The sequence below is a fragment of the Adlercreutzia shanghongiae genome (assembly GCF_035830635.1).
Lineage (GTDB): Bacteria > Actinomycetota > Coriobacteriia > Coriobacteriales > Eggerthellaceae > Adlercreutzia > Adlercreutzia shanghongiae.
Window position 1 is genome coordinate 57672 of sequence record NZ_JAYMFI010000011.1, and the last position, 114684, is coordinate 172355.

Consider the following 114684-nt stretch of genomic DNA (forward strand, 5'->3'; position numbering starts at 1 on the left):
GGTCGATCCGGTGCGCTCTGCTACTGCCGAGATGGCCGACATCCATGTGCCCCTGCGCCCCGGCACCGACATCGCCTTTCTGGGTGGTATGGCCAAGTACGTCATGGACAATGCGCTGTGGCAGCCGGAGTACGTGCTGAACTTCACCAACGCCTCTTATCTAATGGATCCCGCTTTCGGCTTCGACGACGGCGCCGGCGCCTTCTTCGGCTGGGACCCCATGACGGGCGCCTACGACAAGGCGAGCTGGGCCTATCAGACCGACGGGTTCGACACGTGGAACATGCGCTACGACGGCGAGTACGCCTGGGTGCGCGGCGAGGGCGTCCCGGTGTGGGCGATTCCCTCCCAGCCGCGCTGCCAGCGCAACATCACCCTGCAAGATCCCGCGTGCGCCTGGGTGCGCGTGCAGGAGTTCCTCGCCCGCTACGATATGGACACCGTGGCTGCGGTGTGCGGCGTGGAGCGAGCACTGCTCGAGCGGGCCTATGGCGCCTTTGCCGCTACGGGCGTTCCGGAGGGCGCGGGCAAGATGCTCGTCGGGCCGGGACTGGTGCAGCACGGCACGGGGGCCCAGGCGTCGCGCGCGGCGTCTTTGGTGCAGCTTCTGCTGGGAAACGTGGGCGTGCCCGGCGGCGGGCTTTCCTATATGGGCGGCGCCGCCAACGAGATTGCCGCTGATGCCGTGGGTCTGGCCCCCGGCTCCTTTGACGGCGGCCTTCCCTGGCCTACCGAAGACGAGACGACGCTGAAGGCGTGGCTCGAGGCCCACACGGCTTCGGCGGGTTTCGGCTCGCGCCGGCCCAAGGAGCTCGTCTCGGCCCTGCGCGAATGGTGGGGAGAGCGGGCCGCTTCCGACAACGATTACGGCTACGACTGGCTGCCCAAGGCGCCGGCGGGCGGTGCCTCCTTCAGCGAGGCGCTGCGCGCAGGAGCCTTGCAGGGGTGCTTTTTGTGGGGCGCCGATTTGGTCGGCCAGAGCGGTCAGGGGGCGACGGCTGAGGATATGGGCCGGCTTTCCTGGCTCGTGGTGGCCGACGGCTCGCCGAACCTTGCAGCCTCGTTCTGGGAGCGCGTGGAAGACCCTTCCCAGCAGCAGACGACGGTGTTCCAGCTGCCCTGCGCCCTCGGGTTCGAGAAGACGGGCATCCGCGCGAGCGGCGGCCGGGTGCTGCAGCACGCCACGGCGGCTTTGGCGCCGGCGGGGGAGTGCCGCACCGACGCGGCCATCATCGGCGAGCTATGGGAGCGGGTGTTCAACCTTTACGACACGAAGGGCGGTACGGCGGTCGATCCCATTCTGAACGCGAAATGGGATTACACGACCGCCGACGGCATCGATTTGGTGAAGGTGGCCTGGGCGCTGAACGGCTATGTGGTTGAGGACAGCAACTGGGGCGCCGGCGAGATGGTGTTTTTGGAAAACGCCGCCAGCTTGCGCGCCGACGGCACAACGGCCTGCGCCGTGGCCCCGTTCGCGGGCCTGTGGTGCAATGGGAGTGCGGCGGGGGATGCGGCCGAGCAGCCGGTGGGCCGCCGCGACGGCGCCGACGAGAGCGGCTTGGGGTTGTATGGCGGCTGGGGCTTCGCGTGGCCGGGCAACGTGCGCGTGCGCGGCAATCGCGCGAGTGCGAACTTGGCGGGACAACCCTGGGTGCGCGAGCGCAACCTGCTTTCCTGGGAAGGGGAGAGCTGGACGTGCGTCGACGCCCCGGATTTCCCCACGCTGCGCGACGGACGCTGGCTCGAGCCGGACAACCTCGCCTTCCCCGGCGTGTGGGAGCAGGTGGGCCTTTTGGTGTCGGACCGGTTGGACGACGGCCCGCTGCCCGAGCACTACGAGCCCCTGGAGTCGCCGCTGAACAACCGCCTGAACGGCGCCTACGCCTCGCCGGTGCTGCTCGCGGCCGCCTCGAGGGCCTCTCAGGGCACCGCCGGCGACGGCGCGCTGGACGACGCGCTTGCCGATGCCCTGGCTCCGGATTACTCTGCGGCGCAGGTCGATCGCGCGACCTATCCCATCTCGGCCATCATCAACGGCGCTGATGCGCGCGATGGCGCCCGGCGGGTCGAGAGCGCGACGCGCGCAGCTTTGGATCCCGGCTGCTTTATCGAGGTGTCGGCGAACCTCGCCCGTATTCGCGGTTTGGAAACGGGCGATGTGGCGCGCGTGTTCAACGAGCGCGGGTCGATGGAGGCGCCCGTGCTCGTCACGGACCGCATCTGGCCCTTCCAGTGCGAGGACAACGAGGGGCACTACCTTTGTCTGAACGGCGTGGAATGCCGCGGCGATGAGACGCCCTCGCGTTTTTGGAGCGCCTTGGTTCCCGCAGTGGAAAGCCCGGTGGGCGCTGCTCGCGAGGTCAAGGGCTTTTTGGTCGATATCGAGAAGGCCTAAGGGGGCATCATGGCTGAAAAGGCACTCTATTTTGACGGCAGCCGGTGCTCTGCATGCCAGGCTTGCGTGGCTGCTTGCGGGCGGCATTTCGGCATTACGGACGATGCGGGCGTCCGCGACGAGACTGCGCGTGCTTTCGGAAGGGCGCTGACGCTTGATGAGGAGGCCCCTCTGGCGGTGGCGCGCACCGAGCGCGTGCTGGCCGACGGAAGCGTCGTTTGGGAGCCATCGCGTTTGGGGTGCGTTCATTGCGCTCAAGCTCCCTGCGCGGAAGTGTGCCCTACGGGCGCGTTGGCCGTCAGCAACGCAATGGGCTTTGTCGCTTTGGACGGCAGCCGCTGCGTGAGCTGCCATATGTGCGCCATGGTCTGCCCTGCCGATGCCCCGCGCCACTATGGCGAGCGGGGCGAAGTGCGTCTTTGCGATGGGTGCGCGGCCGAGGTGGCCGAAGGCGGCGTGCCGGCCTGCGCGGCGGCCTGCCCCTTGGATGCCCTCGTGTTCGACGACCGCGAGGCAGCGGTGGCCCGTGCCAACGAGCGTGCGGCGGCCTTGCGCGAGCGCGGCTGGGGCGATGCCTCGGTGCTCGGCGTGAGCGAGCAGGGCGGACACCATGTGGTGCAGGTCATGAAGTACGGTGTGGCCGGCAGCGCTCACGAGACGCTGGCGAACACCGGCGAAGTGGAATGGCTCGATGCGGCGAAGATGGCCGGACCCGTGTCTTTGGGCATCCTCGGTCTCGCCGCAGCGGGCGCGGTGGTCGGCTATTCTGTCGAGTCCCGTAAGCAGCAGGCCGCCGAGGCCGAGGCGGCCGCCGCTTCGGCGGGCACGTTCAGTCCGTTACTGATTGAAGAGGACTTCGAGGGCGAGGGCGAGGAGGCATCTCGCGACGTGGTCGGCGAGTCGGCCCTGCAGGCGGCTTTGCGCAAGCGCAACGCCCTGCGTTCCAAGAAGGGCGCTACCCCGGCTGCAGCCGCTGCGGCAGCGATCGCCGCCGTGCCGGTGGAAGAGTACCATTGGTATACCGCTGAAGCGTCCAAGCCGCTTGAAGACTATCTTGCGCTCGATACCGAGCCGCGCCTGGTGAGCTGCGGCCGCGAGCGCTTCGGCATGAAGGAGTACGCAGCTGCCGACGATGCGCAGGCCGCCGCTTCCGGCGACGTGGGCGACACCGGCGAGATTCCCGTCGTAGACGAGCTGAGCGACACCGGCGAGCTTTACGACGTGGAAGAGTTCAACCGTCTTCTAGCCGAAGACGCCGCCCTCGCCGAAGAAGCCGAGTTGCTGCTCGAAGATGCAGAAGAGAACGGGGCAGAAGAGGGCATCGCTTCTGCCGAAGAGGCCGCTCTAACGGAGGACGTCGTCTCTGTCGAAGAGGCCCCAGCCGAAACCACCGAAGAGGCGGAAGGGTCTGACGCAACCGAGGCATAGCGAATTCGGTATGTTGAATATGCCACAATGCAAAACTGCAAGGGACGGAACCGAACCGCGCCCCGCAGGGTCTAGGCCGCTCCTCCTGGTCACGGTTGGGGGCGGGCTTTTTCGCGCCTACGCCTTTTGTCGCAATAGTTCGAGCTTGGCTTTTAGTTTGTTGTAGTGACGCAGTTCTTCGGGGGTCCAAGAGCCGAAGAGGATGTCCTTTAGGGCGTCGCTCGCGGTGCCCCGATAGGTTTCGCTTGGGAAAAGCTTGGTCTGGCTGCGATCGTAGAGGGAAATGCCCTCGAACAGCCCGCTTTCTTCGAGGATGCTCAGGTTCGAAACAATTTGGTCGATGATCTTGTTGTGATAGGCGGGGTCGGTAGCGCGGGGTGTTGTGCCGGCGAGGCGCATTTCCTCATAGCGTATCTGGCAGCTTACAAGTGAGATCTCAGGCTTCACTGTCATGAGCGCCAGCGATACCTCGTAGCCCCGCTCTTGAAGCAGTCTCGCCGTCTTCGTCGGCGCTTCAGCCGTACGCAACGTTCCCTCGATGATGAGGTTGTAGCCAATACGGGAAAGCGAGTCGATAAGAGCTTCGGTCATACGACCCGCCCAAGGTGCCGTGTAGTTGACGGCCTCGTCGCCGTAGGCATGCTGTAGTTCGGCGAAGCGGGGATGGAATTTGCGGTAATCATCGCCAATGACGCTGATGATATTACCTGCGAGATTGCTTCGAATGATCTTATGGAGGGTGGTTTTGCCGGCACCGCTTTGGACACCAAGCAGGAAAGCCTGCGGCGGTGAGGCAAGGGTTGGCCTATAGGCATTGAGGAGGTTCCAGCGAAGCTCTTCAAGCTTTTCCTGGAATTCCTTTTCAGAAAACTGTTCCAGGTCTTTCATTGCTAGGCCGCCTTTGCGAGCTGAGTTTCAATGAGGCGCTGAAAACCCTTAAGCTGCCCCCGTATTTCTCCCAAACTGGCCTTATCGGTTGTTGCATTGGAAAGAATTTCGGGAACAAGGCGAGCGATTTGCTGCTCGATGTCGTCGTAGATCATCGCAGGTGCATCGTCGCCCTTGAGGCGCGCGTCGGCGCGAGCTTTGGAGATTTGAGCCATGATGTCCCAGGCAGTTTCGTTCAGCACTTCCTGCTGCAAGGTGAGCTCGTAGATTTCGGTCATGCCCATGATGTCCCCTTCCTCGTCGAACGTGACTTCTGCGTAAATGATCTTCTCGACTGATGCGCGTTGTTTGGAGGTGAGCACGTCGCCATCGCGCCTAAGGCAATCGGCCATAAATTCGGGAATAGTCGCGGCACGGATGAGGTTCGCGTTGGCCTTGGAGGGCGTTACCCCTTGCTCGTAGCGAGCGATGCTGGCCTCGCCAATGCCAAGGATACGCGCAAAGGCCTGCTGCGAAAGCCCATAGCGCTTGCGAATGCTCTTAATAGTCTGCGGTGTGATTTCGTCAATCATGGCTGTTCCTTCAAACGATGAATATGACGTATTTAACATATCATCTTTTGAGGAATAGCGGAAGAGAAATTTAATAGAAAGATAGATAAATTGCTTGTAATAAATCAGTCAAAAGATAGAGAAAGGCGACTCCGAAGAGTCGCCTTTCTGAAAAAGCCAGGATGCTAAAGTCCGCCCTCTAATCGCGGGTGAGTTTGCGGTGGAGGCGGTGGGGCTTGGCGGCCTCCTTGCCCAGGCGTGCCTCGCGATCGGCCTGATAGCTCTCGAAGTTGCCCTCGAAGAAGTGCCAGCGGCCGGGGTTCTCGTCGTCGCCTTCCCAGGCCAGGATATGGGTGGCGATGCGGTCGAGGAACATGCGGTCGTGGCTGACCACCACCGAGCAGCCGGGGAAGTCGAGCAGGGCAGCTTCTAGGCTGGAGAGCGTTTCCACATCGAGGTCGTTGGTGGGCTCGTCCAAAAGCAGCAGGTTGCCGCCCTCTTTCAGCGTGAGGGCCAGGTTCAGGCGGTTGCGCTCGCCGCCCGAAAGCACGCCGGCCGGCTTCTGCTGGTCAGCACCTTTGAATCCGAAGGCGGCCACGTAGGCGCGGGAGGGCACCTCGGTTTCGCCGACCATCATGTAGTCGGTGCCGCCGGACACCACTTCCCACAGCTTCTTGTCCGGGTCGATGCCGGCGCGGTTCTGGTCCACGTAGGCGATCTTCACTGTCTCGCCCACTTCCAGCTCGCCGCCATCGAGGGACTCCAGGCCCACGATCGTCTTGAACAGCGTGGTCTTGCCCACACCGTTGGGGCCGATGACGCCCACGATGCCGCCCTGGGGCAGCTCGAAGGACAAGTCGTCGATGAGCACGCGGCCGTCGAACTCCTTGTGCAGGTTCTTCGCCACGAGAACCTTCGAGCCCAAGCGCGGGCCGGCGGGAATCTGAATTTCCGCGAAGTCGAGCTTCTTGGCCTTACCGGCTTCGGCCACCATGGCGTCGTAGTTGGCCAGACGGGCCTTCGACTTGGCCTGGCGCGCCTTCGGCGAGCTGCGCACCCACTCCAGCTCGCGCTCCATGCGCTTGGCGAGCTTCGCCTGGGCCTGGCCCTGCTGGGCCATACGGGCAGCCTTGGTCTCCAGATAGGTGGAGTAGTTGCCTTTGTAGGGGAACAGCTGGCCGCGGTCCACCTCGCAGATCCACTCGGCGGCGTGGTCGAGGAAGTAGCGGTCGTGGGTGACGGCGAGCACAGCACCGGGATAATTCTTCAGGTGCTGCTCGAGCCACAGCACCGACTCGGCGTCAAGGTGGTTGGTGGGCTCGTCCAAAAGCAGCAGGTCGGGCTGTTCCAGCAGAAGACGGCAGAGCGCCACGCGACGACGCTCGCCACCGGAAAGGATGTTCACGGGAGCATCCGGATCAGGGCATTGCAGCGCGTCCATGGCCTGGGAGAGCTGGGAATCCAGATCCCATCCGTTAGCGGCATCGATTTCATCCTGCAGCTTGCCCATCTCGTCCATGAGCGCGTCGAAGTCGGCGTCGGGCTCGGCCATTTCCTCGCCGATCTTATTGAAGCGCTCCACCTTGGCGAGCACGTCGGAAAACGCCATCTGAATGTTCTCGAGAACGGTTTTGTCCTCGTCCAGCGGCGGCTCCTGCAAAAGGATGCCCACAGAATAGCCCGGCGTCAGGCGCGCCTCGCCGTTAGAGACCTCTTCCAGCCCGGCCATCACCTTCAAAAGCGTGGACTTGCCCATGCCGTTGGGGCCCACGACGCCGATCTTCGCGCCGGGGTAGAACGACAGGCTGACATCGTCGAGAATGACCTTGTCGCCCACAGCCTTGCGAGCCTTGTACATTTGGTAGATGAACTCCGCCATGATGCTCCTGTTCTTTGCGTCCGCCGCAGCCGTACTGCAGCGAGGGCGTTCAATGCTTGGGCGGTATTTTCCCAGAAGCTATCCGTCTTCGCTATGGGGCTTATGGGATACTAGAGGAAAACCGCGACTGAGGGAGTCATATGATTCGCATTCTGTTTGTTTGCCACGGGAACATCTGCCGGTCGACGATGGCCGAGTTCGTGCTGAAGGACATGGTGGCTCGCCGCGGGCTGGCTGACAAGTTCGAAATTGCCTCGGCGGCCACAAGCACCGAGGAGGTAGGTAACCCTGTGCATCCGGGCACGCAGGCGGTCCTGCGCGAGCACGGCCTCGGCGGTTTCGAGAAGAAGCGCGCCCGTCAGCTGCGCCGGGCCGACTACGACCAGTGGGATTGCCTCATCGGCATGGACACGGCCAACATCCGCAACATGAACTGGATTTTGGGCGGCGATCCCGAGGGCAAGGTGCACAAGCTTCTGGAATTCGCCGGCACAAACCGCAGCGTGGACGACCCCTGGTACACGGGCGATTTCGAGACCACCTACAACGATGTGGTCGACGGCTGCGAGGGCCTGCTGGCGTATTTGGGGTTCTAGCCGAGCCTTCAGCCTTTCCAGCCTGTCGCTTGGTGCGCGATGTGCTAGGCCCCATCGCCTCTGCCCGCTTGGGCGTCCAATACGGTGAATCGAATAACTTGTTTCAGCGAGAAACCTTGGTTGCGCTTGACCTTGACGTAGGGAGAACCCTTATCTTCGCGGTGCGCAGCGATGAGCTAGACGCACCGCGTTGGCCAATCGGAGGGATTGGCCGCACAGACCGCAAGACCGAGGAGGTGAGGGGCGGGCGGTCTTCCAGAGCGTCCCGCAGCGAGGGGGCTTTGGCGCGGTTCAAACTGCGAACAAGGAGACAAGAAAATGAGAAACCGAAAGAGAGAGGCCCTTGCTCTAGGTACGATGTGCCTGGTTGGGGCCCTGGTCTTTGGAAGCTTAGGGGGATGTGCCCCCAAGGCGACGGACGGGTCGTCGGCGTCGGCGGGCGATGAGGCGAAGCCGTCGGCTGCTTCCACGTACCTGCCGGCGGTCATCGAAAAGGAGAACGGCGTAAAAGTGCAGCGCACGCCAGATGAGACCGTAGAGCAGAACACGCTGGATGGCGGCTACTCCTACTTCCTCCAGAGCGAGGAGACCATCGAGAAGGCGCCGTACAACACGACGTACCTGCACGCTGACGAGCGCGGCTGCGGCTCGTGCCACGAGGATTTGGCCGAGAAGCTCAACAATATGACGTGGAGCCATGTCGATCTGACGAACAGCTACGGCATTCAGATTACCGTGCAGATGTGCAAGGACTGCCACACATTCGGCTACGGCTACATGGCCAATCAGCACTCGTTCGGCAGCATCATCCACGGCATCCACGAGGACGCAAGCGATGACATCGATTGCTGGAGCTGCCATGTGGGCACCGATCCGGCCAAGGGCATGCAGCTGTGGGACGAGGCCAAGTACACCCAGCTGCGCGGTATTCGTGCCGTGTCGCCGGTCGAGGGTGATTTCTCCTACGACCAGGATAAGATTACGCCCAACGACGCTCTGTTCGACTTCGATTGGCTGTACTACGACAACGACTACCTGCGTCACGAGAAAACTGCCGAGAACGCCGAGCTGGATCAGGAGACCTTCGACAACTGGACGGTGACGGTGAGCGGCGCGGTGGCAAACGAGAGCACCAAGACGCTTCCCGAGCTGGTGGAGGCCTTCGGCACTGAGGACATGACGGCCACGCTGCACTGCACGCTGGACTCCATCGGCGGTCCGCTGATTCAGAACTGCGAGTACACCGGCGTGCCGTTGAAGAAGATGCTCGAGGCGGCGGGCGTTGCCGAAGACGCGGCGGCGCTGCAGATTCTCTCTTCGGATGGCTTTGTCGAGGTCATGGACATCGCCAAGGCGGACAACACGTTGCTCGGTCTTGAGGTGAACGGCGAGACGCTGCCCTGGGCCCAGGGATACCCGGTCGTTCTCGTTGCGCCGGGCGCGGCGGCGCCGGCCTGGGTGAAGGAAGTCTCCGATATCGTCGTGCTGACGAAAGAGGAGGCGGCCGCCTATCAGGAATGGAACGGCTGGCCCAAGGAGATCGACGGCAGCTATCTGGACTACTACGCACCGGGCAGCTGGCCGTTCGTGACCGACTCGACGGAGTTCGTCAACAAGCCGAGCGCGGCCATCTTCGACTTCCAGAACGGTCAGATCATCGAGACGGGCAAACCCTACGAGTTCACGGGCTATGCCACGGCCTATGACGAGACCATTGCTGCGGTTGAGTTCTCCATGGACGGCGGCATCAGTTGGACGCGGTTCGATACTCCGAACGTGACGAATGCGCAATGGGTTATCTGGCACTTTACCTATACGCCGCCCGAGGATTCCGCCTATGTGCTTTCCGTGAGGGCTATTACCGACACGGGCCGCGTGAGCGACGAGCCGGTCGAGATGATGTTCAACGCAAAGTCCGCGAGCTAGCAGGGGGCAATCATGAGTAAAAAGGGATCTATCGCTATGAGCGTGGTGGCGCTTGGCGCCATGACGCTGTCAACCTTGCCGCTGGGTCAAGCTTCGCTGGCCCAGGCGGCCGAGGGGCCCGAAGGCGCCGATGTTGCTGCCGCGGAGGCTGTTGAGGGCCAGGGGCAGGTTACTGCGGTCAACCAGGTGAGCAACATCGAAGGGACGTTCACATGGAACCAGGACGCCGTCGCTGATAATCCGACGCTGAGGAAAGTGCTTTACGAAGGGGTGTCGACCTATCTTTGCGGAGTGCACGGCAATGTGGCCGATGTGGCCGCCGGCGCCGCTTCGTTGAATCGCCCGGTGGTGGAAGGCGAGAAGATCGTCGCCCTTAAGGTGAGCGGCGATGTTGGCGCCTCCTTCGTCGCCTCGATTGACGAGTGTCTGGAACAGGCTCCCATCAAGACTACGCTGGGCTGCACCTGCGCGGGCAACCCCGCCGACGGGCGCGCGAGCGCGAATGCGGAGGTAACCGGCTTTTCGGTCAAGGCGCTCATCGAGCGCGCCAAGCCCTCCGATGAGGCCAACACCATCACGTTCACGGCCCAGGACGGCTATGGCGTGTCGCTTCCTCTGTCCTATGTGATGCAGCGCCATAGCGTCATCGTCACCGAGGTTGGCGGCGCGACGGTCAATGAGGCGCTCGGATGCCAGAACCAGCTTTGGCTCGGGGCGACGTCGGCTCGTTCTTTTGTCCGAGATGTCGTGTCCATCGAGATAACCTGCGAGGACGCCGTGCCTGAGATACCGCAGGCGGAAGGCTGCAACCAGCCCAATGTCGGCGTCTTGTCGGGCGAGGCGATCGCGTGATACCCGCCATCGAAGCTGTCGTCGGGCATCCGGTGGAAGTGAAGGGCTATGCCCAGAACTTCGACGGGCCTATCGGAGCCATGGAGTTCTCCTGCGACGGTGGAGCGACGTGGACGACCTATGAAACCGCAGGAGCCGACCAGTCGCTCAACGTGAATTGGAGCTTCAGCTTCACTCCCGAGAAATCGGGGGCCTATGAGCTGCTCGTTCGCGCCGTGACGGATGAGGGGGCATCGACGCCCGAACCTGCTGTGGTGCGCGTGAACGTGCGGGAATAAGCGCGGCTCCTCTTCGAGCATGAGGGCCTTTCGGGCGAACGCTGCCCGAAAGGCCCTTTTATTGGCTGCACCCTGCGACGGCCACGGGAATCTGCTGCTTGAACAGCATATCGCGCCCGTCAAAGTCGAAGGCGGGCGTATCGGCGATGATTTCACCGAGATAGTCGCCGACGATTTCGAAGTGGTGCTCGTCGGCGTAGGCGAGCAGGGTCTCCAGCCCCGAGAGCTCGGCGTTGCTTCCGTCGCGGGAGACGTAGTGGTCGGTATAGAGCGTCAGGTAGCGCCCCGCCGGAATGGTCTCGAGTGCGCAGCCTTCTGGCGCGTGCTCCCGGTCTATCATGACGAACGAGCCCGAGAGCCTGAAATTGCGGGCAAGGAGGTCTTCCTGCGCGATGCGGCAACCGACGCCTCTGAAAAGCGAGCGCGGCAGGCCCTGGTCAAGAATGGCGCGCTTGGTCTGACGCAGATTGATTTCCCATTCCCGCACGAACGCCTCGCCGTCGTTGGTCACCTTGACGGCTGCCTCATGGAAGATGCCGAAGTTCACCAAGGTGCGCTCCGGGATGTTCTCAACCATGACGACGTTGAACAGCGGGCTTTCGCGAATGGTCTGGCAGCTGGCTAACAGTCGCTGAGCGTCCGCGAGGGCGGATCGCTGCTGACAGATGGATTGCTCAAGGGCGCCAATGCGGCCCGCAAGCGCCGCCTCGAGAGATTCGATGTCGCGGTGCTCCAAAATGCTCCGAATCTCATCGATGCTGAATCCGAGTTCCTCGAACTCGATAATCATGTCGATCGTCGAGCTTTGTTCCAGCGAGTAATAGCGGTAGCCGTTCGAATCGTCTATGCGGTCGGGATGCAGCAATCCTTTGCTCTGATAGAATCGCAAAGCGCGCTCGCTCACGCAGTTGAGAGCAGCCATTTCCCCAATGCTGACATTCGCCTCGTCCACAGGCGTTCACCCCCCTCGGTAGGTGTCCATGATAGCACGCTGAAGCAGGCACTGAGGGTTTATGGGCGAGTCGGGAGATCTACTTCTTCAGCAGGTGCCGGAAGGCGGCTATGGGGTGGTGGGCAATCATGCGGGGGCCGGCGTAGCGCATGACGGCGCGGATCTGCTCGCGCTCGGCTGGGGCGTAGCAATGGTTGCCGCACTCCTCGCAATTGGTCTTGCGATCCATGGAGCGGCAGCGCTCGGTGCGCAGGACGCAGTAGTCGTCGATGGCCTTGCAGGCGGGGCAGAGCTCCTCGCCGGCGAAACTCGTTTCGGTGCGCGTTGCGGCGTCGTGGTTTCCGGCACAATAGATTGCCACCATGTTCGAAATGGTGCGCTTCTCGCGCTCGCGGCGGCGGGCGACGGCGGGGGTGTCGGGTGTTTTGGCCATGGGGCGCACTTTAGCAGAAGCGCTGCCGCTGCGTAATTGGCTTCGCATAATTCCCAAGGTGCCTGCTGCGTGATAAGCGTGGGTTATTCGGTGCCGCGCCTGTGGTCTGCGCCCTAGTGGCGCTGCAGAATCACGTAGCGGTTGAGGTTGCCCGGCTTGCCGTCGGCGGAGAAGCGGGCGAGTTCGCGGAAGGTGGGGCTGGAAGAGTGGGCTTGGGCCAATGCTTGTTGGACGTTTGCGAGAAGGGCGTCTATCTCGGCGTCGGGCGTGTGGTGGCAGAAGCGGTAGACGCGCTCGGCCTCCTGCCAGCCGAGAAGGAAGTCGTTTTCCTGGAAGAGGGGCAAGTTGTGCTCGGCGCGGCCTGCGGCGGTGACGGCTTCGGCTTTGGCGGCGAGGCGAGGGTCGTTCAGGAACTGCCAAAACGACACGAGGGCGAACCCGCCAGGGCGCAGGGCGCTTATAAGTTCCTGGAGGATGCGGGTGCGCAGGGCGAAGGTGGGCACGTGGTGCATGAGCCCGAAAGCCACCGCGATATCGCAGGTGCCAGGGTTGGCGAGCGGGGTGCCGTGGTTGTTGAGCAGGTGCTCTACCAAGTCGGTCTCTTGGAATTCCAGGGTGAAGCGCTCGGAAAGCGGGGCGGTGCCGTCTTCCGCCAAGGCGGTGCAGTTGTCCAGGGCGCACACGGCGACAGGCCCCCGGGTATGCGTGGCGAGGAAGCGCTCGAAGCGGAGGTTGCCGCAGCCGACGTCGAGCACGGCGAGGGGTTCGGCGGCCAGTGAGGGGCGCTGTTCGGAGATGACCTCCCAGGCCTTTTCCCAGCCGTGCCAGGGTGCTTGCCGGGTGACGGAAAACGAGGCAGCCTCGCGGGCGTAGAACTCCGTGGTGAGCGCGCTGAGCTGGCGGACGACGGCGGCGGGGTAGGCGTTTGGATGCGCCGCGTCATGCGGTCGCCCTACGCGCGCGGCAGCGGTACTTTCGTTGGCGGCTCTGCTCATGACAGCGGCCGCTTTTGGTAGGGGCCGGCGTCTTCGAAGCCCAGGCTGCGGTAGTAGGCGCGGGTGCCCACAGCGCTGATGACGTTGAGGGCGGCATAGCCCGCTGCGCGCGCCTGAGTGCAGGCCTCCTCCACGAGCTTGCGGCCCAGTCCCAGATGCTGGGTTCCCTCGCCGGTTGTGTGCAGCGCGGCCACCTTCCCGTAGACGTGCACTTCGCGGATCATCGCCTCGCCGGGTACGGGAAGGCCGCATGCATCCTCTGGCAAATGCGGTGCTTCGGGGGCATCGGGACATTGCTCCACGGCGGCCCAATCGGGCAGCGACAGGCGGCAGAAGCCGGCGATCTTGCCTGCGGGGGTGACCCACTGCAGGAAGTGCTCCTCGGTGGTAGCCGTTTGGTAGACGATGGTCTCCAGGGCGAGATTTTCCACCTCGGCGCCTTCGACGGAAATCTCGCGGGAGCGAATTTCCCGAATAGGTTCACCGGCTTCTTCCACGGCGGCCTCCACGATCTGGCGGAGGTTGGTCTTCTTGTTGCCGGCGAGGATGTCGGTGGCCGAGATGTCGCGGATCATGCGGGAAATGCGGGTCCAGGGCGGGGTGGCGAGCACGTCGGCGACGAGGACGCCCACGAGCTCCTCTTCGGTGTAGGGGCGCCAGCGGCCGGCTTCGAAGCAGTCGGTGAGGTGGGCGCTTTCCACGAGGCAGCAGGGGTAGAGCTTCACCTCGTCGGGCAAAAAGGCCGGGTCGGTGATAAGGCGGCGATAGTCGGCGAGGTCGCCTTCCGGCGTGGCGCCGAGCAGGTTCACCATGAAGTGGATGTGGTTCTTGAACCCGTAGCGGCGCAGAAGCGCCATGGCCTGCGCGATGCGTGCGGAGGTGATGGCGCGCCCGTTGGCGGCAAGCAGGTCGTCGTTCAAGCTCTGGATGCCGATCTGCACCTTGGTGCAGCCAAGCGCACGCAGGGTGCGGCAGCTTTGCTCGGTAACGAGGTCGGGCCGGGTCTCCACCACGAGTCCCACCACACGCTTGGCCGCTCCCTCGTTGGCGCGGTGCAGTGCGAAGAGGGCGTCCCAGGAGAGATCCCTCTCGCCATCGTTCCGTAGGGGCAGACCTCGGTCTGCCCTCCGGTCCTCCGTTAAAATTTCGGGATGCGATAATGCCGCGGAATCGTGTCCGCATAGGGTCCTGTCGCCATAAACAATCCCCCAGGCCTCGTTGTACGTCAGCTCGCCCGCGTTGATGCGCTGCTGGATGTCAGCCGCGGCTTCGGCCAGCTCGTTTCGTTCGCGGGGAAGGCCTTGCGTTTCGTGCCACGCGCGGCGCTCTGCGGCCGTACGGGCGCGCTCCTCGTCGCTTGCATTCAGCGCGCGAAACAGCTCGCCGATGAACCAGCGCTGGTAGGCTTCCGGGTAATCGCTCCACGTGCCGCCGAGCACGATGAGCTCAACCTTGTCGGTAACATGTCCCATGTCCGTAAGCGCCCGCAGGCGTGCGGTCACCTGCAGATAGGGGTCGAACCAGCAACGTTCGGCGCGCTGGCAGGCGGGCTCGTCGGACAGGTAGCTTTTCGGCATGCGGATGTCGCTCGGGCAGAACACGCAGCTGCCCGAGCAGGGCCAGGGTTTGGTGAGCACGGTAATGGTGGCCACGCCCGAGGCGGTGCGCCGGGGCTTGGCCTGCAAAAGACGCACGATGGCCGCGTCGGTCTCTGGCGCCACGTTCCAGGCCGCCCAGCGCTCAGGCTCCTCAGAGCGCACGCGCAGATAATAGGGGAGCAGCCGCCGCTTCGCCACCTGGCGCGTGCCGTCGTGAGCAGCGCGGTTGTAGCGCCGCACGAGCTTGTCGAGCCACACGGCATCAACGGTCTCACCCTCATCCAAGGCAGCGATTATTTCCAGCAGCGCTTCTTCCATGCCCATATTATAGGCGCAGCGGTAACATGCGTGGGAATTGCAGAAAAGTTTCGATAGTGGTGCATCTGACAGGTCGAACTATGTCTGATTGGGGTAAGACCAATCTAAATATAACGATAACCGATATATTTAGACAGAATCATCTTCTCGATCTGAAGCGAGATGCACCACTATCGAAGAAATAATGCATTTGGCAGCGAATTTGCGCATCGGCAGGGCGTCTCTGCCAACCGCATTTTGCAGCGAACCTGCACATCGGCAGCGTGCCTCTTTCGGCATGCACTCGCGTTATAGCGCGGCCTTGATGGCGGCGAGCAGCTCGTCGTAGGTTTCCAGGGCGGGCAGTTCCGGATGCTCGGCCTTGATGGCGTCGGTGGAGCGGAACAAAAAGCCTGCTTTGGAATCGAGAATCATGCCCAAATCGTTGTGGGAATCGCCGGCGGCGATGGTCTGAATGCCGCAGGAATGCAGCGCGCGCACCGTGGTGAGCTTGCTTTCGGGGCAGCGCATCTTGAAGTCGGTGATGGTCCCGTCGCCAGCCACCACCAGCTCGTTGCAAAACAGCGTCGGCCAGCCGAGCTTTTCCATGAGGGGGCGGGCGAACTGCTCGAAGGTGTCGGAGATGATGATGACCTGGGCGGTGGCGCGCAGCTCATCCAAAAACGCGCGGGCGCCCTCCATGGGGTCGATCTTCGCGATGACGGCCTGCACATCGGGAAGGCCCAAGCCGCGCTCGCGCAGGATGTTCAGGCGATAGTTCATGAGCTTGTCGTAATCGGGCTCGTCGCGCGTGGTGAGCTTCAGCTCGGGGATGCCCGACTCCTCGGCAAAGGCAATCCAAATCTCGGGGACCAGCACGCCTTCCAGATCGAGGCAAACGACGTTCATGGGGCTTCTCCCTTCCGCAGGTTTTCGAAAAGTGGCCCCAGCATAGCGCTCGAGACGGTAGAATGGCCTAACGCACTAGGCGACAGGTGAAATTGACGTAGCGAGGAGAGTCTTCGTGACTAAAGTCATCAGCTCCGATCATGGGGAGAGGGCCCAGGCCCGTGAAAGCGTGCTCGCGGTGCCCGAGGTGATGCGCGCCGCACCCGGCATTGCCATTCAGGGGCGCAAGATTCGCTCGCTCGTGTTCTCGACCGATCTCGCCGTCATCTGCCACTGCGATGCCGACGCCGTGCTCGCGGTGTACCCCTTTACCTGCCAGCCCGCCATCACCCAGGCGCTTGTGGCCGCCTCTCAGCGTCCGGTGTTCAATGGGGTGGGCGGCTCCATCACCCAGGGCGAGCGCTGCGTGGAGGCGGCGCTGCACTCCGAGATGTCCGGCGTGGCAGCCGTGGTGGTGAACACGTCCATTCCCGCCGATTCCATCGAGGCGTTGGTGGAACGGGTGGGCGTGCCCGTGTGCGTGACCGCCTGCGCTGCCGACGATGTGGTGCGCCGCCAGATTGAGGCAGGGGCCTCCATCGTGAACGTGGCGGCGGGTCCGCGCACGCCGGAGGTGGTGGCGGCTCTGCGCGGGAAGTATCCCGAACTGCCGCTTATTGCCACGGGCGGCGCCACCGACGATGCCATCCGCGCTACCATCGCTGCCGGCGCTGATGCTGTCAGCTGGACGCCTCCCGCCATCGCCGATTTGGAGCGCGAGGTAATGGAGAAGGCCCGTCGCCTTGCAGCTGAGCTTCTATAGCATGTGGGTGATGAGGTAGCCTTCGCGGATGCCGTACTTGCAGGGGACGACCTCGGCGGCCTGAAGCTCTTCCATAAGCGTGCGCAGGATGACCATGCCGGGCACGAGGCTGTGGATGCGCTCGGGGGCGGCCTTCACGGCGCGATGGGCGAAAGTGGGCGCATCTCCCTGCAGAAGGTCGAACAGCCCCTCCAAATCGCCGCGGGCGATAACGCTTGGTCGCACGCCGTCGGCGGAAATGGCCGCGAGCATCTTGGCCACGGCGCGCACCGAGCCGCCGATGCCGTGCAGACGCTCGCTGCGGTAGCCGTCCTTGTTCGGCAGCGTCTCAACTTTCCGGCGAAATGCATCCCCCATGATGCGGCACTCAGCTGGCGTGGGCAGCACGGTGCGCACATAGTTCGCGTAGGCGAGCACGCAGCCGAAGGGTATCGAGGCGCCCGCATGGTCGCCATCGGGACCCAAGGCCGTGAGCTCCGTGGAGCCACCGCCGATATCCACCAGCGTGCCGGAGGTAAGCGAGTTGCCGACAGAGGCGCCCACAAAGCCGAGGTGGGCCTCGTCGCGGGCGGGCAGCACCGAGAGGGGGTGATCGATGGCCTCCTCGATGGCCGAGGCGGCCGCGTCCGAGTTCGCGCAGTTGCGCAGCACGGCCGTAGCGAAGATGTCGGTGCGCGAGCAGCCGAGATTGTCGGCCAGACGCAACAGGTCGCCCAGCGCCGACTCGGCGCGCTTGATGCCGGCCTCGGTAAACACGCCGTTGCTTACGTAAGCCGCCAGCCCCGCCATCTTCTTCTCGTCAATCAGCGTGCGGAAGGGCTTGGTCTCATCGGCGGGTTTGGGCTCGTAGACGACCAAGCGCACGGAGTTCGATCCGAGGTCGATGACGCCAAGCCGTGCCATGGGGTTCCTTTCTTCGGAGGTTTCCTGGGCTTCTGCTTAGGGTAGCGCATCTTTCCCAAAAGAGCCGCCCGATCGCGAAGACCGGGCGGCTCGAAAGAGGGGGGGAGGGGAAACGGGTCTGCCGCTAGTCGGCGATGACCACACGGTAGTGGGCGTTGTCTCCGCAGCAGGTCTGCAAGATGATGGACTCGCCGTAGTTGGTCACACGAGATTGGATATCCTCCCAGTAGGTATCGTCGGGGACGGTGAAGCCGTCGACGACGTGGTAGGTGCGAGTTTGGCCGTCGGAATCGCACACCGTGACCGGGTCTCCGCTCTTCAGCGTCATGACGCAGGTGAAGTCCCCGGGGTTGTGGCCGATGAAATAGCCCCAGCTGCCATCGACGGTGCTATCGGAGCCCATCCACAGACCCGCGCCGGAGGCGGGGGCCGAGGCGGTCTCGTAGGAGGGGATGTAGGTCATGACATCGCCGTTTACGTTGATGGTGTCGGGCGTCATCTCGTCGCCTTCGGGGGAGATGACCTCAAGCGGCTTGGTCACGACAACCTCGGCGCTCAGCGTCTCAGCGCTCTCGGCGTCCCGCGATGCGGCGCTCTCGCTTTCGGCGGATGCGGCCTTCTCGCGGCTCGCGCTGTGCTGGGCGGCAAGCGTTGCGCGGCTGGATACCGCGTCCAAGGCCAGCTCGTTGTGAATCTCATCGAATTCCGTGGCCATGGCCACCGCCTCTTCCTGGTCCTCGTAGACGATGATGGACGCCACCTGCTTGGCGATGGAGGTGTCTTGGGCCTTGACGGGCATGGGGAGCGTCCGGGGATCTTGGGCCGGCTCGATAGCGTAGGCGAGTCCTCCGGCCAGGGCCAAAGCGGCGACGCTGGCGACGACCGTGGCGAAAACTTTCGGTGCCTTCATGGTCTTCTTCCTTTCACGAGGCCTCTCGACGCCGGGTGGGGCGGTCGTCGCGGACGGGCTTCTTCTCGGTGCATGCGAACCCTCTCGTGCAGCCAGAGCCCAAAGGGGACCCCGACCGTGTCTATCATAGAGCGTTAAGGTAAGAAATAGGGCCTGAACTGGTCTTTGTTTGATTGCCGTATGCTCTGGTTAACGTTTCGGGAAGAAAGAAACCGCCCTGAAACGCGGCCGTTTCCGTTCCGTCGCCATTGTTGACACGGTGCAAGTAAGCACGCGGCGAATTGCGCAGGAATTGTGAGAGGATACTCGCGAAACCCGGCGACGGGAAGGTCGAGAACCTGCGTCGCAACGGCTGTGCGGCGCTGCGCGGAACCTGTGGGAGAGCCAATTGTCAAAGTCTGCGGGCTTTTCGCGAAGAGGGGAGGTGAACGGGGGAGTTTTTGCCTATAATAAGCCCACTTGTATTTCGATGGACACAACCGCGTCCCAAGCCGCCTGCGACTGAAGACGCCGCCACCAAACGAACACGTGAAACGCACGACCGAACGAACACGAGGTTGATCATCCATGGGAATGAACGAAGACCCCCGAGAGGCCGCCTTCGGCCGTGGCGCCGAGCGCCCCGAGGCGCCCGCTGGCCGCGCCCCCCAAGGCTCGCGCGGCCAGATAACGACCCGCCCCTCGCGGGAAAGCATCCTGCAATCCTACGCCTCCCAAGATGAGATGCGCGCCCGCGATGCGCGCCTGCGCTCCCAGCAGGCCGCCCGCTCCTATGCCGCCAGCGCGGCCCAGCGCGACGCCGACCGCGCTGCCCGCCAGGAGGCTTTGGCCGCCCAGCAGCGCGAGCAAGAGGCCCGTCGGGCCGCCCAGCGCAGCCAAGGTGCCGCGCCCTCCCAGCGCGCTTCCCAGCGCCGCACGCGCGTGGTGCCCCCGCTCTCCTCCCAGGAAAGCTACGACTTGACGCGCTCTTCCATGGAAAGCTACGAGCGCGCCCGCGCTTCCCGCGACGCGTTGTCCGAGACGCGCCGGGGCCGGGCCCTTAACCGCGAGGTCATCGACGGGCGCGGCAGCATTGACTCGCGCACCTTCAACGAGAGCCATCAGATCTCGTCCTACTCGCGCGACGACCGCGACCGCCACGATCCCATGATTGACACCATGGACAGTCGCACCTGGCACTCGCGGGCGGGCCAGGGCTTCGTCACGCCGGCCGACGGCGCGCCGGTCGCTCCCATCGCGCCGCGCCGCCCTCGCGGCTCCAACGCCTCGGACGTCGGGTTCGCCGGCGTTATGAGCGGGCGCTCGAACTACGGCGGCACCCAGGGGGCCGCAGGCATGCCCCTGTTCCTCAAGGTGGCCCTTCCCGTCATCGTCGTCTTGCTTGCCGTGATCATCTACCTGCTAGTGTCTTAGAAAAGGCCGAATATGTACGCGAAACCCACTTGTCCGACGCCGCTCAAGGTGTTCCTCGTTCTTGTCATCGTCATCGAGCTTGCGGCCATCGGCCTTCTGCTCGCCGGTCGCGCCGGCGCATCGGAGGGCGGCGCGCCTGTCGAGCGGACGCCCGAGCCCGCTGCCACGCAGCCGGCCGCCGCGCCGGAAGCGGAGGCGAAGCCGGCCGATGGGGCGGCCGAGCCCGAGGGCGAGGCGGCCCCCGAGCCGGTGACGCTCACCATGACCTTCGCCGGCGATTGCACGCTCGGCACCGATAAGAACTACGAGAACGAGCGCTCCTTCAACAGCCGCTGGCAAGCCGAGGAGGCCGACGCCGCCTACTTCTTGCGCAATGTGGCCGAGGTGTTCGGTGCCGACGACCTGACGGTGGTGAATATGGAGGGAGCCCTTACGGAGCGCGGCGAGCGGGCCGACAAGTCCTTCGCCTTCCGCGGCAAGCCCGAGTACGCCAAGATTTTGTCCGCAGGCTCGGTGGAGGCGGCCACGCTTGCCAACAATCACTCCCAGGACTACGGCCAGGACGGCTACGACGACACCATCGCCGCCCTGGATGCGGAAGGGGTGGAAAGCTTCGGCTACGACCGCATCGCCTATATGGATGTGAAGGGCGTGAAGGTGGCGCTCGTCGGCTCGTATTTCCCCGAGGACAGCGAAGAGAACACCAGGGAGATGACCGACAACATCGCCGCGGCCCGCGCCGAGGGGGCGCAGATCGTGGTGGTGTACGTGCACTGGGGCCAGGAGCACGAGTACGACATCACCGAGGGCCAGCAGCTAGCGGGCCGTGCCGCCATCGATGCCGGCGCCGATCTGGTGGTGGGCTCGCATCCCCACGTCATCCAGGGCTGGGAGCTCTACCAGGGGCGCTACATCGTCTACAGCCTGGGCAACTTCTGCTTCGGGGGCAACACGAACCCCGACGACAAGGACTGCCTCATCTTCCAGCAGACCTTCACCGTGACCGGCGATGCGGTGGCCAAAGACGACAAGGTGAACTTCATCGCCTGCTCGGTATCCACCGAGACCGATCGCAACACCTACCAGCCGATGTTGGCCGAAGGCGACGAAAAGGCCCGCATCGACGCGAAGCTTCAGGAGGCCGCCGACCGTATTGCCGCGGGCACGACGGCCTAAGGGTCGAAGCGGCGTCTTCTAGATACGAATCACGCAGGAGCCGGCGGTGAGGCCGCCTCCGAAGGCGGTCATGCAGGCGATGTCGCCGGCTTTGAGCTTGCCGTCGCAGAGGGCCTCGTTCAGGGCGATGAGGGCGCTGGCGCCGCTGACGTTGCCCACATGGTCGATGATGACCTGGAAGCGCTCCATGGGCAGGTCCATCTTCTTGGCAGCGTAACGGATGATGCGCTCGTTGGCCTGGTGCGGCGTGAACAGGGTCACCTCATCGGTGGTCATGCCGGCCCGGGCGAGTGCCTCGTCGGTGCAGCGCATCATGGCGGAGGTGGCGAACTTGAACACCGCCTGGCCGGCCATGCGCATGTAGGGGTCGCAGTTCGCGTCGTCCTCGCACAGACCCGCCTTGCTCTCGAAGGGAACCTCGCGGGCGGCGAAGGCGCTGTCGCACCACAGGGAGCGGTCCGTGTCGTCGGTGTTTTCCATATAGGAAGACAGGATGCCCGCATCGCCCTCGTCGCGCCATTCCAGCACCACGGCTCCGGCGCCGTCGCCGAACAGGATGCAGGTAGCGCGGTCGGTCCAGTCCACGAGCTTGCTGAGGCGCTCGGCAGCCACCACGAGCACGCGGCGCACGTTGTTGCGCGTGGCGGGGCGACCGTCGCGCTTGGCGCATTCGCGGTCGTAGGCGGCGCCGGCCATGATGAGGTCGGCGGTGGAAAGCCCGTACACGCAGCCGGAGCAGGCGCAGGACACATCGTAGCACACGGCGTTCACCGCGCCGATGCGCTCGCGGATGCGGGCCGCCTCGGAGGGGAAGTGCGTATCGGCGGTCAGCGTCGGGCAGATAATCATATCCAGCGTGGCCGGGTCGATGGCGCCCTCCTCGCGCTGCCAGCCGCCCGCCTCGGCGCCAAGCGCGCGCAGGGCCGCCTGAGCACCTAAATCGGTGCAGGTTTCCTCGAGGGCAACGTGGCGGGTGTGGATGCCCGTGCGGGGGACGATCCACTCATCGGTGGTGTCGACGATCTGCGCCAGGTCGTCGTTGGTGACGACGTGTGCGGGCAGCGACCTGCCCGATCCGATGATTACGCTGCCCAATGCCGTTCCTTTCCCCGAGTAGCGCCTCAACCTGCGCTATGATTCGTTCTGCATCGCTGAGTTTCGCACTTAACGATGAGATGTTTGGTGAAGATTTTAGACGCACAGTCAGTTTTTGGGGCGAATTCCTTAAGATTTCTCAGATAGTTTATCTCAAGGCGCCCGCCGCCGCAGCGAGAGAGAGGACGAGCCGCACCTATGAAGACCCGCATCACAGAGCTTTTGGGCATCGAGTATCCCGTCGTGCAGGGGGCCATGGCCCGCATTGCCGACGGAGGGCTGGCCGGCGCGGTCAGCGAGGCTGGCGGCTTGGGCATCATCGCGTGCGGAGGCGCTTCGCCGGAGTGGATTCGCGCCGAGGTGGCCCGCGCTCGCTCCCTTACGAGCAAGCCCATCGGCATGAACGTCATGCTCATGGACCCGCGTGCCGCCGAGGTGGCCGAGCTTGTCTGCGAGCTGGGCGTGGAGGTGGTTACGACCGGTGCCGGCAGCCCGGCGAACTTCATGGGCATGTGGAAGGAGGCCGGCGTGAAAGTGGTGCCGGTGGTGGCCTCTTCGGCCCTTGCCGCCCGCATGGAGCGCCTCGGCGCCGATGCGGTGGTGGCCGAGGGCACGGAAGCCGGCGGGCACATCGGCGAGCTGACGACCATGGCGCTCATTCCCGCGGTCTGCGAGAAGGTGTCCATCCCCGTCATCGGCGCCGGCGGCATCGTGGACGGCCGCGGCATGTTGGCCGCCTTCGCTCTGGGCGCCGAGGGCGTGCAGTGCGGCACGCGCTTCCTCACCGTGGAGGAATGCGGCGTGCACGAAGCGTGGAAGGAGAAGGTGCTTTCCGCGAAGGATTCCGACACTATCGTTACCGGGCGCGGCACCGGGCATCCCGTGCGCGGGCTGAAGAACAAGTTCGCCCGCGAATGCCGCAAGATGGAGCTTGCCGCCCAATCGGGCGAGGAGCTCGAGGGCATGTACGCCGGCTCGCTGGCCCGCGCCGTGGCGGGCGATGTGGAAAACGGCTCGGTCATGGCCGGCCAGGTGGCCGCGCTCGTGAACGAGCGCGGATGCGCCGCCGGCGTCATCACCGAGATGGTGCGCGAGGCCGAGGCGCTTGCCGGCCAGTCCATGGACGACCTGGCCGCCCTGAACGCCCGTCGCGGCCGTCTGTAGACAAGCGAATCAGGCGGGGCGGACTTCTCTTTGCCCTTGCCTGCGAAGACTAAGCACGAGAAGAGGAAGAGAGAGAAGCTTGCATGAGCAATATCGATGAGACTCCCCTTGAGCCGCTTGGGGCGAGCGGGTTGGTGTTCATGGCCTCGGGCCAAGGCTCGCAGAAGCCCGGCATGGGTGCCGACCTGCTGGACATTCCCGAGGTGGCCCGCACCTTCGCGTGCGCCTCGGAGGTGCTCGGCCGCGATGTGGCCGCGCTGGTGCGCGACGCCTCGCCCGAGGAGCTCGCCGACACCCGCAACGCGCAGATCGCCATCGCGGCGCTGTCCATCGGCACCGGCTGGGCGCTCATGGCCCGCGGCGTGGTGCCCGATGCGCTGCTCGGCTTCTCGCTCGGCCAAATCTCGGCCATGGTGCTCGGCGACATGCTCACCGAAGAGGCGGCCTTCGCGCTCATCGCCGAGCGCAGTCGCCTTATGGGGGAAGCGGCCGACGCCAACCCCGGCGCGATGAGCGCGCTTCTGAAGATCACGCTGCCCGAGGCCGAGGCCCTGTGCGCCGAGGCCGCCGAGGGCGAGGTGCTCGTGCCCGCGAACCTGAACGGCGGCGGCCAGATCGTCATCGCCGGCACGCCCGCGGCCGTGGGCCGCGCCGAGGAGGCCTGGGCCGCGCAGAAGGGCCGCTTCTCGCGCCTGGCCACGTCGGGCGGCTTCCACAGCCCGCTCATGGCTTCGGCTCAGGAACCCTTTGCCGCCTATCTGGCCGGCGTGGCGTTCCGCGAGTCGGCGGTGCCCGTCATCGGCAACGTGCACGCCGCCCCGCTCACGGCGGCCGGCGCCCGCGACGAGCTGGTGGCGCACCTGGTGTCGCCCGTGCAGTTCGAGGCCAGCGTGGCCAAGCTGCAGGCTGCCGGCGCGCGCATGTTCGCCGAGGTGGGCTTCGGCGGCGTGCTGGCCAACCTGGTGAAGCGCATCGATCGCACGGCCCCGCGCGCGGCCGTGCAAGACCGCTCCTCCTTCGACGCCCTCGTCGAGGAATTCGGAAAGGAATAGAACGTGACTGATACCGAGAATCGCCGCTGCGCCGTGGTGACCGGCTCCACCCGCGGCATCGGCCGCGCGGTGGCCCGGGAGCTGGCGGCCGCCGGCATGAACGTGGTGGTGAACAGCTCTTCCGAGCGCAGCCTTCCCGCCGCCGAGGCCCTGGCCGCCGAGATCGCCGAGGAATTCGGCGTGGGGGCCGTGGCCGTGGCCGCCAACGTGGCCGCAGAAGACGAGGCCAACGCGCTCATCGCCGCCGCGACCGAGGCCTTCGGCAGCGTGGACGTGCTGGTGAACAACGCCGGCATCACCCGCGACGGCCTGGCCGCTCGCATGAGCGATGTGGACTTCGACGCCGTCATCGACATCAACTTGAAGGGCACCTTCCACTGCTGCCGCGCCGCCGTCAAGGTGATGATGAAGCAGCGCTGGGGCCGCATCATCAACCTGTCCAGCGTCGTGGGCGTCTACGGCAATGCGGGCCAGGTGAACTATGCCGCCTCGAAGGCCGGCGTCATCGGCATGACCAAGACGCTCGCCAAGGAACTGGCAAAGCGCAACATCACGGCCAACGCTGTGGCTCCCGGCTTCATCGCCACCGATATGACCGGCGCGCTCTCCGATGCTCAGAAAGAGGCCATCACTGGCCGCATCGGCTGCGGGCGTTTGGGCGAGCCGGCTGACATCGCGCATCTGGTGCGCTTTCTGGCCTCGGACGAGGCGTCGTACATCACCGGACAGGTAATCTGCGTGGACGGAGGTATGTCTTTATGAGCAGCACGGTAGAAACCCGCCGCCCCGACGGCACCCATCGCGTCGTCATCACCGGCGTCGGCGCCGTCACCCCGGCGGGCGTGGGCGTTGCGCCTTTGTGGGAGGCACTCATGGCCGGCCAGACCTGCATCGGTCCCATCGAGCGCTTCGACACCTCGGAATACGAGGTGCACTTGGCCGCTGAGGTGCGTGATTTCGACGGCACCGAGCACGGCCTTTCCAAGAAGGAGGCCCGCCGTTTCGAGCGCTTCGTGCAGTACGCCATCGTGGCCGCCGACGAGGCGCTGGCGCAATCGGGCCTCACCGTGACCGACGAGAACCGCGACCGCATCGCGGTGGTGTTCGGCACGGGCATCGGCGGCATCGACGAGCTGCAGAAGAGCTTCGCCACCTTGGAAGAGAAGGGCCCCAAGCGCGTGAATCCGCTGTTCATCCCCACGATGATCGGCAACATCGCCGCGGGCAACTTGGCCATTCGCTACGGCATGCGCGGCGAGTGCCTGAACGTGGTGACCGCTTGTGCTACCGGCGCCCACTGCATCGGCACGGCCCTGCGCGACATCCGTCACGGCTACATCGACGCGGCGCTCGTGGGCGGCACGGAAGAATCCGTGAGCCCCATCTGCATCGCCGGCTTCACCAACCTGGGTGCGCTCACCCGCTCCGAGGACCCCAAGGCCGCCTCGCTGCCCTTCGACGCCCGCCGCGGCGGTTTTGTGGCCGGCGAGGGCGCCGGTGCGCTCGTCATCGAGTCTTTGGAAAGCGCCCTAGCTCGCGGCGCTGAGCCCATTGCCGAGATTACCGGCTTCGGCTCCACCGGCGACGCCTACCACATGACGGCTCCCGATCCCGCGGCGGAGGCCATTACGGCTGCCATGGCCGCCGCCCTTGCCGAGGGCGGCTTCACCCCGGCCGACCTGGGACATCTGAACGCCCATGGCACCGGCACTCCGGCTAACGACGCTACGGAATCCAAGGCGCTTGCGAACCTCATGGGCGAAGCGGCCACCACGGTGCCGGTCACCTCTATCAAAGGCACTACGGGCCACATGCTCGGCGCCGCCGGTGCCGTCGAGGCCATTGTGTGCGCTCTGTCCGTCGCCCGCGATGCCGTGCCCCCCACGGCCGGTTTCGCCGAGCCCGCCGAGGACTGCCCCGTATCCGTGGTCACCGAGGCCAAGACCGGCTATCCGCAGAAGGTGGCCCTGTCCACTTCGCTGGGCTTCGGCGGCCACAACGCTGCTTTGGCCTTCTCCCCGTACAAGGACTAACTATGACTGACACCATGCCGCCCCTGCCCTGGGGGCGTGAGACCATCGAGACCATTCTGCCCCATCGCGACCCGTTCGTGTGGGTGAGCCGCATCGTGGCCATAGATCCGGGCGCCTCCATCGAAGGCGAGCTGGATGTACCTGCCGATTTGGATCTCTTCCGCGGGCACTTCCCGAACCATCCGGTGCTGCCCGGCGTCATCATCATGGAGGCGCTTGCCCAGTGCGCTTCCATCGCCGTGCTGCAAGACCCCGACCTGCGCGGCTGCATCGGCTTTCTCACAGGCATCGATAAGGCGAAGTTCCGCCGCCAGGTGGCCCCGGGCGAGACGGTGACGCTGAAGGCGACCATCGTGAAGTCGTCGCGCCGCCTTGTCGTGGCCGATGTCGAGGCCTCCGTCGATGGCGAGACCTGCGCCACGGCCACTCAGAAATACGTGCTCGCCCCCAAGGAGTAACCATGGCCAAAGCGGCTTCCAAATACATCAGTTTCGATACAGCGGGCAACTTCGTCTCCGAGCAGGCGCCCGCCTCGGCAGCACAAGAGGCGCCCGAAGAGGCTGCCTCGCTGAAGTCGGCGGTCTCTTACGCGCTGGATGCCATCGTTGAGGCGGCGGGCACCCTGCCGGACACGGCGGCGGCGCTTATGGTCTCGCGGCCCCAGGCGGCCCATCGCGACCCGGAGGAGAAAGTGGCCGACGTGGCGGAGCACACCCGCTCCACCATCGGCGACGACTTCGCCGTAGATCGCGCCTCGGGTGCCTCCAAGCCCCGGGCGCTGGTGATTGCCACGCCGAAGAACGCCCGGGCCTTCGTGGTGCCCATGGAGCAGGCGGGCCTTGATGTGGTGTTCGCCACGACGGACAACCGCTCGCTCGATGGCTTCGCACGGCGCATGCTTCCCACCTACAACCTCGGCAACACCACCGCTGATGTGGATGCCGACACGCTTTCCGGCAACATTTACACGGTGCTGTCGGCGGCCAAGGCCTGTGGCGCCGCGCTCATCTTCCTCGACAGCACCCAGGCGGCTTTGGCCGAAGATGCCTACTTTTTGCGCCATGCCGCCAAGCGCGGCCTGCGCGTGTTCGCCCCGGCCACCGAGGGAACGCTGCGCACCGGCTGGGTGGAGCTTATGCCTACGGGCTTCGAAGGTGCCTTCAGTGCCGCCGAGCCCTCCGAGGCGCCCTGGGAGAGCGCGCCGGCAGTGGTGGCCGACGATGACGAGGGGCCGACCCATTGGCGCCGCTGCCACCACTGCAAGCTCTTCTTCGACAAGGAGGAGATCTTCGAGCTGGGCGGCTACTGCCCCGCCTGCGGCACCCTGCAGCGCCTGCGCTCCGACGAGCGACTGGCCGCCACGGTGGATGCGGGCTCGTTCGAGGAATGGAACGCGCAGATGCCCGATTCAAACCCGCTCGATTTCCCAGGCTATCCGGAAAAGATCGCCGACCAGCGCGAGCGCAGCGGCCTTGAGGAGGCGGTGCGTACCGGGCGGGCCACCATCGCGGGGCTGCCCTTGGCCATCGGCATCATGGAGTCCGGCTTCTTCATGGGCTCCATGGGCCATGTGGTGGGCGAGAAGGTGGCGGCTATGATCGACCGCGCCATCGACGAGCGCTTGCCCGTCGTCGTGTTCTGTGCCTCCGGCGGCGCCCGCATGCAGGAGGGGCTCATCTCGCTCATGCAGATGGCCAAGGTGTCCTGCGCCGTGGAGCGCTTGGGCGCTGCGCGACTGCCCTTCATCACCGTGCTCACCGATCCTACTACCGGCGGCGTGACGGCGTCGTTTGCCATGCAGGGCGACATCATTTTGGCCGAGCCCGGCGCGCTCATCGGGTTTGCCGGCCAGCGCGTCATCCGCGACACCATCAAGCAGGAGCTGCCCGAGGGTTTCCAAACGGCGGAATTCGCCTTGGAGCACGGGCTCATCGACGCCATCGTCGAGCGCTCCCAGATGCGCGCGGTGCTGGCCCAGATTCTGGCCCTTCACGCTCCGGCCAACGACATGGGGCGCATCGTCACCTACCACAGCGTCATGGACGCCCTGTCCGTGGGCGCCGGCGCCTACGGGTCGGTAGATGTGGCGCCTGAGGCCCGTGCCGTGGGCGAGCGCATCCGCGATGAGGAGGCTGCGGGGCTTTTGCGCTCGTGGGCCGAGGCGGTGCCAGTGGTAGGCGAGCTCATCGCCAAGCCCGAGAGCGCCGAGGAGCGAGAGGATGCCGTCCGCCGCGAGCTGGAGCGCCATGCCCGTCGCGAGGCGCGCAAGTCCGGCGTGAGCCTTAAGGCCGCTGCCGGTAGCGCCTGGGAATCGGTGCAGATCGCCCGCAACGTGCACCGCCCCACGGCGCGTCGCTACATCGAAGGCATTGTGGAGGGCTTCATCGAGCTGCACGGCGACCGCATGTACGCCGACGACGGGGCCATTCTGGCCGGCATCGGCTGGATATCGGGCCATCCGGTGACGATCGTCGCCCAGGAAAAGGGCGTAAATCTCGCCGACCGCGTGGCGCGCAATTTCGGCTGTCCCCAGCCGGAGGGCTATCGCAAGTCGCTGCGCCTCATGCGCGAGGCGGAGAAGTTCGGGCGTCCCATTCTCTGTTTGGTGGACACCCAGGGCGCCTTCTGCGGCACCGAGGCCGAGGAGCGCGGCCAGGGCAACGCCATTGCCGACAACTTGGTGGCCATGGCGGGACTTGCGGTGCCCGTGGTGAGCGTGCTGCTCGGCGAGGGCGGCTCTGGCGGCGCCTTGGCCCTGGCTGTGGGCAATCGCGTCGCCATGCAGGAGCACGCCGTGTACTCGGTGCTCTCGCCGGAGGGCTTTGCTTCCATTCTGTGGAAGGACCGGACCCGCGCCCCCGAGGCCGCCGATGCCATGAAGATGGATGCCGCTTCGGTGCTCGACTGCGGCATCATCGATGCGGTGATCTCGGAGGGGGAGGGTCCGGCCCATGAGAACCCCGAGGACGCCGTTGCCGCCGTGCGCGACTACGTGCGCCAGGCCTACGGAGAGCTTGCCGACCTCACGCCCGAGGAGCTGGTCGCCCAACGCCAGGAGCGTTTCGCGAAGTTCTAGCAGAGGCTCACGCGACAAAACAGGGGCGATTGAAGTCGGCCCCTTAAGGGATAGAACGCAAGGGGCCCGAACTCAGTTCGGGCCCCTTCTTCGCTTCTGCCTGCTGCGCGAAGCGATTACAGCATGGTGGCGCGCAGCTCTTCGCCGGTCAGGGGCGACAGCAGCGCCGGGGCGATGTCGAAGATGGTGCGGCAGCCCGTCTCGCCGGCCTGGGCTATGCGGTAGCAGGCCCGTGCGCAGGCGGCCAGCACCGATCCGGTGAACTCGGGGTTGGAATCGAGCTTCAGCGAGTACTCGATGACGTGGGTGTTCTCGCCGTCCTTGCCGGTGGTGCCCGTGCGAATGACCGAGCCGCCATGGGGAATGCCGGCGTGGTCGCGGTCCAGCTCCTCCTGGGAAATGAAGGTGACCGTGGTGTTGTAGTCGGCAAAGTAGTTCGGCATGGTGACGATGGCCTCTTCGATGGCGGCGGTGTCGGCGCCATCCTCGGCTACGACGAAGCACTCGCGGGTGTGCTTCTGGCGGGTGGTCAGCTCCGGGTTCGCCCCGCTGCGCACCGCTTCCAGTGCCTCGGGCACCGGCACGGTGTACTGGCGGGCGTCAACCACGCCGGGGATGCGGCGGATGGCGTCGGAGTGGCCCTGGGACACGCCGCGGCCCCAGAAGGTGTAGTCGGCGCCGTTGGGCATGATGGCGTTCGCGTAGACGCGGGACACCGAGAACATGCCCGGATCCCAGCCGACCGAGATGACGGCCACATGCCCCGCCTCGCGAGCGGCGGCGTCCACGGCGGCGAAGTGCTCGGGGATGTTCGCGTGGGTGTCGAAGGAGTCCACCACGTTGTAGAGCGCCGCGGCGGCCGGCGTCTGCTCGGGCAGGTCGGTGGCGCTGCCGCCGGCGAGCACGAGCACGTCGATGTCGTCGGTGTGCTCGGCCAGCTCGCTGGCGTTCCACACGGCTACGTTCGCGCCGTAGGGCTTCACCGTTGCCGGGTCGCGGCGGGTGAACACGCCCGCCAGCTCCATGTCTTCGTTGGCCGCGACGGCGAGTTCAACGCCGCGTCCGAGGTTTCCGTAGCCGAGAATGCCGATGCGGATGGGGTTCAAAACTGCCTCCTAGACCGATGGTTTCGCGTATGCGCCGGGACGCGGGGCCCATCTGCTAGCGCGATGGCCCGCGGCGTCGCGGTTCGCCGGTATTATCGCGCACCGGCTTGCGCGCGGGAACCGACCTTGGGCGAGCGTTACAAGGATTTAACCGAGCCGGGCTTTGGCGCCGCGATGCGGGCCGCTCCTCGGCATGGCGGGCGGCGGCGCGCGCAGGGCGAGGCGCGCGGGCGGGGGCGAGTGGCTGTGCCGGGGCAGCCTGCCCGTCGCCGCGCGTGGGAATGCGCAGGGTGAACACGGTGACGCCGCCCTGGCTTGCCGCCTCGATATCGCCGTGGTGGGCCACGACGATCTCCTTCGCTATGGCCAGGCCCAGGCCCGCCCCGCCGCTTCTCGAAGTGCGGGCTCCGTCTTCGCGGTAGAACTTCTCGAAGATGGTCTCGAGGTGCGCATCGGATATCTCGCGGCCCCGGTTGGCCACGGTGATGGTGGTCCAGCGCGCATCCTGGCGGGCGGCGATGGCGATGGTGGAGTTCGGGTCGGCATAGGCCACGGCGTTGCGCAGCACGTTGCCGAGGGCTCGGGCCAGCTTGTCCGGATCGACGAAGAACTGGTCGGTGCCGGCCACGTCGATGGAGATGCGGATGTTGCGCGCCGTGGCCTCGGGGAAGAACGCCTCGGCCACCTGCTGGCAGAACAGGCGCACGCCCACCGTCTCGCGCTCGATGGGAATGGCCGAGAGGTTGTAGCGGGTGATTTCGAAGAACTCGTTGATGAGGCTTTCCAGGCGCTCGGCTTTGGTGTAGGCGATGTCGGCGTAGCGGCGCAGGGTGTCGCGGGGCAAATCGGTCGTCTCGCGCAGCAGGTCCAGGTATCCCAGCACCGAAGTGAGCGGCGTGCGAATGTCATGGGCCAAGTAGGCCACGAGCTCGTTTTTGCGCTGCTCGGCCGCCGCGGCCGCCCGCTCGTCGGCCAGCGATTGCGACCGGATGACCGCCAGCTCGTTGCGGGCGATGGACAAATCGGCCGGCAGCTCGATGGGGGCGCTCTTGTCGGCCAGAAGCGTGCCCACGGCGCCCGAGAGGTCGTCGAAATAGCGCAGAGACTTATCGAGCGACCGGAAGATGATGAGGAACCACCCTATGACAAAGACGATGGCCGCAAGCGGCAGCTTGAAGGACTTCACGAAGGTGTAGGTGGCCACGTTGCGCACCTGGTACACGCCGTTGTTCTCCTCGATCTGCCATACGGGATGCTCGTCGTTCTCGCCCACCGCTTGCGCCATCTCCGGAGGCGTGAGGGGAATCCATGCGTCGTAGGCCTGCTGCTGCGATTCGCGGTAGGCGTTTTCCAGCACGGCGTTCAGGTCGGGCTGGCTGTAGCCCATGACGGCGGCGGCGACTAGGATGCGCACCGCGGTGCTCTCGTCGGTCTCGGGCGGCACGAGCGGCGAGGGCAGGGCGAGGGAGAGCCTCAGCGCCTGGATGCTGGCCGAGGCGCGCAGGGCCGCCAGCGCCTGGGCGGCGCTGGCATCGGCGGGCACGATGTCCTCGGCAGCGAGGATGGTCTCGTAGCTAACGAGGGGCACGGACGGCTGGGCGGCGGACCCCCCGTCCTCCCCGCTTGCGGTCTCGTCCTCGCCGGCTCCTTGCACCGAGGTGGCGATATCTCCCTCGGCGTCGTAGACGCCCTCGGTGGCCGCCGCGGCGTTGGTTTCGTCGATGACTCCGAACTTCTCCGCCTCTTTCCGGGCGAAGTCGGCGGCGGCCTGCCCGTTAACCGACGGGTCGCTCATCATCGTGGCGTACTCGGCGATGGCGTCCTGCATCTCGTTCACGTCGTCCTGCACCTTCGATAGGGTGCCCGCCTCGGTGGAATAGCCCGCGTCGGAGAGCTCTATCACCCACATGTCGAAGAGCTCATCGTTTTGAAGGAAGCCCTCATCGGCCATGATCTGCTGGAACTGACCGTAGGAGTTCAGGGTGCGCCAGGTGGACGTGGAGTCGGCCACCCAGTTGGCCACGGGCGGCACCACGAAGATTTCTACGGCCGCGCACAGCAGGGCGAAGGCGCCCGTGAACAGGACGAGGTTGCGAATAAGGCCGCCGAGCACGCGGCGACGCAGCGCGCGGGCCTGCTCGCTTTTAAGCGCCATGGGCACCATCCGCGCCCGGGCCGCCGCGCAGCTTGTAGCCCACGCCCCAGGCCGTTTCGATGAAGGACGTGGAGGCGTCGATGTCCGCAAGCTTCTTGCGGAGGCGGCGAATGTGCACCATCACCGTATTGGCCGCTGCGTCGTCGAAGCGCTCGCGCCAGGCCCCCTCGAACAGGTCGGCCGCCGAGACAGGGGAGCCGGCGGACTGGGCGAGGATTGCCAGGATGGCGAACTCCTTGGGCGTGAGGTGCAGCGTTTCCCCGTGAAGCGTGGCCAGGTGCGTGCGCAAATCCACCTCGATGGCCCCAGCGCGCAGAAGCGTGGACGAGCTATCGGGGGCGGCGTTTTGACGACGGCGCAGGCGTGCCTTCACCCGGGCCACCAGCTCTCGGGGGCGGAAGGGCTTGGTGACGTAGTCCTCGGCGCCGAGGGTGAAGCCTACCACCTGGTCGGCCTCCTCGTCTTTCGCCGAGAGGAAGATGACGGGAATGTCGCACATCTGCCGGGCGCGCACGCACAGTTCGAAGCCGTCGATGCCGGGCATCATGATGTCCACGATGGCCAAGTCGAACGGCGTACGGGCCAGCATGTCGAGCGCCGCCTGGCCGCTGTAGCAGGCCAGAGCGTCCATGCCCTCGGCTACGAGCAGATTCACGACCAAATCGGCGATGGCCTGCTCGTCATCGACCACGAGTATGTGAGCGCGTTTCTCCATGGGTCGTATTGTACGCGATTCGTCCGCCACTGTGGCTTTGGGAGTGCTCTCGTGTGACGGGGTTCAGGAAAAGTTAAGGTCGTCTTCAGAAAACGTCAGCTTTCGCTATGGGACGCGTAAGCCGCCTCCTTTGTAAGGTGGAGAAAAGCGAAGGAGGACCAGCATGGACGCCATAATCTCTCACGAAGACCGCCCCCTCCGCGAGGGCGCTTGCGATGCCAATCCCTACTCGAGGACGGCCTGGTCGCGGCCAGGGGACGAGTGGCGGGGCGAGCGGGACCGACCGCATTTCCAGGGTCGCCGGGCGGCGGGTTCGAATCGCCGGGGCGCTTCGCCCCACCCCTCGGGCGCCTCGTCTTTCCCCGGCCGCCTTCGCGAGGGCCTGCGTATCGTGCCGCTCGTCGCGGCGGTGGGTTTTGCCGTGTTTGTGCTCATGGGGGTGTTCCAGATGGCCGCGATGTATGCCGATGGGCTTGGGCTGGGGGACAATGCGGGCGCGGCAGTGACGGGCTCCGCGGCTCCTGCGGTTGTGTCGGGCGACGGCGCCGAGGCGGCAAGCACGCCTAAAAGCCAGTGGCGCGCGGGCGAGATGCCGTTTCTGTATCAGGTAGACCCGCAGTATGGTGCCGCCCCCTATGCCGGAGCGGATGTGGAAGAATCCGGGTGCGGCCCGACAAGCCTCTCTATGGTCTACATCGCGCTCACCGGCAAAACCGATTACGACCCAGCCTCCATGGCCGCCTTCAGCGAGGCGGGCGGCTTTGTGGAGGACGGCCTGACCGCCTGGCGCCTGATGACCGAGGGCGCGGCTCAGCTGGGGCTTGCTTCCCACGAGGTGCCGGCCGACGCGAACTGCCTTACGGCTGAGCTTGAGGCGGGTCGTCCGGTCATCTGCACCGTGCGTCCCGGCGATTTCACCGACACGGGACATTTTCTTGTGGTGGCCGGTGTGGCCGACAGCGGCGAGCTGGTCATTCACGACCCTAACAGTCCCGCCAACAGCGCCCGCACCTGGGATGTGCAGCGCGTGCTCTCCCAGTGCGCCAATCTTTGGGCCTTCGAAAAAGCCTGAGAGAGCCGTACGTCCCGCACGCCGACTTGCGGGCTTTGAAAATGCCCGGGAGCGCTGCGCGGCCGTGTAGGGCGCAGTGCTTCGAAGGCGCTCAAGAGCGGTCGCGCGGTCGTGCGGTCGCGCGCGTGCGGTCGCGCGGTCGCGCGGTCGTGCGCGTGCGTGCGGAGCCCGAGTATGTTTGCGTCGCTTTCTCGATGGTCGTGCGGTCGTGCCGCGCTTCGAAACCCCGAGAACGCTCCGTGGTCGTGCGCGTGCGGCGCTTCGAAAAAGTTTTTCTAGGAAATTTGCTAATTTTCGCGGTTTGTTAGACATTGGGGCGGCTTTCGGAAGCGAAAAGAAGGGGTTTTGCGGGCAAAGAGGTCGTTTTGAAGGCCTCTCGGGTAATTGAATGTCTAACAAACGCCTCTTTTGTGCAAATTCGGGCCGAAACTTTCGATTGGAACGCAAATGCGGGCCGAAACTTTCGGTTGGAACGCAAATGCGGGCCGAAACTTTCGGTCAGGGCGCAAATTCGCGCTGAAGCTTTCGCCCGGGACGTTCTTTTCGCGGAGTCCCGACTTCGCTTGGGTGCGAGTGACGGGTACAAATGAGGACTGAAGCTTTTCCGGCGGCGCTCTTTCCGTGGGGTTTCGGCCTGGCTCGGGCGCGCGTGATAGCATGGGCTCAGTATTTCCGAGAAATGAGGAGGCCCCGTGGAAGCTTTCGAGCCTCAGGTTCCGCCCCCGCCCTTGCTGGAGTGCCGTGACCTCACCAAGCATTTCGGCGCCACCGTGGCGCTCGACCGCTTTGCCGCGGCCATTCCCGCCGGGCGCGTGGTGGGTCTGCTCGGCCCCAACGGCTCGGGAAAGACCACGCTGCTGAAGATGATTGCTGGCGTGGCGCACCCCACCTCCGGTAGCCTGCGCGTGTGCGGCTTTGAGGTGGGCCCCGAGTCGAAGGCGCTCGTCTCCTACCTGCCCGAGCGACCCTACTTCTCCCGCTCCATGCGCGTGCGCGAGATGATTGCCTACTTCGCCGACTTCTACGCCGATTTCGACGCTGCCTTGGCCCACGACATGCTGGCCCGCCTGGGCGTGCCCGAGGATGCTCCCTGCTCGGCCCTCTCCAAGGGCACCGTCGAGAAGGTGCAGCTCACTCTCGTCATGGCCCGCCGAGCACCGCTCTACCTGCTGGACGAGCCCATCGGCGGCGTGGACCCAGCGGCCCGCGAATTCATCCTGCAGACGGTCATCCGCGCCTATCGCCCCCAGTCCTCCATCATTCTCTCCACCCATCTCGTGCGCGACGTGGAGGCGTTTTTGGACGACTTCATCTTGCTGCGCTACGGCCAAATGCTTCTGCACGCGCCGGTGGCCTACGTGACCCAGGAGAAGGGCACGACGCTCGATGCATTTTTCCGAGAGGAGTTCCGATGCTAGGAAAGCTGTTCGCCCACGAGATGCGGGCTTTGGCGAAGCCCGCCGGCATCATGCTCGGCATCATGCTTCTTGCCGGCATTATCGGCATCGTTGGGTTCACTATGGCCGATGTAATGTCCGATGGGTTCACCTATTCCTCGTCGCCGCTGGCGTCGAACGGCTATATCATGCTGTTCATGGTGACGGCCTTTTGCGGCTTCGTTGTTTGGGCTGGCGCCGTGGCGCTGTTCGTGTTCATCGTGATGCGCTTTTATCGCACTATGTTCACCGACGAGGGCTACCTTACGCTTACGTTGCCGGTGTCGACCGGCGCTCTGGTGGCGGCGAAGTTTCTAGCGGCCTATCTGCTCATGACTGTAGCGGCATTGCTGGCTATTGCGCTGCATTCGGGCATGCTCGGCGTGCTTGATTCCGGTGGGAGCATGGCGGCCACCACGATGATCTTGTCGCTTTTAAGCGGCACCTTCGGCATCATGAGCAGCTCCGAGGTCGCCTCGGTGGCTCTGGGGACGCTGAGCATGCTCGTGGGCATCGGCTACAACGTGGCTTTGGCCTTCGGCTCGCTTACGCTGGGCGCCTGGTGGGCCCGCCGCCACAAGGTGGCTGCGGCCGTGGGCGTCTACGTGGGCATAAGCTGGCTGCTCTCGCTCGTGTTCTCCATCGTCAGCGTCATCGTCGCCTTGGGCGGCATGGGCGCGGTGGGCGCTCTGGGTGCCGTCACCGTCCTTCAGACGCTGCTGTACGCGGCCATCGCCGTCGGCTTCATCCTGCTTACCGGCTACCTTGTCCGCACCAAGGTCGATTTGAGCTAAGACTCAGAGCCGTCCTTAGCTGGCAGCTAATGAAACGGTTAACGAGAACAGATACCCTTCTTCGAGTCTGTTAGGAGCGTTTCGCTCAAAGAAGAAGGGAACTGAACATGGAAAACAAGCCTCGCTCGGCTATGGCGGTGGCCTCGCTCGTTTTGGGCATCGTGGCTCTGGTGACGTCGATCCTGCCGATTATCAACAACCTCTCGTTTATCATGGCCATCCTCGGCGTGGTGTTCGGCATCGTGGGCATGGTGGGCATTTCGAAGGGCAAGAAGGCCGGCAAGGGCCTGGCCATCGCCGGCCTGGTGCTTTCCGTTGTTGCGTTCGTTCTCGTGCTCGTCATGCAGAGCGCCTTCAGCGCCGCGTTTGACAAGGCCATGGAGGAGGGCGGCATGACGCCGGCGTCGGCGGAGACGGCGGCGGGCGACGCGTCCGCTTCCGGGCCTCAGGCGGCCGAGCAGAGCGAGTCGACCGAGGCCGCTTACGGCGTGAGCATCGACGGCTGCCGCGTGACCGAGGACTACGAGGGCAATCCGGCCGTGGTGGTCTCCTACACGTTCTCGAATAATTCCGAAGAAACGACCAGTCCGGCGGTGGCGCTCATCGAGAAGGTGTTCCAGGGTGGTGTTCAGCTTGACCCCGCCATGGTGACCGACATGGAAGAGGGCGGCAAGTCGATGAACGACGTTAAGCCGGGGTCCTCGATCAGCTACGAGGCTGCCTATGAGCTTGCTGATATGAGCGACATTGCCGTGGAGGTTTCGGAGCTCATCAGCTTCAACGACACGATTCTCGCCGAGCAGACCTTCTCGCTCAGCTAGTTCGCGCCATGGCGGTTTTGTCGGGCCGCGCGCCGTTTGCCGGTGCGCGGCCCCTTGCTAGAATAGAAGCCCCGTGAGATGAGGCGAAGGAGGAAAAAGCGCGTGGAAGAACCGCTCACAGAAGACATGCTCGCCGAGCTGCTCGATGCGCCGGACCCGCGCGCCTTCATCGGAAAACGCGAGGTGGGGGAGCGCAGCCTCTCGGAGTACCTGAACGCCCTTCTTGCGGAGAAGGGGCTCAAGCGGGCGAGTGTGGTGCGCGAAGCCGGCCTCAACGAGACCTTCGGCTATCAGATTTTCACCGGTGCCCGTCGTGCCTCGCGGGACAATTTGCTGAAGATCGCCTTCGCTATGGGCTGCACGCTTCGCGAGGCGAATCGGCTGCTTCAGGCCGGGGGCGCCAACGAGCTGTACTGCAAGAATCGCCGCGACGCCATCATCATCTTTGCAATTTCCCATGGCTATCCCCTTCAGAAGACCGAGGAGGAGCTTTACCGTTTCGGCGAGGCGACCATCAGCTAGGTGTCGCGCAGGCGTCCTCCGTGCGAGATGGCGCGCTCTGGCCTGGAATCGGGACGTGTCGGACGCGACCTGGGAGGCAGTGGAGCGAACCTCTGCTACCATGGCGCCTATGGAACACGACCCTCTTGCCGCATATCTGGACGCCCTGGCTCGCGACGACTGCTATCGCGTGGCCCAGGTGCTGAAGACTGCTCCCCACGAGACGACCGAGGTCGTCTATTTTGTGGGCGCCAATGCCGCCGAGCTGGGGCCGTTCGTGCGCAAGCGCATCAGCGGCGATGCTTCTATGGGAGATGCCTACGGGCATTTGCTCGCGGCCCAGCGCGCCGGCCGCCGCTTCCGCCACCTGCCGCGCATCTACGATGTGCACGAAAGCGACGGCGATTTAGTGGTGGTCATGGAATACGTGGCCGGCCGCACCCTGCGTGACGAGGTGTACGAGCGCGACGCCTCCCTTGAGCTGGCGCGCCGCTGGTTCCCGCTTCTGTGCGACGGCGTGAGCGAGCTGCACGAGCAGTTTCCCGCGCCGATCATCCATCGCGATTTGAAGCCCACCAATGTGGTGGTGGGCGGCGAGGGGCTCACCATCATCGACTTCGGTATCGCCCGGGCGTTCCGCGACGGAGCCGAAAGCGATACGTCCCATTTCGGCACGCGCTCCTATGCGCCGCCGGAGCAGTTCGGTTTTCGGCAGACCGATGTGCGCAGCGACGTGTACGCCCTGGGCATGATTTTGTACTACCTGCTGACCGAGAAGGATCCGAGTCCTGCCGTGACGGCAGAGGGCTTCGCCGACCCCGCCATACCCGCGCCCTTGCGCCCGGTGCTCGCCCGCGCCTGCGCCTTCGATCCCGCGGTGCGGTTTTCTTCGGTACGGGAACTGAAAGAGGCGTTTTTGGCAGCTTGCCCATCGGCGGAGAGCCACGCAACGAGCGCGATCGCGCCTCGGCGCTCGTCGTCAGACTTCAGACCGGCCGGCTCCCCTAAGATCCCTTCGGGGCGATTCGCATCACGGGTGCGCGGGGCGTTCGCGACGCTTGATTCCAGCGAGACGGCGGGAGCGGTGTGGGATGCGGTGATTTTGCTGCTGTGGCTGCTGTTCGCCTGCGTTTTGACCACCATGCCCTTCGCGTCCGAGGGGTCCTACGCCTCGTGGCCCACCTGGCTGTTGATGTTTCAGTACTGGGTGTTTGGCTACCCGTTCTTCACCGGTCTGCTCTTCGTTCTGGCCGATGTGCGCATTGTGCGGCGCGTGGCTCCCTCTGCTTGGCTGCTCAAAGGATCGCGCCTGCGAGCCTTGGGCGTCATTCTCGTGGTCGCGGGGGTTCTTTCCGTTGCGGTTTCGATGGCCTTGGCGGATGCTTTGGGCCTGCCGGTGTAGCTTCGCTACCGAAACCTGCGAATTTTTTTTCGAAAGTGGTGCATCATGCTTTGCCGTGAGCGACATTTCGAGCGAGAGGTGCGGTAATTGAACGATATCGGTGCAAGGTGAGAGCGTGGGAGCCCTGATGCAAGCTCTTTTATGCCATGGAATGCACCATTATCGAAGGATTCATGCAGAAAGTCGGCTCGCGCCGCAGTGCTCAACTTAGCCCTGCACCGCTATCGCCTCTTTTGTCGCAATAGCGGGAACAGCGCGAGGCCATCTGTTTCTGAAGAAGTGGATTATGGCTGTAGCAAGGCGATGCGCGTCGATAAACAAAAGATGGGCTAGTGCTTGACTTTCCGGCGGGTTTCCCAAAAGGCTACGGCGCTCGCGGCGGCGACGTTCAGGGAATCGACGCCGTGGTGCATGGGGATGCGCACGGTGAAGTCGCAGGCGGCGATGGTGGCGGGGGCCAGGCCGTCTCCTTCGGTACCGAGCACCAAGGCGAGGTGCTCGCATGCTTTCAGCACGGGGTCGGCGATGGAAATGGCCTCGTCGGACAGGGCCAGGGCCGCTGTGGCGAAGCCGGCCTCGCGCAGCAGGGGAACGCCCTCGCGCGCCCAATCTCGCTCGCATCCGATGCGTGCCCAGGGCACTTGGAACACGGTGCCCATGGAGACGCGGGAGGCGCGGCGAAAGAGCGGGTCGTGGCAGGAGGGCGTGAGCAGCACCGCGTCGATGCCTAAAGCGGCGGCACTGCGGAAGATGGCCCCGATATTGGTGTAGTTCGTAACGTCCTCGAGCACCGCTACCCGATGGGCGCCGGCGAGCAGGCGGCCCACGTCGGGCTCGGGCGGGCGGTGGAACGCGGCTAGGGGCCCGCGCGTCATCTCGTAGCCGGTTATGGAGCGCATCTCGTCGGACGAGACGACGGACAGGGGCGCGGCGGGGTTTGCGGCGCGCATCTTTTCCAGCAGCGCTTCAGAGGCGGCGAGCCAGCGCCGGTCGGTGAGCACGGCGAAGGGAACGCATCCGGCATCAAGGGCGCGGTCGATCACGTTCACGGATTCTGCGACAAACAGCCCCGAGGCCAGGCGCTCTGGCGACCCTTCCGGGTCGATGGCGCGCGCCAGCCCCACCAGCTGCTTGGGGTCGCGCAACTGCCCGTCGGTCATCGAAGAGAACGGCGCCAAGTGCGGGTCATTGGAAGAGCAGGAAGTTGTCGCATTGGAAGTCATGGACGCAGTATAAGCTAGCGTGGCGTCTTCCGAATGATGGCGGTGGGGGTGGGTGGAAGATAGCGGGCGGGGTACACGATGACGCCCGTCTTCCCCAGATGAGAGAGCGCCCCCATAACGAGCACCGGCGCTCCGTAGCAGACGACGAGCGCCCCGAGGCCCGCCAGCCCGGGCGTCGCGGACGCAGTAAAGCCGGCGATGGCCAGCAGATGGAAATACAGCGCCAAGAACATGCCGTGGAACAGCCAGATGGCCATGGTGTAGCGGGTGACGAATCCGAAGAAGCGATTCTGGCGTCCGCCGCGGAACACGGTGGCGAACAGCGAGGTGCACCAAAGGACGCCCAGGCCGTCGAGCACCGCATGGGACGCTTCGCCGATCCAGCCGGCGCGGAACGTGACAATGCTGGCGGCTATCCACAGAGCGCCCAGGGCCCACACTTTCTCGCGACCACGCAGAATCGGCAGCCCGCGGTACAGCGCGACGGCCATACCGCCGGCCGCCCACAGCCAGTTCTCCGCGACCGAGGTGAGCGCATAGGGAAGGTGCTCGGCGAAGCTGGCCGTCGCGGGCAGGGACAAAAGCACCACGATGGTCACCTTGGCGAGGGCCGCGGCGACGATGAGCCCTCGGGCGTTGCGGCGGCTTTTCACGGTGGGCGTAACCGCGTAGATGATAAGGCAGGTGTAGAAATAGCCCACGGGGACGACCGGCGTCACGAACAGCGACTCGACAAGCGTGCCGATGGTGAAAGGCGGCGCGCCACCGGTGAGGGAATTCGTCAGCAGCACGAGGATGGTGAACGCAACGAAGGGGATGCCCATGAGCGCCAGCTCGCGCCGAAGGTTCGCAGCCCAGGTGCGCTTCGTGCGCGTCGTGCGGTAGCGCTGGTAGAGAAAGCCCAGGCAGAAGTAGAAGATAGGCAACTGGAAGGGAACGAGGCAATCGACAATCCACTCCGAGACGGCACTTGAGGGCAGCGCGCCGTGGGCGCCGCAAGCCGCGATGAGGGTGCCCGAAGCGATAGTGAGGGAGGCGGTGGCCTCGAGGTTGTGCAGCCACACATCGCTTGTGCCGCCTGAGCCGTGGCCGTGCATCTCGTGGGTGGTGGCGGCAGGCGCGGTTGCCTCGGCCGTGGAAGAGGAGGATATGTTGACGGAATCGCTCATGGCTCTACGGTAGCACGACGGCTTTTCTCGGGCGGGCACGAGCGGCCGCTGTTTTCCCAACTATTACCTTCCCGTACGCTTAGCGCCCGTGGTGCTGGGCGAAGCGGCTGCGTGCGGCCGTGGGGCAGCCCGAGAGCCGTGCCGAGAACCAGGGGCTTGCCGGTGCGGGGGTTGTGGGCGGCAGGGGCGTCTCGTTGGCGTGCGGCGCGATCGTCGCTTGAGTGCCGGGCGCGGCGTCGGGCGACGCGGCAAGGGAAGGTGCGCCGCCGCACAATGCGGCGTCGGGAGCGCTCCCGGACGCGTGCCGGTGACAGGGGGCCGCTTGGCTCAGGCAGCGCGGGAGCTGGTCGGTGAGAATGACGCGCTCGAAGTCGCGCCGGTTGCTGACGTAGGCCTTGCGGAAGATGTTGGTGGCGTGGAACTGCACCGTGCGGACGGAGAGATGCCGGTCGGCGGCGATTTCCGGATAGCTCTTATGCTGCAGGATGAGGCGGGCTACGGGCATTTCCTTAGGGGTGAGGCTCAGCTCGTCAAGCTCTTGCTGGATGTGCTCGGCCCGGGTCACGTGCCGCGCTTGGCGCTCGCGCAGAGCCCGCTCGCGCAGGGCCAGCAGCATGCCGAGGCCGGCCAGGGCGCAGGCCGCTGCAAGAGAGGCCGCTATCGTGGTCGTGAGGCCGAAATCCACCGGCGCCGGCGCACCGGCTGCGATGCAGCCAGCAGCGCCGGCCAACATGAGACTCAGGCCGAAAGAGGCAAGGGCGCAGGCGAGCAGCGTCCGTGTGGCGCGGTCGGTGCGCGGGGTGGGGGTGCGGCGCCGTGGAGGGACGACGGGAGGCGCCGAGCGGTCGGCAGGAGTCGTGTTCTTCATGATCGTATCCTTTTGACGCGAAGGGAGGCCCTTCGAGGGTTGTGTGTCCCGAAGCGAGGCGGGCGCATGTCTGCGCCGGAATGACGGTGGGGCCTGATGCGTTGGAGCTGCGAATGCCTGCCGGAGAAGCGATTCCCGAAGCCTCTCGCGGGCCTTGAATCATACTCCAAACATTGCTAAGCATTCTTTGAAAAACGAAAGTCGATAGAATTACAACCTCACTGCTGATTGTTTGTTGGGATAATGTTGTCTTAAAACTGGCTATGAACTGGGAAAACTCTTCAATTTCTATGTCGAATATGACATAGAAAGCGCCTAAAGCCCAAAAGGTGGGAGGGGCGCAGAGATGGGGCCACAAGGGGTGGCCCGCCGGCCCGCTGCCGCCGATCGCCCCGCCGGCCCGCCAGCCCATCGTTCGCCGCTCGTCCCGCCGCCCGGTGCGAACTTCGTCGCGCAACGTGACAAACGTGGACTTTCTCGGTAGCTGTCTTCCGCCGCCTTGGCCCCGTGATAGCATTTCCGAAGTTTGCAACCTTGCATGCGGCAGCTCTCGACCCACGTTCGGGCTGGCGCTCGATTAGTCCGGAGGCAATCCGTGGATATGTTCATCGAAGTTCTGAAGGCGTTTTTCGTCGGTGTGGTAGAGGGCATCACCGAGTGGCTGCCCATTTCCTCCACGGGCCACATGATCTTGGTGGACGAGTTCGTGAAGCTGAACGTGTCCGCAGAGTTTCTGGAGCTGTTCCTGGTGGTCATCCAGCTGGGAGCCATCATGGCCGTGCTCATTCTGTACTTCCACAAGCTGAACCCCTTCTCGCCGAAGAAGACCGCTCCCGAGAAGCGCGGCACCTGGCGGCTGTGGGGCATGGTGGCCATCGGCTGCATTCCGGCGGCGGCCATCGGCCTTACCCTGGACGACTTCTTCAACGAGTACTTCTACAACGCCTGGACGGTGGCCGTGGCCCTTATCGTGTACGGCGTGGTGTTTATCTTGCTGGAGCGCCGCAACCGCCGACGCGAGGCGGCCTACCTCGCCTCGCGCGAGCCCCGCGGCGCCCATGCGCGCCCGGCGCAGGTAGGCCCGGGCGACGACGGCGACGATGCCGAGATGGCCCTGTTCCGCGTGCGCACCGTGGACGAGATCGGTTGGAAGACGGCGCTCAAGATCGGCTGCTTCCAGATGCTCGCCATCATCCCGGGCACGAGCCGCTCGGGCTCTACCATCATCGGCGGCATGCTGTGCGGCTGCTCGCGCACGGCGGCGGCCGAGTTCACGTTCTTCCTAGCCATCCCCGTTATGTTCGGCTGGGGCGTGCTGAAGCTCATCAAGTACATCCTGGCCGTGGGCCTGGCCATGACCGCTACCGAGATCGCCGTGCTCGTGGTGGGCATCGTGACGGCGTTCGTGGTGTCGGTCGTCTCCATCAAGTTCCTCATGGGCTACATCAAGAAGAACGACTTCACGGCCTTCGGCGTCTACCGCATCATCGTGGGCGTGGTCGTGCTCGCCTACTTCGGCGTGAAGGTGCTGCTGTAGGGCGAAGGCGGCGGTGCGGATTCCGCCCCTTTCGTAGCCAATCGAATTGTCTTATGATAATCTGACCTCCAAGGATGAAGTTTTGCGCGGACGGGCGCCGAGAAAGGGGAGGTCTGTGTTCAGCGAGCTGGTCGTGGCCTACCTGTTTCTCGGGGGCACCGGGGCGGGCGCTTGCGCGATTATGGCCGTTGCGGGGCTGCTCGTCGACGGCGAACAGCTGCGGCTGTGCGCTGCGTCGCGCTTTCTCGACGAGCGCGGGCAGGCTTACGGGCGCTTCTTCGGAGCGGGGCTCGCCGCAGGCGTTGCGGCGCTCGCGTTGGGGATAGTCTGCCTTATGGCTGATGTGGGGCGTCCTGATCGGCTGGTGCTGCTTGTTGTTTCCGAGCCGACGAACTATCTCGTGCTGGGTGCGTGGTCCCTTGTGGCTTGCTTCGGGCTGGGGGTCTTGGGCGTCCTTGCATGGCGTGGCGTCTTGTCCGTTCGTTCGGTGGCCCTTCGTGGGCTGAGCGCGCTGCTGGCTGCTGTCTCGTTCGTGACCATGGCCTACACGGGGCTTCTGCTTTCGAGTATGGCCTCGGTGCCCCTGTGGCACAATCTGTGGCTACCGGTGATGTTCGTGCTCTCGAGCCTCTCGTGCGGTATTGCCTTGGTGCTGGCGACTACGTTGCTGGGAAGAGGTGCCCGCGCCTTCGCTGGCGTGCTGCGCGCGCTCGTTTGCATCGACGGTTTGGTCATCGCGGCCGAGGTGCTGGTGCTGACGGCCTGGCTGGTTGCGGTATGCGCTGCGGCGGGCGTTGGGTCGGCAGATGCGGCACCGACGCCCACCGATACCGCCGCCCTCGCCTCGGTGCGCCTGCTACTTGAGGGACCGGGCGCGCTGGCGTTCTGGGTGGGCTTGGTGGGCGTCGGGCTCGTTGTGCCGCTGGCCATCAACGCGATTGCCTCGTTCGTCTTAAAGCCGTCGCGGTCCGCCTCGATGGCGCTGCCCAGGCAGGTCGCGTTTCTAGTGTCGGCGCTGGGCGTCCTTATCGGAGGTGCCTGTTTGCGCGCGACAGTGGTGTCCGCCGCTTTAGTGCCCGCTGCCGTGGGCCTGCTTTAACCTCCCCTGGAAGAAAGGCCTCTCATGTTTCCCTTCGAAGTTGACGATGCGTCCGATTTGCCCCTGTGGGTGCAGCTGCGCAATCGCATCGCCTATCTCATCAACGACGGCTACTTCAAGCCCGGCGACAAGCTGCCCACGGTGCGCGGCCTGGCCTCCGAGATTTCCATCAACTACAACACGGTGAACAAGGCCTACTTGAGCCTGGTGTCCGACGGGTATCTGGAATCGACCCGCGGGCGCGGCGTGTTTGTGGCGGACATGGCGGCCAAGATGGGCGCCGAGGGCGAGGGCGAGGTGGACGCCGTGCTTGGTGAGTGCATCGCCTCCTGTCGCGAGCTGGGCATGGATTACGACGATATCGAGCATGCCATGAGCCGCAAGATCAAGCGCCTGAAGTACGACGAGGCCCGCGAGCGCGGCGAGTTTTCGGCCCGTATCATCGATTTCGAGAAGCCGGCGGAACGTGCTGAGAAGGGGGCCTGAGAGCGGCCTGCAAAAGCCGCCGCAAGAGCCGCGCCCCCTGCTGAACGACCGACTGCGTTTGGTCCCGACCTGAAGGAGTTCCCATGACCCGCACAGAGAAAACCCCCGACGCGCGTCGCTTCCGCGTGGCGCCCGAGGTGTCCACGGAAGTGGTGGGGGAGCGCGTCTCGTCGACGGGCGTGCTGCTGTTCTCGGCGGCGCTGTTCGCCGTGGTGCTGGCCGTGGTGCTGGGAGCGGGGCTGCTCGTTGCGGGACGCGTCACGCTGGGAGTTGTCGTCGCGGCTGCAGTGGCCGCGTTGCTTGCCATCGGCTGCTGTCACATCGCCCAGCAATGGGAGCGCGTGGTGGTGCTGAGGCTCGGCCGCTTCAGCCGCGTGTCGGGGCCGGGGCTGTTTTGGACCATTCCCGTCATCGAGGCGAACGCCATGCGGGTGGACATGCGCACGCGGGTGACCACGTTCTATGCCGAGGAAACGCTCACGGCCGATCTCGTTCCCATGAACGTGGACGCCGTGCTGTTCTGGCACGTGTGGGATGCCCACGCCGCCTGCACCGAGGTGGGCGACTTCACCCATGCGGTGGAGATGGCCGCCCAGACGGCCCTGCGGGACGCCATCGGCCGAGCGAGCGCCGCGGAGGTGGCCATCCGCCGCGAGCAGCTTGATCGGGAGCTCAAGCGCGTGCTGGAGGAGAAGGTGGCGCCGTGGGGCGTGACTATCCTTTCGGTGGAAGTGCGCGACATCCTGCTGCCCAAGGAGCTGCAGGAGGCCATGAGCCTGGAGGCCCAGGCCGAGCAGCGCAAGAAGGCCCGCATCATCCTCATGGAGGCCGAGCACGACATCTACGAGATACTGGATGAGATGGAGGGGCTCATCGGCGACCATGAGGCCGTGGCCCGCCTGCGCACCATGCACCTTTTGAACGAGTCGCTGCGCGAGGGCAAGGGCACCGTGGTCATCCCCAGCGCCTTCGCCGAGGGCTTCAACGAGGGCGTAGGCGACCTGCTCAAGGGATAGCCGTCAAGAATGCTTGATAATCGAAGTATTCCGAAATTATCAAATGTATTTGACATTCTTGAGACGGCTTGCGATGTATTCTTCGGGCGCTCTAGAATTGATATAGTGCTTCAATCTCCTGGTGCGCAAGGCGTGCGCAAAGCTCTGCCCTATAGGGTATACTTCGAATCATCTAATCGGTATGCGAGGAGGTGAGCTATGCCGCCCTACACCATTGAGCAAATCAGAAACGAGGTTTCTCGGGCAAGCGAGGAGTATAACGCTACGGCCCCTTTTGAGGAGAAGATCGCAAGTGTGTCTCTGTTTGGCAGCTATGCTGATGGACGGGCGACTCGCAGATCCGATATAGACCTGCTCGTGCGCTTCACCTCGGCTGTCGTGAGCTTGTTTACCTTGGCTCGAGTCCTGTCTTGTATGGAGGAGCGCCTGGGCGTCTCTGTAGATGTCGTTCAAGATCCTGTCCCCGACGGTTCTCTGCTGGTTGTCAATAAGGTGGTGCCGCTCTATGAAGGACTCTGATGTCAGGATACTGAAGAAGATCGTCTCTGAAATAGAGTACTTAGAGAGTCTGCTAGCCGAGATAGATTTGGGCAGCTTTTTGGCTGATGAGACAATTGAGCGCGCCTCTTCGATGACTACCATCAATGTAGGTGAACTTGCGAAGCGCCTAAGTAAAGAGTTTTACGCCGAGCATCCCGGGACGGAACTGCGTTTTGCTGCGAAGACTCGGGATGTCTATGCACATGGCTATTTCACCCTTTCATTCGAGACGGTTTATAAGACTGCGGTCGAGGACTATCCCCGATTGAAGCTTGCGGTTCTCGAAATGATTGAAGAGGAGGAGGCGGCCCGCGACGCCCTTTACGAAAAGGAGCTGATGGAGGCTATAGGGGATGGGCGCGCGGATATAGCTGCGGGGCGTTATGTTGTGGGAATCGAAAGCGCTAGAGAACGTTTGCGTCAATTGAAGAATGAATCGAGCGGCGATTCCGAATAACTATCCTCAAAATAGATAACCTGTTCTGAAAATTGTCCTATGATAATCCTTGCATTGTCATAGGACAATTTGCTATAGTGCCGCCAGAGGAATTTGGCCAATTCTCGGGAATACCAGTTTGAGGGGACTGATAAGGCCGCCGCGCTGAGGAGAGACGGCGCCGCTCGCAAAGGCGAGGTCCCCGGGAATGAAGGAGGAGAGATGTCCGAAGCAGAACGCTCCACAGGCGGACTCACTCGTAGAGGCTTCTTGAAGGGCGCCGGCGCCACGGCAGGTGTCCTGGGTCTCGCCGGCGTCGCGGGCATGACGGCGACATCCGACTGGCTCGCGCCGACGAAGGCCCATGCGGAAGGCGAGGAGCGGGTGGCCCACCTGTGCCATCAGTTCCATTGCCTAACGGGCTGCAACTTGAAGTGCACCATCCGTGATGAGCGAGTGAGCCTGATAGAGCCGAGCGATCTTGCCGAAGAGAGTCACCGCACCATCTGCCTGCGCGGCATCAACGAAGTTGCCCATATTTACTCGCAGGACCGCCTGCAGACGCCTCTGAAGCGTGTCGGTGAGCGCGGTGAGGGGAAGTTCGAGCAAATCAGCTGGGACGAGGCAATCAAGACCATCGCTGACGCCCTCAAAGCGTCGCAGGAGAAATACGGCGAGGGGTCGGTTTTCATTCGCAAGTCCACCGAGGCGAGCATCGGCTTCGATTTCCTCGGCCAGCTTCTTCGCGCCGACCAGGGCGGCAACTGGGGCCTTGACCGTGGCCAACCTAACGGTATGACCCCTGCTTTCGGCGCCTATAGCTACTGTCCGACGCGTTCCATTCACGAGTTCTCCGACGCGGCCACCATTATCGAGGTGGGCCACAATCCGCTCGAGAGCGGCATCGTCTGGTCTCGTGCGCTCATGGATGCTGTCGAGGCCGGCACGTATGTTGCGGTTCTCGACCCGCGCTTCAGCGGCACGGCGTCCAAGGCGAATCAGTGGCTTCCGGTTCGCCCCGGCACTGATGCGGCGGTTATTCAGGGCATGATTCGCGCCATTGTCGACAACCAGTGGTATGACGAGGACTTTGTGCTTGCCCACACGTCTTTCCCGTTCCTCGTGGAGCGGGCCACGGGCGCAAGCTATCGCAGCGCGACGGATATGGCGCCGAATCCGGCGGTTGTTTCCGGAGAGCCCGTTGGTGCTCCTTATGTCTGGGATACGGTGACGAACGCTCCGAAGCTGTATTCCGAGGAAGGCGTCGTTCCCGCCCTCGAGGGCAGCTGGACCGTTGACGGCAAGGAGCTGGTCACCGAGTTTACGCTCATGGGAGAGTGGCTTGCCGATTATCCGACGAGCTGGGCGGCTTCCAAATCCGGCATTGATGAGGCGGTCATCATTGACCTGGCCGACCGTTACGCCAACAGCGGCCCCGCCATCATCGACTATGGTCTGGGCGGTCCCGATAAGTACACCAATGCCGATGTTCTGGGGCACTCGATGTCTATTCTCACGGCGCTGACGGGAAATTACGGGCGCAAGGGCTCGGGCTTCGGTTTCTACGGCGGCGCAGGTGCCGACGATCCCGCAGCGACGCTTAATCCTTGGCTGCTTCCCGAGGAGTACGGCTACAACGATTCCGGTATGGGTATGTACGACATGCCCTATCACGAGAACAACATCCACGTTGCGCTTACCTTCGGCGACGCGTTCACCCTTGAGGCCGCAAATGCCAACGACATGCTCGCCTGGGTGAAGAGCCTCGATTTCTTCGCGATTATCGACATCTACCATTCCTCGGCTGTCGATTACGCCGACATCGTGCTTCCTGCCTGCACTAAGTTCGAGTGCGAGGAGAACGTCAAGCAGCTGCGCGCCAGTTTCGGTCACGTCATGCTCGCCAACGGCATGGTCGATCCTCTGTTCGAATCGAAGAGCGACCTGCAGATTGAGCGTCTGCTTGCTGCTGAGTGGGGTCTTGATCACCTGCTTCCCGAGACCTACGAGGAATTGGCCCGGGCGAGCCTGGACGGCGTGGAAGAGCTTGATGAGAACATGAAGGGCATCACCTATGACGCGCTGCTGGCCCAGGGCGGCTGCATGGCCCTGCCGGGCACGGGTCCCGATTGGCGCCCCGATGGTCATGCGGATCAGGTGTACGGAACGCCCTCTACGCGCATTGAGCTGTACTACGAGTACCTTCTCGGCCAGGGCCACCAGTTCCCCGTTTACGAGGATGCCAACGAGGCCTACGAAGATAACCCGATCAAGGACACCTACCCGCTCTATTTCACCCAGGGCAAGTCGCGCTACCGCATTCACGCCTACTACACAGCCTCTCCCTGGTTCCAGGAGGACTACGGTCCGTGCGTAAATATCGGGCCGGAGGACGCCGAAGCGCGCGGAATTGTCACCGGCGACGACGTGCGCGTGTTCAACGACCGTGGATCGTTTGTCTGCAAGGCCTTGGTGAACCCGAGCATGAGGCCGGGCGTTCTGTTCATGGCCGAGACGACCTATACCCGCTATTACAAGGAAGGCTTCTTGCAGAACGTCACGAATTCGGCGCGCAACGAGCGCTGCTACGAGATGTATCACGGACCGCAGATTCCCTACAACGACACGCTCGTTCAGGTGGAGAAGGCGTAGGTGCGATTATGACTAAACTTGGAATTGCCATTAACAAGACCCGCTGCATCGGTTGCCAGACGTGCTCGTTTGCCTGCAAGATGCAGAATCGCGTGCCGAAGGAGATGCGCTGGAACCGGGTGTTGACCGAAGGATGCGACATCGAGGATGGCGCGACGGGAACCTATCCGAACCTGACTCGCGTCTATTTGCCAGTGGCCTGCCAGCATTGTGAGAACCCCGCATGCCAGAGGGTGTGTCCGACGGGCGCGACCTACAAAGACGAGATGGGCCGCGTGGAAGTCGATTACGAGAAGTGTATTGGTTGCCGCATGTGCATGGCGGCCTGTCCCTACAATGCGCGTAGCTTCAACTGGGAAGACCCTGTTTACGAACCGGATTTCTCCTACGGCGACGGTGCGGTCGAGGACCGTACCCGCGGTGTGGCGGAGAAGTGCACGCTGTGCAAGGAGCGCACCGACCGAGGCGAAGAGCCCATGTGCGTGGCCTGCTGCCCCGTGAAGGCCCGCACCTTCGGCGACCTGGATGATCCCAACTCCGAGATCTCCAAGCTGCATGCCCGCTCGACGGCCCATGTGCTGCTGGAGGAGCAGGGAACCCGTCCGCAAGTTTTCTATTACGAGTAGGGGAGTGACATCATGGAACTTCTGACGAGAAACAAGCTGCTTGCGGCCGTGCTTGCCGTGCTGGCTCTGGCGGGTGTTGGGGCCTACGGCTTCCAGCTCATGGGCGGCCTTGCGGTGACGGGCATGTCCAACGGCGTGTCCTGGGGTCTCTACATCGCCATGTTCATGTTCTTCGTGGGCCTCTCCGCCGGCGGCCTGATCGTGGCCTCTTCAGCGAGCGTCTTCCACATCAAGCGCTTCAAGGCCGTGGCCATGCCGGCCATCATCCTGTCCACGGTGTGCATCTGCCTCGCTGGCATGTTCATCCTGATCGATTTGGGCGGCATCCAGCGCATCTGGCGTCTGTTCACCGGACCCAATCCCGCCTCGCCCCTCATCTGGGACGTGTGCGTGATCACGCTGTATCTGGTGATCAACGTGCTGTATCTGGTGAACATGCGCCGCGGCAACGACCGTGCCGTGTCCATCATCTCGCGGTTCGCCCTGCCCTGTGCCATCCTGGTGCACTCGGTGACCGCCTGGATCTTCGGCCTGCAGATGGCGAAAGAGGGCTGGTACTCGGCCATCATGGCTCCCATCTTCGTGGCCTCGGCCATGGACTCGGGCCTGGCGCTTCTGCTGTGCGTGCTCGCCGCGTTGAAGAAGGCGCGCCTGTTCGACACCTCCCGCGAGCTTATGGCATCGCTGGCCGGGCTTCTGGCTACCTGCATCGCCGTGGACGCGTTCTTCATCTTCTGCGAAGTGCTGACCATGGCCTACCCCGGAGCCACCGGCGCCGAGACGTTGGCGCTTATGACGGCAGGCCCCACGGCTCCGTTCTTCTGGTTCGAGATTATCGGCGGCCTGGCTATCCCCTTCCTGGTGCTCGTGTTCGCGAAGAACCGCGAGCGCACGGGGCTTGTGGTGGGGGCGAGCGTGCTCGTCATCGCCGGCGTGCTCTGCAAGCGCCTGTGGCTGCTGCTCACCTCGTTCATCGTGCCGAACGTGGAAGGCGCGCCGGGCGTGCTGTCCGACGGCGGCTGGGCGCTGCTCGGTGCCTATGCGCCGACGCTGCCCGAGGTGCTCATCGTGGTGGGCATGCCCTGCCTGGGCGCGCTCGCTTTCATGGCCCTCGGCTCTAGGCTGCTCGTTCCCGCGGCCGAGACCGAAAAGGTTCGCGCTCGTGGCGCCCAGGGCGCGGCTCTGGACGGCGACTTCGATCCGCAGACGGCGTAAGTGGTGTTTCAGGGCGGCTCGCTCGGAAGCGGGCCGCCTGTTTAACGGTGAGAGGAGTGCTCGTGAGTACGCTCGACGCAAATTCCTGGAAGGCTCTGGCCGATGCCTATGCGTTTCTGGGAAACTCGCTCCTGCGGCCTATGTCGCAGACGGCTGATGCGGGGCTCGATGCCAGTTTTTGGAGCGTGTTTCCCGACTTCGAAAGCGAGGATGTGGCCCATGCCATCGACTCGCTGGCGCTGTGGGCCGAGTCCCGCAGGGGCGAGGCGCGGGATGCGGTGGTGACCGATGTGTCTGTGGAGTACACGGCGCTGTTCGTCGGCCCGCCCTCTCCGCTGGCCCCGCCTTGGGAGACCATGAACCGCCGCGAGGGCGCGACTGTCGGCTTCGGCGAGCCCACCTTCCAAATGCGCGAGGTGCTGCGGGGGCTCGGCCTTGAGGCGGCGGGGCCTTCGAACCAATATGAGGATCACCTGGGGCTTGAGCTGCTCTGCCTTTCCGAGATGTGCCGGCGCCGCGCCTGGGCATTGGACATGGCCGCGACGGCGCGCGAAGTGGCGGCTCGCGGCGAAAGCGTCGACGGGCTGTCCCGCGAGCTTTCCGGCGAGGAAGTGGCGGCGTACCTTGACGAGCATCCGCTCGGCTGGGTTGGGGCCCTTGAGGATAAGGTGGAAGCCGCTCGCCCCGATGGCTACTACGTGCGTCTGCTGACTCTTGCTCGTTCGCTCATGGAGCGCCACAAGGCGTTGCTCGGATAGACTCACCGCATCGGTTCTGCGGCCTCTCTTCCATGTCTGCCCCCTCGACCCCTCCCGCCGAGGGGGCGCTTTAGGTACCGGCGAGCCTTTCCTTGTTGATACGCCAATAAACAGCTTGGTGACCTGAGTCTTTCGTGACGGTGTCCTTGTTGACGCCTCGGTGGCAGTGACGGGTTTTGTTCAACTGCTCGTTTTCAGCTCGGTTCTCCGACGGTTGTGCCGGCGGCCTTCTCTTATGATGGCGTTAAGGACAGAGGGCGCGATTACCCTGATGAATCGCGTTTTCGAGAGGTTTTACGGGAAAGCTGGAGCGATTATGGAGAAGTTTCTGAACATCGTGCGGTCGAACAACATGGTGCAGGCGGTGCTTTGCATCGGCTTCGGTTTGTTTCTGATGATTTACCCGTCCATCACCGTGCAGGGCATCATCATGTTGTTCGGCGTGGCCCTGGCCCTTATGGGCGCGGCGGGGCTTCTGTCCTACTTCCGCCAGCGCAGCGCGCGCTACCGCGATTCGGGTACGCTCATGAGCGCCGTCTTCTACCTCATCATCGCCCTTATCGCCTTCGCGTTTCCCAAGGTGATCGCTGGGTTCTTCTCGGTGGTGCTCGGCGTGGTGCTCATCTTGTGCGCCATCGTGAATGTAGTGCGCGCCTTCGCTCTGCGCGATTTCGGCAGCAGCATCTGGATTGCAGTGCTGGCCGTGAGCGTGGCCGTGGGCATCGGCGGCGTGCTCATCGTGGTGAACCCCTGGGGCGCGTCCATGACCTTCGTGCTGGTGCTCGGCGGCGCGTTCATCGTCAACGGTGCGGTGGATCTGTTCATCGAGTGGTACCAGCGCGATTCGGAGAGCCGCGGCGACTCCATGATGCACTCGCGCTAGGCCGTCGAGCGCCGGTGAGGGAGGCGCCCTGCGCGTCACCGCGGCGGCCCGAGCGCTGGCCTGCGCATCGGACCGTCCGTCCACCCGAGCGCTGGCCTGCGCAGCTTCTCCTTCGCTTTTGCCGATGGCTCCTCATCGCGGGCTTCTATGACCCAATTTCCCAACGACCCCTGCTCGTGCGGGGGTCTTTGCTATTATGGCCTCACGCGAGGGCGGGTCTGCTGCGGCGGGTTCGCCATGCTCGTTCAAGCTTTTGGTACAGGAAAGGAATTGCGATGTCAGACGAAACCAGCGCCCTGGCGGAGATCGAGAAGCATCGCGAGAAGATCGATGAGATCGATCGTCAGCTCGTGGCGCTTCTGAATAAGCGCGCCAGCCATTCTCTGGTCATTCGCGGGCTGAAGCCCGATGCCCATATGGGCCTCTACGACGCCCGCCGAGAGGAGGAGATCTTCGAGAAGATCGCTTCCTACAACGAGGGGCCGCTCTACAACGAGTACCTCCGCGCCATCTACGAGACCATCCTTCGAGTGAGTAAGGAGACGCCGTCCGTATGAGCGAAGTGAAACTTGCCCCCATTCCCGATCTCGGCCAGCGCACCGACGAGATCACCATTTACGCTGGGCCTTGCTCGGTGGAGTCCGCCGAGCAGTTCGACGAAGTAGCCGAGTGCCTTGCCGGCCTCGGCCTCACCTGGATTCGCGGTGGCGCTTTCAAGCCGCGCACGAACCCGCACTCGTTCCAGGGTCTTGGCGAGGAAGCGCTCAAGATCATGAAGAGTGCTGGCGACCGCTATGGCCTGAAGACCCTCACCGAGGTGATGGACTCGGCTCACTGCCAGCTCGTTTCCGACTACGTGGACGGCCTGCAGGTGGGCGCCCGCAACTTCCAGAACTTCAGCCTGCTGAAGAAGATTGGTGAAGTGACGGCCGACACCCATCAGATGGTGCTGTACAAGCGCGGCTTTGCCGGCACCATTGCCGAGTGGCTCGCCGCCACCGACTACATCACCGACCACGGCAACACCAACGTGGTGCTCTGCGAGCGCGGCATCCGCACTTTCGAGACGGCCACCCGCTTCACGCTGGACATCGCTGCGGTGCCGGTGATCCACAAGCAGTCACTGTACCCGGTGTGCATCGACGTGTCGCATCCGGCCGGCCAGCGCGACCTGGTGCCCTCGCTGGCGAAGGCGGCCATCGCTGCCGGCGCCGACTCGCTGATGATCGAGGTGCATCCGAACCCGCCGGTGGCCCTCTCCGACGGCCCCCAGCAGCTGACCCCGGCCCAGTTCCGCGAGCTCGTGGCCGAGCTGCGCGAGCTTGCCGCCGTGCTAGGGAAGAAGATCGTGTAGCGCGCGCTTTTGCAGCGCGGGACTCAACGAAGGTGGCCGCTCTTCCGACGGGAGGGGCGGCCGCTTTTCGTATCCGGCCTGCCTTCGCGTCCGGACGCCTCTCGTGTCCGGGCCGCTTTCGTGTTCGGCCCGCTTTTCGCGCTCGGACGCCTTCGTGTCCGGACGGCGGCGACACTCCGCACCGCCGCGCCACGCCACGCCACGCCACGGGGGCTCATCTCGCTGCCACGACCTGGATTGCTTGCAAATCGACGGGTAGCGTAGTTTTTGGACGCCGCCCCTTCCCTGTGCTTTCCCGGCGCGATGCTGTGACCTGGGGTTTTCGAAAACATGTAGGCTGATGATGTCCGCACAAGGTACGCTACCCGTTGATTTGCAAGCAAAAAGGGCATTGCCGGTTGCGCACACCGCGACACGCGCCCCGTGCGCTGCCGCATATCGCGACGCGCGCCCCGTGCGCTGCCGCACACCGTGACGCGCGCCCCGTGCGCTGCCGCACACCGCGTTCCCGCCGCTGATTTCTGCGGCTCTCGGGTTGGGGCTGCCGGCTCTTTCCGAATGAAGCGGGCGACCTGTCCTTTCCGGAATACACGCTGGTCGCTCATATATGATCAGACAACATATCGCAGAGAAGCATTGATGAAGATGCGCGCATGCCCGGGATGCCGCCCTTGGCGCTTGCTACACTGCGCTCATGCGATTGTTCCTTTACGGCATATCGGCTTTTTCGTATTGGCTCGGGGTGCATGCTCGGCCCTCCTCGTCGTGCGCTGTGGGCTCGAGCGCGCTTGTTTCGTGCGAGCCGTCGCGCAAATCAATTGACTACTTGTTGCGGATATGCCCGTTTTTGCCTGTGCCGGTGCACGTGTTGGTGCCCAGGAAATCGAAGAGCCCCATTCCCGATGCGGTGGCCCATGCGTCTCACTTTGCCTTCAAGGAAAAGCCGTTCATACGCATTGCCGATGGCGTATTCGTCGCTTGTCCGGAGCTGTGCTTTGTCCAACTTGCCTGCGATCTCCCGTTTCATGAGCTGATAAAGGTCGGGAGTGCGCTCTGCGGCACCTTTGTCATTGATTCTTCCTGCTCGAACGGTTTGGCGAAAAGAGCGCCAATTACAACAACGAGGCGTATAGAGGCGTTTATTCGCCGCAATCCCGGAATTCGTGGCGCGAAGGCGGCGCGGCGTGCTGTGAAGTGTCTAGCGGAAAACGCCGCATCGCCCCCTGAAGCGTTTCTTTGGACGGTGATGAGCCTGGCTCAGCGCTATGGGGGATATGGTATCCCGGGACTCGAGCTGAACCGGCGAATCGCGCCGAGCAAGAAGGCCCAGCGCCTGGCCCGGCGCAAAACGCTCGTGCCCGATATCGTGCACGCCTCCTCGCGTCTATCTCTTGAGTACGACTCGAATTCGGAGCATCTTACGCCAGATCAGATTTCGCGCGATGCGTCTAAGCGACTGGCGCTTGAAGCCGATGGGTTCAAGGTGATTACCGTTACGCTGAAGCAGCTGTCGAGCAGCGATGAGATGCGCGGCGTTGCGGAACAGTCGTGCAAGAGGATGGGGCGCCGGTTCCAGATACAGTCGAAGAACTTCCGGGTGCAGCATCGGCTGCTCTATGCCTGCGGCTGGTCTTTGCGGGCGTATCGCTGCGACGGTTTTTCGGAGGATGATACGGAGCGAAAGGCCTAAGGGGCTCTTTTGCTTGCAAATCGACGGGTAGCGTAGTCGTTCGGACGGTAGCGGTTGACGCGTTTTTGGAAAACCCCAGGTCGGAGTGTTGCACTGAGAAAACGCAAAAAGGAGATGCGTCCAAAAACTACGCTACCCGTCGATTTTAAAGCAGAACGAGGTTGCATGAAGGGCCGACGTAGGCTGCGCCCCCGAGATGGCCGCTCGTTGGCATGCCGCGGAATTGAGGGGTTGCGCGGTCGGGATTCTGTGCTAAAGTACACGCCAGCAATTGAATATACCTTAAACCGATGAGGCGAAAGTCAAGCCATCCGGGCACTCACAGAGAGCGGGCGCAGCTGAGATTCCCGCAGAACGCCAGAGGGTAAATGGATCGCCGAGGGAAAGGGGAAAGGCTTACCGCAGTTTGTTCCTGCGAGGCCGAGTATCTGGACCGTGAGCCTGCGTTAAAGGCAGGGCGGGTGATGGCCCGTTCACGAGAGGGTTCGCTTGGCGAACCAATTAAAGGTGGCACCGCAGATCGAGGGATCTGTCCTTTAAGAGAAGGACAGATCCCTTTTTTTGTTGGGGTCGGCCGGGAACTCTCGAAGGCGTCGGATACGGGGCAATTGCTGACATGGGAAACGCTCGCAGAAGGCGAGCACGAGGGACGGTGAAAAAGCCGTCCGAGAAAGGACTGATTGACATGGCAGAACTCCGTATGACCGCCGACGCTAAGACCGCTCCCGCCGCCACCGCCGGCGCCAAGCGCACCGTGGCCGTTGCCGAGAAGAAGGGCTTGGGGGTGCAGGACCTCATTTTGGTGGCCGTGCTGCTGGCCGCCGGCGCCGTGCTGAAGCTGACCGTGGGCAGCCTGCTGGCCTCCTTCGGCATGAAGCCGAACTTCGTTATTGCCGCCTACTGCCTGGCCATTATCCTCATCCGCCCGAATCTGGCCCAGTCGCTGGCCATCGGCCTTATCGCGGGTTTGGTGTGCCAGATCCCGATGCTGAACGCCACGCCGCTTTTGAACATCCCCTCGGAGCTTCTGGGCGCGCTCGCCTGCGGCCTGCTCATCCGCGTGCCCATGAAGATTGGCAAGCTGGACGTGAACCCGCTCGTGAACACCTTCGTCTCCACCTGCGTGTCCGGCTTCACCTTCGCGGCGCTGTCCACCTACATCAACGTGGTGTCCGTCGGCGGCGACTTCGCCGTGGCCATGGCGGCCTACGTGGCCATCGTGCTGGGCACCGCCACGTTCAACTGCATCTTCGTGCAGGTGCTGGCCATGCCTCTGAAGAAGGTGCTGAAGCGCTAGTTGGTTTCGTTTGTCCGGCGGGGGCCAGGGGGCATACCTCCATGCTCAGACAGTCCTCGCTTGGTGGAAGTGCCCACCGGGCACTTCCAGTCGCTGCGGAACTGCGCGTGGAGGCGCGCCCCTGTCTCCCGCCTGCTCAACTGAGGCTGAGCGAAGCGGGAGCGGCGGGTGCCTTGACCGAGCGAGTTCCGCAGCGACCGAAACAGGACTAAACGTCCTGTTTCGCAAAGCGAGGACTGTCTGAGCGAATCAAGGTACCCGCCGCTCCCGTCCCCGATAGGTTTCAAGCAAGCAAGAAAGGTCATCATGATCGAGTTCAATGAGTTTAGCTTTCGGTACCGGGAAGGGGCCGAGCCTGTGGTGCGCGACATCACGCTGACCATTCCCGACGGGTGCTTCGTGGGCATCACCGGGGCGGCCGGCAGCGGGAAGTCCACCCTCACCTACGCCGTGAACGGCATCATCCCGCACTGCTACCCGGGCGACTTCTACGGCTCGGTGACGGTGGAGGGGCGCGACACCGTGGACACGTCGCTCACCGACCTGTCGCGGCTGGTGGGCAGCGTGTGCCAAGATATCGACTCGCAGATGGTGTCCACCGTGGTGGAAGACGAGATCCTCTACGGGCTGGAGAACTTCGCGGTGCCCAAGGACGAGGTTCCCGGACGCGTGGACGAGGCGCTCGCCGCCATGGGCATCGCCGATCTGCGCGACCGCACCATCGACAGCCTCTCCGGCGGCCAGAAGCAGAAGGTGGCCGTGGCCTCGGTGATCGCGCTGCGGCCCAAGGTGCTCGTGCTGGACGAGCCCACCGCCGAGCTGGACCCGGCCTCGTCGGTGGCGGTGTTCGACCTGCTTTCCCGCTACGCCCGCGAGCACGGCACCACCGTCATCGTGGTGGAGCAGAAGATCGCGCTTCTGTCCGACTACGCCGACATGCTCGTCATCGTGGACGGGGGCCGCATTCGCTTCGCCGATACGCCCGACGCGGTGCTGGCCCATTCCGACGAGCTGCTGGCCCTGGGCGTGAACGTGCCGCGGGCCACCACGCTTGTGAACGCCCTGGCGGCCCAGGGACTCTACGAGGGCCCGGCGGTGCGCAACGTGGCAGGCGCGGCCGCCGTGTGCAAGGAGGTGCTCGCATGATCGAGTTCAAGAACGTCTCGGCATCCTACGACGGCGAGCTCGCGGTGCTCAACGATGTGAGCTTCACCGTGAACGATGGCGACTTCGTGGCCTTCGTGGGCACCAACGGCGCGGGGAAATCGACCACCATGCGCCTGGCCAATGGGCTTCTGAAGCCCACGGCGGGCGAGGTGCTGGTGGACGGGGTGCCCACCACGGCGCTGAAGACGAGCGAGCTGGCCCGGCGCATCGGGTTTCTCTTCCAGAACCCCGACCGGCAAATCTGCTGCAACACCGTGCGCGAGGAGCTGCTGTTCGGTTTCAAGGCGCTCGGCGAGCAGGGTCCCGCGGCTGAGGCGCGGGTAGATGCCATCATCGAGCGCTTCGGGTTCGACGCCGCAGCCGAGCCCTACCTGCTGAACCGCGGCACGCGGCAGCTTTTGGCGCTCGCCTCCATCATCGTGCTGGCGCCGCCCACCATCATCTTGGACGAGCCCACGACGGGCCTCGATTTCCGCGAGTGCGTGAAGGTGATGGACATCGTCCGCGAGCTGAACGAGGGCGGCACCACGGTCGTCATGGTTTGCCACGACATGGAGGTGGTGGGGGATTTCGCTCGCCGCGTCATCGCCATGACGGCCGGGCGCGTGGTGGCCGACGGCGCCACCTTCGACGTGCTGCGCGACGGGCGCGTGCTGAAGGAGGCGCACATCCTGCCGCCCCAGGTGACCGAGGTGTCGCTCATGCTCGGTCGCGAGGAGGGCTGCCCCGCGCCGGTGGCCGCGGCGAATACGGTGCCCCAGATGGTTCAGGCCCTGGCCGCGGCGCGCGGCGTTGAGGCGACGACGGTGGAAGTGGAGGCGATCGGCTAATGGCGAAGTTTCTGGAATACGTGCCGGGGGACAGCCTCCTGCACCGCATGAACCCCTGCGCGAAGCTCATCGGCGCCGTGCTGTTCGCCATCGCCTGCTTCGTGACGAGCAACCTGGTCTTCCTCGTGGCCATGCTGGGTGTGGCCCTGGGGCTCGCGCTGTACTGCGGCATGGGCCGCGAGACGGCGGGGCTGTGCAAGGCGGTGTTCGCGTTCTCGCTCATTCTGGCGGTGGTCATCCTGCTCACCACGCCCCACGGCGCGCAGCTTGTGCCGCTGCCCTGGGGCTATATCGGCACCGGCAGCCTGCTGGCAGCTGCGACTGTGGTGGTGCGCCTCATGGCGGCGGCCATCCCGCTGTTTTTGGTGTTCTACGTGACCAAGATGAACGACCTGACGAACGCCGTGGTGAAGCAGTTGCACGTGCCCTACAAGTACGCCTTCACGTTCACGAGCACGGTGCACTTCATTCCCGTGTTCATGAACGACATGGCCGGCATCATGGAGGCCCAGACGGCCCGCGGCGTGGAATTCGACGGGTCGTTTGTGAAGAAGGTGCGCCTCATGGTGCCGCTGTGCGTGCCGCTGCTGGTGGGCTCGGTGCGCAAGACGAACTCGGCCGCCATTGCCGCCGAGGTGCGCGGCTTCAACCTGCGCACCCGCGAGAGCGGCTACAAGGACTACCCGATGCGCGCCGGCGACTGGGCTGCGCTGGCCGTGTGCGCGCTGCTGGTGGCTGTCGGCATTGCTGTGGCGCTGCTGGGGTAGGGAGCCGCGGCGTATCGGAAAGGGCCTGCGGCGATTGGCTCGCGATTCCGTGACATGCGGTGTCATGCTCGTGGTTCTGCGGCGGCATGCTCTCTGGTCTGCTCCTGCTTTCTCTCTTGATTCGGAAATATATTTCCGCTATAGTAATAGGAAATATATTTCCGAATTGCAAGCGGCAAAATAATGCCGCTCTTGCTTGAGATGAAAAAGGGGGCGGCGATGGAAGCGACGGCGGTTGCCCGGGACATTGGCCGGAAGGTGCAGGGCGAAAGACGTGCGCGGGGCCTTACCCAAAAGCAGCTTGCGGAGGCGGCCGGTGTTTCCGACCGCCTGGTGCGGTCGCTGGAGATGGGTACGGCGCGGGGCGTCGGCTTGGAGAATCTGGTTCACGTGCTCTCGGTTCTCGATCTCGATCTGACGGTGTGCGACGCCGCCTCGGGGAAGCCTGCAGCTGCGACGTCGACGCTTTCCCAGGGATCGGAGTACTCGGCGCTTCTTCAGCGTGCTTTGGGCCAATGGGACGGAAGCGAGGGCGGCGATGAGTAGGGAGCTCGTTGTGCTCATTGCCGGTCAGCGCGCCGGCCGGGTCTGCCAGGCGGAATCGGGCGCTCTCTCCTTCACTTACGACGACGGGTACGCCGGTATCCCCCTATCGCTTTCAATGCCCGTGTCGAACCAAATGTTCGGCGACAAGGTCGTGAGGCCCTTTCTCTTCGGGCTTCTGCCCGACAGTTTCGAGGTGAGGAGAAGCTTGGGACGCGAGCTGGGCGTGTCGGCCGACAACCCATGGGCTCTTCTCGCCCACGTGGGGCTCGATTGCCCGGGCGCGGTGCAGCTTTGCGCGGAAGAAGATGTGGCTGTGGCAACGGCGCGGGCCGAGATGCTTGTGCCTATGGCGGAGTGCGATATCGCCGCGCGTCTGCGGCGGGGAAGGGGGGCGGCCTCGGCGCGGTGGGAGACCGATAACGAGCGCTGGTCCCTCGGTGGTCAGCAAGCGAAGTTCGCCCTGCGTCGCGAAGGCGACGGATGGTACAGCTGCGAGGGGGCGGCTGCCACGACCCATATCTTCAAGCCAGGTATCTCGGACTTGAAGTTGAGCGCGCTCAACGAATACGTGTGCCTGAAGTTGGCGGCAGCGTGCGGTATCCCGGCGGAGCGGGTCGATTACCTGGTGTTTGAAGACGAGCCGGCCATCGTTGCCACGCGCTATGACCGGGTGCGCGATGATGCGGGTCGGGTGCGGCGCCTGCACCAGGAGGATTTCTGCCAGGTTCTGGGCGTGCTTCCCGAGCGTAAATACCCGGAGGAAGGTGGTCCCGGAGCCGCTGACATTGTTCGCGTGTGCAAGCGTACGGGAGCTCCGGCTGCGAGCAACCTCAGGCGGTTTTTTGACATGCTGTTCTTCAACTACCTCATTGGTGCGCCCGACGCCCATGCTAAAAACTACTCGTTGTTGATCGATTGCAATGCCGCCTATCTGGCCCCGCTCTACGACGTGGCATCGCTTCTGCCCTATGCCGAGCGGCCCTTCGATATCAAGCTGGCCATGGGCGTGGCCGGCGAGAATCGCGTCGGCCGTCTGAGCGCACGGCGGCTGGGCAAGTTCGCCGATGCCAACGGGCTGGAAGCCTACGGCTTGACCGGCGATGTGCTGGCCGAGCGGTTAGCGGCTTTGGCGGGGAAGGTGCCCGCGGCCCTTGAGGCGGTGCTGGCCGAGAGCGGGGCGCTCCCGGGCATTGACGAGCTGGGAAGCCGTCTGCTGCCGCTGGTGGCCGAGCTCTGCGAGCGCTCGACGGCGCGACTCGGGTAGGGGTCTTGGCGGCGCTGCTGGTGTAGGGGGTTGTCCGGCGCTTCCTCAGCGGATGGAGAAGAACTTCGCGAGCTTGGTGCCCAAGGGGCCCTGGGTGAGCAGAAGCTTCGCGACGATGAAGGCCGCGATGCCCGCCGCGAGCGCGATAAGGAGGCCCGGCAGCCCGAAGGCGGCGCACACGATGGCCGCCACGGCCAGGGCCGCCAGGGCCACCAGAATGAGCGCGCGGTGCACGGTGCGCCGGAAGCGATGCCAGGCGGCCACGGGGAAGGGCGAGGGCGCGGCCTCGCCGTGAAGCGGGGCTCCGCACAGGGCGCAGCGGGTCAGCTCGCCCGTATAATCCAGGTTGCAGCGGTCGCAGTGCCTCATGGCCGCACCTCCGGCTTCCCCGCGCGGCCCTGGTCGCGGGCGGGGGCGCGGCCCCGCCGTGAAGCGGGGCTCCGCACAGGGCGCAGCGGGTCAGCTCGCCCGTATAATCCAGGTTGCAGCGGTCGCAGTGCCTCATGGCCGCACCTCCGGCTTCCCCGCGCGGCCCTGGTCGCGGGCGGGGGCGCGGCCCGCGTGGTCGCGCCAGGTGGCGCCGATGGCGCTTAAGCGGTCCTCCAGCGCCGATTCCTTGAGCGCCGCGTCTATCTGCGCATCGTCCTTGTTGAGGGCCGCCCAGCCGGAGATCCCCTCGGCGTCCAGCACACGCACAAGGTGGCGTGCGGCGCGCAGGCTCACGAAGCGGCTCGAGATGCCGATGCACAAGTCGTCGCCGCAGGTGCACAGGATGAAGTTGAGCCCCGCCGGCGACGTGAGCGCGCTGATGCCCTCCACATAGGGCGCCACGGCCGCATCCAGCGTCACCCGTCCCAGGCTCGACACGGTGCACGTCACCTCGCGGTTGGCGCGCCAGGCGGCGAATCCCAGCGCCGCGTCCTTCACGATGAGGGGCACCGCCCGCACAAGCGGGTTCTTCTCCAGCTTCACCATGCGCATCACGCGGCGCTTCAGGGCGGCTGGCTGGGTGCCGGCGGAAAGCTGCTCCTGCACCTGGGCGGCGATGGCGCCCAAAGGCTCGTCGGCACTGCCCGGCACGTAGGTGACGTAGGCCAGTCCGAAGAAGTTGCGCAGCGTGGTGGAGCCGAAGAGCGACCTCAGGTCAACGGGCACGTCCATGTGGATGGCGCGCCCGCGCTCGGCGGGCGGCATCTCGCGGCGCAGGGCGCAGATGACCGCGGCGATGAGGTAGCTCGTCACCGTGGCACCCGCCTGTTTCGCGGCGGCGTGCACGGCGGCGGCCGAGTAGTGCAGCTCCAGGTAGACGGGGTCGTCGGCATCCTTCCATCCCGTGAGATGGAACACCTTGGGCGCGGTATCGCTGCCGGCGGCGGCGCGGTCGTAGTGGGCCGAGAAGCTGTCCTCGGTCTTCGATGCCTCGTCGCCCGCATAGGCCGCCGGGGCTGCGGGCACTCCGTAGCGCTCGGCCACGTAGGCGGCCAGGAGCGCCTTCACGAACTCCAGTGTGCCGCGCCCGTCGGAGATGATGTGGGACACCTCCACGTTGATGCGCCGGGCGTGGTAGGTGATGCGGAAGAGCACGCTTGCAGGGTCGGCGTGCAGGTTGTAGCAGACGGGCAGCACCTCGGGCTCGGCGCGCGGGGCGTTCGGCGCGGGCACCAGGTAGTGCCAGAACAGGCCGCTTCTCAGGCACACGTTGAAGCCGGGGAACAGCGCCACAGCCGCATCGAGCGCCCGCTGCAGGGCGGCCTCGTCCACCTCGTCGGTCATGGTGGCGGCGATGCGGAAGATGGTCTGGGTGTTTCCGCCGGCCTGGGCGGCGTAGAACTTCCCGACGTTGTCTAGTCGGTACCAAGAAGCGTCAGCCATGGCAGGTCACCGGAGGCGGGAAGCGCCTCGCCGTCGAGGAAGTGGGCGATAAGGCGGTAGGTGTCGCGCACGAGCGAGAATACCGAGGGGTACAGGAAGTAGCCGTGCACCGCGTTGTAGAGGCGGAAGCAGGCCACCTCGGTGCCGTCGGCTTCAAGGCGTGAGGCGAAAGCCTCGCCCTCGTCGCGCAGCGGGTCGTACTCGCAGGTGATAACGAGCGTGCGGGGCAAATCGGCCAGAGAGCTCGCGATGAGCGGCGCGAAGCGGGAGTCGACGAAGTCCTCGGGTTTCGACAGGTACAAATCGATGTAGTCGACGATAGTCTGGCGCGTGAGGATGTAGTCCTCGCCGTTGTCGCGTACCGAGTCGAACAGGGTGGTCTCGCTGTGGTCGTTGTAGGTGAGCGGGTACAGCAAGATTTGCGTGCGGGGCGCGAAATCGCCGCGCTCGCGGGCGAGCAGGCTTACCCCGGCGGTCAGGTTGCCGCCGGCGGAATCGCCCATGAGCACGATATGCTCCGGATCGACATCGGCGATAAGCTCGCCGGCGAACAGCTGCCGTGCCACCTCGTAGCTGTCCTCGAGAGCCGCGGGGAAGCGGTGCTCGGGGCTGCGGCGGTAGTCCGCGGCCAGCACGCGGCGCTCAAGCTTGAGGGCGGTGCGCATACAGGCATCGCTGTAGAAGTCCACATCGCCGTTGGCCCAACCGCCGCCATGCAGGTACAGGATGGTGCCCTTGTGGTCCTCGTTCACATGCAGGCCGCTCTTCAGCGAGAAATCGATGTCGAGGGGTGTGAACAGGCGCAAGGGGATTTCATAGCCGTCGGGCGCGGTGGCCGTGAGGTTGTCGATGCGGCAGCGCGGGTCGGCGATGGTGAGCTTGGCAGCGGCGTCCTCGGCCTTGCGCTGGCCGGCGTAGGAGGACGATATGTCGGGCTGCAGAAGCGTGAGGGCCTTCACGATGGCCGCCACAGCAGGATTCATCGGCATGGGGGCTCCTTCCCCGCGCGTTCGAGAGTCGTTGCGGTTTTGACGAAGCGTTAATGTTGAGTCCCATACTAAGCCAAGCTGTCTGGGGGCGTGGGCCGATGTGCGCTGCTGCTATCAAACGGTTGACGGAGGAGCGGGCGCGCGAAGCCTTCCGCTGTGTGGACTTCGTGAAGGTCGGTGCGGCGAAGGGGGCGGAGCCTGCGGAGAAGGGCTAGGATGGCTGACCCATTGCGACGTCGACGCCCTCGAGCGATCGACCTCTCGCGTATTCCAACGAGCTGACCGTTTCGCCCTGTGATGCCCCGCACTTGGGGTGTTTCATTTGAAGTAAACGCGCTCTCCCGAACAGGCGGTAAGGCCGGAGCCTTGGTTCCGCGGTTCTCCTTCAGCTCGCTCATCGTAAAACTGAAGATAAAACTAAAAAAGTGGCTTAGAAAACACGATTCTCTGACCTGCTTAGCCCTGGACTTGCTCTATGGCGAAACCTGACCTGGGCTTATGCGAAATGGTTACGGCGGACAAGTTCTGCTGACGCCCTCTCGGGTCAAAGAATCGTGATTTTCAAGCCAGAAACGTGACGAGAAGCTGCGGTTTTAGACCATACGGGGAGAGAGCAAAGGAGAGATGGCTGTGGGAAGCGAGAGCATAGAGCGCGAATATTTGGAAGAGATGCTCGCGGTGGTGCTGCTGGACGCCGACGGCCGCCAGTATGCCAGCGAGGTCGACCGCAACCTGCTCTACGTGGCCGTCACCCGCGCCATGCACGCCCTTACGGTGCTGTACCGGGACGAGCCGAGCCCGTTTCTGCGCTGATGTCCGCCTCGTTCGTTCTGCGCTATCCTCGCTGCCCGCGCCCTTCGCGATAGCGGGCGAGGGCAGCATCGAAGCTGCCGGCGGTGCGGCGGTAGTAGAGGGTGTAGCCGGCGGTGATGGCGGCAAGGGTGATAAGGTAGATAGCAAGGAAGGTGATCCAGGCGCCGCCGTTGTCGGCGGGGAACCATCCGCCGAGGGCCGCCGCGGCCGCCAGGGCCGGCAGCGCCGTCAGGCCGAAGCCGGCGATGCGCGCGGGGTAGGGCGCCCGCCTCACCACCACTTCGGTGAACCACAGGACCTGCAGCGCGACGAGTGCCAGGCAGGCTGCCAGAAGCGAGAGTGTGATAACGACGCCTTCAACCGGACCGGCGAAGATGAGGCCGGCTGCACACCACAGGGCCATGGCGGCGGTGAAGGTGACGCAGACGCGGACGAGGGCGCTTTTCAGAATGCGGTTCATGGGGCTTCCTTTCCTCGGGTGAGTGGGTGCGGAGCGGGGTGCGGTGCGGTCGGGGAAGGCTGCTGCGGGCCGACGTGGACCGCTGCAGGTGTGCGGTTACAGGCCGATCTTCGCCTTGACGGCGGGTGCGTACTGGCGCGAGGCGATGACGGACTCGCCATTGGATAAGATGAGCTCCAGCCGCGCGTTCAGGTAGGGACGCAGGGCGCGCACGTGGTCGAAGTTCACGAGCAGCGACTTCGACGCGCGCACGAATTCCGCGCCTGCCAGCTGCTCCTCCAGCTCGTACAGCCGCAGGGGGCTTTCCAGCACACGGTCGGGCCCGTAGAGGAAGGTGCGGCCGTCTACCGTCTCGGCGTAGAGCACCTCGGAGGCATCCAGGATGACCGTGGCGCCGTCGAGCGTGCCCACGAGCCGCCGGTCCAGGGCGCTTGCGGCGGCCACGAGCGCCTGCACGCGCCGGTCCACGGCCACGCATCGGATGTCCACCTCGATGTCGGACACGTCGGCGTGCTCTTCCACGGTGAGTTTCACGGGGCTCCTCTCTCGGGCGGCGCAGCGGCGCAAAACGGTTCGGTGCTGCCAGTGTGCCGTGCGTGCGGGCCGAGCGCAAGGGCGCCCGACCCCAGTTGCATCAGGAGAGCTCTGTGTTGCACGGGCGCGGCATCTCGGGCGCCGTCTGGGCGAAGGAGCGGGGGCCTGGGGCATGCGCCGAGGTGGCCGCAGCTGCCACGGCGGAAGCGGAAGATGTCGGGGGTGCCGGAGCGTGCGTTGGGTCCGCGATGGCTTCCTCGCTTTCGTCGTCGAGGCTGCTTAGGCTGCGGGAGCTGAGGGCCCACAGGGTGGCGGCGAACCAGCAGGCGGCCAGGCCTATGGCCGCCGCGCCCGCGCCCCAGGCCTCCACGGCCAGGGATGTGGCGAACACGGCGACGGGGGCTGCGGCCAGGGTGAGCGAGTTCTGGGTGCCCAGGGCGCTGCCGCGCATCTCGGCGGGAATGCGGTCGAAGATGAAGAAGCCGAGCAGGGCCGACAGGGGGCCGGCCGCCAGTCCCAGAAGCAGGGCGCTGAAGGCGAGCAGGGGGAAGGAGGGCAGGAGCCCCAGCCCCAGAATGCCCAGGGCCATGCCTGCCAGCGACAGCACGAACCAGGTACGGCGGCGCAGCTTGGAGGCGAGGGCGGCATAGCCGAGCGAGCTTGCCAGCATGCCGGCCGACATGGCCGACAGCACGTAGCCGAGCAGCTCGGGAGTGCCCGCAGCCGTGAAGTGCACGGGCAGCACGAGGCCCTGGAACGAGCCCATGATCATGACGATGCCGAAGCTAATGAACATGGAGGAGCGCAGCAGCGCGTCGCCGGCGAACAGCACGCGCGCGCCGGAGTGCAGGGCATTCCACGCTCCGCTCACGATACCGCGCTCGCCCGGGCCCACTGCCGAGGCGCCCTCGTTTCCAGCGGGAACGTCCTTCCCGCCGATGCGGCCAATGGCGCGGGGCAGCGTGAGGGTCGTAAGCGCTGCGGCCAGGGACATGACGGCCGTGAACCACAGCGCGTTCACGGCGCCGACCGATCCCATGAGGAAGGCGGCAAGGGCCGGACCTACGATGACCACGAGGGAATCGAGCGACTGGGTGAGGCCCATGAACTTCTGGAGGCTGCGCCCGTCGCGCTCGCACACGGCGGGCACGAGCGCGTCGCGGGCCGTCATGCCGGGAATGTCGCCCACCGCGCCGACGAGGCCCAGGGCCACGAACCACCCGAAGGACAGCCCCCACACCGCGTCCACCACGGGCAGCAGGGCCACGCTCGCCGCCGACAGGATGTCCGAGATCACGGACACGTCGCGGCGGTTGAAGCGGTCGATGAGCGCGCCGCCGACAAGGCCGATGAGAAACTGCGGCGCGGCGCAGATGAGCGCGAGGGTGCCGGCGGCCAGGGCGTCGCCGGTGGTAGCGAGCAGCACCAGGGGCAGCGCAACGCCGGCGACGGAGTTGCCGAGCAGCGAGAGCCCGCAGGAGAAGAGGTAGCGTGGCGCGACGGGGCGGGGTGCGCGGGCTCGGGGCGAGGCGAGGGACATGGAAGGCCTTTCTCGAACAGGGGATGATCGTTCGAGAGGGAGTTAAAACTATGACGTTGCGTCGGGGTCAAGCGCGGCGTGAAGGAGTTATGAAGGGCGCATCTGCGGCGTGTCGGGCCGCCTCTCGGCCTCGACGCGGGCGGTCATGGCCGCCTCGATGCCGGCCTCGACGCGGTTGTACACGTCCTGTTGGGCATCGTTGTAGTCCCTGAAGGCGATTTCGTCTAAGAAGCGCTCGCGATCGGTGGAGGGGCGCAGCCAGTTCGCCGCATCGAAGCAGGCGATGACGGGCGCCAGCGCGTCCAGGGTCTGCTGGGCCAAGGCGTCGCGCTCCTCTTCGGGCGCGTCGGGCCTCAGGCTCTCTATGCGGGCGTTCAGCTGCTCGAAGGCCTCTATCAGGTCGTCGTTCGCGATGCGCCCGACGACGCGCTCCAGCTCGTCCAGCTCGTCGTCGTTGTAGAGGTGGCCGGCCACCACGAGGGCGGTGCGGTCGGCGGGGGAGGCGTCGGCGAGGCTGCTCACGCCGGGCAGCATGGACAGGATGCGGGCGAAGCGCACAGGAAGCGTGGGGTCCAGGTTCTCGGTGCGCAGGGCCGCGATAGTGCGGCGCTGCTCCTCCAGCCGCTCGATTTCCAGGGCGAGCTCCCGATCCAGGTCGTCGAGGGCCGCGGCGGCCGACGAGGCGGGCGCGTCCATGTCCTCCAAGACCTCGCCGATGCGCGCCAGCGGAAACCCGAGCGAGGCCAGTCGCTTCACGCGCAGAACCCGCGCCACGTCGGCGGCCGGGTAGTCGCGGTAGCCGTTGGCAGACCGGGGCGGCTCGGGCAGAATCCCCAGCTGGTGGTAGTGCCGTAGCGTGCGCACGGTCACCCCGGCCAACTTCGCCACCTCGTTGCTGCGCATAGTCGCTCCTTCTGTCGTCTTCTTCCATATCTTAGCATGGTCGGAAAGCGGGCGATTTCCGCTCTTTTTCAAGCCGTCGGTTAGAAGGGCGCTTTACCCTATAATTCTCAGAAGGAAGGTAGCGCGAAGAATTGGAAGGTGCGAATGGAATCCGTTGATCAGGTCGATAGCGAGCGGTTGGCGCGGTTCGAGGCGGCGCTGGGGCGTTTGGCGGCGGAGCGGGAATCGGTGACGGCGACCCTTGAGGCGCTGCGGGCTCAGAACAAGACGCGGACGGCCACCTACCAGCAGCTGACGGCGCGCAAGCTCACGCTGAAGGCGGCATTGGCCCCCTTCGAGGAAGAGGGGCTCCTGTGAGCGGGGCGCGCGAGGCGCCGCCGCTCGGGGCGTTTTCCGAGGCTACGCGAACATGGTTCGCCGATGCACTGGGTGCGCCCACCGAGGTGCAGGAACGGGCGTGGGAGGCCATTGCCGCCGGCGAGAACGCGCTCGTGATCGCGCCGACGGGCTCGGGCAAGACCCTGGCCGCCTTTCTGTGGGCCATCGACGCGCTCATGGCCGAGAAGGCGCAGGTTGCCGAGGCGGGAAAGAAGTGGGTTCGCGGCGCGCGCGTGCTGTACGTGTCGCCGCTGAAGGCCCTCGGCGCCGACGTGGATCGCAATCTGCAAGGGCCGCTTACGGCCATCTCCGATCTCATGGCGGCCCAGGCGGGGCGTGATGGCGCGAAGCCGCCCGAAGTTCGCACGGCCATGCGCACGGGCGACACCACACCCGACGAGCGCCGCAAGATCGCGCGCAACCCGCCTGACATTCTCATCACCACGCCGGAGTCGCTGTACCTTATGCTCACCTCTGCGGCGCGGGATGTGCTGCGACACGTGCAGACGGTTATCGTGGACGAGGTGCACGCGCTCGCCGGCGACAAGCGCGGCGCGCATCTGTCGCTGTCTCTGGAGCGGCTGGACGATCTGCTGGACGCGCCGGCCCAGCGTATCGGGCTCTCGGCCACTGTGCGCCCGCGGGACGAGATCGCCCGTTTCCTCGGTGGCGTGCATCCGGTGACGGTGGTGGCAACCGAGGCGCCCCCGGCCCTCGACCTGTCCGTGTGCGTGCCGGTAAGCGATATGACGGCGGTTCCTGCGTTCGGGGGCTTTCCCGGTGCGGGCGACGGCGCGCGCGAGCGCGGCACCGGCCCGAGACGGGCTCCCGTCGAGCAGGCCTGGAAATCGGATCGGGCTCTGCGCGCCGTTATGCGGGACGAGGCCGCCCCGCCGCATCCGGACAGCCGCCTAGGCACGGCCTCCATCTGGCCCCATATAGAGGCCGCTATCTTGGATGAGGTGCTGGCGCACACCTCCACCATCGTGTTCGTGAACTCGCGCGGCTTGTGCGAGAAGCTGACGGCGCGTCTGAACGAGCTGTACGCGAAGCGCCTGGGACTCGACGCGCCGCACGCTGAAGCGGCCGGCTACTGGTCGGCTGCGGGCAGTGCCGGCGGGGAGCCGGGGGCGGCCTTCCGATCGGATATCGGCTCCACGACGGCGCTCGTGACCGAGCCCTCGGTGCTCATCGCCAAGGCCCACCACGGCTCGGTTTCCAAGGAGAAGCGCCTGCAGGTGGAGCGCGAGCTGAAGGCCGGCGAGCTGCCCTGCGTAGTGGCCACGTCCAGCTTGGAGCTGGGCATCGACATGGGCTCTATCGACCTGGTGCTCCAGGTGGCGGCGCCGTTCTCGGTGGCGAGCGGGCTTCAGCGGGTGGGCCGCGCGAACCACCAGGTGGGCGGCCGCTCGCGGGGCATCATCTTCCCGCGTACGCGGGTGGAGGTGATCGACGCCGCGGTGATGGCCGAGGGCATGGAAGCCGGCGCCATCGAGGCCACGCGTCTCGTGCGCAACGCCCTGGACGTGCTCGCCCAGCAGACGGTAGCCGCGGTGGCCATGGCGCCCGACGGCCTTCCCGCCGATGGCTGGCTCGCCTGCGTGCGGCGTTCCGCCTGCTATGTCGATTTGGGACGCCGCTCGTTCGAGGGCGTGCTGGACATGCTCGCGGGCCGTTACGGCTCGGGCGATGTGGCCGAGTTCGCGCCGCGCATCTTGTGGGACCGCGAGACGGGGCTTTTGAAGCCACGCCCCGGCTCCCAGCGCTTGGCGGTTACGGCGGGGGGCACCATTCCCGACCGCGGCATGTTCTCGGTGGTGCTGCCCGAGGGCGATGCCAAACAGGGGCGGCGGCGCGTGGGCGAGCTGGACGAGGAAATGGTGATGGAGTCCCGGGTGGGCGACATCATCGCGCTCGGCACCAGCACCTGGCACATCTTGGAGATCGGCGCCGACCGGGTCGTTGTGGAGGCGGCCCCCGGCCGCGCGGCGCGGCTGCCGTTTTGGCACGGCGAGGCGGTGGGGCGGCCCTTCGAGGCGGGACGCGCCCGCGGCGCCTTCGTGCGTGCGCTGGACGGCGGCCTGACGGCTGATGCGGGGGGCGAATGTCAGCTCGAGGAGCCCTTGCGCGAACGTCTCGCGGCCGACGGCCTGGACGAGAACGCCCGGGGCAATCTCGCGGCGCTCGTGCAGGCGCAGCGGGCGTGCACGGGCATTGTGCCTACCGACAAGCGCCTGGTGGTGGAGCAGTGCGAGGACGAGACGGGCGATTGGCGGGTCATCCTGCACTCGCCGTTCGGCCGGCGCGTGCACGAGCCGTGGGCTTTGGCGGTGGGCCACCGTATCATGACGACGCGGGGCCTCGATGCGCAGGTGGCCGCGGCCGACGACGGCATCGTGCTGCGCGTGCCCATGACCGAGGGGGAACTCTACGGTGCCGAGCTGTTCCTGTTCGACGCCGACGAGGCCGAGGCCATCGTGCGGGAATGCGTGGGGAGCACCGCGCTCTTCCCGGCCCGCTTCCGCGAATGCGCGGCACGGGCGCTGCTCATGTCGCCGACAGCCCCGGGCAAGCGCGCGCCGCTGTGGCAGCAGCGTCTGAAGGGCGGTCAGCTTCTGGAGGCCGCGCGTCGCGAAGAGGATTTCCCCATCATTCTGGAGGCTATGCGCGAGTGCCTGCAGGACGTGTTCGACCTGCCGGGGCTGCGCGAGGTACTGGGCGCTCTTCAGGCCGGCGCCATCAAGGTGAGCGAGGCGTGCACCGCAGTGCCGTCCCCCTTCGCGGCGCCGCTCGTCTTCGGCTATCTGGGGGAGCACCTCTACGAGGGCGATCTGCCCCATGCCGAGCGGCAGGCGTCGCTTTTGGCGGTGGATCCGGCCTTGCTCGCCGAGCTCGTGGGCGCGCCGGCGGTGGAGGAGGTACTGGACGCCGAGGTGACGGCCCAGGTGCTTTCCGAGCTGCAGCGCACCGCGCCCGGCTGGCGCGTGTGCGGTGCCGAGGGCGTGGCCGATCTGCTGCGCGAGCTGGGTCCGCTGACGGCGGAAGAGGTGGCCGCGCGTATGGGTGCCGGCGGCTTGACAGCTGAGGGCGACGCCGAGACGATGCCCGCCTCCGCTGCGAAGCAGATTCTCGCCGCACTGGAGGCCGAGCGACGGGTCTTTCCCGCGACTATTGCCGGGGCGCGGAAGTGGGTGGCGGCCGATGACGGCCGGCGCCTACATGGTGCGCTCGGCATCCCGACTCCCTCGTGGGCCCTTCCGGAGCGCGGGCGGTCAGGTTCGGACACGCGGCCCCTCGATGGCCTGATGGCGCGCTTCGCCCGCACGCACACGCTGTTCTCGGCTGATGAGGCCGCCGCGGCCACAGGCGTCGGCGCGGCCCTTGCGTCGGAATCCCTCGAGCGGCTGGCGGCCGATGGGCGCCTGGTGCGCCTGGGCGCCGACCGCTGGGCCGACGGGGCGGTGCTGCGCCGGCTGCGCTCGCGCTCGCTCGCCCGGGCTCGCGAGGCGGTGCGTCCTGTGGCGCCCGAGACTTACGTGCGGTTTCTGTTGGAGCGCCAGGATGTGGCCGCACCGGGCCAGCCGACCCTTGCGGGGATAGACGGCGTGGCCCAGGTGATCGCCCAGTTCGAGGGCGCGGCGCTGCCTATGGCCCAGTGGGAATCCGACGTGTTCCCCGTGCGCGTGCCCGATTACCGCCCTGCCATGTTGGACGAGCTCGTGGCTGCGGGCGAGGTGCTGTGGGCGGCCTCCACCGTAGGCGGCGCGCACCTCGTGTCGTTCTTCCCGACCGACTCGCCCCTGGCGCCGCTGCCCGCCGACCCCGCTTCCGGCATCGCGGCGGCGGTCGTGCCCGAACCCGGGGTGGGAGAGGGCGCCATCGGGCCGTCGGATATGGCGGCTGAAAGCGGAGGCGACATCGGGGCCTCTCCTGCCAAGGACGGGGGAGGCGGCGTTGCTTCTGCCGAGCGCCAGAACGCCGATGCCGCCGTTGACGACGGCAAGGCAGGCCTGGACTCCGCCGTGCGCCACGCGCTTGCGGCTGAGGGGCCACTGGCCTTTCCCGCCCTGGTGGATGCCGTCTCGCGGAGGCATCCACCCCGTGCTCCCGCGAGCCGCGAGGTGGCCGAGGCGTTGGAGGGGCTCGTGTGGGCCGGCAGGGCCACGGCCGATGGGCTCGGCCTCCTTCGCGCCGGCGGCCTCGCATCCCCGTCCGATGCCGCCCGCAGCGGCGGTCAGGTGCCCCCGCCCTCGCGCCGGCGGGCGACGAGCCGCCGCGGGCGCACCATGGCCGCCGCCCGCGCCCAAGCTCGCGCCGCCGCGGTGTCACGCCAAGGTGCTGCGGCCGCCTTCGACGCAGCCCTGGCTGGCCGATGGAGCGCTTTGGTGCCATGCGGCGAAGGGTCTACGGTGCAGGCGCTCGCACTCGTGGAGTCGCTCATCGACCGCTACGGGGTGGTAACGCGCGACATCGCGCTGGCCGCTGGGGTGCCGGGCGGCCTGTCGGCTTTGTACCCGGTGCTGCGCGCCATGGAGGATGCCGGCGAGCTTTCCCGCGGCATGTTCGTGGAGGGGATGGGCCCGGCGCAGTTTACGCCCCGGGAGGTGGTGGAGGCCCTGCGCGCGCATGCGCTCGCCTCCGACGGCGTGACAGCTGGCGATGCGGCATCGGGCCTTTCGGACGAGGATGCCCTCGCCGGCGTCGCGGCTTGCACAGTGCTGCCCGCCGACGACCCGGCGTGCCTCTTCGGCGCGGGCATTCCTTGGCCTGAAGTGGCCTGGGAAGCTGCCGGGGAGGTTCCGGCCATCGACGCCGCCCTTGTGGCGGCGAAACCTGCCCGACGCGAGGGGGCGCTCGTGGTGATAGCTGCCGGCCGCCCGGTGCTGTGGGCCGCACCGCGTCTGAAATCGGTGCTCGCGTTCACCTCTGACGCCGCCGTTCTAGCGGCGGGGGTGTCATCGCTTGTTGCCTTCGTGCGCGCCGCCCTCAAGCGCGAGGGCTCGGCAGCCTCGCGACGCAAGATCGTCGTGGAGCACTTCAACGCCCGCGACGTGTTGGAGACGCCCCTCGCCGATCTGCTGCAGGCCGAGGGCTTCGCGCGGCTGCCCGATGGCATGCGTCTCTACGCGAGCCCGTTCTAATCGCCCGGCGTGGCGGCGTGCGGACCCATTCCGCACGCCGACGCAAAAAAGAGGGCCGCCCGCGTCTCTCTCGTGACGCGGGCGGCCCGTTGTGTTGGCGCCGCGTATCCCCTGAAGCGCGCCGCCGGTCCGAGTTAGCTGAAAGGAAGCGGGCGGCGGCCAGAAAGGAGAGCCGCCGCCCCACGGACATCCGCGCATGTCGCGCGCCTGCCCGTTAGCCCTTGACGGAGGCGGAACGGCTCGACCTCAATGGCCCCAAAAAAGCCGTGCCGTTGGGAGTCCGCCTCCAAAAGAGGAACGAGTTCACTATAGGGAACTCACCTTGCGCCGGCTATCGCCGCTCTTGGGTAACCGCATCGCACTTTTTAGGTATTGGCAGGTGGAGGCTGATGTTGTCGAGTTGGACACGGGTGACTTCCGTTCGGAGAACGGCTTTGACACGGTGCTAGAATCGGCCTCGGAAGAACGCTCCATTTGCGAGTCGGCCCGCGGCGATCCTGCCGTTGCGGGGTATCGCGAAAAGACGGAGGAGCGTCGAGGAGCAGCGAGGAGGTGACGAGCCATGACGAAAGAGGCGACCGCGTTCAAGCCGCGGGTCGCATCGACGGTCAAGCTGCGGCCGCGCTACGGGGCGCTCTGCGCCTTCGCGGTGACGCTGCTGGGGTACACGCCCACTGCTGCCTACTTCGACGGCGCTCCTCAGTTCGCGGCTCTTGCCGACACCTTCCTCTTCTGCTTTATGCTCGCGGCGATGGTCTCGGCTCTTGTCGGGCTGCTGCGCGCCCTGGGCTCATCTGGAGGCGACGGCGCATCGCGCTTCCGCACGCCTGCGGCAGTGGGGGCGTATTTGGTGGCGACCCTTCTGTTCGCGGCGCTTCTGATGGCTCCCGAGCCCCTTCCCGCGGGCGCGGCGCTCGCGGGCGTCGTGGCGGGTGCTGCCTTCCCCGAAGTTGTGAGCGCGTGGGCCTGCGCGGTGGCGTGCCCCATGGGCGCGGCGCTTCTCGTGTGCGCGTCGGTGGGATGCGTGGCCTCCTTCGGGGGATGGGTGCTCGCCCTGCTTCCCCTGCACCTGCTCGTCCCTGTGTTCTGCGTTCTGCTCGTGGCGGGTTCGGTGCCCCTTCTGCTCATGAGAGATGAACGCGCTGGGAATGCGGTGCTTGAGGCTGAAGGGGCCGACGACGGGGCCATTGCCGCAGTTGTCGGCGTCTCCAAGGCTGATGGCGTTCCTGCAGCGGATGCAGATCCCGTATCCTCAGGCCGTTCTTCCTCGAGCGCCGATGACACGTCTGGCGCTCCTGAAGTCTCCGGCCCCCTCAGGCGACTCGCGTCCGTGACATGGCTTCCGCTGGCGGGTTTGGCGATGTACGCCTTCATGACCGACGTGGCCAACCACAGTGCTTTCGGCGTGGTGCAGACCGCTTACCTGGGTGGCCTGCTGGCGGCCGCGGTCGTGCTCGTTGCTTGCGCCTGCTGGGCCCGCCGGCCCCTGCTGCCGTGGTTCTACCGCGTGCTCGTGCCCGCGCTGGGCGCGGCGTTCGTGGTGCTGGGCTCATTTCCTGAGGGCACGTTCCCGCAGGAGGCGTCCACGGTGGCGCTGTATCTGTTCTGTATCGTGCTCGCCATGCTCGGCTGCGCGCTGTTTTTGGCGGTGGTATACGGGCGCGAGGTAACGCCCGATCTGGCCTGCTCGTTCGCCGTGGCCGTAGTCGCGGGCGCGGGACTCGTGGGGCAGAGCCTCTCCGCCGTCCTCGTGGTGACCGACGATTTCTCGTCGTGGATATCCGTGCTCACGGGCCTGTTCGTGGCGGCCCTTCTGGTGTTTCTCGGGCACACGGCTTGGGTCGGCCTGGTAACGCCGCACGGCGATGCTTTGGAAGGGCCCGACGAGGATGTTCTCGCGCCGACGCGCGCGTTCGCCTCTTCCGCCGCGTCGCCGGCGATCGCCCCCGTATCGGCGGCGGAGCCTTCTATGCGCACCACCCTGGAGGCCCGCTGTGCCGAAGTGGCCGCCGCCCACGGCCTCTCGCCGCGCGAGGGCGAGGTGCTCGTCTACCTGGCCCGCGGCTTCACGCCGGCCTACATCGCGAAATCGCTCGTGCTGTCCATCAGCACCGTGCGCACCCACGTGCGCAACATCTACCGCAAGCTCGGCATCGGCAAGCGCGAAGAGCTCCTGCACCTCATCGACGGCGAGTAAGCTGGCTGGCCTTAGGCCTCTTCTGCGATGTCGGCGTAGGCGGCGTAGAGGTCGGGGAAGGTGCGCTTGAGGCTGACGGGCTTGAAGGTGTCGCGCTCCACTACGCATACCGTGATAAGAGCGTCCACGAGAGGCGTGGCGCCCTCGCGCAAAAGCGGCTCGCGGCGAGCGGGCGCCGCCGTGCCTTCTGTGCCCGGGCCGTCTGGGGCATCGCTGGCCTTGTCGGCCGCTGCGTTTTCCACGACATCTTCCGCACGGTACACCTGCTGGCGGTAGACGGTGCGCATGGGCAGGTTCTTCGCCACCGAGGTGCGCACGAAGCCCTCCTCGCCGTAGCGCAGCGGCGCGCGGTAGTGGATTTCCACGTCGTGGATGGGGCTCATGTAGCCCGCTCCTTCAATGCGTGTCGCATAAGAGAAATCGAGCGCGTTCAGGAAATCGATGCGCGCGTCCTCGAAATACAGCAGGTAGTTCGCATGGTAGACCACCCCCATCATGTCCGTTTCGCCGTACCGTACCTTGATGGGAGTGTGCACGTGCATGCTCGCTCGCTTTCGCCGTCTCGTTCGCATTTCGAGAGTCAATTATAGTGAAGCCCGTACGGCGTTTCGTACTTTTTGGGCAAAAAGAGGCGGTTTTCGTAGTTTGAGTGCGTCATTGCGACCAGTCGCCTATGTCGACCTGGGGAAACGTTTTTCGTGAATCCCTGAGCGAAGCGGAGAGACCACGAAAACCGTGCGTTTATGCTCATTTCGAGGCCCTAATCCAAGTGGAACAGCACGGGTAGGTTGGTGGAGACGGGAGAGTTGTCTTCGTTGGTCTCCATGATGTCGGCCATGAAGTCCCACCACTTGCGATTGATGGCCGTATCGGCGCCGGCGGCCCACAGCTTAGGGTCGTCGATCTCGATGTAGCCGAACAGCGTGAGCGTGTCCGGATCCAGCGCGATGGTGTAGTTGCGCCCGCCGTGGGCGTGAATCATGTCCACCATCTCGGGCCACAGCTCGTTGTGGCGGCGCTCGTACTCCTCTTCCATGCCGGGGTACAGCTTCATCTTGAACGTCTTGATCATGGCGCGCTCCTTGGGCGAAAATAGGTGAGCCCGCACGCGGCGGGCGTTTTCTGGGAGCCATGCTAGCGTGTTGTGCTGGAAAAAGCGCGTGTGCGCGGCGCTTGCGACGAAATTGATAACGGGGAATCAAGGTTTTGCGAGGAAACGAGCAAAGCGGCAGCTCCTTCTCGCTCATTCTGCTTGGAAAACGACGGGTAGCGTAGTTTTCGGGGATGTTCTGATGCGGGGTGTGAGGAGTCGGACGGCATAGTGCCCGTTCAGAGCGTTGCCGCTCAAGAAGCATCTGTCGCTGGACTACGCTACCCGTCGTTTTCCAAGCAAAAACTCCCTCGGCTGATTTGCGGACAGAAGGAGAAGCCCCGCGGCGTGTCGATGGCGGGGCTTGCGGGCTGATGGGCTAACGGGCTGACGGGCGAACGAGCTTGCGGGCTGATGGGCTAACGGGCTGACGGGCGAACGAGCTAGCGAGCTGACGGGCTAGCGGGCTGACGGGCTAGCGGGGCTTGCGGGCCAGCGGGCGAACGGGGATATGGAAAAGCCCCGACGCTCGTGAGGGGGCGGCGGGGCTGCTGGGGAATTGAGGGCGGGTCGGCGAAGTTGGGAAGCCGCAGGCCTCGCTGTTAGTTCTTCAGCGAGTTCAAGGGCGCGGGCATGCGGCCGCCGCGGTGGGCGAACACGGTGCCGGCATACGGGTTCACGGGCATGACCGGGGCGTAGCCCAGAAGGCCACCGAAGTCCAGCTGGTCGCCCACCTGCTTGCCAATGGCCGGGATGAGGCGCACGGCGGTGGTCTTGTTGTTGATCATGCCGATGGCGCACTCGTCGGCGATGATGCCGAAGATGGCCTCCTGGGTGACGTCGCCGGGCACGGCGATCATGTCCAGGCCCACCGAGCACACACACGTCATGGCCTCCAACTTCTCGATGGACAAGGCCCCGTCCTCGGCGGCGCGAATCATGCCGGCGTCCTCGGACACGGGAATGAAGGCGCCGGACAGGCCGCCCACGGAAGACGACGCCATGACGCCGCCCTTCTTCACGGCGTCGTTCAGCATGGCGAGCGCCGCCGTGGTGCCGGGGCCGCCGCACTGGCCCACGCCGATGGCCTCCAGAATCTCGGCGACCGAATCGCCTTCGGCGGGGGTGGGGGCCAGCGACAGATCCAGGATGCCCTGCTGCACGCCGAGGCGACGGCTCGCCTCGCGGGCCATGAGCTCGCCGGCGCGGGTGATCTTGAACGCGGTGGCCTTGATGGCCTCGGCCACGGTGGTGATGTCGGCGTCCTTGGGCAGGTCGGCCAGCACGGCGCGCACCACGCCGGGGCCCGACACGCCCACGTTCACCACCTCGTCGGCCTCGCCCGAGCCGTGGAAGGCGCCGGCCATGAAGGGGTTGTCCTCCACGGCGTTGCAGAACACCACGAGCTTGCCGGCGCCGATACACTGCCTATCGGCGGTGAGCTCGGCGGCCTGCTTGATAATGCCGGCCATCAGATAAGCGGCGTCCATGTTGATGCCGGCGCGGGTGCTTCCCACATTCACGCTGGCGCACACACGCTCGGTGGTGGCGAGCGCCTTGGGGATGGAGTTCATGAGCTTGTGATCGGCGCGAGTGGCGCCCTTGTGCACGAGGGCCGAGAAGCCGCCCACGAAATCGACGCCCACCTCGGCGCCGGCGCGGTCCATGGCGCGCGCGATGGGGGAGAGGTCCTCGGCGGTGACGGCCGCGCAGATCTCGGCGACGGGCGTAACCGAGATGCGCTTGTTCACGATGGGAATGCCGAACTCGCGCTCCAGCTGCTCGGCCGTGGGCACCAGCTGCTCGGCGGCGGTGGTCATGCGGTCGTACACCTTGGCGGCCAGCGCATCCACGTCGGCGTCCACGCAGCCGCGCAGGTTGATGCCCAACGTGATGGTGCGGATGTCCAGGTTCTGCTTCGAGACCATAGCGAGGGTCTCGGCGACCTCGGCGGGGGTAATCTGCATGGGCTCTCCTCGTTCGCGGTGGCAGATGGCGCGGCATGCGCGCGTTTTCGGCAATGTTTCGCCTAGTCTATCAAATTGCGCGCCCGACCGCCGCCGTACACGCGCAGACGGCCATCATGGCCCGCGGGCATGCAGCGGCGGGTGCTCTCCCGAAAGAGAAGCTGCAAGAGCGCGCTTCGGAGATGGGCGTTTTAACTGTCGCGAGCGCAGTAATGAATGAGGCGAAGGATGAATAGGGTCACTAGATCGGCGCCGGCGCAGCTTTTTTGCAGGTGGCGGGTGCTTGCAGGACGCTAGAGGTCGGGGAAGAGTTCGTCGGTGGCGAACTTGAAGGAGCGGTCGCGCGCGTCGCCGGTGCCTCGGTGGTCGGTCAGCTTATCGACGGCGGGATCGAAGGCGCCGCAGAGAAGCGTGCCGGCCGGGTCGCACTGGGCGAGGTTGCGTCGCAGGGTGTCTGCATCGGTGGTGGCGTAGCAGTAGCGGCAGCCGTGGGCGCAGGTGTTGGGCCAGCCGATGTCGATGCTCTCGGTGCACAAACATTCCCGACGCTGCGCCTTGTCCTTGGGCACTGCCTCGTATCGCCCTTTCAGGCGCGAGAGCCGGCATGCTCCCAATTCCTCCAGCAAGCGCCCGTCGACGCAACGCCCCCGTTCGATGCCGAGGCATTCTAAGTCGATAGTTTCGGCGCAGGTGGCCACGGTCATGCCGTGGTCGCGGGCGCTGGCGGCGATGCCCCCGGCCAGGCGCCGCTGCTGGTCGCGGCTTACGCCCGTGGTGCCCACGGCGGCGTAGACGCTGCGACCGTCGGAACGGTAGTCGTCGATGAAGCTGATCACGACGCGTTCGGTGAACCCTTCCAGTTCGCCGGCCAGCGCCGCGAAGGCGCGCAGATGGTCGTCGACGGTATGACCGCGGTTCACCAGCAAAGGGTCGAAGCGCCAGATGACGCGCCGCGCCCCGATGCGCGCCGAGAGCTCCTTGAACGTGGCGACGATCTGGCGTTTGTCGGGCAGCCCCGGCTCGATGTCGGGCCCGTAGGGGGTGAGGGTGAACTGGAAGTAGCAGTTGTAGGCCGCCAGCTCGTCCAGCCGCCCCATCAGGGGAGCCGGATCCTTCGTCCAGAAGACGATGCCGTCCACCACGGCGGGACTGAGGCTGTAGCGGCTCACCTGTCCGGGGAACAGCGGGTTGCGCACATCCACGTAGCCCGCGCGCACGCGGTTCAGAAACCAGTCGATGTGGAACCGCGGAATGTCCGTCCTGCGGCTGGCGCTGATGATCATCGGGGCTCGCCTTCCGCAGGGTCGCCTTCCGTGGGCGCGGCTTCCTCGGCGGCTTCCTCTCGGGCGGCGAAGTTTTCCAGCTCGGCGAGGAACTGGTCGGCTTCGGGGGCGTAGCTCAAGTCGTCGGGGCGCGGAAGGGGGCCGGCCACGGCGTTGCCCAATGGGCCGCCGAAGCAGTCATCCCAGTAGGCTCTGCCGAGCAAACTTGCCGGCGTGTTGGAGTGAAGGCCGAACTGCTCGCACACCCAGAGGGGCGCAGGCGTCAGGTTCAGCAGCAGCCACAGGGCCACAAGCCCGACGAAGGTGCCGAGGATCTGCAGGTTCTGGTGGCGTCGCACAGTGGCGGCGAGCGATTCGGGCGTAGCGTCGTCGGTAGTGTTTCTCATGGCAGGCCCCTAACGTCGGAACAGGGAGAAGACGAGGTACAGCACGAACAGCACAATGCCGATGAAGCCGGCGCCCACGGCCAGGTACGGCAGAACGCAGGCGAGGCAGAGCAGCGTCAGCGTGACCATGGTGGGATGCTCGCGGCGCAGCACGGCCACTACGGCGAAGGAAACCACCGCCAGGCCGCAGAACCCGATGCCCCATAACAGCTGGTTTTCCAGGAAGGGCCAGCCGGTCTCGGCAGCCAGGTCCGCCCACGACTCGTAGCCGATTCCCGGGGCCATGAGCACCGTGATGCCGAGGGCCGCCACGGCCGCCCCGCCCCAGAAGAGCGCCTTCGAGAGACCCGTGGCCGATGTTTCGGGGTGGCGGCGCGCCCGGGTCTTGGCGATGAAGGCGCTCGTGTCCCGCGCCACGGGCACGGCGCCCTCCTCGTCGCCGGATATCCAGCCTTCGGCGACGCCCTTGCCGGCAGCGATGGCCTCGGCCTCCTTGCGCAGGGCGGTGGCCCGGCGCCGTGTACGGCCCTTGGTGCCCACGCCGCGCAAGACGAAAAAGGCGTTCGCGAATTTCGGCGCCAGCACCGCGGAGGCCGCGGCCAGAAATCCCAGGAGGGCAGCGCCGCTGAACGTGGCGGTGGGGATGGCCGACACGTCGATGAGGGCGTCGGGGTACACCGAGCCTGCCCCCAGACCCGTGGGCGAGATGAGCACGGTGCTCGCCGTGGCGAGCGGTTCCCCGGCGTTGATCACGCCCTCCTTCCACATGCCGAAGGTGAAGCGCGGCATGATGAAGCACACGAGCAGCACGAAGGCCACGGCCACGATAAGCCGGCTGAAGAAGGCTGGTTTGGAAAGGCCGTCCACGGGCGCGTGCTTGCCCTCGGCATCGGCCAGGACGTCTATCTGGGCGGCGGCGTCTTCCAGGGCCGCTTGCGCGTCCTCGGCACAGGCGCGACTACGGGCGCCCCAGCACATCTCGCGTGCCCAGGCCACGGCCTCGGCATCGGCCGCCGAGGCTTCCATGAGATGGGCGACGAAGCCGCGGGGCACGGGCCGGCCGAACAGCTCGGCGGTGAAGTAGCCGCCGGCGGTGGCGGGCGCCACCGTCTCGCTCGAGCGCACGATGCCCATATGGCGCAGGTGCGGGCTCGCCTCGGTGCGGACCGCCAGGTCCTCGGCGCGGCGCGCTCGCTCGGCACGGGCCTCGGCACTGTCGGCCAGGGGCGCTGCTTCGGGTACTTTCGCGCCGGCCACGGCCCGCACGAGGCGCTCGCCTGCGCCGTCGCGGCCGTGGTAGAGCCGCAGGTTTTCCTGCACCCAGCGCGCCCAGCCGTCGCTGCCGTAGCGCACCGCGAAGGCCCGCACGGCCGCGGTGTCGCCGGCGGTGGCCTCCAGCACTTCCAGCAGCCGGTCGGCGCGCTCGCCCACATTCGCGTCCGCGTGCTCGCGCAGCCAGGCGAGACCCACCTGGGCCTGCGCGGGATAACCTGCCACGGCCACCACACCGAGCACGTCGCGGGCCGCCTCGTCGTCGGCGGCCAGGCGGTAGAACCCCAGCGGTGTGGCGGCAATGCGGCGGAAGAGCGCATCGACGCCAGCGGTGCCCCGCAGCACGGCCTCTCCCTTCCAGAGGGCGGCCGCGCGGGCGGGGTCGATGAGCGCAAGCGCCCGCGACAGCCCCAGGTCCTCGTTGCCGCCCTCGTCATCGGGCAGCGTGTCGGGGTCGTGGTCGGTGATGTCGTTTAAGGCCACGGCCAGATCGGTCTCGCCGATCTTGCGGAAGTAGTCTTCCAGCCCGTGGGTGTACAGGTGGCGCTTGGCGCGTTGCCAGTTGCCTGCCAGCGCGGTGACCAGGGTGGGGCGGCTCTCGTACAGGGTGCCCTCGAACTGGTAGCCGGCAGGGCCTGTCATGGCCGCGGCCAGAGGATCGCGGTAGCGGAAGGCATCAGGTGCGGCCAGCCAGCGTTGTATGTCGTCGTAGCCGAGGCGGCCCTGGGCGTGGGCGTAGGTGAGCCCGTAGATGAGGTCGCCGAGCGAGGCGTGCTCGGCCTCGCGCGGCTGGAAGGGCACGGGGCGGCCGCCGGCGAGCACCGCCGACAGGTCGTCGGCGTCGATGAGCGCCTGGTGCGGATGCGCCCCTCCGTTGTAGAGCGTCCAGATGGTGTAGCCGAGCGCGTACCAGTCGTTCTCGCGCTGCACCACCGAGGAGTGCGGCGAGTAGCCGGGCGTGCGGCGGTCAACCTTGGTGGCCGAGGTGTCGCGGCCCTCTTCAAGTACCGAGGAGATGCCGAAGTCGCCGAGCACCACGTTGCCGTCCAGAAGGTAGAGGTTCTTCGGCTTCACGTCGCGGTGCACGATGCCCTGCTCGTGCAGCAGGTGCAGGGCGCAGGCCGCCTGGGGGATGACGGTGTCGCGCAGAAGCTCGTAGCTCGCGCCGGGCGCGCGGGCCAGGCGGTCGTCGCACAGCGGCATGACGGCCACGTCGTAGGTGGTCTCGCCGAGCCCCGGCGTGTCGTCGCTCACGGTGCCCGTGGCGTACAGCGGCATGAGGTGGGTTTCCGTGAAGTGGCGCTCGCCGAGCGGGTGGTCGGTCATAAGGCTGCGCAGGTAGCCGAGGATGGCCCGGCGCGCTAGGCGGTCGCGCACGGCATGGGGCTGGTAGGCGATCTTCGCGGCGAAGACGTTTCCCGCTTCATCGGTGGCGTGCACTACGGTGCCCTGGCCGCCGGCGCCGATGATGTCGGCCGTGTGCAGGGTGAAGGCGCGCTCGCCGTCGCCGATGAAGGGCAGGTCGGCCCCCGACAGCACGGGCGAGGCGGCATCCAGGTCCACCAGGGTGGCGGCCACGTCCACGATGGTGGGCGCCACCGCGCGCCGAGGCTCGCGCGAGATGTCGTTGCTAGCGGCCACGAGCGCTGCCTCCCGCCGTGGATTCGGGTGCAAGGCGTCCCGTCTCGGCGGCCGATCCCACGAGGGGCGCGGCCCCGTCGTCGCCGACGCGCCGGAAGGCCGCATCGCCGTCGGCCAGGTAGGCCTCCACGGCATCGCCCGCTTCCACGCCTGCATCGAAGATGAAGGAGGCGAGCGGGTTCAGATAGGCCGCCTCCACCAGGTTGCCGATGCCACGGCCGCCGTTCTCGCGCACGCCGGGCTCCTGCGCGCGCTCCAGCAGGTGTTCCACCAAGGCATCGGCGGTGCCCACCGCGATGCCGCAACGAGCGCGCACATTTCCGTTGATCTTGGCCAGCTGCGCCTCCAGAATGAGCCGCGATGCCTCGGGAGAAATGTAGTCGAACACCACGATGTTGTCGCCGATGCGGTTTAAGACCTCGGGCTTGAAGTGGGTGGCCATGGCCGCGCGCACCTTCTTTTGCATGACATCGTAGGGCTCGCCGGGCTGCACGATGCTGCGCCGGCCCACCACGCGTCCGTGCTCGTCCAGCACCTCCTCGGAGATGCCCACGTTGCTGGTGAAGAAAATGAGCGTCTCGCTGAAGTAGACCGTCTGGCCCCGGCCGTCGGTCATGCGGCCGTCTTCCAGAATTTGCAGGAACTTGTCCATGATGGAGGGATGGGCCTTCTCCACCTCGTCGAACAGCAGCACCGAGAAGGGGTTCGCGCGCACGGCGTTGGTGAGCTGGCCGCCGGCCTCGTAGCCCACGTAGCCGGGCGGCGCGCCGAACAGCTTCTGGTCGGCGTTCTCGGCGGCGTACTCCGACATGTCGAAGCGCAGGTAGCTACGCTCGTCGCCGAACAAGAGCTCGGTTACGGCCTTCACGATCTCGGTCTTGCCGGTGCCCGTGGGGCCGGCCAAGAACAGCACGCCCTTGGGCTTGGTGCCCGAGGAGTGCTGCATGCCGGAAAAGCCCAGCACCGAGCGCTTCAGCACCGAGACGATCTTCGCGATGGCGGGTTCCTGGCCCTTCACGCGCCGGCGCAGGGCGGCCGCCGGGTCGTCGCGCAGCTTGTCGGCCATGGCGGCCCACTGGTTCTCGCGGATGCCGTACTTGTACAGGTCCACCAGCTCGGCCACGCGCTCGGGCGTCGTGCCGCCGCGGGCGTGCAGGCGCCGCAGCTCGTCCAGCTCCACGAGCTTCATGCCGTCGGTGGTGTCGATGAGCTTCTCCCGCGCCTTGGCGAGCGCCGGGTCGGCCAGGTCGGGGAAGGCCCGCTCGATGAAGGCCTCGCGGGCCGGGCGGTCGGGGTTGGGAATGGCGATGACGCGCGCATCGGGGTTTGCGCGGGTGAGCCACGAGGGCACGTCCCCCGCGCGGTTCACCACCAGCACGAGCGTGTTCACGTGCGCCCCGTCGCCCCGGATGGCGTCGGCCGCGCCCAGGTACAAGTTCATGAACACGGCGTTCTCCTCGGGGGTGAGGTCTTCCGGGGAGGACGCGAGCCGGCTCGCCAGGTCAAACACGCAGGCGATGGAGCGGCCCTCGGCAACGCCGGCGTCGAGCCTGCGCGAGAGGGCGGCGCGCATGAGCAGCGCGTCGTGGACGAGGCGGTTGGTGGCGAAGGGGGCCTGGCGCGCCGCCGAGTCGCGGGCGGGGTTCAGCGCCTCGGCCTCGGCGGTCAGGCGGTCGGCCTGGGCCTGGGCGGCCTCGGCCAGCCCGCGCGCGTCGCCTGCGCCCAAGGGGTCGCCGATGCCGCGCAGGGGATCGGCGAACAGGAAGCGGTAGGGGCGCGCGTCCTCGGCGCCGGCGAACAGCTCCGGCAGGATCTGGTTAAGGGGCAGGAACTGGGTTGCGCCCGCGGGGCCTTCCCACGGGTACAGGTCGGCCACGTTGCCCTCGATGACGAGGACGGGCTTGATGCCGACGAAGTTGTCCAGCTCGCGCTGCCAGGTGGGAGATGTCATAGCGGTTCCTCTCCGGACGGGCGCCCGTGGATGCCGATGGACAGGGCGCGGCCGTCGAACACCGCGTTCTGCACGCGGCGCGGTTTCCTCTCCTCGTCATGATACAGGGTTTCCAGCGCGGGGTTCAGCACGATTACGCGCTGGTTGGTCGAGCCGCGCAGCCCGCAGGCGCCGTCGTTGAGCGCGGCGACGTAGGGCCCGTCGATGAGGACGTCGATGAGGCCGTGATGCGTGGGGGCTTGCTCGTCGGCGACCGGTGGCGGGGTGCTGGCCGGCGAGGGGGCGGCTGCTGCCGGCAGGGTGTTTGCCGCCGCCGGGTCTTCTGCGAGCAGCGTGCGGGGGATGCGCGGGTCGCGCCGCAGCTCTTCAAGGGTGAAGCCGGTGTAGACGAGAATGTCGTCGAAGGCGGGGCGGATGGCCTCGAGCACCTGGGCGAGCTCGGAGGCCTGCTCTAGAGGGTCGCCTCCGGTGAAGGTGATGCGGTGGCAGCCGGTGCGGGCGGCCAGCTCGTTCAGAATGGCGGCCACGCGCGCGGGCGGCAGGTCGGCTTCGGGCCGCGGGCCCCACAGTTCGGGATTGGCGCAGCCGGGGCAGTGCTTGGAGCAGCCGCTCGCCCACACGGCCACGCGCGCGCCGGGGCCCAGGGTGGTCACGGGGTGGTAGAGGCGGTCGATGCGCATGGCGGCTCAGGCAACCGGGCGCGGGCGCGCGGATACGCGGGCGATGGCGGCGCGGTCGAAGGGATCGCTGCAGAAGGTGCAGGCATCTACGCGCCCGTCGGCGTCGGCCACGGCATGCTCGGTGCCGCAGACGGGGCAGCGCACCGACCAGGCGACGGCTTCGGCGCAGGCCGCGGGGCGCGAGGTGGCGGAGGCGTCGCCGCCAGCGTCCGAGGTCGCAGCCGCTGCGGTGGCTTCCGCGAAAGAGCCGGCCGCCTCAGGCGCTTCCACGGCAACGCGGAACACCATGTCGGCCAGCTTCAGGGTCTCACCTCCGAAGAGCGGCTGGGGTGCGCCCGCATGCAGGGATGACCAGGCGTTTCCGCGCAGCACCGACGACTCGTTGCGGCCGGTGTGCTCGATGGTCCAGCGACCGTCGGGGCTTGCGGCCACCACGGCGTGCACCCCCGACACGCGGGACGAGAAGACATCGGGCGAGAAGTCGCCGGCGCGCCCCAGAATACCGCCTGGTGCCGTGATGCGCACGACGGTGCCCGCGCGCAGGTCTTCCAGCAACAGGTCAGGTGCGGGTCGGGGCGCCTCTTCTGTATCATCCTGAGTGGATGGGCGAAGCCCCGCAGTCGAAGGATCTTCAGGTGCGTTTCCTTCGCGCGCAAGGGGGTTTCCGCAGGCAACGCAGACGTGTGCGGCATCGTCGTTGGCGAAGCCGCAGGAGCACAGCCGCATGCTACCTCACCGCCTGGGCGGCAGCCCCGGTGCGCTTGCGGCGCCGCTCGCGGGCTCGCGAGGTCGTGGCGGGTGCGGCTTGGGCGGCGGCCGTGCCGGCAGATGCCTCGTGCAGCTCACGGCAGAAGGCGGCGTCGGGTTCTGCCTTGTAGCGCACGGCGTTGGTGATGCCGTAGGCGGCCAAGTCTCCCGCTATCTCGTCGTATACGGCGCAGAAGTCGTGCTGGCCTTGCAGGAGGGCCTCGGTGCGGGGGCCGGGTGCGGCGGCGTCCAGGGTGACCGAGCCGCCTTCGGCAACGCCGCCGATGCCCGCGGGCAGCCCCGCCACTTGCAGCATGAGGTCGCCCTGATCGGATACGAATGCGTGGATGCCGTCGCTTTGCTCGGCGCTTCCGAAGACGCGGTGGCTGCCCGCAAGGTCGCGGCCCATGCGCACCGATCGGGCGATGTCGTAGCCGTGGGCGGCCATGACGGCATCGATGCACGCCTGCAGGTAGGCGTTGCGGTCGGCCTGGGCTTGCAGTGCGCGCAGGGCCTCCAGGTGCGCCGCCGCCTCTTCCAGCGTGGCGAACGCGGCCCCCTCGGGATGCGGAACGCCTTGGGCCGCCAGCTCCTCCTCGGCGTCCTCGATGAGCGCTGCCAGGTCGGCCATGGCCCGGGCACCGGCTTCCATGGACGGCAGCAGCAGCTCCAGCTGCGCGGCTCCCGCCTCGTTCAGCGCCGGGGCCGCCTCCAGCAGCAGGGCGCGATCGGCTGCCAGAGTGTAGGGCGATTCGATGAGCGCGAGAGCCCGCCGCGCCGCGGTCTGCACGTGTTCGGCGGCAGCGCCGGTTGCCCCGTCGCCCGCTGGCGCTTCGGCAACCGCCTTCGCCGCGCTGCCCTCGCTGCCGACGGCTTCGGCCGCTTCGGCATGCGGCTCGCTTGCCGCCGCGGCCAGGAGCTGTGCGAAGTCCCGCGTCCCGCGAACGGCGTCCGCCGCGCTCGCGGCGCGGCCGATGCGCTCGCAGAGCGCCACCGCCTGGGCACAGAAGGCCTCGGCGGTGGCGGCCGCCTGGGCGGCGCAGTGCTCGGCGCGGGTCACAGAGTCTTCCATAACGGCGGCCGGCGTGAACGCGCATTCCGCAGCGAGCCGGTCAAGCGCCTCCTCGGCCGCACTCTCCAGGGAGGCGATTGCCTCCTCGGCCTCGGGGCATCCCGCGCCGGTTGTCAGCGCCTCTTCCCGCATCTCCACGATACGCCGCCGCGCCCGGCTGCGGCTGTGGTCCACATCATGGCGCAGCGCCGCCAGCTGTGCCTGGATCCGCCGCTCTATCTCCAGTTGACTCGTCTTCGGCCCGCTCATAGATATGCCCCTATCGCTTTCTCCGTGCACTGCCCCTATTGTACCTCGCATTGACGGAGAGCGCGTCCTCTGCCGCTTCGGCCAGCCGCGTGATGTTCCTCCGCTCGGCACCCTGGCATATTCGCCCAGATCGTGCTAAAGTGTATTTCATTTGCAATACACTACAAAGGGAGTCATATGTCTTCTGCAGCAGATTCCCGCGTGCCGGTTGCTATGCGGCTGCCGCGCCGTGAGGTGGAGATTGTCGATGAGTATGCCCGGGCTCACCGCATCACCAAGACCGAGGCGTTCCTCCACTTTCTTCGTCGGGGTATGGAGGGGGAGGAAGATGCCTTGAACGGAGAACGGCTGAGCGCTATCGAGCGATCGCTCGAAAAGGTGCTCAACTGCCTTACTGGTGGCGATCTTCTTCAAAAAAGCGATGTATTGGAAATAATTAGTAACGAATCTCAAAATTTTTCCGCAATAAAACGTGCTATTCTGTTCGGGTCGTTTGCGAGAGATGCAGCGACTTTGAAGAGCGATATCGACATCCGGCTCGAGCTTGACCGCGACAAACCCTTCAGCCTCTATGATTTGGCGCGCTTCCAGAAAGCGGTAGGCCGTCGCACGGGTCGCGAAGTCGAGGCGCTTACCGCCGACGATATCGGCAATGCCAATCTTGTCGCCGCCATCGAACGGGAGGGAATCGTAGCCTATGAACGCCCGAGAGAATGACCTTCTGCGTATTCAGGAGATCTACGATATCGCAACTCAGACAATTGCCCAGCTCGATGAGCTGCGCATTTGCCGAGAGCAGTTCGTCCGGCCTGCTTCAGCCCAGGAGGCGCTCATCGGGGAAGGGCTTGCGAATCGTGTGTTCCGCGCGGCAGAAGAAGGAGGCCGCCTTTCTCAGGTATTCGTCGAATACGGATTCGAGTTGCGGGAGATGAGCGGCCTGCGCAACCGCCTGGCGCATGCCTACGGAACGGTTGACATGCATGTTGTGTGGGATGTGCTCCAACATGATTTTCCGAAGCTGGTAGCGGCCTGCGAAGCGTATTGCGAGGAACGCGGCATTGCCCTTGCGCGCACATGGGGTGCGCCTCAGGCTGTTTCTGAGACATCTGGACCAGACGAGGGATCTACTCCGCGCCAGTGAAAACTGCGATCGTCGTCGGCAGTCGTTCTAGAGCGCCGTCGGGCTCCTCTTCGGGCCGCTCGGGGAGGAGGCCTTTGCAGCGTAGCTGCTCTACGGCCAATATAGCAAAGCAAGACCGTGTTGCGAGATGGGAGAGCGATGAGCGACGAGAGCGCTGAGGGACTGGCGGCGGAGCGGCTGACGGACATGGCTTACACGGCCGACGATTACGACAGTGACGCCCATGTGGGGGCGCACGAGGCGCTGCGGCGGCTGCGCGACGGCAACCGCATCTATGTGGCGGCGCTCGACCACGAGCGCGACCTGTCGCCCGAGCGCATCCAGGACCTGTTCGAGAACGGCCAGCGTCCCTTCGCCTGCGTCATCACCTGCGCCGACTCGCGCGTGGTGCCCGAGCACATCTTCATGACGGGCCTGGGCGAGCTGTTCGTCATCCGCGTGGCCGGCAACGTGGTGGGGCCGGTGGAGCTGGCCAGCGCCGTGTACGCCTGCGAGCACTTGCACACGCGCCTTCTGCTGGTGCTGGGGCACACCCACTGCGGCGCCATCAAGGCGGCCCTCGACGGCGAGCGCGGGTACGTGGCCGCCATCACCGAGCGCATCTCCGAGGCGCTGGGCGACGTGCGCGACCCCTACGCCGCCAGCGTGGTGAACGCCCGCGCGGCCGTCGCCGAGCTGGAGGCGAGCCCGGAACTTGCGCGCCTGGCCGCCGAAGACGGCCTGGAAATCCGCTGCGCGGTGTATCACACCCATTGCGGCGTGGTGGACTTTCTGGAAGGCGCGGCGGGCTAGGGGCGCGCCGCCTTCCGCTGGCGGCCCATATCGGGTGGCGGCGGGCTCTTGTTCGGAGAGGCGTTATCGTAATGGCTTGCGATAAAGTGATAGAGGGGATACACTGGCGGCAATGACATTCGCGTCCATGCGCAGTGCGCGGGAAGGCGGGGGAGAGGGTTGTTCAGCGAGCTTGCCGTGGCCTACCTGTTCTTCGGCGGGGCGGGCGCGGGCGCGTGCGTGGTCTTGGGCGTTCTGGAGTGCGCCAACATCGGCCGCTACGGCGCGCTGCCGAGCGGGAGCGGTGCGGGGATGATGCGGGCGCGCTCGTCGCGATGGGCGCGGCGCCTGCGGGTTCCCCACGAGCTTCTGGCGCGCGGTTGGGTGCTGTGCCTGCTTTTGCTGGGCACCGGTTCGCTCTGCCTGCTGGCCGATGCGGGGCGCTCCGAGCGCGTGGTGGCCCTGTGGCTCGCGCCGCGCTTCTCGGTGGTCACGGTGGGCGCTTGGGCCCTGCTGGCATCGAGCGTCGTGGCCGCGTTCTTCGCCGTGGCGTCGAACGGGTGGGGTGCGCGCCTGCGCCCGGCCCCGGTGCTGGCGGCCGCGATCGCCGCTATTGCCGCCGGGCTCGTCACGGCGGCGTACACGGGCGTGCTTTTAGGCTCGCTCCCCTCGGTGCTCGCCTATCGCACGGGCGTCTTGCCGGCCCTGTTCCTGCTGTCGTCCCTCTCGTGCGGCGCGGCCGTGGTGTTCGCCGTATCGTCTCTCGTCGACTCGCGCCTGCCCTTCGGCTCGGCGTTGCGCCGGCTCGGGCGCGCCGACCGCGCCATCATCCTTGTGGAGGCGGCGCTGCTGGTGCTGTTCGTCGGGGGCCAGTTGGCCGACGAGGGCACGAAAGCCGGCGCGGCGGCTCTCATCTTTGGCGACGGTGCGGTGCTGTTCTGGGTAGTGCTCGTGCTCGTCGGTCTGGGCGCGCCCTTCGTTTTGGAATGGCGCTACCCGGCGGGTGACCGCCGCGTGAAAGGCCTCTGGATTGCCTTTTGCATCCTGCTGGGCGCTGCCGCGCTGCGCGTGAGCGTGACCGGCCTGGCCGCCTTCGATATCTCCCAGACACCCGAGCTCGCCTTCCAGCTGGCCGCCGCCACGGCGTCGGGCTGAGCCGCGAGGCGAGCACGCTTTTTCAGAACGGAACGAGAGGAAGGGATAGACGATGTTCGGCAGCACGAGAAGCAAGAGAAGCAAGAGGGCCCTCCGTAGCGAGCGCGAGGCCGCTGCCCCCTGGAACGACAACGAGGCCGAGATGCTCGCCGCTACGTCCTATGTGCCGCGCAAGTCCTCCCGCAACGGGGCGCTCGTGTTCAGCGTCGCGGTGTTTCTGGCCGCAGGGGCGGCAGTGCTCGCCTGCGGCATTGCCCTGGAGGGGCGCATCTCCCTCGCGTGCATCTTAGGGGCGCTGGCCGCGGCGCTCGTGGCGGCCTCGTCGCTGCACATTGCGCTCGGCTGGGAGAAGGTGGTGGTGCTGCGCCTGGGCAAGCTGAACCGTGTGGTGGGACCTGGCTTCTACGCCACCATCCCCATTCTGGAATACGGGACCATCCGCGTGGACCAGCGCACCATTGCCACGCCCTTCCGCGCCGAGCGCACGCTGACGGCCGATCTGGTGCCCGTGAACATCGACGCGGTGCTGTTCTGGATGGTGTGGGATGCGGAAAAGGCCTGCGTGGAGGTAGAGGACTACTACGCGGCCATATCGTATCTCGCCCAAACCTCGCTGCGCGAGGCGGTGGGCCGCTCCACGGTGGCCGAGGTGGCCCTGCGGCGCGACCAGCTGGACGAGGAGATAAAGGCCGATATCGAGAAGGAGGCGGCCGGTTGGGGTGTCGATATCATCTCGGTGAAGGTGCGCGATATTGTGATTCCCGCCGACCTGCAGCACGTCATGTCGCTGGAGGCCCAGGCCGACCGCGAGCGCAACGCCCGCATGACCGTGGCCAGCGCCGAGGCCGACCTGGCGGAGATGCTCGCCGAGGCGGCCCAGGTGTACGGCGACGCCGATGCCGCCCTGAAGCTGCGCACCATGCTCATGCAGTACGAGACGGTGAGGGGCTCGGGCAGCGCGGTGGTCACGGTGCCCACGGCCGTGAGCGATGGTTTTGCGGAGGGGGTTCAGAGACAGGGCGGGGGACTCTGATAGGATATGACCGTTAGCGACGAGAGAGATATGCCATGAACGCCCTTGAATCCTTCGCCATCGACCACAACTCCGGCCTGCCGGTATGGATACAGATCAAGAACCGCATCGCCTACCTCATCGGCTCGGGCTCCTATGCGCCGGGCGACCGGCTTCCCACAGTGCGCGCGCTCGCAGTTGATCTGGACATCAGCTACAACACGGTGAACCGCGCCTATATGGACCTGGAGCGCGAGGGCTACATCTCCACCCGGAAGGGGCGGGGCACCTTCGTGGCCGAGCGCCACGATTTGGGCGCCCACACCGCCTCCGACTCTCCCATCGAGCTGGTGATCGACGACATGATTCGCGTATGCTCGAATGCGGGTTTGGCCGACGACGACATCGTGGCCATGGTGGAGGCACGCCTCGCCCACCGGGAGTTCATGCGCTAGGCTCTCGTTTGCGCTCGGATGCGGCGGGAGCCGTACGCGTTGGCCCGGCGGCGTGGTGTCGTCGGGATGCGACGCGATGTCAATTTAAGTCTTTATTGTCGCAAGATATTGTGATAATGTGACACTGTGATGTAGACGTGGTCATATCGGGTTGTCGAGGCGATGCTGTCCAGGGGGAAAGATGGCAGTCGAGAGGGAAACCAAAGGGATTGATGCCGGCGACGGTTTCCGCTCGGCTCTCGCGCTGTACGAGGGCATTGAGGCGGATCATATGGCTGCCCTCAAGGCAACTGGCGTGGCGTTTGCCCCGTACGATGACGAGCGCCGCGAGCGCGAGAGCCTGCTTCGCCAGCTTCGTGAGCGGGGAGCGCGCATCCGCAACGGCGGGGCGAGCGTGGCCCTCGGGCCCATGAGCGTGGCCTGCGAGGCGTGCACTGGCTCCTGCGTGAGCCGTAGTTTCGCCCTGACGAACAACTGCCATCGCGACTGCTTCTTCTGTTTCAATCCCAACCAGGAGGATTTCGCCTACTGGTGCGAGCATCCCTTCCCTTGGCGTCGCCAACTGGACGACTTGGCTGCAGAACCGTGCCCTCCAGCCTGTGTCGCGCTGACCGGCGGGGAGCCGCTTCTGATGGCCGACGAGGCTGTGGCCTTCTTTTCCCGCGCCGCCGAGTTGTTCCCCGATGCGCACCTGCGCCTGTACACGTCGGGCGACTTGCTGACACGCGATTTGATCGACCGTCTGGTGCGGGCGGGACTCCATGAAATTCGATTCTCCGTCAAGCAAGATGACGATCCGGTGCTTTTGGAGAAGGTGCTGGAGCGCATGGCCTGGGCGCGCGAGAGCGTGCCCACGATCATGGTGGAGATGCCCGTCATTCCGGGAACCGAGCCGTTCATGGAGGAGCTTCTGATAAAACTCGATGCCCTGGGCGTCGACGGTATCAACTTGCTAGAGTTCGCCTACTCCATGTGGAATTGGCCCGTGTTCGAGTCCTTGGGCCTTACCCTGCGCAATCCGCCCCAGCGGGTGCTGTTCGACTACACCTATGCAGGCGCTTTGGCGGTGCAGGACAGCGAGGAGGCGTGCTTGCGCCTGATGCTGTGGGCGCGTGAGCAGGGCCTGCGCCTCTCTCTGCACTACTGCTCGTTGGAGAACAAGCACCGTGCCCAGGTGCGCAATACGAACGAGCCCTTTGCCGATATTCATCCCTGCTACGCCTTCGATTACGACGATTTCTTCCTGAAGGCCGTCGTGGCCTTCGACGACGATCGTGCGCCGGTACGTCGAGCACTTGAGCGGAAAGGGTGCACTCATTTTCTCGAGGATGCCGAAGGACGATCGCTGGCATTCCATCCTCGCTGGCTGCCCCTTGCTCGTTGTGCTGCCTCTGAGCCCGATCGGCTGTGCGTGTCCTTCAATATCGTGGCCGACGAGGGACAATCTCTGCGAGAACTGAAGGTAGAGACCGCAAATGAGGCCTCCGTTCAACTTGTTGACGACACCGGTGCAACCGATGCGCGCGAGCGGTGCCTCCAGGGGTTCAAGAAGGATTGGCTCCTCTGACCTCCTCCGCAGGAATAAGCTAAAAATAATTGTCACAATGTATTGCGACAAACAAACAAAGAGACTATACTGCGCAGTGAGAGCGGGGAGGGGCCAACCCCGCGTGAGGGTGGGCGCTCATGCATGGCGCCCGAATGGAGGGCAGAGGACGATCCTCTGCTGCATTTGGAGATAGGAGGAGCAATGTCGGAGCTGAAGACCCCGGTCAAGGGCATTTCCCGCCGGAGCTTTCTCAAGACCACGGCCGCCGCGGCCGGTGCCGCCGCCGTGAGCGGTACCACGATGACGGCTCTTGCCACCACCGGCGAGGAAGCTGCGGGTGCCGACGAGCACGAGGTGGTCTGCGTCTGCGGCTGCAACTGCCAGGGTAACTGCTCGATGGTCGCCACGGTGCGCGAGGGCAAGATGGTCAACATCCGGTCCAACGAGGACCTTCCGTACCCGTCTTACGAGCGCATCTGCATGCGCGGTTTCAGCCATGCGAACCGCATGTACGATTTCAACCGCGTTCTGTACCCTATGAAGCGCAAGACCTGGAGCTTGGAGGAGCCCCATGTCGAGAACCGCGGCAGCGACGAGTGGGAGCGCCTGTCTTGGGACGAGGCCATTGGTCTCGTTGCCGAGGCGCTGACCTACAACACTGAGAACTACGGCGTGCGCTCGAACTGCGTGCTCGTGTCGGCCGGCAACTCCTTTGCCGCCTACGGCGGTCTGATCGCCGGCCTCGGCTTCGCGAACGCCTTCGGGTTCCAGGGGCTGGACGTGTGCCTCGACTACGGTGATTTGGTCGGCATCGGAGAGGTGACCGGCAGCGGCTGGGACTTCAACCAGCGCAACATGGCCGGCGACTACCGGTACGCCAAGACGATTCTGATTTGGGACACGAACCCGCCCAACTCGCAGCCCCATAGCTGGCACTTCTGCATGGAGGCCAAGGACGCCGGCGCCAATCTGGTCGTCGTCGACCCCACCTACACCATCGCGGCTCAGCAGGCCACCAAGTGGGTGCCCATCAAGCCCGGCACCGACCCGGCTCTGGGCATGGCCATGCTCAATGCCATCATCGAGAACGAGTGGTACGACCTGGACTTCATGCGCGATAAGACGTGCGCGCCCCTCCTCGTGCGTGAGGACAACGGCCATTTCCTCCGTGCGACGGACTTCGGCGAGGAAGGTCCGGCGCAGCTGCCCGAGTACCCCTTCTTTGGTACGCTTCTGCTTCAGGGCGTCAAGGCCGGCAAGGTGCCGACGCTGGAGGAGACGGCGCACTATGTGGTGTGGGATGCCGACAAGAACGCCTGGGGCCTTATCAACGAGGTGGCCAACCCCGCCATGGAGGGCAGCTTCGAGGTAAACGGCGTGAAGGTGACCACGGCTTGGTCGCTGTTCAAGGAGCACATGGCCTCCTGCACGCCGGAATGGGCCGAGGGAATCACCGAGGTGCCGGCGGACACCATCGTGGAGCTCGCCCGTATGTACGCCCAGGATGCGCCCTCTACCATCTACGCGGGCTATCACCTGTACGACAACTGCGAGGAGATGGGCATGACCTGGGCCTGCCTTGCCGCCCTCACGGGCAACATCGGCAAGCGTGGCGCGTCCATCGGCCATTTGGGAAAGAGCAAGCCGACGATCAATATGGCCGGCCTCGCCTTCCCGACCGGGCTCAACAGCCTGCATGACGAGCTGCCGTGGCTCCATCTGCCCGAGGTGCTGGAGACGGGCAAGCTGAAAGGCGAGGATTTCCCCGTGCGCCTTCTCTACAACATCGGCGCGAACCCGGTCGGCAGCTATGCGGCCCAGAAGAAGACCATCGAAGAGGTGCTTCCCAAGATTCCCTGCATCGTGACCAACGACATGGAGTTCTCCGAGACCTGCGAGTACAGCGATATCGTGCTGCCCTGCGCCCACTACTTCGAGTACGACTGGATTCAGGCCAGCTCGCACACGCCCTTCCTGTACATGGCGAACAAGGTGGCCGACCCCATCGGCGAGGCGAAGGAAGACGTTGAGATCTTCCGCGCTATCGCCGAGCGCATGGACAACGAGGGGGCCAAGGCTTTCTATGCCAAGTCCAACGAAGAGATGATGCGCATGGTGGTCGATACCGAGAAGGGCGAGCCCTTGGGCATCAACCTCGACAACCTCAAGGAGAAGGGTGTCCTGGCCGATCGCGATGAGAATTGGATTCACTGGGAGGAGCAGCGTTGGCCTACGCTCTCGGGCCGTCTGGAATTCTACGTCGAGAACCCCGGGGCCCGCATCAACATCGGCAAGCCCATCGACAAGGACTTCTACCATATGCCCACCTATCATACGCCTTTCGAGGCCTATGACGAGAGCGAGCAGCACGACAAGTACCCCCTGTACCATTACTGCGAGCGCACAAGGTGGCACCTGCACACTCAGTACAACCACGCTCCCGTGCTGCGCGAGCTTGATCCGGAGCCCTACCTGCGCATGAATCCCGTCGATGCCGAGGCGCGTGGCATCGCCGAGGGCGACTACGTCGAAGCTTACAACGACCGCGGCCACTGCGTGTGCAAGGCGAAATTCGACATGGGCGTGAGGCCGGGCATGGTCTCCTCGCCCAAGGGCTGGCATCGTGGAGCCTATGTGGCGGGCAGCTATCAGGAGCTGACCAACGACCATTTGAATCTGCTCCACATGAACACGTCGTTCGATGACACGCTCGTCGAGGTACGCAAGTACGAGGGAGAGGTGAAGTAAATGACTCGCTATGGAATGGTGATCGACACCAAGAAGTGCATCGGCTGCCACGTGTGCGCCATGGCGTGCAAGACCGAGAACAACTTGCCCAATGATGTGTGGTGGAACCGTATCTTCACCGACAACGGCGGCGAGATGGGATTCGATATGGTCGGCGGGTCGTATCCCGACAACCTGCAGTTCGGCTACATCCCCGTGGCGTGCCAGCACTGCGAGAACCCCGCCTGCGTGAAGGTGTGTCCCGTGGGCGCTACCTACAAGGACCCCGAGACGGGCGTGGTGCGCCAGGACTACGACAAGTGCATCGGTTGCCGTATGTGCATGAGCGCCTGTCCCTACAACGGCGTGCGCTCCTTCAACTGGGAAGAGCCGGCGTTCCATATGGACTACGCCATGGGCAGCAAGGACGCGCCCGAGCATCAGCGCCATGTGGTGGAGAAGTGCACCTTCTGCTACCACCGCACCTCCCAGGGTATTGAGCCGGCGTGCATGCACCTGTGCGTGGGCCGGGCGCGCTTCTGGGGAGACTTGGACGATCCGACGTCCGAGGTGAGCCAGCTTCTTGCAGAGCGGTCCCATAAGCGCCTGCTGGAAGAGCGCGGCACCGAGCCTTCGACCTACTATCTCGTTTAGCAGAGGGGAGTGACATTATGTCTGAGTATATGCAGGGCGGCGCCCTTGCCAACGACGACCTCGATTTCTCGGCGCCCCGCGGGCGGGATCGCGCCGGCGAGCGCTCGTCGGCCGCGGTGAAGAGCCCGGCGCTGAACGTGGCCATCGGCGTGAGCGCCGTGGCGGTGCTGGCTGGTCTGGCGCTGTGGTTCATGCAGCTGTCGGGCGGCATGGTGCAGACCGCCATGCGCAACCTCGACAGCTGGGGCCTCTACATCACGGGCTTCATGTTCTTCGTGGGCCTGTCGGCCGGCGGCCTCATCATCTCGTCGGTGCCCAAGGCCCTCGGCATCCGCGGCTTCGGCGGCATCTCGAAGGTCGCCGTGTTCTCCTCCATCGCCTGCACGGTGGTCGCCATCGGCCTTGTGGTGGTGGATATGGGCCAGCCCTTCCGCGTGTGGGAGCTGTTCGTGTACTCCAACCTGGGCAGCCCCCTTATGTGGGACATCATCGTCTTGGCCACCTACCTCATCCTGTCGTGCGTGTACCTGTGGGCGCAGATTCAGGCCGAGCGCGGCAAGGTCAGCGCCGTGGCGCTGCGCATCGTCTCGGTGATCGCGCTCGTCACTGCCGTGCTCGTGCACTCAGTGACCGCCTGGATTTTCGGCCTGCAGCAGGGGCACGAGATGTGGCACACCGCCCTTCTGGCCCCCTGGTTCGTTTCCTCCGCCCTGGTGTGCGGCACGGCGCTCGTGATGACCATCGTCATCGGGCTGCGCCGCGCGGGCTACCTCGAGCTTGAGCAGGACAACGTGGTGCGCCTCGCCAAGCTCCTCGGCGCCTTCGTGCTGGTGGATCTGTACTTCTTCGGCTGCGACCTGCTCACCGAGGGCTTCCCGGGCGGGGCCGGAGCGGAAGTGGTGGCCCTGCTGACCCAAGGTCCCCTGGCGCCCTACTTCTGGTTCGAGATCATCGGCTGCGCCGTGTGCGCCGTCATCTGCCTGACCCCGGCCCTGCGTCGCAACGGCCTTCTGGTGGCGGCATCGCTGCTGGCCATCGCGGGCATCTTCTGCAAGCGCGTGCAGCTGCTGGTGGGCGGCTTCCAGATCACCAACCTCGATCTGCCCTTCGCGATGAACTCCATGAGCATCACCCACGCCGACAGCACGCTTGCCGACGCCTACGCGAACCTCGTCTACTGGCCCACGCCGCTGGAGTTCGGAGTGACGCTGGGTGTGGTGGCCCTCGGGTTCCTCATCTTCTTCCTGGGTCTGAAGCTCCTTCCCCTGCGACCCTCCGAGAAGTAGTTTTCCGCAGATGCGGGCCGAACCCTCCAATCGGTTGCGCGTCTCTCTAACATGCGGGCCGTCTGCCGTGGGGCGGGCGGCCTTTTCTTTCAAGGGAGGAAGGAGCCCTATGAGGAAGATCATTGCGACGGTGGCGGTGTTCCTGCTGGCCGGCGCGTGCGTTGTGGGCGCGGTGGCCCTCGTGCAGCCCAACGCGCTGAGCGTGCGGCCCGTCACGGCTGAGTCGCCCTGCCCGGTGGTGGGGTGCGCGTCGGGCGAGTGCCACGGCTTCGACGATGTGCCCGAGCCCGACGGCGTGCACGAGATGACCTGCCCGGAGGCCTCGTGCGCATCGGTGGAATGCCATGGCTGGGAGACGCTCTCGTCGCGCTACCACCAGGCGTCGGATGCCAGCCTAAACCTGTGGATTCTCATGCCGGTGGCCCTCGTGGTGGCGCTCGTCGGCATTATGCGGAAGGTGGGACGGTCATGAGGATGCTCGCTGTAGATGCCCTGGCACTGACCCTTTATATCGTGGTGTCGCTGCCCGTGCTGACGGGTGTCGGGCCGCACGAGTGGCTCGGGCTCGGCGTGGGGCTCGTCCTGCTCGTTCACGGCGCCCAGCACGCTGATTTCGTCGCGCGCCTTCTGTCCGGCCGCCGCTCCCTGCGGGCAGCAGGCCGCGTTCTGCTGGATGCGGCGCTCGTGATCGCGGTTGCGGTCGTGATGCTCTCGGGCCTCATGGAGTCGGGCGCCGTGCTGCTGTCATTCGGCCTGTATGCCGAGGGGTATTACTTCTGGGGGCCTTTGCACGCCGCGTCCGCCAAGGTGCTTCTCGCGCTTCTGGTGGTGCACGGCGCACTCAACATCGGCGCGCTGCGCCGCCTCATCCAGCGCTCCCGCGCCGGCGAGGCCGAGTAGGGAGGCGCCCTTTTCAGACAACTATGCGCACAAGGAAACGGCCCGGGCGGCTCGCGATGAGCTGCCGGGGCCGCCTCAGCGTTTTCGGTGGTGCGGTGCGCTAGTCCACGGCGATGACGTCGTCGGTGGTCATGGCGTCGGCCATGAGGCCCTCGTAGTCCTGCGGGCTCATGGCGTTGGTGGCCGCGCCCAGCTCGGTGTCGCTCGCCTGGGGCTCGGGGATCTCCGTCTCGGTGTCGTTGGGATCGAGTCCCGCGTCCACGCGGCGCATCATGTCCTGCCACTCCTTGTACTGGGTGCCCACGTAGCTGACGCCGTCCTGGTTGAGCGTGTAGCTGGGGCAGGCCGCCGAGTACATGGTAAGGCCGTTGTCCTTGAAGGTGAGCGCCAGCGACACCAAATCGCTCACCGAGTAGTCGGTGGTCACGCAGCGCGCGAGCGACTCCACGATGCCAGGGATCTCGGTGGGGGAGGCGTCCAGCACCTTCTCCACGATGGCCTCGATGATCATGCGCTGGGCCTGGGCGCGCGAGAAGTCGCCGGCGCGGGTGGCGTGGCGCTCGCGGGCGAAGGCCAGGGCCTGGGCGCCGTCGAGCGTCTGCTCGCCGGCCTCGATGGTCAGGCCGCTCGTGTCGGAGTAGAAGCCCTCGGGCACGTTCACCTGGATGCCGCCCAGCTCGTTCACCACGTCCTGCAGCTCCTCGAAGTGCACCTCCACGTAGTGGGTGATGGGCACGCCGGCGAAGGTGGACAGCGTTTTCACGGCCTCCGAGGGGCCGCCGAAGGCGTAGGCGGCGTTGATCTTCTGGGTGCCGTGGCCCTCGATGTCGATCATGGTGTCGCGGGGCACCGAGACGAGGTCGACCACGCCCTTGTCGGGGTCGATGCGGGCGAGCATGGTCACATCCGAGCGGCTGGCCGTCTCGCCCTTGCGGGCATCGCTGCCGAAGATGCCCACGTAGTAGGAGCCGTCGGTAGCCTTCGGGGGCGCCAGCTGCTCGGTGAGCTCCATCTTCTCGGTCTCGTCCATGGACTGGATAGTGCTGTTGATGTTGTTGAGGTAGAGCGCCGCCGCCGTGCCGGCGCCGATGACCACCACGGCGAGCGCCGCCGCGATGCCGAGAGCGATCTTCTTGCCGCGGCTCTTCTTGCGGGCCGCCTTGGCCCGCGCCAGGCTATCGGTGGCCGCGAAGCTGCGCGAGGCAGCCGCGCCCGGCGATACCGGGCTCTGGCTGGGGGAGAAGCCCGTGCCATCGAAGGATGAGTGCGCGTGCCCGCGGCCGGTCCCCGCGGCGTTGTAGCCGCCCGGCTGGCCGGAAGAGGAGAAGTCGGCGGAGTGGGCTCCGCGGCGGCCGCCGCGGGAGGGCAGCGGTGCGGAGTGCTTTCCAGGTCTGTTTGCCATAAGGTTTCGGCGCCGGGGCGCCCGCCTCCTTACTGTGTGCGTTTCTCGGGGTGTTTCCTCAATATAAGGTTAAAAGATACCAGGAAAAGGGCCGCGGAAGTTCTTTTTTACGGAATCCCTACGTTGCTGAACGAAACGACAGGGCGACTGGATCCGGCCGGGGGCGGGGCGCATGCCGTCTCCTTCCCGTCGTCCTCGTGGAAATATCTCGCAGGAGCGTTGCGCTTGCCCGCTTCACTCGTTAAAATGCACGTTATTGAACAGAGTGTCCATTTTTGGCCGTTCTGTTGAAAACGAGCGAAAGGACGAGACCATCGCCACTGCAACCTGCGCGCCGTCCGTTGCAGCCCCCTGCGAGGACCGGCGCATCTCGAAATCGAAGCGGGCTCTGCGCGGGGCGCTCATCGCGCTTTTGGAGGAGCGCGGCTTCGATGCCGTCACGGTGAACGACCTGTGCGAGCGGGCCGATCTGAACCGCGGCACCTTCTACAACCACTTCCGCGACAAGGAGCATCTGCTGGCCGATCTGGAAGACGAGGTCATGGCCGACGTCGATGCTCTCCAGGGACGCATGCACGATGTCAGCTTGGCCGACATGCTGGCCTACCGTGTGGCCGGACGGCCCCTGCCGCTTCTGGTGGAGCTGTTCGACTACCTGCGGGCCCAGAGCGATTTCCTGCACGCGGTGCTGGGGCCCGGGGGCGACGCGAGCTTCGGGCCGCGCCTGCGCGAGGCGGTGTGCGAGAACTTGGTGCAGAACATCCTCCACGAGAAGTACCGCCAAAACCCCACGCCCTTTGTGGAGTACTACGTGGCCTTCTACGCCGCCGCCTACCTGGGCATTATCGCCCGGTGGATCGAGCGCGGATGCCCTGAGACCTCCGAGGACATGGCCCGCATCGCCATGCGCCTCTTCTTCATCAAACCCGGCGAATCTATCGAGCTGTAACGGGGAAGCGAGATAACCTATGAAAAAGAAGAACAGCAAGTACACCGAGATCATCACCGAGGCCTCCACCTCTGCGGCCGAGGCCGCTCCGGCTGCCTGCGCCTCCTGCGCGCCGCGCATCACCCAGGTGGACCAGGCCCGCGCCGGCGCTGCCGAGGATGCCGCCGCCGCTCGCGCGGCCGCCGAGGCGTGTCCCTTCCATATCGGCATCGACGTGGGTTCCACCACGGTGAAGCTCGCGGTGCTGAACAACGACGACGAAATCCTGTGGGCGGTGTACCGCCGCCACCATGCTGACGTGCGCGCCACCATCGTGGAGGTGCTGCGCGAGGCCGCCGAGGTGTACCCGACCGAGGAAATGACCATCGCCATCACCGGTTCGGGCGGCCTGCTTCTGTCCCAGTGGCTGTCCGTGGCCTTCGTGCAGGAGGTCATCGCGAGCAAGACCGCCGTTGAGACCTTCATCCCCAAAACCGACGTGGCCATCGAGCTGGGCGGCGAGGACGCGAAGATCATCTACTTCGACAACGGCATCGAGCAGCGCATGAACGGCACCTGCGCCGGCGGCACGGGCGCCTTCATCGACCAGATGGCCGCGCTTCTGAACACCGATGCGGGCGGCCTGAACGAGCTGGCGGCCGATCACACGACCATCTATCCCATAGCGAGCCGCTGCGGCGTGTTCGCGAAAACCGACGTGCAGCCGCTGCTGAACGAGGGGGCCCGGCGCGAGGACATCGCCGCCTCCATCTTCCAGTCGGTGGTCACCCAGACCATTTCCGGCCTCGCCTGCGGGCGTCCCATCCGCGGGCATGTGGCCTTCCTCGGCGGCCCCCTGCAGTACCTGCCCGAGCTGAGGAAGCGCTTCTACGAGACGCTGGAGCTGACCGACGAGGCCATCATCGTGCCCGAGAACGCCCACCTGTTCGTAGCCGCCGGCTGCGCCATCGCCGGCGTGGCCGAGGGGGCCGCGCCCGAGAAGCTTTCCGACGTGCTCGCGCGCCTGGAGAACTTGGGCGATATGCAGGGCTCGGAGGTGGTGCGCCTGGCCCCGCTGTTCGCCAACGAAGCCGAGCTTGCCGAGTTCCGCGCACGCCACGACGCCGAGCGCGTGCGCCGCGCCTCGCTTGCGGACTACCGCGGCGTGGCCTTCCTCGGCATCGACGCCGGCTCCACTACTTTCAAGGCGGCGCTCATCGGCGAGGACGGCGCGCTTCTGTGGTCAACCTACGCCTCCAACAAGGGCGACGTGCTGGGCTGCGCCAAGGCGGCCGTGGCCGAGCTCTACCGCGCGCTGCCCCGCGACCCCAAGACCGGTGAGCCGCTCGTGACCATCGGGCACGCCACGGTGACCGGCTACGGCGAGGGCCTGCTGCTTGAGGCTTTGCGGGTGGATTCCGGCGAGATCGAGACCGTGGCGCACTTGCGCGGCGCCCAGGAGATGCTGCCCGGCGTGGAGTTCATCTTGGACATCGGCGGCCAGGACATGAAGTGCCTGCGCGTGAAGGACGGCGTCATCGACCACATCATGCTGAACGAGGCCTGCTCGTCGGGCTGCGGCAGTTTCATCGAGTCCTTCGCGAGCGGCCTGAACTTGGACGTGGCCGAGTTCGCGAGCACCGCCATCTCCGCCGAGAACCCGGTGGATCTGGGCAGCCGCTGCACCGTGTTCATGAACTCGCGCGTGAAGCAGGCCCAGAAGGAGGGCGCCACCGTGGGCGACATCGCCGCGGGCCTGGCCATCTCCGTCATCAAGAACGCGCTGTTCAAGGTCATCAAGATCCGCGACCCGCATGATGTGGGCACCCAGGTCATCGTCCAGGGAGGCACCTTCTTGAACGACGCGGTGCTGCGCGCCTTCGAGCAGCTGTCCGAGGTGAACGCCGTGCGTCCGGACATCGCCGGCAATATGGGCGCCTTCGGTGCCGCATTGCTGGCCCGCGACCGTTACGAGGATGCGTGTCGCCGCTGCGAGAGCGAGGCGCTCTCGCCGGACGTGGGGCCGAAGGTGCCCTCAAGCGGGCTTCTGTCGCTTGAGGCCATCGAGGCGCTCGCTCCCAGCCACCGCACCGTGCGCTGCAAGGGCTGCTCGAACGCCTGCCTGCTCACGGTGAACGACTTTGGCGTGGATGCGGCCACGGGCAAGCACCGCCGCTTCATCACCGGCAACCGCTGCGAGAAGGGCGAGAGCCTGGGCACCGGCACCGAGAAGTCGGCCGTGCCGAACCTGTTCGAGTACAAGGCCGAGCGCACCTTCGGCTACGAGCCCTTGGACCCCGAGGACGCCCCGCGCGGCACCGTGGGCATCCCGCGCGCGCTGAACATGTACGAGAACTACCCGTTCTGGTTCACCTTCTTCACGAAGCTGGGCTACCGGGTCATCCTGAGCGATCCCTCCACGAAGAAGACCTACGAGGCGGGCATCGAGAGTATGCCGTCGGAGAGCGTGTGCTACCCGGCGAAGCTGTCCCACGGCCACATCATGAACCTTCTGGCCAAGCACCCCGACTTCATCTGGATGCCCTGCTCCAAGTGGGAGCGCCAGGAAGACGAGACCGCCGGCAACCACTTCAACTGCCCCATCGTGGCCAGCTATCCCGAGGCGCTGCGCCTGAACATCGACGAGCTGCGCGAGAGCGACGTGGCCTTCGTGAGCCCCTGGGTGCCCTACCACGACAAGGAGAAGCTGGCCGAGCGCCTGTTCGTGGAGCTGACCGAGAACTTCGCGGCCGAGGCGAACGGGAAGGGCGCGCCCTTCACCCGCGCTGAGATCGACACGGCGGTGGAGGCCGGCTGGGCCGAGGACGAGGCCTTCAAGCGCGATATCCGCACCAAGGGCGTGGAAACCCTCGCCTGGATGGAGGAGACCGGCACCCGGGGCATCGTGCTGGCGGGCCGCCCCTACCACCAGGACCCCGAGATCAACCACGCCATCCCCGAGCTGCTCACGAGCTTCGGGCTGGCGGTGCTCACCGAGGACTCGGTGGCGCACCTGGGCCAGCTGGAGCGCCCCATCCGCGTGGTGGACCAATGGATGTACCACACCCGCCTGTACGCGGCGGCCAAGGTGGTCACCCAGCGCCGCGACCTCGACCTTATCCAGCTGAACTCCTTCGGCTGCGGCCTGGACGCGCTCACCACCGACCAGGTGCAGGAGGTGCTGGAGGCGGCCGGCAAGGTGTACACCGTGCTGAAGATCGACGAGGTGTCGAACCTGGGCGCCGCCCGCATCCGCGTGCGCAGCCTGCTGGCGGCCCTGAAGGACCAGGCCGACCGCGAGGCCGAGGCCGTTTCCGATGCCGCCGCCGAGAAGCGCGGCTGCCCCGCGGCCTGCATCGATTTGGGCAACCTGGATGCGCTCGTGCCCGCCAGCTTCACCGAGAAGGCCGACGGCGTGGTGGCCGCCGCCGAGGTGGAGCAGCGCGAGGGCGCCTCCACCGAGTTTGAGCGCGTGCAGTTCACCGAGCAGATGCGCGACGAGGGCTGGACCATCCTCGCGCCCCAGATGGCGCCCTACCACTTCGAGCTTCTGGTGCCCATCTTCCATCGGGCCGGCTACAACGCGGTGCTGTTGCCCTCCGTGGACCACGGCGCGGTGGACGCGGGCCTCAAATACGTGAACAACGACATCTGCTACCCGTCCATCCTGGTCACGGGCCAGATCATGGAGGCGGTGCTGTCGGGCAAGTACGACACCGACAAGCTGGCCGTGCTCATCACCCAGACCGGCGGCGGCTGCCGCGCCACCAACTACATCTCGCTCATCCGCAAGGCGCTCAAATCGGTGGGGCTCGGGCACATTCCGGTCATCGCCATCTCGTTCAAGGACCTGGGCGAGGAGAATCCCGGCTTCAAGATCACGCCGAAGATGCTCTACCAGGCCATCTACGCGCTGCAGTACGGTGACCTGCTCATGATGTGCCTGTACCGCACGCGCCCCTACGAGGTGGAGCCGGGCAGCGCGAATCGCCTGTTCGACTACTGGATGGACGCCTGCAAGCACCAGCTTCAGCGTGGCGTGCGCCAATCGGAGTTCCGCCGCACGGTGCGCCGTATCGTGGAGGACTTCGACACGCTGCCGCTTACCGGCGAGGGCACCAAGCCGCGCGTGGGCGTGGTGGGCGAGATCCTCGTGAAGTTCCACCCCACGGCCAACAACCAGATCGTCGATGTCATCGAGCGCGAGGGCTGCGAGGCCGTGGTGCCCGGGCTCATCGAGTTCTTCCTGTTCGGCATCGCCGGCGGCATCTTCCAGCAGCCCATCGGCAAGTCGAAGAAGAGCGCGCTTGGTAGCCGCATCGGCCTGGCCGCGGTGAAGAAGCTGCGCAAGCCGGTGACCGACGCCCTGGAGAAGTCGGCGCGCTTCCACCCGCCGGCGGACATCTACGAGCTGGCCGACTACGCGAGTGAGATTCTGTCGCTGTGCAACTCCATGGGCGAGGGGTGGCTGCTCACCGCCGAGATGGTGGAGCTCATCCGAAGCGGCTGCCCGAACGTGGTGTGCACCCAGCCCTTCGCCTGCCTGCCGAACCACGTGGTGGGCAAGGCCACCATCAAGGAGCTGCGCCGCCGCTACCCCGAGAGCAACATCGTGGCTGTGGACTACGATCCCGGCGCCTCTGAGGTGAACCAGCTCAACCGCATCAAGCTCATGATCGCGGTGGCCAAGGCGAATTTGGCCGAGAAGGAGGCCGAGGCCCGCGCCGTGCGCGACGCCGCCCGCGACGGGGCCCCGGAAGAGCCCGAGGCCGTGGCTGAGTCTGTGGAAGTGGAAACCACCGAGGTCGCGGAGTAATGGGCGGAAAACTCGTCATTGTGCCGACCCCTATTGGGAACTTGGGGGATATGACGCTGCGCTCGCTCGAGGCGCTGCGCGGGGCCGATGTGGTGTGCGCGGAGGACACGCGGGTGACGGGCAAGCTGCTCGCGCATTTCGGCATCGAAAAGCGACTGGAGCGGCTGGATGAGGCGATGATCGGGGCGAAGGCAGCGTCCGTGGTAGAGCGGGCCGCCACCGGCGAGGTGGTGGCCTACTGCTCGGATGCCGGCATGCCCGGCGTGTCCGACCCGGGGCTGCGGCTGGTGGCTGCAGCGCGGGAGGCTGGCGTGACCGTGGAGGTGCTGCCCGGGGCCTCGGCCGCCGCGTGCGCCTACGTGGCATCCGGCACGGTGTGCCCGCGTTTCTATTTCGGCGGTTTCTTCCCGCGCAAAGCGGGGGAGCAGCGTTCGGTTTTGGAAGAGCTGCGCAGCTTGGATGCGGCGCTGGTGTTCTACGAGAGCCCCAATCGCTTGGTAGCGGCCTTGGCTGCCATCGTCGAAGTGCTGCCCTTGCGAAGCGTGGCTGTGTGTCGCGAGTTGACGAAGCTCCACGAGGAGGTGGCGCGCGGAACGGCCGCCGAGCTGGTCGAGCGCTTCAGTGCGCGAGCCGGCGAGCCTGGTGGGATTCGCGGCGAGATTGCCCTGGTAATTGATGCGCCGAACGAGGCCGAGGCGGCTGCCGGCGCCGATGCGGCTGTCGCCTCGGCCGAGGTGCGCACTGCCGAGCTGGTTGCGGAGGGCCTGCGCACCAAGGAGGTCGCCAAACAGATTGCCGCCGAGTTCGGCATTCCCCGCAACGACGCCTACGAGCTTGCTATGCGAGCCGCTCGATGAGCCCCGTGTCGTTCTGAGCGAGCGAAGCGAGTCGATAAATCCCATGGCAGCAACGAGAAAGCACAAGAACCAGCCTCCTGAGCTCGTCTTCATCGATGGGCTGGAAGTCTGGCTCACGCGCAAGGCTATCAAGAACATGCACCTGCGTGTGAAGCCTCCCGATGGCCGTATCGAGGTGTCGGCACCGTTGCGCTTGCCGCTCGCCACCGTCAGGAAATTCGTGGGGGAAAAGCGTGATTGGATCGAGCGCCAGCAGCAGGCTATCGCCGCCTCGCCCCGTGGGGAGGCGGCCGCCGCAACGCCCGAAGAGGTGGCCCAGTGGCGCGCCGTGGTGCAGGCCTGCGTGCCGCCGCTCATCGCCGCGTGGGAGCCCATTATGGGCGTGAAGGCCGGCAAGATCGCCTATCGCAACATGACGAGCCGCTGGGGCAGCTGCCAGCCGGCCACGGGCCGCATTTGCATCAACGTGCGCCTGGCGCTCTATCCGCCGGAGTGCCTGGAATACGTGGTCGTCCACGAACTGTGCCACCTGCTGGAACGCGGCCACGGCCCACGCTTTCACGCCCTCATGGACGCCTTCATGCCCGATTGGAAAGCCCGCCGCGCCAAGCTTCGGTAAACGAGCGAAGCCAGATGGGCAAAAGGCGCGACAAGCGCCAGGGTCGATGGCGAACGGAATGCCTCTGCAATTAATCGAACTATTGTGCTAAAAATGCTTTTCATTGGGGCTGTATTACACTACAATGCGAACAAATATTCGATAGTGCGAGCGAAAGGCCTGGTGAGAGCATGGGAGAGAAAAGTCGGTTCGGAAAGCGCGAGGCAGTTGCGGCGGGAGTGCTGGCTTTCGCGCTGAGTGCGAGCGTAGGGGCCGGTGCGATAGCTTGGGGAAACGAGGACGAAGCTTCGCAAGAAAAGGTCGGTCTGCGTCGCGGTGCTATGGCGTCATGGGTCGGGACTGCTGCGGGCGATGTTGCTGAGCAAGGAGCACGCTCTCGCAGTGCTGAAGTCTGGCGAGTGATGCAGGAGTATCTTCAGGCGAGGGAAAAAGCGACTAAGTCAAGTGATGCCCGCCAAAGTGGAGCAGGGGAGGGCATGGAAAAAGCGCCTCCTGCACGAGAGGGCGAAAACGAGCGACTTGAGGGCTCGATGGATGAAGGGACGTCCCCCGCGTCATCAGACGAGCGCGATGAGTCTTCGGCTGCAAGAGCGAGCGGCTCCGACGGCGAGAAGGAAGAATCTGCGCTGTCGGAAACGAAGGGCGGCGAAGGCGGGCAGGCCGGAGCCAAGCCGTCAGAGCCTTCCTCGAACGCTCCGCGAGGGCCCGAGAGTCATGAGGAAGCGACGGGGAGCGCCAAGGACGACACCGCCGAAAACGAGCTTTCGGCGGGTACGCTTCTCATCAGGGGGGCGACGATTCCCTATGTCGATGTGCGCGGGGGCACGACGCCGAGTTCCGGTGGCGGCCTCTGGTTGGGGTCGGATGCGGTGGACGACGGCAGCTGGGGGTATTTCGTCGGGCACAATCCCGGCTCGTTTGCACCGGTGCGCTCTCTTTCTCTGGGCGATGTCGTTACCGTGTGCGATCGGCGAGGAGCGCAACGCGCGTACGCCGTGAGAGATATCTTCCAGGTGGAAGAGACCGCCACCTGGAAGACCATCGCGTCGCGCGTGACCGGTTACGGCGAGTCGGTGGTGCTGCAAACCTGTGCAGGAAACGGCAGAAACATCATCGCCGTCGCGGCCTAGAGGCGCCGAATCTGCGGTCGGTCTCGAACAGGAAAGAAAAGGCTCGGAAGCCCAAGGGCTTCCGAGCCGACTTGATAGTTTGCCGGAGCATCGAAATGCTACGCGTCGTCCTCCTCGTCGTCGATGTCGTGGCCGTGGTCGTGCTCGTGCTCGGAGATATCGCTCACCGGCTTTTCCAGACCCTCGATGACCAGGCCGTTCTTCTCGGCGTAGTCCCACAGCGCCGCATGGATAGCCTCCTCGGCCAGAAGCGAGCAGTGAACCTTCACCGGCGGCAGGCCATCCAGGGCCTCCATAACCGCCTTGTTGGTCACTTCCAGCGCCTCCTGCACGGTCTTGCCCTTGACGAGCACCGTTGCCATGGAGCTTGTGGCGATGGCGGCGCCGCAGCCGAAGGTCTTGAACTTCGCGTCCTGGATGACGTTGTTCTCGTCGATGTCGAGGTACACGCGCATGATGTCGCCGCACACCGCGTTGCCCACGGTGCCGCAGCCGCTGGCGTCTTCGATCTCGCCGACGTTGCGGGGGTTGGTGAAGTGGTCCATCACTTTCTCAGAGTAATTCATGGCCATGAGGGTGCCTCTCTTTCTAGGAGGGTGGTTGGAGGGGAGTTTCAGCGCCTTTGCCCAAGGGGTATTCGGGGCGTCTAATTCGCGTAGGGGAAGCCGTCGGCCTTGAAGCGCTCGATGACCGAATCTACCTTGCCCTGCTGGAAGTCCTCGTACAGCGGGCTCATCATGCGCAGGTTCTGCAGGGTCGTCTTCAGCGCATCTACGGCGAAGTCGACATCTTCGAGCGTCGTGTCGCGGCCGATGGTCATGCGCAGCGAGCCGTGGGCGATTTCATGGGGAAGGCCGATGGCCAAAAGCACATGGCTCGGGTCCAGCGAGCCGGAGGTGCAGGCGCTTCCCGATGAGACGCAGATGCCGTGAGCGGCCAACTGCAGCAGCACGCCCTCGCCCTCGATGAACTCGAAGGAGAAGTTCACGTTGTTGGCCAGGCGACTCTCCCAGCTGCCGTTGAGCTTGCAGGAGGGAATCTCGTCGAGGATGCGCCGGATGGCATGATCGCGCAGGGCCAGCTGGCGGTCATGTTCGGCGTTGAGCTCGGCAGCTGCCAGCTCGGCGGCTTTCGCAAAGCCGACGATGCCCGGCACGTTCTCGGTCGAGCCGCGTCGGCCGCGCTCCTGCTGGCCGCCATCGAGCAGGTTCTGCAGCTTCACGCCCTTGCGCACGTAAAGCAGGCCCACGCCTTTGGGGCCGTAAATCTTGTGAGAGGAGGCGGACAGCATATCGATGCCCAGCTCCTTCACGTCGATGGGCTCGTGGCCAAAAGCCTGCACCGCATCGGTGTGGAAGGTCACGTTTTTCTCGTGGGCCGCTGCGGCCAACGCGCGGATGGGCTCGATGGTGCCGATCTCGTTGTTGGCGAACATGATGGACGCGAGGATGGTGTCGGGGCGAATGGCGGCCTTGAGCTCATCGACGCTCACCAGGCCGTGCTCATCCACGGGCAGGTAGGTCACTTCGAAGCCCTCGCGCTCGAGCGCTTCGCAGGTGTGCAGCACCGCGTGGTGCTCGATGGCGCTCGTGATGATATGGCGGCCCTTGGCGGCGTTGGCGCGGGCGAAGCCCTTAAGGGCCCAGTTGTCGGATTCGGTGCCGCCGCTGGTGAAGAAAACCTCGCGCGGGGTGGCGCCGATGATTCCGGCCAGCGTCCCGCGCGCGGCGGCGACAGCGTCGGAGGCCTCCTGGCCCAGCGGGTAGATGGAAGAAGGGTTGCCGAAATGCTCGGTAAAGTAGGGGGTCATGACCTCTACCACGTCGGGGCGAACCGGGGTGGTAGACGCATGGTCGAGATAGATGTGCTTCATAAGGGGGGCCTGCTTCCTCGTTGCTTGAAACTAGTCGTTCGGTGGTGCCTTCGAAATAGATGCGCTGCGGTTCCACCTAAGTCTAGCAATTTACTAGAGTTTAATATAGGGTGCTTGCAAAAATTGTCAAGAACCTTATAAGATTGTCGTAACATTTCGCGCTCTCTCCCCAGAAAGGCGAGCTTCAGTGAAGATTTCGACAAAGACCCGTTACGGCCTGCGCTTCATGATTGACCTAGCCCAGCATCAGGGGGAGGGGCGCGTGACCCTTAAGGACATCGCCGAGCGCCAGGGCATCTCCAAGAAATACCTCGAGCAGGTGGTGGCGCCCCTGACCGACGCCGGACTGCTCACTGTGACCCGCGGAAACCAGGGCGGCTACCGTCTCTCCCGCGATGCCGAGGCCATCTCCCTGGCCGATATCGTGGCGGCTTCCGAAGACGGGCTCGCCTTGCTCGACTGCATGTCCGGCCTCGCTTCCTGCGAGCGGGCCGAGGGCTGTGCCAGTCGCCGCGTCTGGGGCGGCCTGCAGGACGCCATGCGAGGCTATCTTGAGGGGCAGACGCTGGCCTCTATCGCCTTCGCTTCCAAGTTGTAATCTTTGCCCGGGGCCCTTTGACCTATCATGAACAGTTACCGGTGCTTGTAGGAGAGAGGGCAGAGCGTGGGAGACGAGGGAAGGAAGTATTGGCTGTCGGTGGCGGCCTTTGCCCTTGTGTTCGTGACGGTCGTCGTCACGTTGTCCGTCTTCATGCAGCAGACGAGCAACCGCATCGTCGCCCAGGCCAACCAGTACGTCTCCGATGCAACGGCCCAAACGTCCGTGCTCGTGTCCGCCTTTATGGAAAACACCCAGAAGGATATCGAGGCCATCGCCTCGCTCGCCTCGGAATCCGAGGATGTGACCGATATCGTCACAAGCGAGACGTGGCTGCGCAGTGTGGAGGAGGTGTCGCCCTTCGACACCATCGACTTCGTCGACGCCGAGGGCGTTCAGCACTCGGTGGAGCACGACTCGGTGAATGTGGCGGACCGTCCGTACTTCAAGCGGGCCATGGCCGGGCAATCGGGCGTCGAGGCTGTGTTCAATACGCGCGTCACCCACGAGAATCTCGTGTACTTCTTTGCCCCCGTGCGCGATGGCGCCAATGGGCCTGTCGTGGGGCTTCTTCTGGCTCACTACAGCGAGAATCGCCTGGCCGAGCTTCTGACGAA

The 114684-nt window shown here is 65.6% G+C and carries 101 protein-coding genes (2 of these 101 running past the window's edge); 64 read left to right on the top strand and 37 right to left on the bottom strand.

Annotated elements, in window-relative coordinates:
• Positions 1-2398 carry the 3' portion of a molybdopterin-dependent oxidoreductase gene (locus VJ923_RS06500; RefSeq protein ID WP_326439759.1) on the top strand. 893 nt of this gene lie to the left of the window's left edge, so only the last 2398 of its 3291 coding nucleotides appear in the window; its start codon lies off the left edge, out of view; the stop codon is at positions 2396-2398.
• A 9-nt stretch (positions 2399-2407) separates the two neighbouring features.
• Entirely contained in the window at positions 2408-3826 is a 1419-nt protein-coding gene (locus VJ923_RS06505) for a 4Fe-4S dicluster domain-containing protein (RefSeq protein ID WP_326439761.1), read from the top strand.
• A gap of 117 nt (positions 3827-3943) precedes the next feature.
• On the opposite strand, the gene VJ923_RS06510 is transcribed toward VJ923_RS06505, so the two are convergent.
• From VJ923_RS06510 to ettA, 3 genes are all read right to left on the bottom strand, one after another.
• Positions 3944-4714 carry a zeta toxin family protein gene (locus VJ923_RS06510; protein ID WP_326439763.1) on the bottom strand — a complete coding sequence of 257 codons (771 nt, stop codon included), beginning with the start codon at positions 4712-4714 and terminating at the stop codon, positions 3944-3946.
• 2 nt (positions 4715-4716) lie between these two features.
• On the bottom strand, positions 4717-5286 hold the full coding sequence (locus VJ923_RS06515; RefSeq protein WP_326439765.1) for a helix-turn-helix domain-containing protein: 570 nt from the start codon (positions 5284-5286) through the stop codon (positions 4717-4719).
• Between the two features lie 178 nt (positions 5287-5464).
• Positions 5465-7144, bottom strand: a complete 1680-nt coding sequence (ettA, locus tag VJ923_RS06520; RefSeq protein WP_326439766.1) for an energy-dependent translational throttle protein EttA — start codon at positions 7142-7144, stop codon at positions 5465-5467.
• Between the two features lie 140 nt (positions 7145-7284).
• On the opposite strand from ettA, the gene VJ923_RS06525 reads away from it, so the two are divergent.
• The 4 genes from VJ923_RS06525 (at position 7285) to VJ923_RS06540 (ending at position 10796) form a co-directional block, all read left to right on the top strand.
• Positions 7285-7740, top strand: a complete 456-nt coding sequence (locus VJ923_RS06525) for a low molecular weight protein-tyrosine-phosphatase (protein WP_326439768.1) — start codon at positions 7285-7287, stop codon at positions 7738-7740.
• A gap of 318 nt (positions 7741-8058) precedes the next feature.
• The gene (locus tag VJ923_RS06530; protein ID WP_326439770.1) at positions 8059-9666 is read left to right on the top strand and encodes a molybdopterin-dependent oxidoreductase; all 1608 of its coding nucleotides are present in this window, start codon (positions 8059-8061) and stop codon (positions 9664-9666) included.
• A 12-nt stretch (positions 9667-9678) separates the two neighbouring features.
• On the top strand, positions 9679-10518 hold the full coding sequence (locus tag VJ923_RS06535; RefSeq protein ID WP_326439772.1) for a molybdopterin-dependent oxidoreductase: 840 nt from the start codon (positions 9679-9681) through the stop codon (positions 10516-10518).
• Entirely contained in the window at positions 10515-10796 is a 282-nt protein-coding gene (locus tag VJ923_RS06540) for a molybdopterin-binding protein (protein WP_326439774.1), read from the top strand. The genes VJ923_RS06535 and VJ923_RS06540 overlap by 4 nt, the downstream gene beginning before the upstream one ends.
• Positions 10797-10854: 58 nt before the next feature.
• On the opposite strand, the gene VJ923_RS06545 is transcribed toward VJ923_RS06540, so the two are convergent.
• From VJ923_RS06545 to thrH, 5 genes are all read right to left on the bottom strand, one after another.
• Positions 10855-11718, bottom strand: coding sequence for a MerR family transcriptional regulator (locus VJ923_RS06545; protein ID WP_326439776.1), 864 nt, complete (start codon positions 11716-11718; stop codon positions 10855-10857).
• A gap of 109 nt (positions 11719-11827) precedes the next feature.
• Positions 11828-12181 carry a nitrous oxide-stimulated promoter family protein gene (locus VJ923_RS06550; RefSeq protein WP_326439778.1) on the bottom strand — a complete coding sequence of 118 codons (354 nt, stop codon included), beginning with the start codon at positions 12179-12181 and terminating at the stop codon, positions 11828-11830.
• A 113-nt stretch (positions 12182-12294) separates the two neighbouring features.
• Entirely contained in the window at positions 12295-13176 is an 882-nt protein-coding gene (locus VJ923_RS06555) for a class I SAM-dependent methyltransferase (protein WP_326439780.1), read from the bottom strand.
• On the bottom strand, positions 13173-15092 hold the full coding sequence (locus VJ923_RS06560) for an elongator complex protein 3 (protein WP_326439782.1): 1920 nt from the start codon (positions 15090-15092) through the stop codon (positions 13173-13175). Before VJ923_RS06560 ends, VJ923_RS06555 begins: the two co-directional genes overlap by 4 nt.
• A gap of 288 nt (positions 15093-15380) precedes the next feature.
• Positions 15381-15980: a bifunctional phosphoserine phosphatase/homoserine phosphotransferase ThrH gene (gene thrH, locus VJ923_RS06565; RefSeq protein ID WP_326439784.1), complete on the bottom strand. Its 600-nt coding sequence runs from the start codon at positions 15978-15980 to the stop codon at positions 15381-15383.
• Between the two features lie 115 nt (positions 15981-16095).
• Between thrH and VJ923_RS06570 the strand changes: the two genes are divergently transcribed.
• Entirely contained in the window at positions 16096-16782 is a 687-nt protein-coding gene (locus VJ923_RS06570) for a dioxygenase (protein WP_326439786.1), read from the top strand.
• Here the strand turns inward: VJ923_RS06570 and VJ923_RS06575 are convergent.
• Both VJ923_RS06575 and VJ923_RS06580 read right to left on the bottom strand, forming a co-directional pair.
• Positions 16777-17685 (bottom strand): Ppx/GppA phosphatase family protein, encoded by a 909-nt coding sequence (locus tag VJ923_RS06575; RefSeq protein WP_326439788.1) that lies wholly within the window; start codon positions 17683-17685, stop codon positions 16777-16779. The genes VJ923_RS06570 and VJ923_RS06575 overlap by 6 nt on opposite strands.
• A 124-nt stretch (positions 17686-17809) precedes the next feature.
• The gene (locus VJ923_RS06580) at positions 17810-18595 is read right to left on the bottom strand and encodes a sortase domain-containing protein (protein WP_326439790.1); all 786 of its coding nucleotides are present in this window, start codon (positions 18593-18595) and stop codon (positions 17810-17812) included.
• A 567-nt stretch (positions 18596-19162) separates the two neighbouring features.
• Here VJ923_RS06580 and VJ923_RS06585 point away from each other — a divergent pair.
• Both VJ923_RS06585 and VJ923_RS06590 read left to right on the top strand, forming a co-directional pair.
• Positions 19163-20008, top strand: coding sequence for a hypothetical protein (locus VJ923_RS06585; RefSeq protein WP_326439792.1), 846 nt, complete (start codon positions 19163-19165; stop codon positions 20006-20008).
• 12 nt (positions 20009-20020) lie between these two features.
• Entirely contained in the window at positions 20021-21184 is a 1164-nt protein-coding gene (locus VJ923_RS06590; RefSeq protein WP_326439794.1) for a CapA family protein, read from the top strand.
• A gap of 18 nt (positions 21185-21202) precedes the next feature.
• Here the strand turns inward: VJ923_RS06590 and VJ923_RS06595 are convergent, their stop codons facing one another.
• Positions 21203-22279, bottom strand: coding sequence for a 3-oxoacyl-ACP synthase III family protein (locus VJ923_RS06595; protein WP_326439796.1), 1077 nt, complete (start codon positions 22277-22279; stop codon positions 21203-21205).
• A 198-nt stretch (positions 22280-22477) separates the two neighbouring features.
• Here VJ923_RS06595 and VJ923_RS06600 point away from each other — a divergent pair, with 198 nt between their 5' ends.
• From VJ923_RS06600 to VJ923_RS06625, 6 genes are all read left to right on the top strand, one after another.
• Positions 22478-23443, top strand: coding sequence for a nitronate monooxygenase (locus VJ923_RS06600; RefSeq protein ID WP_326439798.1), 966 nt, complete (start codon positions 22478-22480; stop codon positions 23441-23443).
• Between the two features lie 83 nt (positions 23444-23526).
• Positions 23527-24495, top strand: coding sequence for an ACP S-malonyltransferase (locus VJ923_RS06605; RefSeq protein WP_326439800.1), 969 nt, complete (start codon positions 23527-23529; stop codon positions 24493-24495).
• Between the two features lie 3 nt (positions 24496-24498).
• Positions 24499-25257: a 3-oxoacyl-[acyl-carrier-protein] reductase gene (gene fabG / locus VJ923_RS06610; protein ID WP_326439802.1), complete on the top strand. Its 759-nt coding sequence runs from the start codon at positions 24499-24501 to the stop codon at positions 25255-25257.
• Complete coding sequence (gene fabF, locus VJ923_RS06615) at positions 25254-26528, top strand: beta-ketoacyl-ACP synthase II (protein WP_326439803.1); 1275 nt, start codon at positions 25254-25256, stop codon at positions 26526-26528. Before fabG ends, fabF begins: the two co-directional genes overlap by 4 nt.
• A 2-nt stretch (positions 26529-26530) precedes the next feature.
• Positions 26531-26986 carry a 3-hydroxyacyl-ACP dehydratase FabZ gene (fabZ, locus tag VJ923_RS06620; RefSeq protein ID WP_326439805.1) on the top strand — a complete coding sequence of 152 codons (456 nt, stop codon included), beginning with the start codon at positions 26531-26533 and terminating at the stop codon, positions 26984-26986.
• A gap of 2 nt (positions 26987-26988) precedes the next feature.
• Entirely contained in the window at positions 26989-29604 is a 2616-nt protein-coding gene (locus tag VJ923_RS06625; protein ID WP_326439807.1) for an acetyl-CoA carboxylase carboxyltransferase subunit alpha, read from the top strand.
• Positions 29605-29720: 116 nt separating this feature from the next.
• Here the strand turns inward: VJ923_RS06625 and VJ923_RS06630 are convergent, their stop codons facing one another.
• Genes VJ923_RS06630 through VJ923_RS06640 form a run of 3 tightly spaced genes read right to left on the bottom strand, consistent with a single transcriptional unit; the run spans position 29721 to position 33580 of the window.
• A complete protein-coding gene (locus VJ923_RS06630) occupies positions 29721-30710 on the bottom strand; it encodes a diaminopimelate dehydrogenase (protein WP_326439809.1) in 990 nt (329 codons plus the stop codon).
• 55 nt (positions 30711-30765) lie between these two features.
• Complete coding sequence (locus tag VJ923_RS06635; RefSeq protein ID WP_326439810.1) at positions 30766-32865, bottom strand: sensor histidine kinase; 2100 nt, start codon at positions 32863-32865, stop codon at positions 30766-30768.
• The gene (locus tag VJ923_RS06640; RefSeq protein ID WP_326439812.1) at positions 32855-33580 is read right to left on the bottom strand and encodes a response regulator transcription factor; all 726 of its coding nucleotides are present in this window, start codon (positions 33578-33580) and stop codon (positions 32855-32857) included. The genes VJ923_RS06635 and VJ923_RS06640 overlap by 11 nt, the downstream gene beginning before the upstream one ends.
• A 163-nt stretch (positions 33581-33743) precedes the next feature.
• On the opposite strand from VJ923_RS06640, the gene VJ923_RS06645 reads away from it, so the two are divergent.
• From VJ923_RS06645 to VJ923_RS06670, 6 genes are all read left to right on the top strand, one after another.
• The gene (locus tag VJ923_RS06645) at positions 33744-34652 is read left to right on the top strand and encodes a C39 family peptidase (RefSeq protein WP_326439814.1); all 909 of its coding nucleotides are present in this window, start codon (positions 33744-33746) and stop codon (positions 34650-34652) included.
• Positions 34653-35344: 692 nt separating this feature from the next.
• Positions 35345-36070 (top strand): ABC transporter ATP-binding protein, encoded by a 726-nt coding sequence (locus VJ923_RS06650; RefSeq protein WP_326439816.1) that lies wholly within the window; start codon positions 35345-35347, stop codon positions 36068-36070.
• Entirely contained in the window at positions 36064-36882 is an 819-nt protein-coding gene (locus tag VJ923_RS06655) for a hypothetical protein (RefSeq protein WP_326439818.1), read from the top strand. Before VJ923_RS06650 ends, VJ923_RS06655 begins: the two co-directional genes overlap by 7 nt.
• Positions 36883-36989: 107 nt before the next feature.
• Complete coding sequence (locus VJ923_RS06660; protein ID WP_326439820.1) at positions 36990-37703, top strand: DUF5067 domain-containing protein; 714 nt, start codon at positions 36990-36992, stop codon at positions 37701-37703.
• A gap of 102 nt (positions 37704-37805) precedes the next feature.
• The gene (locus VJ923_RS06665) at positions 37806-38225 is read left to right on the top strand and encodes a helix-turn-helix domain-containing protein (RefSeq protein WP_326439822.1); all 420 of its coding nucleotides are present in this window, start codon (positions 37806-37808) and stop codon (positions 38223-38225) included.
• Between the two features lie 109 nt (positions 38226-38334).
• Entirely contained in the window at positions 38335-39606 is a 1272-nt protein-coding gene (locus tag VJ923_RS06670; RefSeq protein ID WP_326439824.1) for a serine/threonine-protein kinase, read from the top strand.
• Between the two features lie 329 nt (positions 39607-39935).
• On the opposite strand, the gene VJ923_RS06675 is transcribed toward VJ923_RS06670, so the two are convergent.
• The 3 genes from VJ923_RS06675 to VJ923_RS06685 form a co-directional block, all read right to left on the bottom strand.
• Positions 39936-40829: a TrmH family RNA methyltransferase gene (locus VJ923_RS06675; protein WP_394355964.1), complete on the bottom strand. Its 894-nt coding sequence runs from the start codon at positions 40827-40829 to the stop codon at positions 39936-39938.
• A 14-nt stretch (positions 40830-40843) separates the two neighbouring features.
• The gene (locus VJ923_RS06680; protein ID WP_326439829.1) at positions 40844-41998 is read right to left on the bottom strand and encodes an acyltransferase family protein; all 1155 of its coding nucleotides are present in this window, start codon (positions 41996-41998) and stop codon (positions 40844-40846) included.
• 79 nt (positions 41999-42077) lie between these two features.
• A complete protein-coding gene (locus tag VJ923_RS06685) occupies positions 42078-42866 on the bottom strand; it encodes a helix-turn-helix transcriptional regulator (RefSeq protein WP_326439831.1) in 789 nt (262 codons plus the stop codon).
• A gap of 601 nt (positions 42867-43467) precedes the next feature.
• Here VJ923_RS06685 and VJ923_RS06690 point away from each other — a divergent pair.
• The 20 genes from VJ923_RS06690 to VJ923_RS06785 all read left to right on the top strand — a co-directional run bounded on the left by VJ923_RS06690 (position 43468) and on the right by VJ923_RS06785 (position 63029).
• Entirely contained in the window at positions 43468-44403 is a 936-nt protein-coding gene (locus VJ923_RS06690; protein WP_326439833.1) for an undecaprenyl-diphosphate phosphatase, read from the top strand.
• A gap of 115 nt (positions 44404-44518) precedes the next feature.
• Positions 44519-45502, top strand: a complete 984-nt coding sequence (gene nrfD / locus VJ923_RS06695; protein ID WP_326439835.1) for an NrfD/PsrC family molybdoenzyme membrane anchor subunit — start codon at positions 44519-44521, stop codon at positions 45500-45502.
• A gap of 24 nt (positions 45503-45526) precedes the next feature.
• Positions 45527-45988 (top strand): GntR family transcriptional regulator, encoded by a 462-nt coding sequence (locus VJ923_RS06700; RefSeq protein ID WP_326439837.1) that lies wholly within the window; start codon positions 45527-45529, stop codon positions 45986-45988.
• A gap of 83 nt (positions 45989-46071) precedes the next feature.
• Entirely contained in the window at positions 46072-47004 is a 933-nt protein-coding gene (locus VJ923_RS06705; protein WP_326439840.1) for a slipin family protein, read from the top strand.
• Positions 47005-47202: 198 nt separating this feature from the next.
• On the top strand, positions 47203-47523 hold the full coding sequence (locus VJ923_RS06710) for a nucleotidyltransferase family protein (RefSeq protein WP_326439842.1): 321 nt from the start codon (positions 47203-47205) through the stop codon (positions 47521-47523).
• Complete coding sequence (locus VJ923_RS06715) at positions 47510-48001, top strand: HepT-like ribonuclease domain-containing protein (RefSeq protein WP_326439844.1); 492 nt, start codon at positions 47510-47512, stop codon at positions 47999-48001. Before VJ923_RS06710 ends, VJ923_RS06715 begins: the two co-directional genes overlap by 14 nt.
• 201 nt (positions 48002-48202) lie before the next feature.
• Positions 48203-50632 carry a molybdopterin-dependent oxidoreductase gene (locus tag VJ923_RS06720; RefSeq protein WP_326439846.1) on the top strand — a complete coding sequence of 810 codons (2430 nt, stop codon included), beginning with the start codon at positions 48203-48205 and terminating at the stop codon, positions 50630-50632.
• 8 nt (positions 50633-50640) lie between these two features.
• Positions 50641-51258: a 4Fe-4S dicluster domain-containing protein gene (locus VJ923_RS06725; RefSeq protein WP_326439848.1), complete on the top strand. Its 618-nt coding sequence runs from the start codon at positions 50641-50643 to the stop codon at positions 51256-51258.
• Positions 51259-51270: 12 nt separating this feature from the next.
• Entirely contained in the window at positions 51271-52473 is a 1203-nt protein-coding gene (nrfD, locus tag VJ923_RS06730) for an NrfD/PsrC family molybdoenzyme membrane anchor subunit (RefSeq protein WP_326439850.1), read from the top strand.
• A gap of 62 nt (positions 52474-52535) precedes the next feature.
• Positions 52536-53231, top strand: coding sequence for a TorD/DmsD family molecular chaperone (locus tag VJ923_RS06735; RefSeq protein WP_326439852.1), 696 nt, complete (start codon positions 52536-52538; stop codon positions 53229-53231).
• 316 nt (positions 53232-53547) lie between these two features.
• Complete coding sequence (locus tag VJ923_RS06740; RefSeq protein WP_326439853.1) at positions 53548-54114, top strand: HdeD family acid-resistance protein; 567 nt, start codon at positions 53548-53550, stop codon at positions 54112-54114.
• A gap of 275 nt (positions 54115-54389) precedes the next feature.
• Positions 54390-54671: a chorismate mutase gene (locus VJ923_RS06745; protein ID WP_326439855.1), complete on the top strand. Its 282-nt coding sequence runs from the start codon at positions 54390-54392 to the stop codon at positions 54669-54671.
• Positions 54668-55468, top strand: a complete 801-nt coding sequence (gene aroF, locus VJ923_RS06750; RefSeq protein ID WP_326439857.1) for a 3-deoxy-7-phosphoheptulonate synthase — start codon at positions 54668-54670, stop codon at positions 55466-55468. The genes VJ923_RS06745 and aroF overlap by 4 nt, the downstream gene beginning before the upstream one ends.
• Positions 55469-56315: 847 nt before the next feature.
• Positions 56316-57158: a hypothetical protein gene (locus VJ923_RS06755; RefSeq protein WP_326439859.1), complete on the top strand. Its 843-nt coding sequence runs from the start codon at positions 56316-56318 to the stop codon at positions 57156-57158.
• A 685-nt stretch (positions 57159-57843) separates the two neighbouring features.
• Entirely contained in the window at positions 57844-58455 is a 612-nt protein-coding gene (locus VJ923_RS06760) for a hypothetical protein (protein ID WP_326439861.1), read from the top strand.
• A gap of 306 nt (positions 58456-58761) precedes the next feature.
• Positions 58762-59601, top strand: a complete 840-nt coding sequence (locus tag VJ923_RS06765) for an energy-coupling factor ABC transporter ATP-binding protein (protein ID WP_326439862.1) — start codon at positions 58762-58764, stop codon at positions 59599-59601.
• Positions 59598-60452, top strand: coding sequence for an energy-coupling factor ABC transporter ATP-binding protein (locus tag VJ923_RS06770; protein WP_326439864.1), 855 nt, complete (start codon positions 59598-59600; stop codon positions 60450-60452). Before VJ923_RS06765 ends, VJ923_RS06770 begins: the two co-directional genes overlap by 4 nt.
• Complete coding sequence (locus VJ923_RS06775) at positions 60452-61219, top strand: energy-coupling factor transporter transmembrane component T family protein (RefSeq protein WP_326439866.1); 768 nt, start codon at positions 60452-60454, stop codon at positions 61217-61219. The genes VJ923_RS06770 and VJ923_RS06775 overlap by 1 nt, the downstream gene beginning before the upstream one ends.
• A 219-nt stretch (positions 61220-61438) precedes the next feature.
• Positions 61439-61765 carry a helix-turn-helix domain-containing protein gene (locus VJ923_RS06780; protein WP_326439868.1) on the top strand — a complete coding sequence of 109 codons (327 nt, stop codon included), beginning with the start codon at positions 61439-61441 and terminating at the stop codon, positions 61763-61765.
• Positions 61758-63029 carry a type II toxin-antitoxin system HipA family toxin gene (locus VJ923_RS06785; protein WP_326439870.1) on the top strand — a complete coding sequence of 424 codons (1272 nt, stop codon included), beginning with the start codon at positions 61758-61760 and terminating at the stop codon, positions 63027-63029. Before VJ923_RS06780 ends, VJ923_RS06785 begins: the two co-directional genes overlap by 8 nt.
• Before the next feature lie 45 nt (positions 63030-63074).
• Here VJ923_RS06785 and VJ923_RS06790 read toward each other — a convergent pair whose 3' ends face one another.
• The 3 genes from VJ923_RS06790 to VJ923_RS06800 form a co-directional block, all read right to left on the bottom strand.
• Positions 63075-63398, bottom strand: a complete 324-nt coding sequence (locus VJ923_RS06790) for a hypothetical protein (protein ID WP_326439872.1) — start codon at positions 63396-63398, stop codon at positions 63075-63077.
• Between the two features lie 132 nt (positions 63399-63530).
• A complete protein-coding gene (locus tag VJ923_RS06795; protein ID WP_326439874.1) occupies positions 63531-64901 on the bottom strand; it encodes a phthiocerol/phthiodiolone dimycocerosyl transferase family protein in 1371 nt (456 codons plus the stop codon).
• Positions 64874-65890, bottom strand: coding sequence for an alpha/beta hydrolase (locus VJ923_RS06800; RefSeq protein WP_326439876.1), 1017 nt, complete (start codon positions 65888-65890; stop codon positions 64874-64876). Before VJ923_RS06800 ends, VJ923_RS06795 begins: the two co-directional genes overlap by 28 nt.
• Positions 65891-66520: 630 nt before the next feature.
• Between VJ923_RS06800 and VJ923_RS06805 the strand changes: the two genes are divergently transcribed.
• Positions 66521-66703: an ATP-binding domain-containing protein gene (locus VJ923_RS06805; RefSeq protein ID WP_326439878.1), complete on the top strand. Its 183-nt coding sequence runs from the start codon at positions 66521-66523 to the stop codon at positions 66701-66703.
• Between the two features lie 22 nt (positions 66704-66725).
• On the opposite strand, the gene VJ923_RS06810 is transcribed toward VJ923_RS06805, so the two are convergent.
• The 4 genes from VJ923_RS06810 to VJ923_RS06825 all read right to left on the bottom strand — a co-directional run bounded on the left by VJ923_RS06810 (position 66726) and on the right by VJ923_RS06825 (position 70140).
• Positions 66726-67163: a hypothetical protein gene (locus VJ923_RS06810; RefSeq protein ID WP_326439880.1), complete on the bottom strand. Its 438-nt coding sequence runs from the start codon at positions 67161-67163 to the stop codon at positions 66726-66728.
• A 96-nt stretch (positions 67164-67259) separates the two neighbouring features.
• Positions 67260-67697: a LytTR family DNA-binding domain-containing protein gene (locus VJ923_RS06815; RefSeq protein WP_326439882.1), complete on the bottom strand. Its 438-nt coding sequence runs from the start codon at positions 67695-67697 to the stop codon at positions 67260-67262.
• A gap of 100 nt (positions 67698-67797) precedes the next feature.
• On the bottom strand, positions 67798-69237 hold the full coding sequence (locus VJ923_RS06820) for an MFS transporter (protein ID WP_326439884.1): 1440 nt from the start codon (positions 69235-69237) through the stop codon (positions 67798-67800).
• An 87-nt stretch (positions 69238-69324) separates the two neighbouring features.
• Entirely contained in the window at positions 69325-70140 is an 816-nt protein-coding gene (locus VJ923_RS06825; protein ID WP_326439886.1) for a helix-turn-helix domain-containing protein, read from the bottom strand.
• Between the two features lie 144 nt (positions 70141-70284).
• On the opposite strand from VJ923_RS06825, the gene VJ923_RS06830 reads away from it, so the two are divergent.
• The 3 genes from VJ923_RS06830 (at position 70285) to VJ923_RS06840 (ending at position 77856) form a co-directional block, all read left to right on the top strand.
• Positions 70285-70497 carry a hypothetical protein gene (locus VJ923_RS06830; RefSeq protein ID WP_326439888.1) on the top strand — a complete coding sequence of 71 codons (213 nt, stop codon included), beginning with the start codon at positions 70285-70287 and terminating at the stop codon, positions 70495-70497.
• Entirely contained in the window at positions 70494-75659 is a 5166-nt protein-coding gene (locus VJ923_RS06835) for a DEAD/DEAH box helicase (protein ID WP_326439890.1), read from the top strand. The genes VJ923_RS06830 and VJ923_RS06835 overlap by 4 nt, the downstream gene beginning before the upstream one ends.
• Before the next feature lie 562 nt (positions 75660-76221).
• Positions 76222-77856, top strand: coding sequence for a helix-turn-helix transcriptional regulator (locus VJ923_RS06840; RefSeq protein ID WP_326439892.1), 1635 nt, complete (start codon positions 76222-76224; stop codon positions 77854-77856).
• A gap of 11 nt (positions 77857-77867) precedes the next feature.
• Here the strand turns inward: VJ923_RS06840 and VJ923_RS06845 are convergent, their stop codons facing one another.
• The 10 genes from VJ923_RS06845 to VJ923_RS06890 all read right to left on the bottom strand — a co-directional run bounded on the left by VJ923_RS06845 (position 77868) and on the right by VJ923_RS06890 (position 90194).
• The gene (locus VJ923_RS06845; RefSeq protein ID WP_326439894.1) at positions 77868-78398 is read right to left on the bottom strand and encodes an acyl-CoA thioesterase; all 531 of its coding nucleotides are present in this window, start codon (positions 78396-78398) and stop codon (positions 77868-77870) included.
• A 218-nt stretch (positions 78399-78616) separates the two neighbouring features.
• Positions 78617-78928: an L-rhamnose mutarotase gene (gene rhaM, locus VJ923_RS06850; protein WP_326439896.1), complete on the bottom strand. Its 312-nt coding sequence runs from the start codon at positions 78926-78928 to the stop codon at positions 78617-78619.
• 620 nt (positions 78929-79548) lie between these two features.
• Complete coding sequence (locus VJ923_RS06855; protein WP_326439898.1) at positions 79549-80913, bottom strand: PFL family protein; 1365 nt, start codon at positions 80911-80913, stop codon at positions 79549-79551.
• Between the two features lie 293 nt (positions 80914-81206).
• The gene (locus tag VJ923_RS06860) at positions 81207-82196 is read right to left on the bottom strand and encodes a DUF1848 domain-containing protein (RefSeq protein WP_326439900.1); all 990 of its coding nucleotides are present in this window, start codon (positions 82194-82196) and stop codon (positions 81207-81209) included.
• Positions 82193-82582, bottom strand: coding sequence for a hypothetical protein (locus VJ923_RS06865; protein ID WP_326439902.1), 390 nt, complete (start codon positions 82580-82582; stop codon positions 82193-82195). The genes VJ923_RS06860 and VJ923_RS06865 overlap by 4 nt, the downstream gene beginning before the upstream one ends.
• 9 nt (positions 82583-82591) lie before the next feature.
• A complete protein-coding gene (locus tag VJ923_RS06870; RefSeq protein WP_326439904.1) occupies positions 82592-85495 on the bottom strand; it encodes a protein kinase domain-containing protein in 2904 nt (967 codons plus the stop codon).
• Positions 85485-87446: an AAA family ATPase gene (locus tag VJ923_RS06875; protein WP_326439906.1), complete on the bottom strand. Its 1962-nt coding sequence runs from the start codon at positions 87444-87446 to the stop codon at positions 85485-85487. The genes VJ923_RS06870 and VJ923_RS06875 overlap by 11 nt, the downstream gene beginning before the upstream one ends.
• The gene (locus VJ923_RS06880) at positions 87443-88126 is read right to left on the bottom strand and encodes a 4Fe-4S single cluster domain-containing protein (RefSeq protein ID WP_326439908.1); all 684 of its coding nucleotides are present in this window, start codon (positions 88124-88126) and stop codon (positions 87443-87445) included. The genes VJ923_RS06875 and VJ923_RS06880 overlap by 4 nt, the downstream gene beginning before the upstream one ends.
• A 6-nt stretch (positions 88127-88132) precedes the next feature.
• Positions 88133-88852 (bottom strand): FHA domain-containing protein, encoded by a 720-nt coding sequence (locus VJ923_RS06885; RefSeq protein WP_326439910.1) that lies wholly within the window; start codon positions 88850-88852, stop codon positions 88133-88135.
• 1 nt (position 88853) lies between these two features.
• Positions 88854-90194, bottom strand: a complete 1341-nt coding sequence (locus VJ923_RS06890) for a hypothetical protein (RefSeq protein WP_326439912.1) — start codon at positions 90192-90194, stop codon at positions 88854-88856.
• Between the two features lie 177 nt (positions 90195-90371).
• Between VJ923_RS06890 and VJ923_RS06895 the strand changes: the two genes are divergently transcribed.
• The 12 genes from VJ923_RS06895 to VJ923_RS06950 all read left to right on the top strand — a co-directional run bounded on the left by VJ923_RS06895 (position 90372) and on the right by VJ923_RS06950 (position 101844).
• Positions 90372-90911 carry a nucleotidyltransferase family protein gene (locus VJ923_RS06895; protein ID WP_326439914.1) on the top strand — a complete coding sequence of 180 codons (540 nt, stop codon included), beginning with the start codon at positions 90372-90374 and terminating at the stop codon, positions 90909-90911.
• The gene (locus VJ923_RS06900; RefSeq protein WP_326439916.1) at positions 90892-91335 is read left to right on the top strand and encodes a HepT-like ribonuclease domain-containing protein; all 444 of its coding nucleotides are present in this window, start codon (positions 90892-90894) and stop codon (positions 91333-91335) included. Before VJ923_RS06895 ends, VJ923_RS06900 begins: the two co-directional genes overlap by 20 nt.
• Before the next feature lie 138 nt (positions 91336-91473).
• Entirely contained in the window at positions 91474-92127 is a 654-nt protein-coding gene (locus VJ923_RS06905; protein ID WP_326439918.1) for a carbonic anhydrase, read from the top strand.
• A gap of 159 nt (positions 92128-92286) precedes the next feature.
• Entirely contained in the window at positions 92287-93261 is a 975-nt protein-coding gene (gene nrfD / locus VJ923_RS06910) for an NrfD/PsrC family molybdoenzyme membrane anchor subunit (RefSeq protein ID WP_326439920.1), read from the top strand.
• 52 nt (positions 93262-93313) lie between these two features.
• A complete protein-coding gene (locus VJ923_RS06915) occupies positions 93314-94294 on the top strand; it encodes a slipin family protein (RefSeq protein ID WP_326439922.1) in 981 nt (326 codons plus the stop codon).
• Positions 94295-94329: 35 nt separating this feature from the next.
• Entirely contained in the window at positions 94330-94728 is a 399-nt protein-coding gene (locus tag VJ923_RS06920) for a GntR family transcriptional regulator (protein ID WP_223900384.1), read from the top strand.
• 181 nt (positions 94729-94909) lie between these two features.
• Positions 94910-96295, top strand: coding sequence for a radical SAM protein (locus VJ923_RS06925; RefSeq protein ID WP_326439928.1), 1386 nt, complete (start codon positions 94910-94912; stop codon positions 96293-96295).
• Between the two features lie 183 nt (positions 96296-96478).
• Entirely contained in the window at positions 96479-99025 is a 2547-nt protein-coding gene (locus tag VJ923_RS06930; RefSeq protein WP_326439930.1) for a molybdopterin-containing oxidoreductase family protein, read from the top strand.
• On the top strand, positions 99026-99658 hold the full coding sequence (locus VJ923_RS06935; RefSeq protein ID WP_326439932.1) for a 4Fe-4S dicluster domain-containing protein: 633 nt from the start codon (positions 99026-99028) through the stop codon (positions 99656-99658). It begins immediately after the preceding gene.
• 17 nt (positions 99659-99675) lie between these two features.
• Entirely contained in the window at positions 99676-100944 is a 1269-nt protein-coding gene (nrfD, locus tag VJ923_RS06940; protein WP_326439934.1) for an NrfD/PsrC family molybdoenzyme membrane anchor subunit, read from the top strand.
• Between the two features lie 109 nt (positions 100945-101053).
• The gene (locus VJ923_RS06945; protein ID WP_326439936.1) at positions 101054-101416 is read left to right on the top strand and encodes a hypothetical protein; all 363 of its coding nucleotides are present in this window, start codon (positions 101054-101056) and stop codon (positions 101414-101416) included.
• Positions 101413-101844, top strand: coding sequence for a DUF4405 domain-containing protein (locus tag VJ923_RS06950; RefSeq protein ID WP_326439938.1), 432 nt, complete (start codon positions 101413-101415; stop codon positions 101842-101844). The genes VJ923_RS06945 and VJ923_RS06950 overlap by 4 nt, the downstream gene beginning before the upstream one ends.
• Positions 101845-101944: 100 nt before the next feature.
• Here VJ923_RS06950 and VJ923_RS06955 read toward each other — a convergent pair whose 3' ends face one another.
• Positions 101945-103246, bottom strand: a complete 1302-nt coding sequence (locus tag VJ923_RS06955; RefSeq protein ID WP_326439940.1) for an LCP family protein — start codon at positions 103244-103246, stop codon at positions 101945-101947.
• A 313-nt stretch (positions 103247-103559) separates the two neighbouring features.
• Here VJ923_RS06955 and VJ923_RS06960 point away from each other — a divergent pair, with 313 nt between their 5' ends.
• From VJ923_RS06960 to VJ923_RS06980, 5 genes are all read left to right on the top strand, one after another.
• Entirely contained in the window at positions 103560-104195 is a 636-nt protein-coding gene (locus VJ923_RS06960) for a TetR/AcrR family transcriptional regulator (protein WP_326440055.1), read from the top strand.
• A gap of 19 nt (positions 104196-104214) precedes the next feature.
• Positions 104215-108990 carry an acyl-CoA dehydratase activase-related protein gene (locus VJ923_RS06965; protein WP_326439942.1) on the top strand — a complete coding sequence of 1592 codons (4776 nt, stop codon included), beginning with the start codon at positions 104215-104217 and terminating at the stop codon, positions 108988-108990.
• Positions 108990-109847 (top strand): 16S rRNA (cytidine(1402)-2'-O)-methyltransferase, encoded by an 858-nt coding sequence (rsmI, locus tag VJ923_RS06970; protein ID WP_326439944.1) that lies wholly within the window; start codon positions 108990-108992, stop codon positions 109845-109847. Before VJ923_RS06965 ends, rsmI begins: the two co-directional genes overlap by 1 nt.
• Positions 109848-109890: 43 nt before the next feature.
• The gene (locus VJ923_RS06975) at positions 109891-110466 is read left to right on the top strand and encodes a M48 family metallopeptidase (protein ID WP_326439946.1); all 576 of its coding nucleotides are present in this window, start codon (positions 109891-109893) and stop codon (positions 110464-110466) included.
• Positions 110467-110942: 476 nt separating this feature from the next.
• Complete coding sequence (locus tag VJ923_RS06980) at positions 110943-111596, top strand: sortase domain-containing protein (RefSeq protein ID WP_326439948.1); 654 nt, start codon at positions 110943-110945, stop codon at positions 111594-111596.
• A gap of 98 nt (positions 111597-111694) precedes the next feature.
• Here VJ923_RS06980 and nifU read toward each other — a convergent pair whose 3' ends face one another.
• Together nifU and nifS are read right to left on the bottom strand one after the other, a co-directional pair.
• Entirely contained in the window at positions 111695-112168 is a 474-nt protein-coding gene (gene nifU / locus VJ923_RS06985) for a Fe-S cluster assembly scaffold protein NifU (protein WP_326439950.1), read from the bottom strand.
• A 74-nt stretch (positions 112169-112242) separates the two neighbouring features.
• On the bottom strand, positions 112243-113469 hold the full coding sequence (gene nifS / locus VJ923_RS06990) for a cysteine desulfurase NifS (protein WP_326439952.1): 1227 nt from the start codon (positions 113467-113469) through the stop codon (positions 112243-112245).
• A gap of 187 nt (positions 113470-113656) precedes the next feature.
• Here nifS and VJ923_RS06995 point away from each other — a divergent pair, with 187 nt between their 5' ends.
• Both VJ923_RS06995 and VJ923_RS07000 read left to right on the top strand, forming a co-directional pair.
• A complete protein-coding gene (locus VJ923_RS06995; protein WP_326439954.1) occupies positions 113657-114067 on the top strand; it encodes an RrF2 family transcriptional regulator in 411 nt (136 codons plus the stop codon).
• Positions 114068-114133: 66 nt separating this feature from the next.
• Positions 114134-114684: the start of a hybrid sensor histidine kinase/response regulator gene (locus tag VJ923_RS07000; protein ID WP_326439956.1), read on the top strand. It continues 2044 nt past the right edge of the window; the window shows 551 of its 2595 coding nt (coding positions 1-551); its start codon is at positions 114134-114136; the stop codon falls past the right edge of the window.

Coding starts and splice junctions, on each gene's coding strand:
- VJ923_RS06840 (WP_326439892.1), top strand. CDS start 76,222: ATGACGAAAGAGGCGACCGCGTTCAAGCCGCGGGTCGCATCGACGGTC.
- VJ923_RS06790 (WP_326439872.1), bottom strand. CDS start 63,398: ATGAGGCACTGCGACCGCTGCAACCTGGATTATACGGGCGAGCTGACC.
- VJ923_RS06675 (WP_394355964.1), bottom strand. CDS start 40,829: ATGACTTCCAATGCGACAACTTCCTGCTCTTCCAATGACCCGCACTTG.
- VJ923_RS06825 (WP_326439886.1), bottom strand. CDS start 70,140: ATGCGCAGCAACGAGGTGGCGAAGTTGGCCGGGGTGACCGTGCGCACG.
- VJ923_RS06660 (WP_326439820.1), top strand. CDS start 36,990: ATGGAAAACAAGCCTCGCTCGGCTATGGCGGTGGCCTCGCTCGTTTTG.
- VJ923_RS06560 (WP_326439782.1), bottom strand. CDS start 15,092: ATGGAAGAAGCGCTGCTGGAAATAATCGCTGCCTTGGATGAGGGTGAG.
- VJ923_RS06535 (WP_326439772.1), top strand. CDS start 9,679: ATGAGTAAAAAGGGATCTATCGCTATGAGCGTGGTGGCGCTTGGCGCC.
- VJ923_RS06935 (WP_326439932.1), top strand. CDS start 99,026: ATGACTCGCTATGGAATGGTGATCGACACCAAGAAGTGCATCGGCTGC.
- VJ923_RS06890 (WP_326439912.1), bottom strand. CDS start 90,194: ATGAGCGGGCCGAAGACGAGTCAACTGGAGATAGAGCGGCGGATCCAG.
- nifS (WP_326439952.1), bottom strand. CDS start 113,469: ATGAAGCACATCTATCTCGACCATGCGTCTACCACCCCGGTTCGCCCC.
- VJ923_RS06555 (WP_326439780.1), bottom strand. CDS start 13,176: ATGAGCAGAGCCGCCAACGAAAGTACCGCTGCCGCGCGCGTAGGGCGA.
- VJ923_RS06745 (WP_326439855.1), top strand. CDS start 54,390: ATGTCAGACGAAACCAGCGCCCTGGCGGAGATCGAGAAGCATCGCGAG.
- VJ923_RS06785 (WP_326439870.1), top strand. CDS start 61,758: ATGAGTAGGGAGCTCGTTGTGCTCATTGCCGGTCAGCGCGCCGGCCGG.
- VJ923_RS06905 (WP_326439918.1), top strand. CDS start 91,474: ATGAGCGACGAGAGCGCTGAGGGACTGGCGGCGGAGCGGCTGACGGAC.
- VJ923_RS06580 (WP_326439790.1), bottom strand. CDS start 18,595: ATGAAGGCACCGAAAGTTTTCGCCACGGTCGTCGCCAGCGTCGCCGCT.
- VJ923_RS06680 (WP_326439829.1), bottom strand. CDS start 41,998: ATGAGCGATTCCGTCAACATATCCTCCTCTTCCACGGCCGAGGCAACC.
- VJ923_RS06585 (WP_326439792.1), top strand. CDS start 19,163: ATGGGAATGAACGAAGACCCCCGAGAGGCCGCCTTCGGCCGTGGCGCC.
- VJ923_RS06860 (WP_326439900.1), bottom strand. CDS start 82,196: ATGATCATCAGCGCCAGCCGCAGGACGGACATTCCGCGGTTCCACATC.
- nifU (WP_326439950.1), bottom strand. CDS start 112,168: ATGGCCATGAATTACTCTGAGAAAGTGATGGACCACTTCACCAACCCC.
- VJ923_RS06775 (WP_326439866.1), top strand. CDS start 60,452: ATGGCGAAGTTTCTGGAATACGTGCCGGGGGACAGCCTCCTGCACCGC.
- VJ923_RS06605 (WP_326439800.1), top strand. CDS start 23,527: ATGAGCAATATCGATGAGACTCCCCTTGAGCCGCTTGGGGCGAGCGGG.
- VJ923_RS06875 (WP_326439906.1), bottom strand. CDS start 87,446: ATGACATCTCCCACCTGGCAGCGCGAGCTGGACAACTTCGTCGGCATC.
- VJ923_RS06820 (WP_326439884.1), bottom strand. CDS start 69,237: ATGTCCCTCGCCTCGCCCCGAGCCCGCGCACCCCGCCCCGTCGCGCCA.
- VJ923_RS06950 (WP_326439938.1), top strand. CDS start 101,413: ATGAGGATGCTCGCTGTAGATGCCCTGGCACTGACCCTTTATATCGTG.
- VJ923_RS06515 (WP_326439765.1), bottom strand. CDS start 5,286: ATGATTGACGAAATCACACCGCAGACTATTAAGAGCATTCGCAAGCGC.
- VJ923_RS06600 (WP_326439798.1), top strand. CDS start 22,478: ATGAAGACCCGCATCACAGAGCTTTTGGGCATCGAGTATCCCGTCGTG.
- VJ923_RS06575 (WP_326439788.1), bottom strand. CDS start 17,685: ATGGCACGGCTTGGCGTCATCGACCTCGGATCGAACTCCGTGCGCTTG.
- VJ923_RS06845 (WP_326439894.1), bottom strand. CDS start 78,398: ATGCACGTGCACACTCCCATCAAGGTACGGTACGGCGAAACGGACATG.
- VJ923_RS06810 (WP_326439880.1), bottom strand. CDS start 67,163: ATGAACCGCATTCTGAAAAGCGCCCTCGTCCGCGTCTGCGTCACCTTC.
- VJ923_RS06920 (WP_223900384.1), top strand. CDS start 94,330: ATGAACGCCCTTGAATCCTTCGCCATCGACCACAACTCCGGCCTGCCG.
- VJ923_RS06975 (WP_326439946.1), top strand. CDS start 109,891: ATGGCAGCAACGAGAAAGCACAAGAACCAGCCTCCTGAGCTCGTCTTC.
- VJ923_RS06955 (WP_326439940.1), bottom strand. CDS start 103,246: ATGGCAAACAGACCTGGAAAGCACTCCGCACCGCTGCCCTCCCGCGGC.
- fabF (WP_326439803.1), top strand. CDS start 25,254: ATGAGCAGCACGGTAGAAACCCGCCGCCCCGACGGCACCCATCGCGTC.
- VJ923_RS06885 (WP_326439910.1), bottom strand. CDS start 88,852: ATGCGGCTGTGCTCCTGCGGCTTCGCCAACGACGATGCCGCACACGTC.
- VJ923_RS06690 (WP_326439833.1), top strand. CDS start 43,468: ATGTTCATCGAAGTTCTGAAGGCGTTTTTCGTCGGTGTGGTAGAGGGC.
- nrfD (WP_326439934.1), top strand. CDS start 99,676: ATGTCTGAGTATATGCAGGGCGGCGCCCTTGCCAACGACGACCTCGAT.
- VJ923_RS06715 (WP_326439844.1), top strand. CDS start 47,510: ATGAAGGACTCTGATGTCAGGATACTGAAGAAGATCGTCTCTGAAATA.
- VJ923_RS06945 (WP_326439936.1), top strand. CDS start 101,054: ATGAGGAAGATCATTGCGACGGTGGCGGTGTTCCTGCTGGCCGGCGCG.
- VJ923_RS06725 (WP_326439848.1), top strand. CDS start 50,641: ATGACTAAACTTGGAATTGCCATTAACAAGACCCGCTGCATCGGTTGC.
- VJ923_RS06640 (WP_326439812.1), bottom strand. CDS start 33,580: ATGGAGAAACGCGCTCACATACTCGTGGTCGATGACGAGCAGGCCATC.
- VJ923_RS06965 (WP_326439942.1), top strand. CDS start 104,215: ATGAAAAAGAAGAACAGCAAGTACACCGAGATCATCACCGAGGCCTCC.
- VJ923_RS06645 (WP_326439814.1), top strand. CDS start 33,744: ATGGACGCCATAATCTCTCACGAAGACCGCCCCCTCCGCGAGGGCGCT.
- VJ923_RS06590 (WP_326439794.1), top strand. CDS start 20,021: ATGTACGCGAAACCCACTTGTCCGACGCCGCTCAAGGTGTTCCTCGTT.
- VJ923_RS06685 (WP_326439831.1), bottom strand. CDS start 42,866: ATGAAGAACACGACTCCTGCCGACCGCTCGGCGCCTCCCGTCGTCCCT.
- VJ923_RS06525 (WP_326439768.1), top strand. CDS start 7,285: ATGATTCGCATTCTGTTTGTTTGCCACGGGAACATCTGCCGGTCGACG.
- VJ923_RS06865 (WP_326439902.1), bottom strand. CDS start 82,582: ATGAGAAACACTACCGACGACGCTACGCCCGAATCGCTCGCCGCCACT.
- VJ923_RS06880 (WP_326439908.1), bottom strand. CDS start 88,126: ATGCGCATCGACCGCCTCTACCACCCCGTGACCACCCTGGGCCCCGGC.
- ettA (WP_326439766.1), bottom strand. CDS start 7,144: ATGGCGGAGTTCATCTACCAAATGTACAAGGCTCGCAAGGCTGTGGGC.
- VJ923_RS06720 (WP_326439846.1), top strand. CDS start 48,203: ATGTCCGAAGCAGAACGCTCCACAGGCGGACTCACTCGTAGAGGCTTC.
- VJ923_RS06915 (WP_326439922.1), top strand. CDS start 93,314: ATGTTCGGCAGCACGAGAAGCAAGAGAAGCAAGAGGGCCCTCCGTAGC.
- VJ923_RS06795 (WP_326439874.1), bottom strand. CDS start 64,901: ATGGCTGACGCTTCTTGGTACCGACTAGACAACGTCGGGAAGTTCTAC.
- rsmI (WP_326439944.1), top strand. CDS start 108,990: ATGGGCGGAAAACTCGTCATTGTGCCGACCCCTATTGGGAACTTGGGG.
- VJ923_RS06510 (WP_326439763.1), bottom strand. CDS start 4,714: ATGAAAGACCTGGAACAGTTTTCTGAAAAGGAATTCCAGGAAAAGCTT.
- thrH (WP_326439784.1), bottom strand. CDS start 15,980: ATGAACGTCGTTTGCCTCGATCTGGAAGGCGTGCTGGTCCCCGAGATT.
- VJ923_RS06635 (WP_326439810.1), bottom strand. CDS start 32,865: ATGGCGCTTAAAAGCGAGCAGGCCCGCGCGCTGCGTCGCCGCGTGCTC.
- VJ923_RS06700 (WP_326439837.1), top strand. CDS start 45,527: ATGTTTCCCTTCGAAGTTGACGATGCGTCCGATTTGCCCCTGTGGGTG.
- VJ923_RS06705 (WP_326439840.1), top strand. CDS start 46,072: ATGACCCGCACAGAGAAAACCCCCGACGCGCGTCGCTTCCGCGTGGCG.
- VJ923_RS06710 (WP_326439842.1), top strand. CDS start 47,203: ATGCCGCCCTACACCATTGAGCAAATCAGAAACGAGGTTTCTCGGGCA.
- fabZ (WP_326439805.1), top strand. CDS start 26,531: ATGACTGACACCATGCCGCCCCTGCCCTGGGGGCGTGAGACCATCGAG.
- VJ923_RS06505 (WP_326439761.1), top strand. CDS start 2,408: ATGGCTGAAAAGGCACTCTATTTTGACGGCAGCCGGTGCTCTGCATGC.
- aroF (WP_326439857.1), top strand. CDS start 54,668: ATGAGCGAAGTGAAACTTGCCCCCATTCCCGATCTCGGCCAGCGCACC.
- VJ923_RS06830 (WP_326439888.1), top strand. CDS start 70,285: ATGGAATCCGTTGATCAGGTCGATAGCGAGCGGTTGGCGCGGTTCGAG.
- rhaM (WP_326439896.1), bottom strand. CDS start 78,928: ATGATCAAGACGTTCAAGATGAAGCTGTACCCCGGCATGGAAGAGGAG.
- VJ923_RS06545 (WP_326439776.1), bottom strand. CDS start 11,718: ATGGCTGCTCTCAACTGCGTGAGCGAGCGCGCTTTGCGATTCTATCAG.
- VJ923_RS06800 (WP_326439876.1), bottom strand. CDS start 65,890: ATGCCGATGAATCCTGCTGTGGCGGCCATCGTGAAGGCCCTCACGCTT.
- VJ923_RS06980 (WP_326439948.1), top strand. CDS start 110,943: ATGGAAAAAGCGCCTCCTGCACGAGAGGGCGAAAACGAGCGACTTGAG.
- VJ923_RS06765 (WP_326439862.1), top strand. CDS start 58,762: ATGATCGAGTTCAATGAGTTTAGCTTTCGGTACCGGGAAGGGGCCGAG.
- nrfD (WP_326439850.1), top strand. CDS start 51,271: ATGGAACTTCTGACGAGAAACAAGCTGCTTGCGGCCGTGCTTGCCGTG.
- VJ923_RS06550 (WP_326439778.1), bottom strand. CDS start 12,181: ATGGCCAAAACACCCGACACCCCCGCCGTCGCCCGCCGCCGCGAGCGC.
- VJ923_RS06895 (WP_326439914.1), top strand. CDS start 90,372: ATGTCTTCTGCAGCAGATTCCCGCGTGCCGGTTGCTATGCGGCTGCCG.
- VJ923_RS06670 (WP_326439824.1), top strand. CDS start 38,335: ATGGAACACGACCCTCTTGCCGCATATCTGGACGCCCTGGCTCGCGAC.
- VJ923_RS06625 (WP_326439807.1), top strand. CDS start 26,989: ATGGCCAAAGCGGCTTCCAAATACATCAGTTTCGATACAGCGGGCAAC.
- VJ923_RS06760 (WP_326439861.1), top strand. CDS start 57,844: ATGGCAGAACTCCGTATGACCGCCGACGCTAAGACCGCTCCCGCCGCC.
- VJ923_RS06925 (WP_326439928.1), top strand. CDS start 94,910: ATGGCAGTCGAGAGGGAAACCAAAGGGATTGATGCCGGCGACGGTTTC.
- VJ923_RS06855 (WP_326439898.1), bottom strand. CDS start 80,913: ATGCAGATTACCCCCGCCGAGGTCGCCGAGACCCTCGCTATGGTCTCG.
- VJ923_RS06740 (WP_326439853.1), top strand. CDS start 53,548: ATGGAGAAGTTTCTGAACATCGTGCGGTCGAACAACATGGTGCAGGCG.
- VJ923_RS06900 (WP_326439916.1), top strand. CDS start 90,892: ATGAACGCCCGAGAGAATGACCTTCTGCGTATTCAGGAGATCTACGAT.
- VJ923_RS06780 (WP_326439868.1), top strand. CDS start 61,439: ATGGAAGCGACGGCGGTTGCCCGGGACATTGGCCGGAAGGTGCAGGGC.
- VJ923_RS06655 (WP_326439818.1), top strand. CDS start 36,064: ATGCTAGGAAAGCTGTTCGCCCACGAGATGCGGGCTTTGGCGAAGCCC.
- VJ923_RS06530 (WP_326439770.1), top strand. CDS start 8,059: ATGAGAAACCGAAAGAGAGAGGCCCTTGCTCTAGGTACGATGTGCCTG.
- VJ923_RS06930 (WP_326439930.1), top strand. CDS start 96,479: ATGTCGGAGCTGAAGACCCCGGTCAAGGGCATTTCCCGCCGGAGCTTT.
- VJ923_RS06770 (WP_326439864.1), top strand. CDS start 59,598: ATGATCGAGTTCAAGAACGTCTCGGCATCCTACGACGGCGAGCTCGCG.